Consider the following 115,343-nt stretch of genomic DNA (forward strand, 5'->3'; position numbering starts at 1 on the left):
TCGTCGTCGTGCTCATATTCTCCGTGCTGGTCACGATCTTCATGAAGATCGTGGTCGTTGCGACCCAGTCCCAGACCGAGAACCAGCGGCAGCTGGCCATGAGCCTTCAGCAGACCAAGGCGAAATACGCGGACGTGGAGAAGATCGTCACGGCCTCCGACGACACCCAGAAGGTGCTGGTCTCGACGCTGTACGATGAAATCGACTGGCAGACGGTCGCCACCAACCTCGATTCGGCGCTTCCCGCCAACACGTCATACACCAGTCTTCAGCTTACGGAGTTCCAGCCGGAGACCACAGGGTCGAGCTCATCGTCGAGTTCGTCGTCCACGGCGGGGGACGTCTGGGGGTCGGGCGGAGTCATCGACGTGGCGTTCACCGTGAAATCCACCGATTTCGTGACGGCCAAAACCTTCATTACGAACTTCTCGAAGATCACCGGATACATCGTCGGCGACATCAGCTCGATATCAGGGTCGCCGGGTGAGGGGTACACGTACACGGGAACCGTGTCCCTCGACCTCACAGGCAACACCACGTCGCGGGGGGACTCCGCCGGTGGCGCGGAGACCGTGAACCGCGAGCTGCTGGATACGCTGCGTAAGGATCTGCGTTCCCAGGCCGGCGTGACCACCTCGAGCGAAAAGGAGTGATTCGGACATGTTCATGAACAGGCATCGCGCTGCATGGGTCGGGCTTCTCGCCGCGGCCATCGCCATCGTCTTCCTTCTCTGGACCGCCGTCGTCACGCCCCGTCTGCAGGAGGTCAGCGCCGTCAGGGAACAGACCGAGCAGCTTCGGCAGCAGAACACCGAGGTCGAGAAAACCATCGAGAAGCTGAACATCGCGAGCGGCACCATCACGCTTCAGACGACCAGGCTCAATCAGCTCAGACGGCAGATCCCGAACGTCTACGACCAGTAGGCGCTCATCAACTCCCTCAATCAGTCGGCGAAGGACACCGGCATAACTCTGTCGTCGGTCACCTTCGAAACCGCGACGGACGCCGTCCTGCCGCAGGCCGTATCCGGGGCGATCAGCAACAGGCTCGTCCAGGTTCCCCTCACGGTTAACGCGCAGGGGTCCTACGACAAGCTCCGCAGCTTCGTGGCCAAGGTGCAGGACATGGAGCGCGTCGTGGTGCCCAGCAGCCTGACCTATCCGTTGGGGACCGCCTCGACGGGAGCCGATCAGGCTACAACCGACAGTCTGTCCATGACGTGCAACACCTATTCATTGGTGGACTCCACGTCGATAGCCGGATCAACCGGCACGGGATCGACCGGCACGTCGGACTGACGCGGGAGGGCAGACGGGGGAGACGGGTCGAAGGGCGGCGTCCGTCCCCGTGTGTCGTTAGACTATGGCGGGTTAGCAGACCCCCGCAAGTCAGACCAGAAGGTGAATTGTGGCAGTATCCAAACTCGATGACGTCGTCTCCCTCGCCAAGCGCCGCGGCTTTGTGTTCCCCGCAGGCGAGATCTATGGCGGCACGCGATCCGCGTGGGATTATGGCCCGCTCGGAGTGGCCCTCAAGGACAACATCAAACGCGAATGGTGGCGGTCGATGGTCGTCACCCGGGGCGATGTGGTCGGCGTGGACACCTCCATCATCCTTCCGCCCGCCGTGTGGGTGGCCTCCGGGCACGTCAGCGTGTTCAACGACCCGCTCATCGAATGCCTGAACTGCCACAAGCGCCAGCGCTCCGACAAGCTCCAGGAGTCCTGGGCGGAGAAGCATGGCGACAAGATGCCGCCGAACGGCCTCAAGGACATCGTCTGCCCCGACTGCGGGACCCGCGGCCAGTGGACCGAGCCGCGCGACTTCAACATGATGCTGCGCACCCATCTGGGACCGGTCGACGACGACAACTCCCTGCACTATCTGCGTCCCGAAACGGCCCAGGGCATCTTCGTGGACTTCAAGAACGTCATGATGTCGTCGCGGTCCAAGCCGCCGTTCGGAATCGCCAACATGGGCAAGTCGTTCCGCAACGAGATCACCCCCGGCAACTTCATCTTCCGCACGCGCGAGTTCGAGCAGATGGAGATGGAGTTCTTCGTCGAGCCCGGAACCGACGAGGACTGGCACCAGTACTGGATCGACACCCGCACGCGCTGGTACGTCGACCTCGGCATCAACCCCGACAACCTGCGCCACTACGAGCATCCCAAGGAGAAGCTGAGCCACTACTCCAAGCGCACCGTCGACATCGAATACAAGTTCGGATTCCAGGGATCCGACTGGGGCGAGCTCGAGGGCGTCGCCAACCGGACCGACTTCGACCTCAGCGCGCATTCGAAGCATTCGGGCGAGGACCTCAGCTACTTCAACCAGGCCACCGGCGAGCGGTACGTTCCCTTCGTCATCGAGCCCGCCGCAGGCCTGACCCGCTCGCTGATGGCGTTCCTGGTGGACGCCTACGACGTCGACGAGGCTCCCAACACCAAGGGCGGAGTCGACCGCCGAACCGTTCTTCGTCTCGACCCGCGCCTCGCGCCGGTCAAGGCCGCCGTCCTGCCCCTGAGCAAGAAGCCCGAGCTGCAGGCCATCGCCCATGATCTGGCCGCCGACCTTCGTCAGCATGAGTGGATGATCGACTACGACGAGTCCGGTGCCATCGGACGCCGCTACCGTCGTCAGGACGAGATCGGCACGCCGCTGTGCGTCACCGTGGACTTCGACAGCCTCGACGACCACGCCGTCACCGTGCGCGACCGCGACACCATGGAGCAGAAGCGCATCGCACTGGACAAGGTCGTCGACTACGTCTCGTCCGTGGTCTCGGAGCGCCGCGTGCGCTACCCGGAGGGACCGGCGTCGATCGTCGGAACCCGCGCCGCCGATGGCGGAACCAGCGTGGTCGGGGAGTCCGGCGTCGACGAAAGCGAGCCGATCAAGGTGGCCGAGGCCGGTGGTCTGTATTAACCCTCGGGTATCGCAGTCACCTCGGATGTTGCAGGCCCCACTGACGCGGGATGCCATGGCGGGGTCGGTGGCCGATCTCGCCGTCGGCCCTGACGCGGAGCGCGCGTATCCGACCGGCGGCTCGGCCGCTCCCGCCGACGCCGTCGTCCAGGCCGGTTCCGACGGCCCCGCCCGAACCGCGTCCATGCCGCCCGTGGATCTCGGTGGCATCCATGTCCCCACGCCCGTGATCCTCTCGCCCATGGCCGGTGTGACGAACTGGCCGTTCCGCACCCTCTGCGAAGGGTATGGGCCGGATGGCCTGTACGTGGCGGAGATGATCACCGCTCGGGCCCTCGTCGCCCGCAATCCCAAGGCGTTCCGTCTGTGCCGCTTCGCCCCCGGCGAGAGGGTGAGGTCCCTCCAGCTGTACGGCGTGGACCCGGTGATCGTCGAGCAGGCGGCGCGCATGGTGGTCGACGGAGGCATGGCCGACCACATCGACCTCAACTTCGGATGCCCCGTTCCCAAGGTCACCCGGCGTGGGGGAGGCTCCGCGCTTCCCTGGAAAACCGATCTCTTCGCCGAGCTCCTCCATCGCGTGGTGACCGTGTGCAAGCCTGCGGGAATCCCCGTGACGGCGAAGATCCGCGTGGGGATCGACCACGAGCACGAGACGTACCTCGACGCCGGGCGCATCGCCGAGGATGAGGGATGCGCGGCCGTCACCCTCCATGCCCGCACGACGGCCGAATACTATGGCGGGCACTCCGATTGGAGCCGCATCGCCGAACTGGTGGGCGCGCTGGACATCCCGGTCTTCGGCAATGGGGACATCTGGGGAGCCGACGACGCGGTGGAGATGGTTCGACGGACCGGTTGCGCGGGCGTCGCCATCGGCCGCGGGTGCCAGGGAAGACCGTGGCTGTTCACCGACATCCGCAACGCCTTCGCGGGAAGCGACGAGCGGGTGAACCCCACGCTCGGACAGGTCGCGCAGGTCGTCCTTCGCCACGCCGCCATGCTCGTGGAGTTCTACGACGGCGACGAGCGCATGGCCGTCCATGACCTGCGAAAGCACATCGCGTGGTATCTCAAGGGATTCCCGGTGGGAGGCTCGACCCGCCGCCAGTGCATGGAGTCCGAGAGCATCGACGACGTGCGGCGTGTGCTCGATTCGCTCGATCCCGACGCCACATTGCCCGCCACCGTGGTCAATGCTCCCCGCGGCCGCACCCGATACGCCCGCAAGGTCCATCTTCCATACGGATGGCTGGATTCCCGGACCACCACCCATGAGCAGCGCGAGGCGTTGTTCGGGGACGATCCCATGGATGCGGGATATTGATCGCAGGCCGGGGCGTGGGCGCGGTGACGGGCGGGTACCATGTCAAGGAATGGGAAAAACGCGGTCACACACCGCGAAAAGGCGATCTGCGTGATCGTTCTGCGATAGAGTAGGCGTAACCGTGTGAGTGACAGGAGACAATGGTGAGCGAGATTGCCCAGGCAGACGATTTCAACGACAAGACCAACATCAAGGTCGTCGGAGTCGGTGGAGCAGGTGGAAACGCCGTGAATCGCATGATCGCTGATGGGTTGCAGAACGTTGAGTTTGTGGCCATCAACACCGATGCGAAGGATCTGCTAAGGTCGGACGCCAACGTCAAGATATCGTTGAGTGACGGGTCGAGCCGTGGGCTGGGGGCCGGCGCCGATCCCGAGAAGGGCGCCAAGGCGGCGCAGGACCATCAGTCCGACATCGAGGAGGCTCTCAAGGGCGCCGACATGGTGTTCGTGACCTGCGGCGAGGGAGGCGGAACCGGCACCGGAGCCAGTCCCATCGTCGCGCGTGCGGCCCATCAGCAGGGCGCCCTGACCATCGCCGTCGTCACCCGTCCCTTCTCCTTCGAGGGACCTCAGCGGTCGGCCTCGGCCAAGCTGGGGATCGAGAACCTCCGCAAGGAGGTCGATGCGCTGATCGTCATTCCCAACGACAGGCTTCTGGAGATCTCGGACCGCACCATCGGCATCGTCGACGCCTTCAAGACCGCCGACACCGCGCTGCTCGCCGGCGTCCAGGGGATCACCGATCTGATCACCCTCAACTCCTACATCCACGTCGACTTCTCCGACGTGAGCGCCATCCTGCGTGGAGCGGGAACGGCCCTGTTCGGCATCGGCTCCGCCCGTGGCGAGGATCGCGCCACGCAGGCTGCGGAGATCGCCATCAGCTCGCCGCTGCTGGAGGAGAGCATCGAGGGCGCGCACGGGGCCCTCATCAACGTCGCCGGCCCCACGGACCTCAAGCTGCAGGAGGCCTACGCCGCGACCGACCTCGTCCGCAAGGCCATCCACCCGGAGGCCCAGATCATCTGGGGCCTGGCTCTGGACGACGCCTACGGCGACGAGATGCGCATCACCGTCATCGCCGCGGGATTCGACTCGGACTCGAAGAAGGCGTCGGAGGGGCAGAAGGCTCCGAGATCCCTGACGCAGCCTACGTCCGGCGATTCGGGAGCCTCCGCCGCCACGGATTCCTCTTCCGGGGCTTCCTCGGCCATGTCTTCCCCCTCCTTGGACACGCCCTCGTCGCGGGCGTCCGCGGACGGCGACGCCGCGCGGAACACGCCCTCGTCGCCACGGTCCGTGGATGAGACAAGCGAGCACGAGGTGATATCCTCCGGTGATCTGGGGGATCTCGACATTCCGGATTTTCTGCGCTGAGCGCGCTATAGGCGACGAAAGGAACTCGCATGGCAGGGTTTATGAAGAACGCGATGTCCTATCTTGGTATGGCGGATGTCGTCGACGATGAGGACGACGTCGAGCCTCAGCCGGAGGACAGCCAGTCGTCCTTCGACTCGGATCGCTCCTTTAGCCCTCTGGCGGGGGCCCAGACGGGCCAGGGTGCGTCCGCAGGCACACGCGAGTCCAATCCCTTCCAGAACCGCGTGAGCAGGATCACGACCATCCATCCCAAGAACTACGAGGACGCGCAGCTGGTGGGCCGCGCCATCCGTGACGGCGTGCCCGTCGTGCTCAACCTCACGGGGGTCTCGGAGGCCGTGGCCTTCCGGATCGTCGATTTCTCCGCCGGAGTGGTCTTCGGGGTGCGGGGATCCATCGAACGCGTCACGCCCCGGGTCTTCCTTCTGAGTCCCGCGCAGGTCAACATCAAGGTCGAGGAACCGCAGTCGAAGGGGTCGTCTCGCGACCTGTTCTCCGACTGAGGTCGTTCGCTGAGGGTTCGCTGAGGCCGTTCGTCGGACTATCGTCAGCGTCCTCCCAGCGGTTTTTCCGCTGCCGTGGGTAGGGTTGGATCATGCTTTTCTACGTCATTGAACGAATTGTCGATGCGGCCATCGGCATCTACCTGACGATTCTCATCATCCGGATGATCCTCGACTGGGTCGCGATGCTCGCCAGGAACTGGAGGCCCACCGGCGTCGTCAGCGACCTCATCCGCATCGTCTATCAGCTCACCGATCCGCCGCTGCGTTGGCTGCGTCAATACATCAAGCCGATCTGGTTCGGATCCTTCGGCCTTGACGTGAGCTTCATCGTCCTGTATTTCGCGTTGTACCTTCTCCAGGTGCTGATCTAGCGGAAGCCATGCCGCGCAATCGCAGCGTCGTCGCCGCGGGCATCGTGCTAGCATAGCTGTGAATAACGTACACAGCGAGGCATTGTGCCCAAAGCGAGGTGTAAGACAAATGGCTCTGTTGACGCCGAAGGATATACGAAAGCATACCTTCCAGACCGTCCGTTTCAAGGAGGGTTACGATGTCGATGAGGTTGATGATTTCCTGGATCAGGTAACCGAAACCATCGAGGCTCTCGGCAAGCAGGCCGTTCAGGGCGCCGGGCAGTCGACGCAGTCGCTGGGTGCCGATGTCGCCGCGCTCAACGGCAAGATCGCGGAACTGACCACGCAGCTCCAGTCGGCCAAGGAGGAGAACTCCCAGCTCAAGGCCGGCAGGGACCTCCAGGGAGGGCAGGCCTCGCAGATCGATGCGGCGAAGCTCACCGAGGCCGAGGAGAGCAACAGGGCCCTGTCGGCGCAGAACGAGCAGCTCAAGTCCCAGGTCGAGCGCCTGAGCGCGCAGATCGACCAGTTGACCGCGCAGGCCGCGGAGGCCGCGGGTGCCAAGGAGCTTGGACAGCAGCTCACCGCCGTGCAGCACGAGCGCGACGAGCTCCGCACCGAGAACCAGAAGCTCACGCAGCAGCTGCAGGAGGCCACGGTCAAGGTGCAGGGCGCCCAGTCCGAGGTCGCCAAGCTCACCGATGCCGTCCGCTCCGAGAACGGCAAGCTCCAGGACGTCACCCGTCAGCTTGAGGAGTCCCGCCAGCGTGAGGACCAGCTCCGTGCGCAGGTCTCCAAGATGGAGCCGAACACCGAGACGGGAAGCCTGCAGAAGATCGCCGGCGCCGGAAACGCGGGATCAAGCGAGCCCGAGCGCGCGACCGCGATGCTGACGCTCGCTATGCAGCTCCACGATCAGTACGTCGACAAGGGCAAGGCGCAGGCCAAGGACATCGTCACCACGGCGCAGACCAAATACGACGACATGATCTCCAAGGCCAACGAGTACTCCGGACGCACCCGCACCGAGGCCGACGAATACAGCAACCAGACCCGGGCCAAGGCCGACACGTACTTCAAGAACGTCCACGCCGACGCCGATGCCTACTCCGCCAAGACAAGGCAGGACGCCGACATCTACGCGAAGAACAAGCACACCGAGGCCGACGGCTATGAGTCCGAGATCCAGCGCCGCGCCGCCGAGTACGATTCCAAGACCCGGTCCTCCGCAGACAGCTACGCCCAGCAGGTGCGCGACAATCTCGAGTCGCAGTCGAAGGTCATCGAAAGCAACATCCAGGGGCTCAAGCAGTTCGAAGGGGAGTACCGCTCGCGGCTCACGGACTTCCTCAACCAGCTCGTCTCGCAGGTCGCCGATTCGAACAGCTTCAACAAGGTCGATGAAGGCAAGAACTGACCTGTAGAATCTGATTCATGTCGCAATTCTCATCCGGACGGCCGCAACGACGAGCGGCCGTCTTCGCATGTCTGTCGGTCGTTGTTCTTGTGGCGGATCAGGCCACCAAGATCTGGGCGCAGCGTGCTCTGGGTCATGGCGAGAGCGTGCGGGTGATCCCCGGTCTCCTCTCGCTGACGCTGGTGCGCAATCCCGGGGCCACGCTGGGGATGGGATCGTCCAGGACCTGGCTTATCGCCGTTCTGGCCATACTCGCGTGCGTGGCAATTGTCGCGCTGGTGGTGCGCACCGACTCCATGATCTGGACGGTGGCGCTGGCTCTGGGCTTCTCCGGGGCTCTCGGCAATCTCATCGACCGCATCGCCTACGCCACCGGATTCATGGACGGCAAGGTCGTCGATTTCCTTGATTATGGCTGGTCCGTGGGGAACGTCGCCGACATAGCGCTGATGGTCGCCGGCGTCCTGATAGTCATCCTCGTGGTCCTGGCCATCCCGTTCTCGTCCCGCGGACACGTCGGCGACGGTTCGTCTCCGGAGGTCGCCGGACGATGAGTCGTCTCGCACCGGCTCCCGACGCCCTGATAGGACGTCGCTTCGATGTCGCCGTGGCCAAGATGCTGGGCGTCTCGCGCACACGCGCGGCGGAGATAGTGGAGACGGGGCAGGCCCGTGTTCTGGGACGGACCATGACGAAGGCGTCCACCCTTCTGGAGGGGGACGTGGTGGACATCGATCTCGTCGAGGAGAAGCACGAGCCCGAGCCGGTGGCCGACGACATGCCCATCGTCTACGAGGACGACGACGTCGTCGTGGTAGACAAGCCCGTAGGAGTCGCGGCCCACGCCTCCGTGGGATGGACCGGTCCCACCGTGCGCGGCAGCCTTCTGCAACGCGGGGTGACACTCTCGTCCTATGGCGCTCCCGGACGTCAGGGAATCGTCAGCCGTCTTGACGTGGGCACCAGCGGTCTGATGCTGGTGTGCAGGTCCGATCTGGCGTATACCGAGATGCGGCGGCAGTTCGCCGCGCATGAGGTCGTCAAAACCTATCATGCGCTCGTCCAGGGGAACCTGCGCGAGGACAAGGCCACCATCGAGGCGCCGATAGGCCGCGCCAAGGTCTCCGATTTCCGGTTCACCATCACGCCCGCCGGCAAGCCCTCCGTCACGCATTGGGATGTGATCCGGCGCTATGGCGAGGCGACGCTGGTCTCGGTGAACCTCGAGACGGGGCGGACCCACCAGATCCGCGTGCATTTCTCGTCCATCGGCCATCCGCTCGTCGGCGATCCCATGTACGGCGGCAATCCCGTCCTGGCAGGGAGGCTTGGACTGACGAGGCAGTGGCTCCATGCGATGCGGTTGGAGTTCCGGCATCCCCGCACGCATGTGTGGACCACCGTCGCGTCGCGGTATCCCGCCGATCTGTCCCATGCGCTGGACGCGCTCGCCGACGCCGGCTGACGTGGCGCCGGTTGTGATGCGGTGTGGTGCGGGTTGACGTGGCATTCGGTGGCATTCGGCGACGCTCGGTGACGCGTCCGTGACGACGTGCCGGCCATGACTCGCCATGCCGGTCAGCCCACGCAGGGCCGGAGGTCCCGGAAGAGCCCGTGAGGTCATCTCGCCCCGGTAAGGTGGAGTGCATGTCCTCGAGTGATTCCTTCGTGCAGCTTCATAACCACACCCATTACTCGCTTCTGGACGGCGCGTCCAAGATTCCCGATCTGGTCGCGCGGACCAGGGAGCTGGGCATGACGTCCGTGGGGATCACCGACCACGGCAACATGCACGGCGCCTACGAGATGTGGAGTACGGCGGTGGCGCAGGGAATCAAGCCCATCATCGGCATCGAGGCGTACGTCACGCCCGAGACCGCGCGGCAGGACAAGACCCGCGTGCATTGGGGCACCGAGGCGCAGCGCTCCGACGACGTCTCCGGCGGAGGCCTGATCACCCATCTGACGCTGTGGGCCGAGAACGACGAGGGACTGGTCAACCTCATCAGGGCCAGCTCCGTCGCCAACCTCGAAGGCCGTGTCATGCGGTATCCGCGTATGGACAAGGAGGTGCTCTCCACCTACTCGAAGGGCGTGATATGCGGGTCCGGATGCCCGTCGGGCATCATCCAGACCCGGCTTCGCCTGGGGCAGTACGACGAGGCGCTGCGCGCGGCCAAGGAGCTGCAGGACATCTACGGTAAAGACAACTTCTTCATCGAGCTGATGGACCACGGGCTGTCGATCGAGACGCGCGTGACCAAGGACCTCCTGCGCATCGCGAAGACCATCGGAGCGCCGATCCTGGCCACGAACGACTCCCACTACGTGCACGAGGAGGACCGTCGCGCGCAGGACGCCATGCTGTGTATCAACTCCGGCTCGCGCCTCGACGACCCCGAACGGTTCAAATTCGACGGATCCGGCTACTACCTCAAATCAGCCGAGGAGATGCGCGAGCTTTTCAGGGAGCTCCCCGAAGCGTGCGACAACACGCTGGAGATCGCGGACCGCTGCAACGTGATGTTCGACGACCATGAGGACGGCGCCTTCATGCCCACCTTCGACTGCCCGGAGGGATGGGACGAGACCTCCCTGTTCCTTCGCAAGGTGGAGGAGGGGCTGGAGAACCGCTACGACGGCCATCCCTCGATGGAGGTGCTTCATCAGGCCGACTACGAGTGCGGCGTGATCTGCCAGATGCAGTTCTGCGGGTACTTCCTCGTCGTGTCCGACTACATCAACTGGGCCAAGGCCAACGGCGTGATGGTGGGACCCGGACGAGGCTCGGCCGCAGGATCCATGGTCGCCTACGCCATGGGCATCACCGAACTCGATCCCCTCAAGCATGGCCTGATCTTCGAGCGCTTCCTCAACCCCGAACGCGTCTCGCTGCCCGATATCGACGTCGACTTCGACCCCGAGGGCCGCGCCCGGGTGCTCGACTACGTGGCCGACAAATACGGCCGCGACAAGGTCGCCCAGTGCGTGATCTACGGAACCATCAAAACCAAGCAGGCGCTGAAGGACTCGGCCCGCATCATGGGATACGAGTTCTCCGTGGGCGAGCGCATCACCAAGGCCCTTCCCCCCAGCAAGAACGGCAAGGACGCGAGCCTCAGGGACATCTTCGACCCCACGTCCAAGCGCTATGCCGAGGCCAGGGAGTTCCGGGAGCTCGTGGAGTCCGATCCCGACGCGAAAAGGATCACCGAGGAGGCCAAGGGCATCGAGGGGCTGATCCGGCAGACCGGAGTCCACGCCTGCGCCACCATCATGGGTTCCGACCCCATCACCGACACGTCGCCGCTTCTGGAGCGCACGGACGGCACCATCACCACGACCTTCGAATACCACACCTGCGAGACGCTCGGCCTCGTCAAGATGGACTTCCTGGGGCTGTCCAACCTCACGGTCATACGCGACACCCTGACGAACATCGAGCACAACGGCAAGGAGCCGATCGACTACACGAGGATCCCCCTCGACGACAGGGAGACCTACCAGCTGCTCTCGCGCGGCGACACCCTCGGCGTCTTCCAGCTCGATTCCGACGGCATGCGCTCGCTGCTCAAAACGCTCAAGCCCGACAACTTCAACGACATATCCGCCCTCATCGCCCTGTACCGTCCCGGTCCCATGGATATGGACTCGCACACCAACTACGCGAAGCGCAAGAACGGCCTGCAGGAGATCACCCCCATCCATCCCGAGGTCGAGAAGCCGCTCAAGGAGGTCCTCGACGAGACCTACGGTCTGATCGTCTACCAGGAGCAGGTGCAGTCGGCGGCCCGTATCCTCGCCGGATACTCGCTGGGCAAGGCGGATGTGCTGCGACGGGCGATGGGCAAGAAGAAGCCCGAGGTTCTGGCCAAGGAGAAGGTTCCGTTCTTCCAGGGCATGAAGGACCACGGCTATTCCCAGGAGGCCGCGCAGTCGGTGTGGGACGTCCTCGTGCCCTTCTCCGGTTACGCGTTCAACAAGGCCCATTCCGCCGCATACGGGCTGATCTCGTATTGGACGGCGTATCTCAAAACCCACTATCCGGTGGAGTTCATGGCCGCGCTGCTGCAGAACGAGCGCAGCAACAAGGACAAGACCGCGCTGTACCTGGGCGAGGCCCGGCGCATGGGGATCAAGGTGCTGCCGCCGGACGTCAACGAGTCGATACTGGAATACTCCGCCGTGGGCGACGTCGTGCGCTTCGGACTGGGAGCCATCCGCAACGTGGGCGACAGGGCCGTGGCCGACATCGTCACGGAGAGGAAGGGGCCGCGTGGCAAATTCGTGAACTTCATGGACTTCATCCGCCGCGTGCCGCTGACCGTCCTCAACAAGCGCCTCATCGAATCCCTGATCAAGGCTGGCGCCTTCGATTCGATCGATCCCAACCGTCGCGCGCTGTTCATGGTTCATGAGCCGGCGATCGATTCGGTCGTCGGCCTCAAGCGCAAGCAGGCGGAGGGCCAGTTCGACCTGTTCGCCGATCCCGATGGGTCGGCGGCGGATGACTCGATGGGCGATGCCATGGTCACCATCCCCGACATCGACGAATGGGACAAGAAGACCAAGCTCGACTTCGAGCGCGAGATGCTGGGCCTGTACGTGTCCGACCATCCGCTCAGCGGGATGACCGCGGTGCTGGCGGGACTGCGCGAGATGTCCATCGCGCACCTCATCGACAGGGCCAGAACGATGGCGGACAACCAGCAGGTCACCATCGCGGGCCTCGTCACCGGCGTGGATCGGCGCGTGTCGCGCAAGGGCAACCCCTGGGCCATCGTCACCGTCGAGGACATGGAGAGCTCCATCCAGTGCATGTTCTTCGGGAAGACGTATCAGGCGGCCTCGCAGCAGCTGATCGTCGACCAGATCGTGCAGATCCGCGGCCAGGTCGAGCAGCGCGATGAGACCGTGAGCATGCGCGCGGTCGAGATGCAGGTGCCCTCCCTGGAATCGGCGGACGAGAAGCCCGTGGTTCTGGTCCTGCCGAGGATGGCGGTGGACCGCACTCGCATGGGGAGGCTGCGTGACGTCCTGCATTCGCATCCGGGGTACTGCGAGGTGCGGATGGTGGTGGGGGACGGTCATGGCAACGCCACCGTCTTCGTCATGGGCGACGCCTTCCGCGTCAAGCGCGACACCTCGCTGTTCGCCGAGATCAAGGCGCTGTTCGGACCGGGATGTCTGGCGGCAGCGTGACGGACCGAGGGGCGCTTCCGCTGCATGGCCGTCCGATGCCGGACAGGTGACGGTTGATCAATATAGTTGATGAATATAGTGGTCGGTGGAGGGTGAGCGGCCAGTGTATGGCGGCCGGTGAAGGACGAACGCTCCGTGATCCTGGCCATTATGCGTCGCGTCGCGATGATATGCCGTGGACGGCGTGGACGGATCTTGCATGCATGCGGGTTCATATGGACTGGAGGTATGACGGTGGAACGGGAATCATCGAAACGACGGTTGTCGGAGAAACCAGCGGATCGATCGTCCGCGACAGGTGAAGACCCCCGTGACGGCGGGCCCATCGTGGTTCCCGGCCCCGATTCACTGGTCAGCATCATCGTTCCGGTGTATGGCGTGCAGGAGTATCTTGACGCGGCTCTGGCTGGCGTCGTCGGACAGACGCACAGCAACCTGGAGATCATCCTCGTCGATGACGGCTCCCCGGACGAGTGTCCGCGCATATGCGATGAATGGGCGCGTCGGGACGCCCGCATCACGGTGATCCACGAGGAGAACGGCGGCCTGTCGAAGGCTCGGAACACCGGTCTTTCCGCCGCCCACGGCGATGCCGTGTACTTCATGGACTCCGACGATCTGGTGGAGCCGACATTGGTGGCCCGGTGTCTTGAGGCGATGGCCGACCATGGCGCGGACATGGCGATGTTCCGGTTCGATACAATCGACGACTCCGGGGCGCCCATGAAGTCGTCGTACCGGCACAACGAGTACGACGGGACCATCGAACTGACCCCGGAGCAGGCGCTGCGTCTTCAGGTCAAGGGCGACATCGACAGCTATTTCTGGGCGTTCATGGTCGCCCGGCGCGTGTACGTCGACCAGGATTTCTCGTTCCCTGAGGGTAGGTACATCGAGGATATGGCGCGCATCTGCCACGTGATCGGCGAATCCTCCCATGTCGTGCGGATCCCGGACGTCCTGTACCACTACCGCCTACGCGCGGGATCCGTGGCGCACACGCCATCCGCGTCGCTGATGGCGGATTGGATGCAGGCGGCCCACGATCGTCGCGAGTACATCGTGACGCGGCATCCCGGGCTTCGCCGCTTCGTCGCCGTGCAGACCATGAACGTTCTGGGCAATCTCAATATGGAGACCTTCCGGCAGAGCATCGTGTTCGGTCTCAAGCTTGATCCGCAGTCGCAGCAGCAGTTCCGCGACCGCGTCACCGAATTCCTCGACGATCTCGGATATGGACAGGATGACGGCGTCTTCGCCGAGCTCGATGATGACGAGTCGGATGAGGATCGCGCCACCGTCGCCGAGACGCGTGCCAAGTTCACAGCGCTTGTCGATTCGGCTTCGGACTCGTTGCGGGACATGAAGGATGCGGCCAGGGATTCCGTGTCCGGCGCCAAGGATTCCGTCAAGGACGGCATCAGGGAGGGCGTGGACAAGCTGCGCGAGGTGTTCGACCTCCAATCCGGCGAGGACGGCGAGAAGAGTGAGAAAGGCGAGGGATCGTCGCGTCGTCGCACGCCATCGGTCCGGCGTTCCGCGCGTCGGGCGTCCGCCTCCCGCTGAGGGCGGGGAATTGCGGAGAGGGGCTCGGTAGCGTTTCGCGTCCAGTATGTGGTGGGCGCGTCCGATATCGGACGTCGCTGTTGTCGGTCGTTGTTACGATGGGCGCTATGAGCGAGCAAACGATGCGAATCATAGACCTGCGCGGACGCCGGCTGACGCGCGCCGAGATGCTCGAGGCCATGCCCCGGGCCGATATGGGAACGAGCGAGGCGACCGATCTGGTCACGCCGATCCTTGACGACGTTCGTCAGCGGGGCGCCGCGGCCCTGCGCGACTTCGAGGAGAAGTTCGACCATATCCGTCCGCATGATCTGCGCGTTCCCGTCGAGGCCATCCATGCCGCGGAGGATGCGCTGGATCCCGAGGTCAGGGCGGCCATCGAGGAATCCGTGCGTCGCGCCCGCAAGGTGGCCGCATCGCAGGTTCCCCACGACTTTCATACCGATCTGGGCGAGGGCGCGCGCGTGGCGGAGCGGTGGATTCCGGTCCAGCGCGTGGGACTGTACGTTCCGGGCGGCAAGGCCGTCTACCCCAGCTCGGTGATTATGAACGTCGTCCCCGCGCAGGCGGCGGGCGTGGAATCACTGGCCATCGCCACTCCGCCAAGCAAGGCGACGAACGATGGACTTCCCGACGCAACGATCCTCGCCACCTGCGCGATTCTTGGCGTGGATGAGGTCTACGCCGTGGGGGGAGCCCAGGCCATCGCCATGTTCGCGTACGGAGCCCGGGGGAGCGAGCCGCAGGATGGCGACGTTCTGTGCGATCCGGTCGACAAGATCACCGGTCCCGGGAACATCTTCGTCGCCACGGCCAAGCGTCTGGTCTCGGGAATGGTCGGCATCGACGCGGTGGCGGGGCCCACGGAGATCGCGATCCTCGCGGATTCCGGGGCGAATCCCGAGTGGGTGGCCGCGGACCTCATCGGGCAGGCGGAGCATGACGAGCTCGCCGGATCCGTCCTCATCACCGACAGCACCGATCTGGCCGCGAAGGTTCAGGAGAGCCTCGACCGCAGGGTTCCGCGAACCGAGCATTCCGGTCGTGTGGCCACGTCGCTGACCGGCCGTCAGTCCGGCATCATCATTACCGATGGGATCGATCAGTCCGTCGACGCGGCCAACGCCTACGCCGCCGAGCATCTGGAGGTCCAGACCGCCGACGATGATGCGGTGATCGCCCGGATTCGTAATGCGGGGGCGATATTCCGCGGACCGTATTCCCCTGTGCCGCTGGGCGACTACATGTCGGGATCCAACCATGTCCTGCCCACGTCAGGCACCGCGCGTTTTGCGTCAGGACTCGGCGTGCACACGTTCATGAAGCCCGTCGAGGTCATCGAATACGACAGGACCGGTCTGGGGGAGATCGCCTCGCGCATCAACGCCTTCGCGGTGTCCGAGGACCTTCCGGCGCACGGGGAGTCCGTCCTCAGCCGTTTCATCGACGATCCGTATGACAAGGCGACCGTGAGGAAGCAGGAAAGCGAGGCCGGGCTGCGATGAGTGACGACGCCATTCCGGCGGTACTTCCGCTCCGCAACGATCTTGTGGGGGAGACCCCCTACGGGGCGCCTCAGCTCGATGTTCCGGTATGTCTCAACGTCAACGAGAACCCCTACGCCCCAAGCGACGCGGTCGCCGATTCCATAGCGCGTCGGGTGCGGGACATCGCCACCATGCTCAATCGGTATCCCGACCGCGAGCACATCGAGCTGCGCAAGGCGTTCGCCCGGTACCTCGCCGGGGAATCCGGAGTGAGTCTTCCGTTCGAACAGCTGTGGGGTGCGAATGGTTCCAATGAGATCATGCTTCAGCTGTTCCAGGCGTTCGGCGGTCCGGGACGGACCGCTCTGGGATGCGATCCGACGTATTCGATGTATCCCGAATACGCGCGGGACACCTTCACCACATGGCGCGTCGTGCACCGACGCGACGACTTCACTCTGGACGTCAACGCCACGGTCGACGCGATCATCAGGACACGGCCGTCGCTGGTCGTCATCACCAGCCCCAACAATCCCACGGGCACGCCGTTGCCCATGGACCAGCTCGCGATTCTTCTGGACGCGTGCCGGAAGGCCGGAGTCGAGGGTGCCGCCGAAGGGACCCATCCGGTTCTCGTGGTCGACGAGGCGTACATCGAGTTCCGTGATCCCGGAACGCCGAGCGCGCTGACCATGCTGGCCGGGCATGAGAACCTCGCCGTGAGCCGAACCATGAGCAAGGCCTTCGCCTTCGCCGGCGCGCGTGTGGGATATCTCGCGGCATCCCGGGGGATCATCGACGCCGTGAGGATCGTTCGCATGCCCTACCACCTGTCGGCGCTGACGCAGGCCGCGGCGCTCGCGGCGCTTGAGCACACCGACGAACTGCTTGCCCAGGTCGACCACCTGCGGCGTACCCGTGGCGAGACGGCGCACTGGCTGGCGACACGCCGGTATCACGGCAGGCCGCTTCGCGTGGCCGAATCGCAATCGAACTTCCTGCTGTTCGGAGGGGGCTTCGAGGATCGTGAGCGCATCTTCGACGAGCTTCTGAAGCGTGGCGTGCTTATTCGGGTGGTCGGCCCCGAGGGGTGGCTGCGCGTGTGCATGGGAACGGATGAGGAGATGTCGCGTTTCCGCGCCGCGTTGGACGAGGTCCTGGCGATCGTCTGATTCTTCGTCTGATTTCGAGGAACAGAAGCATGCGACAATCGGACATATGACATCGGCATATGACAAAGGAGCGTGACATGGCCCGCACGGCGACGATAGTGCGCAAAACCAGTGAATCATCCGTTGAGCTCAGCCTCGATCTGGACGGGACGGGAGTCACCGACATCCACACATCGGTTCCCTTCTACGATCACATGATGACCGCTTTGGGCAAGCATTCCCTGATCGATCTGACCATCAAGGCGCAAGGCGACACGGACATCGACGTCCATCACACCGTCGAGGACATAGCGATCGTGTTCGGGGAGGCGCTTCGCACCGCGTTGGGCGACAAACGTGGAATCCGGCGTTTCGCCGACGCCACCGTTCCTCTGGACGAGGCTCTGGCCACGGCGGTGATCGACATCTCCGGACGTCCCTACGTGGTGTGCTCCGGAGAGCCCGAAGGCTTCGAATACGCCATGATCGGCGGCCATTTCACCGGATCGCTGGTCAGACACGTCATGGAGTCGATTGCTCTGCATGCGGATATCTGCCTGCATCTGAGACTGCTGGCGGGACGCGATCCGCACCATATCGCCGAGGCGGAGTTCAAGGCGGTCGCTCGGGCGCTGCGGTTCGCCGTCGAGCCCGATCCGCGCGTTACGGGGATTCCCAGCACCAAGGGGGCGTTGTGATGAGCGGCGCCGATGACGGGTCGGGAACGTCGGACCCGCGCGATCCCCACGATTCCGATCCCCACGATTCCGACCCTCGTGATTCCGATTCCCGTGATTCCGATTCCTCGGACCCGGGCTCCTTCGATCCGAATTCGCTGAGCGACGCCGACATCGAGGCCGAGCTCGAGCGATTCCAGCAGGAGCTGGAGAAGGGGGTGCCGTTCGGACGGGCGGATGGGATTCCCTCCGCCGGATCGGATGAGTCGTCGCACCCATCGCATGCCGGCGAACCGGGAACCTCGGATCGGCCGGAGTCGGTCGGTCATGCCCAGAGGGCCGACGACGCGACGGAATCCGGGGCTGGCGGCGCGACGGAACCCGATGACGCCACGGGGCCCGCGATCGGCGGCGCGGCGAATTTTGAGGATGAGCTGCAGGGACTGCTGGGGAACAAGGCGAAAATCGCCATGCTCATCACGCGCCTGGCCTCCGCCGAGCTGCTGTCCGCGTTCTGCCGCATGGCCCAGGTGGACGCCGACTGCATGGACGGCGAACAGGGCGCCATGGCGGTTCTGCGTGATCTGGACGGAGACGCTCCCGAAACCGCCGCCGAGGACATCACCTCCGTCGTGTCCGGCATGGCCGTCGTGCTGGCGGTCAATCGTGCCGACAAACTGCAGGCGACGCTGTATCTGGGCGGGCAGGCGGGACAGAACTTCGCCCCGCCGCTGCTGTTCACCTCGACGGCACCGGTGGTGGAGGATCTTATGCTGGGAATCTGCTCCATCGACGATCTGCGCTCGCAGGGAGCTTCCCTGAAGCGTTCGATGGATCTTGACGAGGAGGCTGCCATGTCGATTATCGCGGCGAACACGCATCATCGTCGTGGTTCGGATCCGCATCGTGAATAGGCTGATCCGTCGGGTTACCGACCGGAACCCCTGATCGGATCGTCACGGCGGATCGCTTCGATCGCCATGACATGACGTGATGGACGTGACGGTCGGACCGGGCCGGAGGAATGGTCGCCATGGAAAGGGGACCGAATCGGGGACGGAATTGAGGGGTGAGTGATATGACATCAGCGGTGGTTTTCGATTACGGATTCGGCAACGTCCGCTCCATGATGCGCGCGTTGGCACACTGCGGGCTGGACGTGGCGCTGACGTCCGACCATCGTCAGGCGTTCGAGGCCGATGGCCTCGTGGTGCCCGGAGTCGGCGCTTTCGCGACGTGCATATCCGGACTGCGCGACGTGGGAGGCGACCGTGTGATCCTCGAGCGTCTGCGTGACGGGCGTCCGGTGCTCGGCGTGTGCGTCGGCGAGCAGATCCTGTTCTCCCGGGGGTGCGAGAACGGCGCCGCCACGGAGGGCATGGGTCTGATCGGAGGAAGCGTCGACCTTGTTGACGCCGACGTGGTCCCCCATATGGGATGGGACACGGTGGACGCGGCTGAGGGATCCACCTGATGAGGGGGATCGAGGATGAACGGTTCTATTTCGTCCATTCCTATGCGGCATCCAGCGCGGAACCGGCCGACTTCGCGGCGTTGGGGATTCCCTCCCAGGATCCGGGACGCGTCTCATGGTGCGATTACGGCCGGAGCCGTTTCGTCGCGGCCTATGAGCGGGGGCCGCTGTCGGCCACGCAGTTCCATCCCGAGAAGTCCGCGGACGCGGGGGAGCGGCTGCTCCGCAACTGGATCTCGACGTTCGCGTGATCCATGCGGTCGTCTCGTCCGGTCGTCTCATACGGTCGTCTCGTCCGCCCGGTCGGTTCGTCCGGGACACGTTCCGCACCATTGGCGTATTCTGCGCGTTCCACATATTCCATCCGTTCCGCGCGTTTCATATGATTCTGCGCGTCCCACACGATTGATTTCGATGAGAAAGGTTCATCATGTCGCTCACACTTCTTCCCGCCGTCGACGTCCGTGACGGAAAGGCCGTACGGCTGAGGCAGGGCGAATCGGGGTCGGAGACGGACTACGGCAGCCCCCTGGATGCGGCCAGGACGTGGGTCGACGCCGGTGCGTCGTGGATTCATCTGGTCGATCTCGACGCCGCGTTCGGCACGGGGGACAATCGCGCGCAGCTGGGTCGCATCGTCGAGGAGCTCGGGGACAAGGTCAACATCGAGATGAGCGGCGGAGTAAGGGACGACGACAGCCTCAGGGCGGCGCTGGACGCCGGTGCCGCACGGGTCAACATCGGCACCGCGGCGCTGGAGAACCCCTCGTGGACCGCCGGGGCGATCGCCGAGTATGGAGACCGGGTTGCCGTGGGACTCGACGTCAGAGGGCACACCCTCGCGGCGCGTGGATGGGTCAAGGAGGGCGGTGATCTCTTCGAGACGATGGCGATGCTCGATTGGGCGGGGTGCTCCCGCTATGTGGTGACCGATGTGGCGCGCGATGGCATGATGAGCGGCCCGAACATCGCCCTGCTCCGGGAGGTGGCCGAGCGCACGGACGCGAAGGTCACCGCGTCGGGAGGAATATCCAGTCTGGATGATCTCAGGGCGATCGAGGAATTGTCGCCATTGGGCGTGGACTGCGCCATCCTGGGCAAATCGTTGTATGCGCGGGCCTTCACGCTTGAGGAGGCCCTTGCGGTGACGCGGTGACGCGGTGACGATTCACTCGCCGGACGTCCGCCGGACGCTACTCGTTCGCTCGGTTGGAGGCCCGTGGGATGGCGGCGCGCATGCCTCCGCGGCTTCTTGCCGTCCCATTCCACAGACGTGGTTCGGCGTGTCTTAACCTCCTGTCATATACACGTGGAACCATGGTCACCATGGATAAACAGCAGGAGTTTGCTCTGCGCACGGTCGAGGAACGAGATGTGCGCTTCATCCGTCTGTGGTTCACCGACGTGCTGGGCACGTTGAAGTCCGTGGCCATTGCCCCGGCCGAACTCGAGGCGGCGTTCGAGGAGGGACTGGGCTTCGATGGATCGGCCGTCGAGGGCATGACCCGCGTCTCCGAGGACGACATGATCGTCAAACCCGACCCCTCGACCTTCCAGATCCTTCCATGGAGGGGCGGTCCTCAGGGGACGGCCCGGATGTTCTGCGACATCCTCACGCCGGAGGGGGAGCCGTCGCTGGGCGATCCTCGTCATGTCCTCAAAACCGCGTTGGAGGCGGCCAAGGAGAAGGGATTCACCTTCTACGTCCATCCCGAGATAGAGTTCTATCTCTTCGAGCGGCAGGACGACTGGTCGACGCCCCCCGTGCCGATCGACGAGGGCGGGTATTTCGACCATGTCCCGCGCAGCCCGGGAATGGACTTCCGCCGCGCCACGGTCAACATGCTCGAGCAGATGGGGATATCGGTCGAGTACTCGCATCACGAGGCGGGACCCGGCCAGAACGAGATCGACCTGCGGTACGCCGACGCCCTCACCACCGCCGACAACATCATGACCTTCCGCACCGTCGTCAAGGAGATATCCCTTGAGCGCGGAATCCATGCGAGCTTCATGCCCAAGCCCCTGTCCGACCAGCCGGGTTCGGGGATGCACACGCATCTCAGCCTGTTCGAGGGCGACGCCAACGCCTTCTACGAGGCGGGTCAGGAATTCAACATGTCGCTGGTGGCGAGGCAGTTCGCGGCGGGCGTCCTTTATCACGCCGCGGAGATCTGCGCGGTCACCGACCAGTACGTGAACTCGTACAAGCGCCTGTGGGGCGGCAATGAGGCTCCCAGCTACATCTGCTGGGGGCACAACAACCGCTCGGCGCTTCTGCGCATCCCGCAGTACAAGCCGGGGAAGGGCAACTCCGCCCGCATGGAGTTCCGCGCCCTTGACGCGGTGGCAAACCCGTACCTCGCCTTCGCGGTTCTTCTTGCGGCGGGCATGGACGGCATCGACCAGAAGATGACGCTGGGTGATCCCACCAGTGACGCCGTGTGGGAGCTGACCGACGCCGAGCGTCAGGCGATGGGCATCCAGCCTCTTCCGCAGTCGCTGGACGAGGCCCTTGCCGTGATGGAGAAGTCCGACTTCGTGGCCGGCGTGCTCGGCGAGCATGCGTTCGAGTACTTCCTGCGCAACAAGCATCAGGAATGGGAGGACTATCGCCGGCAGGTGACGCCGTTCGAGTTGAAGAAGTACCTTCCCCGCCTGTAGACGTCCGTCGTCGGGATGAGCCGTTGCGGATGGAACATCGTCGTCGTGGTTCGTCGTCGCGGCGTGATCGTGAGGAGAGTTTGTCCCGTTTCTTTACCGTGCCCGTCGTCACGCTGATAGCATCGACCTTCCTTCTTGGAATGAGCGAGTTCGTGATCGTCGGCATCCTTCCTGACATCGCGTCGAGCCTGCAGGTCTCGGAGGTGGACGTGGGTAATCTGGTGGCGCTGTTCGCCGTCGTGTATGCGCCACTTACCCCGTTCGGTTCGGCGTACATAGCCCGGTTCCGGCGCTTTCGCGCGCATCTCGTCCTCATGGGCGTGTTCCTCGTGGGCAACGTCCTCTGTGCGTTCGCCATGGGCTACGCGATGCTTGTGGTCGGCCGAGTCGTCATAGCGGTGGTGTCGGGAACGCTGGTCGCCGTGGCCATGACATACGCTCCCGACGTGGTCGACCCCCCGAACCGCACCCGGTTCATCGCCTGGGTGTTCTCGGGGTTCTCCCTTGCCGCTGTGGTCGGGGTTCCCGTGGGAACCTGGCTGGCCGGAGTCCTTGACTGGCGCTGGCCCTTTCATCTGATCGACCTTCTGACCATCATCGTGATGGCGATTATGGCCCTTGTGCTTCCGCGCGGCGGTGCGGCCATGCGCATCGGCTTCATCGCGCAGTTCCGTCTGTTCCTCGACCGCCGCATCCAGCTCGGCGTGCTGGCCGTGGTGTGCGGCGCGGCCGCGAGCTACACGTTCTACACCTATCTGACGCCCATCATGCGCGACGAGATAGGAATCCCGCAGGATTATGTGGGCGTGGGGCTCGTGGTCTTCGGCGTCGCCTGCCTGATCAGCAACCTCTGGAGCGGCCGGTTGGCCGCCAGAGGGTTCGGCGTCGAGCCACTGTGCCGCGTCCGGCCGATCTATCTCTCTAGGCCGTGGTCCTGTGCCTGCTGGCCTTCGCCGAGGACGTTCCCGTGGTGGGAGGCGTCGTTCTCGTGGTGCTGGGCATCATGATGTACCTGCAGAACTCGTCGTCCCAGGTGCTGTACATGGACGTGGCCGCCTCATCCCATCCCGGGTCGACGAATCTGGCGGCGTCCCTCAACTCCATGGCGTTCAACATCGGCATAGCCGCCGGCTCCGCCGTGTCGGGCGTCGTCAACGACAACGCAGGGCTGCGATGGCTGGGGCCGGCGGGCGCCGTGTTCGCGCTTGCCGCGGCATTCGTGGTCTCGCGTCTGCGTCGTTATGTGGGGTCGGGTCGTTATGTGGGGTCGGAGAACCATCCCGAGTAGATGATCGAGAAGTTGCGGTTGCCGTAGCTCGAGCACGAGTCGCCCTCTCCCGCTCCGGCCTTGAGCGCGGCGGTGTTGGGCTGGTAAGGCGTGTAGATGTACAGCAGGCTGGTGGCCTTGCTTCGGATGACGACGGCGGTTCCCCCGCAGGAGGCATCGGGACTGAATCGGATGTATGTGGGGCGTCCGACGGGATATCCGTACTGGTCCTCGTGGGCGAGATAGTAGCGCATGCGTCGGGCGGAGCCGAACACCTGCCTGAAGAATCCCGCGTATTGCGGATCGCAGTCCGCCGTGTCGGGACAGCTCAGTCCCATCGCGGCCTCGAACTGGGACGATGAGGGCGATGTGGCCGTGACCAGATGCTGCTCCTTCTGCAGCATGGTGAGTAGCACCGTGGGGCTGATGGAGCACGCCTGCGCGGTTTTCGCGATGATGGTGGCGGCGCTGGCCTTTCCGGACCGATCGGCCGCGTATTCCTTGCACAGATCGTCGGCCTTCTGCTCCGACGTGGAGAACCGTGCCGATCTCAGGCAGGTCTTGCCGGTGCAGGCGGCGCCCTTCTCGTCAAGAAAGGCCTGGATCTCCTTGGCGTTCATGGATCCGGCGTTGAAGAACTTCGCGTCGGAGATGATATTGCCCGGATCGAAGCCGTACAGGGAGAGAAGATCCTGCTGCCGGTTCTCCGCCGCCCGTATTTCGGCATCCACCTGGATCAGCCGCACCATGCCCATGACCAGGGCCAGAACGACGATGACGGAGACGAGTCCCGACAGCACCATCGCTATTCTGCGCCACCTGCCGCCCCTTGCCCATTGCCTGCGGACGACGCGGACGGGATGCCTGAGAAAGCCGGTGATCGTGATGCGGCGGCGCGATGCCCGGCTCATGACAGGACCTTGCGGATGCGCTGAAGACTGACGGGGCCGGATGTTCCCAGCTCCTGCGCCCACAGCGAGACGTAGAACTCCTCGAGCATCCATCGAGCCGTCGTCGCGGTCCCCATGTCCTTCTCGCGACGGGGTCCCGCGGGCTCGCCCTTCGCATGGGTCAGGGCCTTGTCCACGATTCCCCGCGCCTCATCCGCCTGCCACGCCCAGCGGACGTCCCGGTCCCGGTCTTTGCGGGCCTTCTCCAGTCTCAGCAGGTCGGCGTGGAGATAGCGTTCGATGGAGGGGAGCGCGTCCGGCGGTGCGTCGGCGATGAACCCGGGTCTCACCAGCGTGGCGATATGGGCGCGGATGCCTTGGAGGACGGAGAGCATGGGCAGATCGGCCGGGCCGGAGACGGCCTTGTCGACCTCGGCGTATCGGCGGAGGATGGCGATGACGTCGTGCGCGACCGAGTACACCGTGTCCTCGTAGATCTCCTCGACCGCCTGAACCGCCACGGACAGGGCGTCGTCGTCCTTCAGTGACGATATGTCCGGTAGAAGGCGCTTGACGGCGGCCATCTGCAGATCCCCGACGAGGGCCGTCGTGGAGGGGTAGGGCGCGGATGCCAGCATCAGCGCCTCGGTTCCCAGCCATCGTGAGGATATGCGTTCATCGGGAAGATGGAGCATATCGCGGGCCGCCCTCCACAGCATGGACGAGCGCGACTCCGTGGTCGCCCCAGCCTTATGCAGCAGATTGGCGCGTTCCACGACAGCGCCCCGGCCCTGCGCCGCCGCGGCCTTGTGCGTGACGGCGTTGCGGGCGGATTCCTGGGCCTGCGAGGCGAAGCGTCTCTGCAGCGCGATAAGCGATTTCCCGGTCGCCATCACCGCGCCGTTCGTGCCGTTTCCGCCGTTCCTCTCGTTCCTCTCGTTTCCGCCGTTCCTCTCGTTCTTCCCGTTCCTCCCGCTCCTCTCGTTTCCGCCGTGATGGCCGTGGCGTCTCCCCGCGACCTGGCGCGCCCCGTCATTCTCGACGCTGAACGTCATCCGCAGATAGGGTGCGAGCCGGTCGATCAGATCGTCGGTGAACACCTGGGGATGGATCTGCGCGCCGATGGCGTCGATCGCCGCCTTGGTGAAGACATGGAAGAAATCAGGCCATCCCGTGGTTTCTCCGTCATCGTTCAATGGCGGCAGCGCGGGTTTGCGACCATGCTCGGTTCCGGGCAGTTCGGGATAGTGGCCGTCTATCCAGGAGCGGATGGAGCGTGCGGCGTCGGGGGCCGGAACGAATTGCACGCGAAGCGCCTTCGGCAGTGCGCGGATCATCCCCAGGATCAGCTCGTCGAGCAGACCCGGGACGTTCCAGGTGAACTGCTCGGGAGTCAGACGCGATAGTGAGGACAGGGGGATGTGCACGGTGACGCCGTCGCACGGGTCATGCGGATCGTAGATATAGCTGAGGCGCAGGGAGAAGATGGTCCCGTCGGATCCGATGGTGTGCCAGGCGTCGGGATAGTCGTCCTGGCTCACCGTGGACGATGCGGTCAGACGGTCGACGGACTCGGGGTCGAAGTCCAGCAGATGGGGATGCGCGTCGTGCTCGCCCCTCCACCAGTGCGCCAGCGACGCCACCGAGGTGATGTCCTGCGGAAGGACCGAATCGTAGAACTGCGCGAGATCCTCGTCGTTGACGGTGTCGGCCGGTTGCCGCGTGCGGTTCGTGTCGTCATACGCCTGCGCGATGAGGTCGAGGTTGTCCCTGATGAAGCCGTCGTGGTCGAACCGCTCGTGGATGTCGCCGTCGACGAGCCCCTGCCGGATGAGCATGTCGCGCGCCTGTGCGGGATTGATGCGCCCCCACTGCACCGTTCGATCGGACACGATGGGAAGGCCATAGAGCAGAAGCTTCTGGTGGGCGACGGCGGATCCGCGCGATCCCGACCAATGGGGTTCCGCATACGTGGTCCGCAGCAATGGCCCGGCCAGGCTTTCGGCCCATTCCGGGTCGATGGCCGCGGTGTATCGCGCCCACAGTCGGGACGTTTCGACCAGCTCGGCGCCCATCACCCATGCGGGAGGGTTTCTGGCCACGCTTGAGGCGGGAAATATCGCGAAATGGGTGCCTCGGGCGCCTGATAGTCGTTCTTCGCCATCTTGGCAGCGCGCTTGAGGGCCCTCGCCCGTGCGGCGCCCCGAAGCCCTGCGGTGTCGGACGCCTTGGGCTGATGGATGGTCTGCATGCCGATCATCGACAGCAGCCCGGCCAGCATCGAACGGTGTATCCCCTCGGCGTCCCATGCACGGCACAGACTATGCGCGGCCTGATGATCGGCGGGAAGCGCGAGGACGTCCTCTCCCGGGCGGCTGATGGCTGGGGTCGCGACCCGGAAATGCAGCTCGCGGCACATTCCACGCAGCTGCGCGACCAGATCATGCCATTGGCGCAGCCGCAGGAAGCTGAGATACTCATCGCGGCACAGCCGGCGAAGAGCGGAATTGCTGGGTTCCGCGTCGCGGGGGAACACCGTGTCCCAAAGGTTCAGGGCCGTCAGAAAGTCGCTGGTGGGATCGGCGTAGCGGTTGTGCAGACGGTCGGCCTCCTCGCGCTTCTCCTCGGGACGCTCGCGCGGATCCTGAAGGCTGAGGAACGCCACGACCACCAGCACGCAGGCCAGGGTGTTCGGCGTGGTCCGGTGGGCGGCCTCGATGACCATGCGCCCCAGACGAACGTCGATGGGGAGTCGGGCCAGCTGCCGCCCGATCGCCGTGAGCGTCGCCTCGCCGCGGCGTCGCGATATCGCGCCCAGCTCCGACAGCTCGTTGAAGCCGTCCGAAACCGACCGAACGTCAGGGGGGTCGATGAATCCGAAGTTCGTCACGTCCTCGGTCGTTCGCGCGACCCCGACGGACAGCATATGGAGCACCACCGCGCCCAGTGACGTGCGGAGTATCTCGGGATCGGTGAACCGCGGGCGCGTCTCGTAGTCCTCGGACGAGTACAGACGGATGGCGATGCCGTCGGCCACTCGTCCGCACCGGCCGGAGCGCTGGTCCGCGCTGGCCTGCGAGATGGGCTCGATGGGCAGACGCTGGACCTTGGCGGTTTTCGAATAGCGTGATATGCGCGCCGTTCCGGGATCCACGACGTAGCGAATCCCGGGAACCGTCAGCGAGGTCTCGGCCACATTGGTGGCGATGATGATGCGCTGATGGCTGTGGGATTCGAACACGCGGTGCTGGTCCTTGGCGGACATTCTGGCGAACAGGGGCATGATCTCCAATGCGTCGGGTCGGCGCATGTCGCTGGCCCTTGGCCCGAAATGGCGTCGCAGTGCCGATTCGAAGTCGTGGATGTCGCGCTCGCCGGATGCGAAGACGAGGATGTCGCGTGGCCCCGAGTCATGGCCGGAATGGATGACCAGCTCGGCGCATGCGCGGACCACCGAGGCGGGCATGTCCAGAGGGTCGGAGCCTTCGGAGCCGATCGCGTCGGGAAGCCCGGGGACGCGCATCATCAGCGCGGGCGGGGCGTCCGGCGGCTCGTACACTATCTGGACGGGCCAGGTGCGGCCCGAGACCTCCACCACGGGGACCGTGGCATGCAGGGCATGGGCGAAGTGGTCGCGGAACTTCTGCGAGTCGATGGTCGCGGAGGTGATGATGAGCTTGAGGTCGCGCCGGCGTGGCAGCAGGGCGGTGAGGTAGCCGAGAAGAAAGTCAATGTTGAGGCTTCGCTCATGCGCCTCGTCGATGATGACGGTGTCGTAGCGTGAGAGCATCGGGTCGCGCTGTATCTGCGCGAGCAGGATGCCGTCGGTGACGATGCGCAGGCGGGTACCGGGCGAGCTCTCGTCGGTGAACCGCACCTGATAGCCGATCTCCCGGCCGAGGGTCACGCCCATCTCGGAGCACAGACGCTCGGCGACGGTTCGCGCGGCGATGCGGCGGGGCTGCGTGTGGACGATCTGATGGCCGTGGTCGCCGCGTCCCATCTCCAGAAGCATCTTGGGGATCTGCGTCGTTTTCCCCGATCCTGTCTGTCCGGAGATGATGACGACCTGCGAGGATTCGATCGCTGCGACGATCTCGTCGTGCGCCGCGCTGACGGGAAGTTCCTGAGGATAGTCGTATTTCATGCGGTGCGCGACACCTCGATGACCCTGAAGCCTTTGGCGCTCGACTGTTTCGACACCGTGAATCCCCCTCCGAGCGCGTCGGCAAGCCATCGCATCAGGGAGTCGGACCCCAGATTGCGCTGCACGACGAGGTAGGCGCGTCCCATGGGGGAGAGCCGCGGAAGCCATGCCATCAGAAGATCGTGGAGTGCGTCCTTGCCGACGCGGATGGGAGGATTCGACCAGATGAGGTCGAAGGCCAGATCCGTGGGCACGGCATCGGGCGTGGCCGTGTGGATGGTGTCGATTCCCAGCGAGTCGGCGTTGGATCCGGTCAGGGACAGGGCCCGTTCGTTGACGTCCACGGCCCATACCTGCGCCCGCGGGGATTCGAGCGCCATCGCCAGAGCGAGGGGCCCCCATCCGCAGCCCAGATCGAGCATCGTTCCCTGCGGGGGGACGTCGGGGGCGTTGCGCAGGAGCACCGACGTCCCCAGATCGAGTCGGTGGGCGGAGAACACCCCGTTGGACGCCTCCACGCGCACCTCATGCCCCCGCAGCGTCACGTTCAATGACCGGCGGACATCCTGCGATGAGGGGTCGGCGGTGAAGTACTGCTGTGTGGAATCCATGTTCTGCCTCGTCTCGTACCATGTCCGCGCGCCGCCGTCCGGATCCGCGCGCGGCATGGATGCCGTCCTGTCGTCCGTCTTGTCGTCCAACTCGATGATAATAGCGACCATAGTTCCTAGGTGAGAGGTGTCTTTGGATCATACGTTCGATAACCAGCGTCAGGATTTCCCATCGGAGGGAAGGGGCGCGATGAATGACGACGATGCCGTGCGTGGCGGACCGGGGGACGGCGGTGGCGTCGATCGTGTGGACGCGGCGCATGAGGACGTGCTGTCCGGCCGTTCGCAGGTGCTTCTCGACCGCTCCGCCACGGGGGCTCGCTCCGACGCCGGCCAGGAGGAATGGCGCGAGCGCGAGGCTCGTAACCAGTTCAAGCATGTGGAGGGGCTCGGCGAGCTCCAGGACGTCACCGAGGTCGAGTACCGCAGGCTGCGTCTGGAAAGGGTCGTTCTCGTGGGCGTGTGGTCGAGCGCCACGGGAACGCTTGAGCAGGCGGAGGAGTCCCTGAGGGAGCTGGCCGCCCTCGCGCAGACCGCCGGGGCGGTGGTCTGCGACGGTCTGCTCCAGCAGCGTTACCGTCCCGACGCCGCGACCTATGTGGGGTCCGGCAAGGCGAAGGAGCTGGCGGGGATCGTGGCCACGAACGAGGCCGACACCATCATCGTCGACGATGACATGGCCCCCAGTCAGCGGAGGGCGTTGGAGGACGCGACCAAGGTCAAGGTGGTCGATCGCACGGCGGTGATTCTGGACATCTTCGCCCAGCATGCGACCAGCCGCGAGGCCAAGGCCCAGGTCGAACTGGCTCAGCTGGAGTACATGCTTCCGCGTCTGCGCGGATGGGGCGGATCCCTTTCCCGTCAAGCCGGGGGGCGTGCGGCCGGGGCGGATGCGGGGATCGGATCGCGTGGACCCGGCGAGACGAAGATCGAGATGGATCGTCGGGTCATCCGCACGCGGATAGCACGTCTTCGTCGTCAGATCGCGCAGATGGCGCCGGCGCGTGATGTCAAAAGAGGTTCGCGCCGACGTCATGACCTGCCGACCGTGGCGGTGGTCGGATACACGAATGCCGGGAAGTCCTCTCTGACCAACCGTCTGACGGGATCGGGCGAGCTGGTGGAGAACGCCCTGTTCGCCACGCTGGACACGGCTGTGCGTCGGGCCGATTCCCACGATGGACGCGCCTACGCGTATGTGGACACCGTCGGTTTCGTGCGCAGGCTGCCCACCCAGCTGGTGGAGGCCTTCAAGTCCACGTTGGAGGAGGTCGCCGAGGCCGACATCATCATCCATGTCGTGGATGCCTCGCATCCGGATCCCCTCGGCCAGATCGACGCGGTGAACGAGGTTCTTGAGGATATCGAAGGAGTGGAGGAGATCCCCCGCGTTCTGGTGTTCAACAAAATCGACATGGTGGATTCCACCGTCCGGACGCGTCTGTCGTCGCTGAAACCGGAGGCCCGGTTGGTGTCGGCCTATAGCGGAGAGGGCATCGACGCGCTCAGACGCGAGGTCGAGAAGATACTTCCCGTGCCCGATGTGCATGTCGGCGGTCTTCTGCCCTACGCTGCGGGCGGTCTTGTCGCGCAGGCGCGGCGCTTCGGTCGCGTCGATTCTGTGGAATACCGGGATGACGGCATGTGGCTTGAGGCCGATGTGACCCCCGTCCTGGCGGCGAGGATCGTCCGGGAATGCCGTGACTGAGATCCGGTGCGACGAGCGCCGCCGCCGCGTCCGCGACATGGCGGAGGCCATGGTGGTGATTCGGCGGTCACGCGCCGCCATCCGGGCCGGGACGGTCCGTATCGCGTCACATGCTACGTCACAGTGTGTGGATAGAGTGGTAGCGAAAGAACAATGTTTCCCATGGAATGGGAAGTCATGCTAAGAGAGGTCCGATATATGGTGGATTCACCGATCAAGCCCACGAAGCTTGCAGTCATCGGAGCGGGAGCGGTGGGCTCGACGCTCGCCTTCGCCGCCGCGCAGCGGGGTGTGGCCCGTGAGATCGTTCTTGAGGATATCGCCAAGGAACGGGTGGAGGCCGAGGTCCTTGACATGCAGCACGGGTCGAGCTTCTACCCGACGGTGTCCATTGACGGATCGGATGACGTGGAGATCTGCCGCGACGCGGATATGGTCGTCATCACCGCCGGGGCCCGGCAGAAGCCGGGGCAGTCGAGGCTCGATCTGGCCGGCGCGACCATCAACATCATGAAGGCGATTATCCCGAATGTGGTGAAGGTCGCCCCCAATGCGGTGTATATGCTCATCACGAACCCCGTGGACGTGGTCACCCATGTGTCTCTCAAGCTGTCGGGCCTGCCGACCAACCAGATGTTCGGATCAGGAACCAATCTGGATTCCGCGCGTCTGCGCTTCCTCATCGCCCAGCAGACCGGTGTGAACGTCAAGAACGTCCACGCCTACATCGCCGGCGAGCATGGCGACTCCGAGGTGCCGCTGTGGGCGTCCGCCACCATCGGCGGCGTTCCCATGTGCGACTGGACGCCGATGCCCGGACATGATCCTCTGGATGCGGCCAAGCGCGAGGAGATCCATCAGGAGGTCAAGAACGCCGCCTACCGGATCATCAACGGCAAGGGCGCCACGAACTACGCGATCGCGATGTCCGGCGTCGACATCATCGAGGCCATTCTGCGCGACACCAACCGCATCCTTCCTGTGAGCTCCCTTCTGGACGACTTCCATGGAATCTCGGATGTGTGCATGTCGGTGCCGACCCTGCTGAACAGAGATGGCGTGAACTCCCGCATCAACACCCCGGTGTCCGACCGCGAGCTCGCGGCGCTCAAGCGTTCTGCCGAGACGCTCAAGGAGACCGCCGCGCAGTTCGGTTTCTAGGGTTCTGTTTTCTAGGGTTCTGTCTCTCGGCGGTCACGCGCCGCTGACGAATTCCGTCGCGTCCACCGGGCGATGTTCGTGGGCGATCGATGTTCCCGTGCGAGCGGCTCCCCTGCGGGGGCTCCCATACGAGTGGCTCCGGCATCGTGTCGTCTCTGGTCCACGACGGTTCTGGTTCTCGATGGCCTCGGTTTCCCCTTCGGGATGCCGAAGCCATCGGCGTTCCGCACCGACCCTTTCGAGAGCATACTTCTCCCGATTTCGGTTTTCCTTGGCATTCGGACCGTTGTCATCGTGCTGCCGGGAACGATTCCGATTCCCGTTGTCGAGAGAACCCGAAACGAACAGAAATGACATCGCATTGTTCGTTGAGCCAGCAGAGAAATGGCTTTATTCCGCCATTTCTGGGCGATGCTTCGGATCGGGGCGAGGGTATAGTGGTAACCCATCACGCCGGCAACGGGGAGGAAGGGGAACGAATGTCGCACAGTCCGCAGGGGTCGTCGCCGCAGATTACCGACGACGAGGAGCGTCGTCGGAGACTGACGTGGACGCTCACGTTGACCGGTTCGGTTTTCGTAGCGGAACTGGTGGGTGCCGCGGTGACGGGGTCCTTGGCGCTGCTGGTGGATGCGGGGCATATGCTCACGGATCTGTCGGTGCTGACGGCGTCATTGGTGACGGCCATCCTCGTGCGGCGCAAGCCCAACTCGATGCGCACCTGGGGGTGGGCCCGCCTTGAGGTGATCACGGCGGCTGGCGGCGCTCTGGCGTTGCTCTTCGTCGGGCTGTATGCCCTTGTCGAGGCGGGACTTCGTCTTTTCGGGGGAGCGGACGACGGCATACGCGATGTCGGTCTTCTTCTGTTCTTCGGCATTCTGGGATTGTGCGCGAATGTCGGATCGATGCTGATCCTATCCTCGCGTCGGTCGGACAATATGAACATGCGCGCGGCGTTCCTCGAGGTCATCAATGATGCGCTGGGGTCGGTCGCCGTGGTCGTGTCCGCCGTGGTCATGATGACCACGGGCTGGGTCGGCTTCGATGCCGTGGCTGGCGGCGTCATCGCGCTGATGATGATTCCGCGTGCCTTTCTGCTGCTGCGCAACGCGATGCGCGTTCTGCTTGAGGAGACTCCGGATGGGTTGGATCTGACGGCGGTGCGCGAGCATATGGAACGGGTTCCCCATGTCGTTGCCGTGCATGATCTGCATGCGAGCACGGTGTCGACGGGGATGCCGGTTCTGATGGCCCACGTCGAGGTGGATGACGGGCTGACGATGGAGCAGGCGTCGGGGATTCTTGAGCAGCTGCAGGAGTGCCTCCGCCGGCATTTCCCCGTGTCCGTCTCGCACACGACGTTTCAGCTTGAGCCGGTAGGGTACCGGTCGCGCCATCCCGAGCGCGTGCATTCCTGATTCCCCTGTGTTCCCCTGACTCCTCCGATCCTGCTGACTCCTCGTTCCTCTGGCTCCTCCGATTCTGTTGGTTCCATTGTCGGAGTGTCGGAGTGTCGGATTCAGATTCTGCGCAGGACGGTCACGACCTTCCCCATAATCGTCGCGTCCGTGCCGTCGATTGGGGAATAGGCGGGATTGTGTGGCATCAGCCAGACGTGTCCCTTGTCCCGGCGCAGCGTTTTGACGGTGGCCTCATCATCGAGAAGCGCCGCGACGATGTCGCCGTTGTCGGCGGTCGACTGCTCACGGACGACGACGAAGTCGCCGTCGCATATGGCCGCATCGATCATGGAATCCCCGTGTACTTCAAGCATGAACAGCGTCCCCGTTCCGGTGAGGCGCTCGGGAAGACGCATGACGTCCTCGATGTGCTGCTCGGCGGTGATCGGGGTCCCCGCGGCGATGCGACCGACCAGAGGGATGTCATGCGACTCCCGAATCGCAGAGTCGTCATCCGATTCCATCGACGGGAACGGGATGATCGCTGACGGCCGCGCGTGGTCGTCGTCGGCGTCGTTGCGGTCGGCGGCGTCGGGGGAGGGGGATTCCGGACGGGCGGAATCGTCTTCGGCGGAGCGGACGAGTTCGATGGCTCGACCCTTGTTGGCGTTCATTCGGATGTATCCGTAACGCTGGAGTACCTCAAGCTGATGCTTCACGGATGATGTGCTTTTCAGGCCGACGATGGAGCCGATCTCACGGAAGGACGGGGCGAATCCCTTTGATGCGACGTGCGTGCGTATGGCGTCCCACACGAGCTGCTGCCGTTCGCTCAGCGGCTCGCGTTCAGCGGATGTCGATCTGGTTCCCGAGCCGCGGGCTGATGGCGGTTCGGCGACTGGTTCGGCTGCGGATGGGTCGCAGGGGTCGGATGAGTGCTGTGGGGTGAAGGGGACGGTGCTCACCGTGATCTCCTTTCGGGGGCTTGTAGACAGCATAACGTGAGAATCCTGTGAAATCAAACATCTGTTCGAAGGTGCCCTTGCGGGAGTCGAACGGATGTGCGATAGTAGGAACATCTGTTCTATAGAACAAATGTTCGAAGGAGGGCGTCATGGTGGTGTCGTCGACGAAGCGGTTGGGCGGATTGACGCGTGGGCGGACGGTTGGTGATCTTTTCACGGATGTTCTTGTCGCGGCGTGTGGTTCGCATTCGAAACCCGTGGAATCCAGAGGCGCGGCGCCCGCCTCTGTTGGTGATGGTCGGAGTTTCGTGTCCGGTGGGAACGTCCGTGTCGCCGGCGTTGGGCGTGCCGATAACGCTGAAGATGATTGTGGATTGGACGATCGGCGGATCTATCAACGGGACGATCGGTGGAACGATCATGGTGCCGTTGAACGGATTGTGCGGACGTCCACCCAAGGCTCTCGACACATATCCCGTCGTCGTGCCGTGGCGATGGTGATGGCGATGATCGCGGTTATCGCGGTGGGGGTTTCGCTGGTGCTGCCTCAACGCGCGAATTCGGCTCCGGGGTCCGTGGCGGTGACCAGCACGGTCGTCCGGCCGGGGGACACGTGGTGGTCCTATGCGGAGCCTCTCACGCCCGCCGGTGACGACGTGTCGGTCACCGTCGATCGTTTGATGACGCTGAACCATGAGTCCGACCCGACGCTGGTTCCAGGGCAGAAGATTGTCCTTCCCGCCGATGCGACCTCGTGGTGACGTGCGGCGCTGCGCAGGATATGCCGCGGGCATGATGTTGATGAGGAATACGGCGAGGAATGCGGCGTGTCGAATGACGTGCGCGTGGCAGTTTCCCATGAGGGGAGTCCCATATGGCTATTCTTGGGGGTATGCATTGTCCTTTTTGCCAAAACACAGACACCAAAGTCATTGATACGCGAATAAGCGATGACGGTCATTCCATTCGTCGGCGAAGGGAATGCCCCTCTTGTGGTCGTCGTTTCACCACGTTGGAGACGACCACGCTTCTGGTGATGAAGCGATCGGGAAACATCGAGCCCTTCGAAAGGGACAAGGTCATCTCCGGCGTGCGCAAGGCGTGCCAGGGAAGGCCGATCAACGAGGATGATCTCAAGGCTCTGGGGCAGAGGGTCGAGGAGGATCTCCGGTCGCGGGGGCTGGCGCAGGTCCGTTCCGAGGACGTCGGAAAGGCCATCCTCGGGCCGCTGAGGGATCTTGACGAGGTCGCGTATCTGCGTTTCGCCAGCGTCTACAAGAATTTCGAGGGTCTTGAGGATTTTCAGAAGGCCATCGACGGTCTGCGGGCAGAACGCGGCTGACGCCTCGTCGTCCGCGGATCGGCGATAACCGACGCGCGTGACGATAACCGACGCGCGTCAGGTCGCGCCACGGTCTCGCCCGGAATGCGACATCCCCTCCTGCCTCTGGAGAGGGGCCGGGAGGAGATGTCAGGGGATACCACAGTCGGGAATGCTGTCCGCATATTATCGGTCCCGACGGCGGCGGGTGCCTGCTGTCGGGACCGACCGCTTCCGACTTGCTTCCGACTTCAGACGGGTTTCTGAGGGTATTGCCGGTCGAGATTCCTGGTCGAGTCCCTAGAGATCGATGATCCTCATGCGGATGGTTCCATGAACGTCCCGAAGGGCCTGAAGCGCCTTCTGCGTGGGCATCTGGGAAACGTCGGTGACCACGTAGCCCAGATCGCCCTCCGTGGAGAGGGACTGTGCCGTCACGTTGATGTTCTCGGCTCCGAGTATCTGGTTGACCTGAGCCAGCATTCCCGGGAGGTTCACATGCAGATGAGCGATGCGGGCCTCACCGGTTCCCGCCCTGAGCGTCATCTGCGGCATGTTGACCGACATGGTCGTCGACGCGCGGAACCAGTAGTCAAGAAGCCTCTGGGACACGAAATGCCCGATGGACTCCTGCGCCTCCAGTGTCGACCCGCCGATATGGGGCGTCAGGATCATGTTGTCTTCGTCGGCGAGGGGAGTGATGAAGCTGTCCCCGCTTTTCTTGGGCTCGGTCGGGAACACGTCCACCGCGGCTCCGGAAAGGTGTCCGGAATCAAGATGCCGCTTCAGTGCATCCAGATCGGCGACGAATCCACGGGAGAGATTGATGAAGATGGCATCCTGCTTCATGTGGGCGAACTGGTCCTCGCCGAAGAACCCCACATTGGACTTCCGCCCGTCGACGTGCAGAGACACGGCGTCGGACTGCTCCAGCAGCGCGTTGAGGGTGGACATCCGCTGTGCGTTGCCCATGGCAAGCTTCTCCTCGAGATCGTAGAACACGACATGCATGCCCATGGCCTCGGCCAGCACGGACAGCTGCGAGCCGATGTTCCCGTAGCCGACGATCCCGAGGGTTTTGCCGCGAACCTCATGCGAACCCTTGGCGCTTTTGTCCCAAAGGCCGTGCTTGAGATGATGGGTGTGCGCCGGAATCCTACGCATAAGGCAGACGATGTCGCTGATGACCAGCTCGACAACCGAGCGCGTGTTGGAATACGGGGCATTGAACACGGCTATGCCCTTCTGGCCGGCGTGCTCCAGATCGACCTGGTTGGTTCCGATGCAGAAGCATCCCACTGCGGTTAGCCCGGGGCGGGCATCCATGACCCTCGCGGTGACGGTGGTCTTCGATCGGACGCCCAGAACATCGACTCCGTCAAGGGCCTCGATGAGCTCGTCCTCGGCGAGAGCGCCGGATCGGGTCTCCACCTCGAACCCATGGTCACGCAACGATTGGGCCGCGAAGGGATGGATATTCTCCAACAACAATGCTTTGGGCATCTTTTCCACCTTAGATCTCTGAAGACTTCGCATCGTCCCTGGTCCGGGCGATGACCAATCGCTGCGTTGGTCGTGTCATGGCCACGTACAGATCAGCCGCCGCCGTGAGACGCGAGGGCGCCGACTGCTCGATCTCCCCTGGTTCCACAACCACCACCGCATCATATTCCAGCCCCTTAACAGAGCCGACCGAGCACAGGGACACCTGCTCGTCCCATGACGGCTGATGAGTGAGTCTGTCGTACTCCTGCGTGGACAGATGGGAGCGCAGGGCGGCGTCGATCGCGCCGCGAAGATCGTCCCTCCATGAATCGGGGGCGATAACCGCCACGCGGCCCGTTCCGTCGGACGCGACGTACCGGGACGCCAGATCGAGCACCGTGTCACTGACGACGTGGACAAGCTCGTCATGCCCATTCGCCATGAGACGCGAGACGGAATCGGGCATCTCGCGAACGGCCTTCACGGTGGACACATAGAGTCCCGAGCGCGAGGCGAACCGTGACGCCAGATCCGAAACCTCCTGCGGATTGCGGTAGTTGATCGTCAGCTCGCGTTGGTCCCAGCCCTGCGGACCGAACACCGCGTTCATCGTCGAATCCCATGAATGGGTCCCGCCAAGGGCCGAGGTCTGGGCCACGTCGCCCACGATGGTGAATGAGCGTGATGGACAGCGCCGGACGAGCATGCGCCAGTCCATCGCGGTGAGTTCCTGGGCCTCGTCGACGACGATATGGCCGTATGTCCAGGACCTGTCTGATCCGGCGCGCATCGAGAGACTGTCGTCGTCATCCTGCGTCATGTGATCCGCAAGCATGGAGGCGCTGACGATTCCCGATCCGATTCCTGCCTGCGACAGCGTGTCCTTGGCGAATCGGATCTCCTCGTCCTTGCGGGCCTGCGCCTTTCGGCGGCGGTCCTCCTCCATGGGATCGGGGCCCAGAAGCTCGAACGCCTCATCGAGAAGGGGGATGTCGGATCGCGTGAACGCCGAGCCTTTGGGACGCGTCAGCATCGAGACCTCGTCATCCGTGAGCCAGGGGGCGAATCGTCGCAGCTGCGCCGGCTTGGCGAGCATCTGGTCGATCAGCCATGGGGCCGTCATGGGAAGCCACGCGAGATTCAGGGCATGACGCAGCTCGTCGTTGAGCATCAGCTGGGATTCGACGTCGTCGAGCTCGTCGCGTTCCGGCGTGTAGTCGACGCTTTCGATGTACCTCGTCCTCAGCGTCGACATCATCGTGCGCAGGAAGGTGCCGCGCGCCTTGTTGTGCGGTTTGCGTGTTCCATGCGCGGTCGCCAGGGCATGGTCCACGTCGGCGGCGAGGAGGGGGACGTCGATCCCGTTGACCCGTGTCGTCGGCAGAGTGGAGGGGATTCGCTCGCGGGCCTTCACGGCGTTGGCCACGGCCGTGGCCATGCGTGCCTGGCCTTTGATCCGCGCGACGTGGGGGGAATCCACCGCGGTCGCGTCGATTCCGGGAATCAGATCGTCGATGGTTCGGCTGACGACGCCCGTCTCTCCCAATGAGGGGAGGACCTGATCGATGTAGTGGAGGAACTCCTGACTGGGCCCGACGATAAGGACGCCCGAGTGTCCCAGGCGGCGGCGGTGGGTGTACAGCAGAAAGGCCGCGCGGTGGAGGGCGACGGCGGTTTTCCCGGTACCGGGTCCGCCCTGGACGACCAGCGCTCCGGGCAGGGGGGCGCGGATGATGCGGTCCTGCTCGCCTTGGATGGTCGCCACGATGTCGGTCATCCGCCCCGTGCGCCGTTGTCCCAGGGATGCCAGAAGGGCCCCTTCGCCGGTCAGCGTTCCCGACTGGGCGGCCCTGTCGACCTCCGTGGACGCCATGTCGAGGACCTCGTCCTCGATGCTGACCACGTCGCGGAATCGGAGTGTCAGATGCCGCCTCATCGCGATGTCCCCATGATGCGAGGGCGTCGCCTCATAGAAGGGGCGTGCCGCCTCGGCCCGCCAATCCATGAGAAGGGGTTTGTGGTCGGCGTCCGAAAGCCCGATGCGACCGATGTAGTGACGTTGTCCGTCGAGCCTGTCCAGGCGGCCGAAGACGAGTCGGTCCTCCACCGCGCGAAGCTGCATGAGCCTGTCCTCGTACATCGTGGCGAAGGAGTCCCGTTCCGTGCGTTGGGTGGGAGATCCGTGCGATCCCGCCGCACGAACGTCGGCCAGACGGGATTTCGTCTGCTCCCTCACGTCGTCCAGCCTCTCGTACAGATGAGTGACGACCCGTTGTTCCGCGTGAAGTTGTGAGGAGTAGCTCGACATACCGGTCCATTCGTGTGCTGGAAAATCTCAGGCACTATAGTCTACCGTCACCCCTCTACCCGTTTGCGGGTTCCGTTTATGCGTTCCTCGTGCGCCTTTTCCCATGTGATCTCCCGCGTGTGATCTCCCGCGTGTGTTCCCTTGCTCGTGCGTTCCCCGCGTGATCCCCTGTGCGTTTCCTGGTGCATCACCCTGTGTGTTTCCCGGTGCATCACCCTGTGCGCTCACCTTGTGCGCTCGCTCCCGTGGGTGTCTTCATTCGTGCGGTGTCGCCGGCTTCGCGGTGTCGTCGTCCGCGCGGTGTTTCCGACCGTCCGTGGCGACGCGGTGGTGATGAAATCGGCAGAACCATATAAAAGTGGGGGAATATGGTGATGAGTGGGGTAAAGTGGTGAATCGGCTAACGCTTGGTGTGCGATGGGCCACGACTCATAACGGATTTCGGCGAAGGAGGTGACCACGATGGATCCGACCGATGACGGGACCGAGATCAACGTCTCCTCCGGGAATGAATCCGGCTCCATCGCGATGCCTCCGCTGCTTCTGGGAACGTACACGCCGAAAATCGACGCCAAGGGTCGCGTCGCCCTTCCCTCCAAGCTCCGTGGCCAGCTCGGATCCGGCATGGTGATGGCCAGGGGGCAGGAGAGGTGCGTGTATCTGCTTCCCCAGGCGGAGTTCCGCCGCATAGCGATGCGCATCCAGCGCACATCCATGGGCAACAAGGCCGCGCGCGACTACCTGCGCGTGTTCCTGTCGGGGGCGGTCGATCAGGAGCCCGACAAGCAGGGACGAATCCTTGTGCCGCCGATGCTGCGCGACTACGCGGGGCTTGCGGACGACATCGTCGTCATCGGCGTGGGCACCCGGGCGGAGATATGGAACAGGGCCTCCTGGGAGTCGTATCTCAGCGATAAGGAACAGGGCTATTCCGACATCGCCGATGACGTCCTTCCGGCGGTGGACTTCTGATGCGCGGGGAAAAGGCATTGAGCGAGGAAAAGGCGTTGAGCGGGAATACGGCGTCGGGCGGAAAAACGGCGTCGGAAGAAGCAGTGCGTGGCGCGACGGGCGGGAACCCGGGGGCGATCCATCAGCCGGTTCTGCTCGACGACTGCGTGGATCTGGTCGTCCCCGCCCTGGACCATCCCGGATCCGTGGTCGTGGACTGCACGCTGGGTCTCGCCGGCCATGCCGTGGCGTTTCTCAAGGCCGCCCCATCCTCCACCCTCATCGGAATCGACCGTGACGGGGAGGCTCTGGGCATGGCGACGCGTCGCATGGAACAGGAGGGGCTGGCGGACCGCTTCGTCCCCGTCCATGCCGCCTTCGACGATTTCTCCACCGTGCTGTCCGACAGGGGCATCGACAAGGTCGACGCGGTGTTCATGGATCTGGGGCTGTCCAGCCTGCAGATCGATGAGACCGAACGGGGTTTCTCGTACTCGCATGACGCGCCCTTGGACATGCGCATGGATCCCGCGCAGTCGCTCGACGCGCGGATGGTGCTGGCCACGTATTCGGCGCGGGATCTCGAGCGCGTCTTCCGCGCCTACGGGGAGGAGCGGTTCTCCCGCCAGATCGCCGAGGCGGTCGTCGCCATGCGCGTGGACGAGCCGTTGACGATGTCCACGCAGCTCACCCGTCTGGTGGACCGCGTCGTGCCACGGTCGCATCGTCCCGCCGGCAATCCCGCCAAGAAGGTCTTCCAGGCGCTGCGGATCGAGGTCAACGGCGAGCTGGACAAGCTGGCCGCCACGCTGCCGCAGATCGCACTGCATCTGGCCGTTGGAGGCCGGCTGGTAGTCGAGTCCTACCACTCGTTGGAGGATCGCACCGTCAAATCCTTCATGTCCCACGGACTCGTCGTCGATGCTCCGGCTGACCTTCCCATCATCCCCGATGATGCGCGCCCCTTCTTCCGGGCTCTGACGCGCGGGGCGATGAAGGCGGACGAGGCGGAGATCGCCCACAATCCGCGATCGGCCTCGGTCCGGCTGCGCGGCGTCGAACTGGTCCGGCCCCTTCCGAAGCGATGGGTCGCCCGATGGGAGGATTCCGCACGATCCCCGGGGGAGGATCGCAAGAAAAGGTCGCTGACGCGACAGGACCGGCCACAAGCCGGTAATCGTTCACCACACAGAGAGACAAGGAGGCGATGATGGCAGCCACACAACGCAGCATCCGCTCCCATGCGGCGCCCGCCGGCCCCGACCGGGACGCCGGGCATTCGCAGACCAGACCACAGCTTGCCGTCGTCCGTCGTCACAACGCGACGGACGCCATGGTCGAGGGGATGCATCGGATCGCGTCTTGGACGCGCGCCCGCAGCGCGCCGATGATCCATGTCGTCATCGCCGTGATCTTCCTTGTAGCCTCGCTTGTCGGTTCGCTGCTGTTCCGCACCAAGATGATCGAGAACTCGTTCGAGCAATCCCAGGTCGAAAGCAGCATCTTCACGTTGACGCAGGACATCCAGGCGGACCAGTCCCGTCTGGATGATCTGGAGACGTCTCTTCCGCAGAAGGCGGAGAAGATGGGCATGGTCCCCGCGCAGAAATCGATATCCGTCGATCTCAATGGATACAAGGTTCCGGATACGGATGGGAGCAAGTGATGCGCAATGGCGTCGACCGGACAATGAAGGCCATGGCCAGGCGGGTCATCGTCGTCGGAGTGGTTCTGGCCATTCTCGCGTTGGCCTGCCTGGGCAGACTGGTCTCCATCCAGCTTCTGGAGGGGAAAAGCATTGCCCAGGCCGCGACTGCGAGCCGGACGCTTCCCGTCACGATAAGCGCCAACCGCGGACGCATCCTCGACCGCAACGGCACGGTTCTGGCCTCCAGCGCCGAACGCTATACGGTGGTCGCCAATCCCGAGGCGGTCGCGACGTTCGAGCCCGTCACCTGCACCACCAAGACGAAGAGCTACTGCCATGAGATCGACGGCAAGCCCGTGGGAGTGACGGGGGCCGCCGCCGTCGCCAGACTGGTGGCTCCCATCCTCAAGATGAACGCCATGAAGCTGGGCGCCATCATGTCGGTGTCCGGGCAGTACGCCGTCCTGAAGAAGGACGTGACGCCCCAGGTCATGCGGGAGCTCGACGCGCTGAATCTGGGCGGATACATCTATGGCGAGCTGAGCAGCGACAGGCTCTACAGCTCCGGAACCATGGCCGGAGCGCTTATCGGCGGGGTCAACGACGACGGCGACGGCGTCGGCGGCATCGAGCTGATGGAGAACAAGACCCTGAACGGCAAGGACGGATACAAGGTCTATCAGCAGGGCAACGGCGGCGAGGAGATCCCCGGAACCGTCACGAAGTCCCGCGACGCCGTCGACGGCAGCGACGTCGAGCTGACGATCGACAGCGACGTCGACTGGTACGTCAAGAAGGTCCTTCAGGATGGGGTGAAGACGTACGAGGCCGATTGGGCCCTGGCCGTCGTGCAGGACGTCTCCACCGGCCAGATCATCGCCCTGGACGACTCCGACAGCATCACGGCCGGAAGCGACACGGCCAAGATGGGCGTGGCCCGGGCCGTGGGAACGACCTTCGAGCCGGGGTCGATCGGCAAGGTGCTGTCCATGTCCGGCATGCTCCAGACCGGGGCACACAAGCTCACCGATAAGTTCACGGTCCCTTGGCGGATCGAGAAGGACGGGCAGACGTATCAGGATGCCGAGGAGCACGCAACCAGCAACTGGACGCTTTCCGGAATCCTCCAGCAATCCTCCAACGTGGGCATGGTCATGGCGGGGGAGAAGTACTCCGACAGCGACCGCTACAAGTTCCTGACCAAGTTCGGGATCGGCCAGTCAAGCGGGATGGGGATTCCCGGAGAGTCCTCCGGAACTCTGACCGGACCCGAGGTATGGGACGGACGAACCCGCAACACCGTGCTCTTCGGGCAGGGCTATGCGACCAACGTCCTCCAGATCACTAACGCGATAGCTGCCATCGCCAACAAGGGCGTGAGGACCCAGCAGTCCATCATCAAGTCGGTTATCTCCCCCGACGGCAAGGTGACGCATCCGACCACGGGCAAGGCGGTTCGCGTCGTCGACGAGGATGTGGCCTCGCAGATGATGGATGCCATGGAATCGGCCGCGGAGCACTACGACCAGTTCGCCAAGGTCGATGGCTACCGCGTCGCGTCCAAAAGCGGCACGGCCGAGGTCGCCGGCAGTGACGGTAAGCTGACGGGTATCGTCGCCGATTGGGCCGGGATCATCCCTGCGGACAACCCGCGTTTCGTGATCACGGTTGTCATCAAGAACCCCCAGGGGATCTATGGCGGGTTGACGGCCGGGCCGCTTTTCAAGCAGATCGGTGAATTCCTTATGCAGAAGTATCAGGTTCCGACGTCGGAGGCCCGCAAAAGTGCTATCCCGGTGGACTGGTAGGTCCGAGGGAAAGCGAATGGGTGACGAAGGGAACGCACGATGGGACTGGTGAACGAGGCGATGTCCAAGCACGTGACGTTGTCCTATCTTGCGGGGCATTACGGCTTCACTCTTGATCCCCCCTCGGCCGGGGGAGTCACGGTCACCGCGCTGACCGATGACGTCGATCAGGTTCGGCCGGGCTCCCTTCTGATTCTGCCCCATGCGCAGGCGGGCGATGTGGAGACCGCCATGACCAGAGGTGCGTACGCCGTCGTTCTGGATGGACGGCGCGACGACGATCACCAGCCGTTCGGCGTGCCCGTTCTCTACGGGAATCCCACCGTGGACGAGATGGGGGCGATGTCCGCCGATCTGGCGGGCTCACCCTCCGATTACCTTGCCGTGTTCGCGGTCGCGGGAAGCGACGCGGACGAGACGCAGGCGACCGTCGTGCGGGTGGCGGGATTCCTTCATATGCTGGGCAATCCGGTCGCCGTGATCAGCGCCGCCGAATCACGCTCGCTGGAGCGTCACCTTCCTCTGCGCCATCCGATTCATGCCCTGGACGTCCAGAACACGCTGGCGATATGCGTCGAGGACGGTGCCTCCGCCGTGGTCATCTCCCTCGATGACAAGACGCTTGCCGAGGGCGCGCTGTGCTCGCTTTCGGTCGATGTGCTCGGTTGCGTCGACGCGGGACGGCAGGGCGTCGATACGGATCGGCTGTCCGCGCGTCTTCGCGATCGGTACGGATTCACGCTGTCCGACGACGCCCAGACGGTGGGGACCACTGTGGAATCCGATGAGCTTGCCGAACAGTCGGGCATGGCTCCGCAGCCAGATGGCCGTCGGCGGCTGTCGCTGGCCATCTCGATGGCTTTGGGCGCGGGAGTGCGTAGAAGCACCGTCCGGAACTCGCTGAAGGTGTCTCGTGAACTGCGCTGACCGCCAGATGGAGACACGAAAAGAGTGTCCGATAACCAAGGAAGGATGTGCGGTGGTGAGGGGAGTCTTGTCATGATGCCGATAAGCGTCGCGCGGCTGTGCCGGGTCGTGGGAGGAAGCATGGTGGGTGACGCGACCGCACCTGATTCCGCCGTGGAACAGGTCGTCACGGATTCGCGGCGTGTCCTCCCCGGTACCGTTTTCGTGGCCATCAAGGGCGAGCGGGTCGATGGGCACGATTTTCTGGACTCCGCCGCGCGGGATGGAGCGGTGGCCGCCATCGTCGACCACGAGGTGGCGGGTGCGGGCATTGCCCAGATAGTCGTTCCCGACACCGTCGAAGCGCTGGGTGACGTCGCCCGGGCCTCCATAGCCCTGAGGCGTGACGCGGAGGGCGACTTCACCGTCATCGGCATTACGGGGTCGGTCGGGAAGACGACCACGAAGGACATGCTGAACGCGGTTCTGTCGACGGTGGGGGAGACCGTGGCACCCGTCGGATCGTTCAACAACGAGATCGGACTTCCTCTGACGGCGCTGCGGGTCGGCCCCTGCACGCGTTTCCTGATCGCCGAGATGGGCGCCAACCACGGTGGCGAGATCGCGCATCTGACGAGTATCGTCCCTCCCGATATCAGCGTGGTCCTCAAGGTCGGCGTGGCCCATCTGGGAGAGTTCGGCTCGGTCGAGCGCATCGCGCAGGCAAAGAGCGAGATCGTCAGGGGGCTGGTGGACGGAGGAACCGCGGTGCTGAACGCAGGCGACTCGCACGTCGCGGCGATGGCCGCGATCGCTCCGGGTGATGTCCTGTGGTTCCGTGATCCCGATGATCCCGATTGCTCCGCCGTCTGCGATGATCCCGCTGGCTCGGATGATCCCGGCGATGGCCGATCCACGCTTCTGTCGGCGACCGATGTGCGCCTCGACGGGCATGACCGCCCGTCCTTCACCCTTGACGATGGCGTGGTGCAGGCGAGGGTCCGGCTGGCCATCCCCGGACGGCACAACGTCGTCAACGCCCTTGCCGCGGCGACGGTCGCTCGGCACGTGGGCGTGGGCGTGGACCGGATCGCGGCAGCGCTGTCCGGCGTCGAACATATCAGTCCCCACCGCATGGCCGTCTCGCGCGTGGTCCGCGACGGCGCGGAATTCACCCTTATCGACGACTCCTTCAACGCGAATCCCGATTCCATGATGGCCGGACTTGACGGTCTTGCCCGGTGGGGGGACGGGCCGTCGTCCGGGCCTTCGTCATATGAGTCTTCGTCATATGAGTCTTCGTCGTCCGGGCCTTCGTCGTCCGAGTCCCCGTCGTGCGAACCATACCGGATAGCCGTTCTGGGGGCGATGCTTGAGCTGGGCGCCGACGAGGACGCACTCCACCGTTCGATCGGCCGATATGCCGTGTCCTGCGGCGCCGACGCCGTGATCGCCGTGGGAAACGGTGATGGTGACGGGCATCTGGCGGATCTGGCGGGGTGCCTTGCCCAGGGTGCCCGCGAGGCCGTGGGGGACGATGAAACCGCCGGACGGCACGGAGACGTTCGCGTCGCCGTGGCCGAGGACTCCGCGCAGGCCGATATCATGGTCATGCGCCTCGTGCGCGGACATCCGGGGTCGGTGGTTCTGCTCAAGGGGTCTCATGCTTCGGGACTGAGCGCGCTGGCGTCCTCGTGGACGGTCCCCGGGACGGGCCATGATACCGGAAGGCCATGAGCCATATGCGATATGGTCGCCGGATCGGGATCAGGATCCGGAATGCAGGGACCGAGCGGAATGCAGGGACCGAGAGAGAGAAACGGGGTTGACGACATGATTTCGTTGATCATAGGGATTGTGGTGTCATTGCTGGTGGTCATTCTCGGCACGCCGCTTCTGATCAGGCTGGTTCACCGGCTGCATTACGGGCAGTACATCCGTCAGGACGGTCCTCGGTCGCATCAGGTCAAGCGCGGCACGCCGACCATGGGCGGCGTCGTCATCAATCTCGCCATCGTTCTTGGATGGGCGAGCTCGGCTTTGTACCGTTACCTCACCGCCGGCCGGACGCCCTCATGGTCGGCCATCCTGGTGCTTTTCGCCATGGTGTCGATGGGACTGCTGGGATTCATCGACGATTTCGCCAAGGTTCGCAAAAAACAGAATCTTGGATTGTCGGTGCGGGCCAAGTTCATCGGGCAGTTCGTCTTCGCGACGATATACGCGGTTCTGGCCCTGAGGATGCCGACGAAGTCCGGCTTCGCCAGCGCGCAGTCGGGAATGAGCTTCATCGAGACGCCGTTCCTCAGCTTCGAGGGCGCCGGCCGTGTCGCCTCGATCGTCATCTTCATCCTCTGGGTCAATTTCCTGATGACGGCGTGGACGAATGCCGTCAACCTCAGCGATGGGCTCGATGGGCTGGCGTCGGGATCGTCGATGATCGCCTTCGCGGGCTACGGTCTGATCGCGTTCTGGGAGAGCTACCACATCAAAGGCGCCGGACGGCCGGGATTCGCCTATGCTGTGTCGGATCCGCTTGATCTGAGCATCATCGCGGTGTGCGCAGCGGTGGCGTGCTTCGGATTCCTGTGGTTCAACTCCAATCCGGCGACGATTTTCATGGGTGATACCGGATCGCTGGCGCTGGGCGGGCTGTTCGCCGCCCTGTCGATCGCGACGCATACCGAGTTCCTCGCGCTGATCGTGGGCGGGCTTTTCGTGATGGAGGCGCTGTCCGACGTCGTTCAGGTGGGCTTCTTCAAGGCCACGCACCGCCGGGTGTTCAGGATGGCCCCCATCCATCATCATTTCGAACTTCTGGGATGGAGCGAGTCCAAGGTCGTCGTGAGGTTCTGGATGATCGAGCTGATGTTCGTGCTGATCGGTTTGATGGTCTTCTATGGTGACTGGGCGGGCCGCTCCGGTCTGCTGGTGTGAGCCGCGGCCGCGGCGACGATGCCTCATCGGGCTATGCGTGGAAAGGATGGCGTCATGGATGTCACAGGGAAAACCGTTGTGGTGGCGGGGCTGGGGGTTTCCGGCCGGAGCGTCGCCGAGGTGCTTCGCGGGCGGGCGGGACGCGTCATCACGGTGGACGAGAAGCGGCCCGAGGCGGATGTCCGCTCCTTCGACGACATCGACTGGACCGATGTCGATCTGGTGATGAGCTCGCCCGTATTCAACCCGCGGACGTCCTTCATCCGCGAGGCCGAGCGTCGCGGGATTCCCGTGGTCAGCGAGGTGGAGATCGCCTGGTGGCTGCGGGTGCCGACGGCGTCGACGGGCGACAGGGCGGGGTGGATCGGCATCACCGGAACGAACGGCAAGACATCCACCACCGAGATGACGTCAGAGATCCTCGGCGCGTGCGGCCTTGACGCCCCGGCGGTGGGCAACATCGGCAAGGCAGTCTCCCATGCCGCGGTGGATCCCAGGCATGACGTCCTGTGCGTTGAGCTGAGCTCCTTCCAGCTGCATTTCACCGATTCCCTGGCTCTGGACTGCGCAGCCATCACAAACATCGCGGCGGATCATCTGGATTGGCATGGAGGCATGGAGAACTACGCCGCGGACAAGGCCAGGGTCTTTCATGGCGTCCGCAGGGCGTTGGTTTACAACGCCGATGATGAGCGGGTCTCGCGTCTGGCGCATGATGCGAGGACCGAGCCCTCATGCCGCTTCGTGGGGTTCACGCTGGGTGCTCCGCAATCCGGGCAGATCGGCGTGCGTGACGGGTGGATCGTCGACAGAAGCGGCGTGGCCGGCGGACCGGTGGGCGAGCCCGTTCCCCTCGCCGAGGTCGCGTCCCTGACCCATCTGTGCGAGCCGGACGGCGGAGTGTATCCGCATCTTCTCGCCGATGGCATGACGGCGCTGGCGCTGGCTCTGGGCTATGGGGCGGATCGCGTGCGTGCGGTCGAGGCGCTGCGCGGATTCACGCCGGGAGGTCACCGCATCCAGACCGTCGCCGTCGCCGGGCGGGGAGAGACGGCGATCAGATTCGTGGACGATTCCAAGGCGACGAACGCCCATGCCGCGGCGGCGTCGTTGGCGAGTTTCCATCCCGGATCGGTTGTCTGGATCGCCGGGGGACTGGCCAAGGGCGCCAGATTCGAGGATCTTGTCCGCAGCCGCCGTTCGGTGATCAGGGCGGTCGTGGTCATCGGCGTCGATCAGGCCCCTATGGAGGAGGCGTTGCGTTCCGAGGCTCCCGACATTCCCGTCACGGTTATCGATCCCACGGAGAACGCCTCCGTCATGCGGCGCGCCGTCGATGCGGCCGGGGAATACGCCCGTGGTGGCGATGTGGTTCTTATGGCGCCCGCATGCGCGTCGATGGATCAGTTCGTGTCATATGCGGATCGTGGAGACCAGTTCGCGGCGGAATCGATGCGATGGGTGAATGCGCATGGGTTCTAGGAAGATATCGCCGCGAAGAATCCTGTCCCGTCGGACAGGCCGGAAGATGGATGCGCCGTCGGACCGGCCGGGCTCCGCGACGCCGCCGCCCGCGTCAGCGCCGATCGAGGACTACCGGGGGATGCGCAGACTCCTTAATCCGCTCTGGTGCTATCACGGCTTCCGGCTTTCCGTCATCACGCTCACCTGCTTCGGCGTGATCATGGTGTTCTCCAGCTCGTCAGTGATCATGGTCTCGGCGGGGTTGTCCCCGTGGCATCAGGCCATCACCCAGTGCGTCTACTGCGTGATCGGAATCGTCGCAGGCGTCGCGGCCATGCACATGCCCGTCGACTGGTACCGGCGCTTCGCCGGAGTGCTGCTGGGGCTGGCCGTCGTCCTGCAGCTCATCACCTTCACCCCTTTGGGGGTTTCGGTCAACGGCAACGCCGGGTGGGTCGGGATCCCGGGGAAATTCACCATGCAACCTGCTGAATTCATGAAGCTCATGCTGTGCATCTGGCTTCCACGCGCCATGCAGCAGGCATCCCAGCGGTTCAAGCGTGATGGGATGGTCGCTTATGTGTGGCCGGCGTTCTTCTTCGGCGTCTGCCTTCTGACGGTTCTTGGCGGCAAGGATGTCGGCACCGCCATGATTCTGGTCATCATCGGGGCCGCGGCCTTTCTGGTGGGCGGATTTCCGCTGCGGTGGCTTCTGGGGATATTCGGCGTTCTGGCTCTGTCCATCGGCGTGATCGTGGTCAGCAGCCCGAATCGTATGAACAGGATCCTCGCCGCCTATCAGAGCTGCACCAACGAGCAGGCGCAGGAGGTCTGCTATCAGGCGATACGGGCGAAATACGCCATGGCATCGGGTGGCTTCTTCGGAGTGGGGATCGGCAACTCCAAGGAGAAATGGAACTATCTTCCCGAGGCCCATAACGATTTCATCTTCGCGATCATCGGCGAGGAGACGGGATTCCTTGGTGCGGCCCTGGTCATTCTTCTTTTCGTGGTGCTGGGATGGTGCCTGATCTGCGTGGCGATGCGCACGCGCGACAGGTACGCGGCCGTCGTCATGGTATGCATCGCCACATGGATCGTGGGTCAGGGGCTGGTTAACATCATGGTCGTCGTGGGCCTTCTTCCGGTCATGGGGGTTCCGCTTCCCTTCGTATCGGCGGGCGGATCGTCGCTGATCATGTGTCTGATGGCGGCGGGAGTGGCCGTCAGCATGATGCGTTCGCAGGATCAGATCAGGGACTACGCCACTGCGCTAAGCTCGTGAACGTGACCGAGGGAAAACAGGCTGAGGGAAAACAGGTGGAGATGGAATCGCAGGTCCATATCGTTCTTGCCGGTGGCGGAACGGCGGGACACGTCAATCCGTTGTTGTCGGTGGGCGACGCGATCAGAACGATGGATCCCACCGCGTCGGTGAGCGTCATCGGCACGGCTCAGGGGCTTGAGAGCGATCTTGTTCCCCGGGCGGGGTACGAGATGGACGTCATCGAGAAGGTTCCTTTTCCCCGCCGGCCCGATGCGTCCATGATGTCCTTCCCCGCGCGATGGCACCATGAGGTGGCCAGGGTGCGTGACATTCTGTCGCGGCGTGGGGCGGATGTGGTTGTCGGCTTCGGGGGGTACGCCTCCGCGCCCGCCTATCGTGCCGCGCACCGCATGGGCATCCCAATGGTGGTGCATGAGCAGAACGCCCGCGCGGGCATGGCCAACAGGCTGGGAGCGCGTTGGGCGGATGTCGTGGCCACGGCATTCGACGAAACGGGGCTTAGGGCGCGTCCCGGGGCAAGGCTTGTGCGCGTCGGGCTTCCGCTGCGCCCCGCCATCGCACGGCTTATCGACTCTCGTGAAAGGGATGCCCGCGTGTCACGGCGTGATTGCGCTCAGGCGTTGGGATTGGATCCGGATCGTCCCATTATCGTCGTGACGGGGGGGGTCGTTGGGTGCGTTGAGCCTCAACGCCGCGGTGTCCAGCGCGGCACGGGAGCTGCTGCGACACACGCAGGTCGTCCATCTCACGGGGCGCGGCAAGGACGTCGAAGTGCGTGATATGGTCGCGCAGAAGGCCGGGGCCGACGTGATCAACGATCTGGGGCCCACTCATGCGGGTATGGGGGATTACCATATCGCGCCCTATCTTGAGCGGATCGATCTGGCCTTCGGATGCGCCGATCTGGTGATCTGCCGTTCCGGAGCGGGCTCGGTGTGCGAGCTGTCCGCATTGGGGGTTCCCGCGGTGTATGTTCCGCTGCCCGTCGGCAACGGGGAGCAGCGCTTCAACGCCGCTCCGGTGGTCGACGCCGGAGGTGGGGTGCTGGTCGATGACCATGATTTCACCACCCGGTGGGTCGCCCGGAACGTGCCCGCGATGCTCGCCGACACCGACGCTCTGGCGAAGGCGGGCCATCAGGCATGGTCGTACGGGATTCGCGACGCCGCGCAGACCATGGCGTCCATCGTCCTGGGTCTGGTCGACTGATCGGATGTGGTCGACGGCCCTGATGGAGAGTCCCGTGGAGAGTCACGTGGGGAGTCCTAAGAGAAGGGGCCATATGACCCCGGGTGAGTTCATACTGGAGAGGCACGAATCCGCAAAGGAGACAGGGATTGTCTGACATCATGAGAACCCGCACAGTGACATTGGATCCTACGGCCGCGGCTTTTCCCGAGGGGTGGCGGGTTTCCGATCTGGGACCGACCCATTTCATCGGCATCGGCGGGGCCGGCATGAGCGTTCTCGCGGAGATGCTCAGCCAGAGCGGAGTCCATGTCAGCGGGTCGGATCGGCAGGCGAGCGAGAAGACGGCGCGTCTTGAGGATGCCGGGATCAGCGTCCATATCGGTCAGGATCCGGAGAACGTCAGGGATGCCGCCGTGGTGGTCTATTCATCCGCCGTCAAGCCCGACAATCCCGAGATCCTCGCTGCGGCCGATCTTTCGGTGCCCATCGTCCATCGCAGCGACATCCTCGATCTGCTGATGAGGGGCAAGCGTTCCGTCACTATCGCGGGAGCGCACGGGAAGACGACCACAAGCTCGCTGATCGCCCACATCCTCCGCTCATCCCGGACGCCGGGTCTCGCCGATCCCGGCTACGCCATCGGAGGGACCATCCAGGGGCCGGACGGCACCACGCTTGATGGGGGACATGCGGGAACGGGGGACGTCCTTGTCGCCGAGGCCGACGAGTCCGACGGAAGCTTTCTCAAATACCATCCCTCCATCGCGGTGATCACCAACGCCGAGGCCGACCATCTCGATCATTACGGAACCGCCGAGGCCTACCATCAGGCGTTCGTGTCCTATGCCGGACATGCCGTCGACCGCCTCGTCATCGGCGTGGACGACGAGGGCGCCCGTGAGGTTCTCGAGAAGCTGGATCAGGCCACGGTGGAACGCACGGTGGTCTACACGACCGCGAACGCGGACGGGCTTGGCGATCTGCGCGGGGCCAGCGTGGTGAGAATCGAATCGGAGACGGAATCCACGGGAAGCGGTCGTGAGCGCTTCACCGTGGTTCTTCCCGAAGGGCTGGTGACGGCGGAGGATCGCGATCGTGGGGACATACGGATTCCGGTCGCATTGTCGATTCCCGGAGTGCACAACGCGAGAAACGCCACGGCGGCGATTATCGTGGCGACTCTTCTGGGTATGGATCCGCGTGCCGCCGCCGCCGCCGCCGAGACGTTCCTTGGCGCGAGCCGGCGCTTCCAGCGGCGTGGAGAGGAGAAGGGCGTTCAGGTCTTCGATGATTACGCGCATCATCCCACCGAGGTGGCGGCGCTTCTCCACGCGGCGAGAAGACGGTTCCCCGACAGTCGCATCCGCGTTCTGTTCCAGCCGCATCTTTTCTCCAGAACCAGGTTCTTCGCGAGTGATTTCGCCCGCGCGCTGTCACTGGCGGACGACGTCATAGTGACGGGGATATTCCCCGCGCGTGAGCGTCAGGAGGATTATCCGGACGTCACGGCCGACACCATAGTCGCGGCAGCACGGGGGATGAAGAATCCGGGCGCGGCGGATCAGGATGTGGTGGTCGCGGACGCGACGGCCTTGGACTCGACGACCTTGGACGCGACGGATCAGGAATCCGCTTCCTCCGATCGTTCTGCGCGTGGGGGACGTTCTGCGCGTGGGGGACGTTCTGCGGCGTGGGGGACGCCCTGTGCGTGGAGGCCGGGAGAGAGACGATTCGGCCGCATGGATTCAGGCCGTCGGGGATATGCACCTCGCGGCTCAGATGATGGCCATGCGTGCCCACAGGGGCGATGTGATCTTCACTGTGGGGGCCGGCGACATCACCGATATGGCTCCGGTGATCATCCATGCCCTTCAGGCGCATCGAGGGACATGCGAGGTGTGACGTATGCCTAGACGTGTGACGGGATCGGCATCATCGCGTGACGATGGGTCGGAGAGGGAGCCGCGGTCGGCGTCGCCCCGACCCGCTCGGGGTCATGCCCGCAGACGCGTCGGATCGGCGCGCGCCTCCGAGGCGGAGCTCCGCGAGTCCGTGAAGGGGTCGTCGTCTGAAGCCCGCAGGGCGTCGAGCCGCGGGAACGATGGCAAGTCCTCCGCCGCAGCTGCGAGGGTCGCGGCGTCGACTCCGATTCCGCAGGCCTCATCCACGGCTCCGGGGCAGTTCGTGGATGCCCGGGGTCTGCCCAGCGAGGATATGGTCGACAGGACGCTCAAGGAGACCAGCGGTCCTCTTGGCGTCGCCATGCGTCCCAAGATCATCGACTTCTCCTCCAGACTCCGCGAACGCAAGCATGCACGGCTGCGGGCGGTGCTGTCACGCGTCGCCATAGGCATCGCTGCTTTGGTCGTTCTTGCGGTGATGCTGTGGACCGTTTTCCTGTCGCCCGTGTTCAGACTGGAGACGGATGACATCACCATCGTGGGAGGCAATGACTGGGTGTCGCGCGAGCAGATCATGGCCATCGCCGACCGGCAGTCCGGGAAATCCCTGTTTCTGGTCTCATCGTCACGAGTCGTGGACGTCTTGAAGGACATTCCCGGCGTGGTGGATGCCTCTGTGGACAAGAAGCTGCCCAATCGGCTCACCGTCACCGTCACCGCGCGCCGTCCCGCGGCGCTGCTGAAGGACTCCCACGGTTCGATGACCGCGGTTGACGGCAAAGGCCGTGTTCTCAACTCGGTCAAGGGCGCGTCGACCAAGGGAATCCCCGTTATCGGGGTCGATGACGTGACGAACGCGTTGGAGCGCAATTCCGTCAAACAGGCCCTGAAGGTCCTTGCGGCGCTTCCGGAATCGTTGCGGACTCGTGTCAGCTCGGTGGAGGCGAAGACGCAGGACTCGATCACCACGACTTTGGATTCGCGGCGGTACACGGTCATCTGGGGGGATTCCTCGGAGATGACGATGAAAACCGCCGTGACGACGAAGCTTCTGGAGAATTCCGACGCGTTGTCGGACTACACGACGATCGACGTGTCGGCGCCGCTGCGCCCCATCGTCCGGTGACTCAGGTGACTCAGGTGACGATGTCCTCCGGATTGCGCTGACAGAATGGTTTTGGCGAGCCCACGGGCGAAGTGGGGATAGAATAAAGTGTCCGCTTCATCGGCGATGTGATATGCAGATGGTTTTGTGTTGATTGGTTTTGTGATGATGCGGATGGTTTGATAATTTCAAAGGGGCTGATCGGTTTCGACGGTGACCTGTTCGTCGCAGGGAAGCGTGCCGAGAACGCGGAGTCCACTCGCTGACGTCCTCCGCAAAACAACAAGTGCTAAATCTAACCGCACTGAGTTCGCTCTCGCTGCCTGATTTCTGATCAGGATTAACCAGTGAGCAGCGGCTCCGTTCACTCCCTCCCGTCTTCGGGGGATGCTGAGCGTCATTTAGAAGACTTGCTTCAGTCGTTGACCTTCGGGGCGACTGAGGGACTTTAACCGCGGGTATGCTCGCCATCGGTCGTCCGCGACACAGATGGGGGCAGAAAAACCGCCACAAGGCCAGCGGACTACGCACGTAGAAGACTGAGGGTACGGTCATCGGACCCGGGTTCAATTCCCGGCAGCTCCACAGAGGTATGAGGGCCACTCCGCGAGGGGTGGCCCTTTTCGTTGGCGTTCCGGGCGTTTCGCCGTTCTCCCCATTTCGGCGTATTTTGGCGTCTTCCTTTCGCCGTCTTTTCTGGGTGTTCCGCAGAGTGGGTTCTGCGGGATGGATTCCAGAGCCCTTCGGATTCTTCTCGAGGTGTCCAGTCCAATGGGTGGCGCCCGGAGTTTTGCGCGTTTCGATTTCAATCGCCATCTGATCAGCGTGTTCTATGACAAAGCCATGCAGGCCATGTAAGCCATGTCGGGCATTCTCTCCATAGCGAGTCGTCAATGGCGCCTATCGCAAGGTGATTGCAGGGATCGGTGACTTTCAGGGATGCCTCGGGTGCGCGGCCTCTTCCGACCCTATGAGTGCGATCAGCGTCAATGCGGCAGGGGGCGGTGAACTTCATCGGCATCCGTTCGGCTGTTGATTCTTTGAACCGAAATACGTCCCGATCAATGAGATGATGGCCATTATGGCAGCCATGACCCATGTTCCCTGCTGACGGAGCGCTGCGACGAATCCATTGTCGTTCATGGCGGCGGCGACCACCGCCGTGAGAAAGAACACGAACAGAAACCAACCGACAAGCGAAGCCCAACGTGATTCCGTTCTCTTTGACAGCGGTGCATCCTTTCCAATTGTTTTCGTAGCCTACCGCAACCGCGAGCGGCACGACCACGAGCCATGCCCATCTGGAACATCAGGTCCCAACCGAAGTGCACAGGAACCCGGATGTCATCGCGGGGATGATCATCGGCGTTCCACTGCGATTCCGCGGGTCGCACTGCGCATCTAGTCGTCAGGGTCTGCGCGTCTAGTCGTCGGAATCGGGGAAGAAGACGTCCTCGATCATGCATCCGAAGGTGCCTGCGATCCGGAACGCGAGGGGGAGCGAGGGGCTGAAGCGCCCCTTCTCCAGCGAGATGACCGTCTGACGGGAGACCCCCAGAGCGTCCGCGAGGTTCTGCTGGGACCAGCCGCGCTCGGAGCGGAGGGTGGATAGGGAGTTTCGCATCAGCCCTCCTTCCTCCTGACGATGAGGTAGCGCAGGACAACGTCGGCGAAGGCGATCGCCGCCAGGATCATGGAGGCATGGCTCGTGGCGATGGGGATGTCGGCAAGCGCAAACGCCCCCGCGCTCAGGCCGATGATGGCGATCAGGTCGTTGAATGCGGATGATGCGGCCTTCTCGTACCACCAGCTCTCAACCGAGGATTCCGGGTCCCTGGGGGCATCGGTGAGAGTGTTGCGGTCGACCAGAACGGCCCACGCTGACACGAACATGCTCGGCAGGACGATGATCGTGGCTATGGCGAACGGTAGAGGCGACCACTCGCTCTGGAGAAGCGTGAACAGCGACCCGAAGAGCAGTGAGAGCGGCATGGCGATTGCCATGCTTGCTGCGACCAGGGCACCGGTGCCGCCGCCCCACTTCGATCGACCCCACTTCGATCGACCCCATTTCGAGCGCTGCCGGTTCGAGCGCTGCCGGTTCGGCGTATCGTCCACGGTGTTCATGAGGTTCCCTTCCATTCCTAAAACGGCAAGTATGTTTAACGGTCAAGTAAACTTGACTGTCAAGCGTGATTGACGTCAAATACGCTTGACAGGGAAGGGAAGGCCGGCCGTTTGCTGGACCCTCGATTTTGACACGTGGTCCAGGTTTTTAGATGCGGTGGTCATTCCGTTCGTCGCGCATCAGCGATCCCTGATGCCGAGCGCGCTTGCTGGGCATCGCCGGATGGCTCTCCGCCGTGTCGATCCCCGCGCTCATCGTTTTCGCGATGGCTGCCCAGGCCGTGGCGGTGGGCGTTCTGATACGGCTTGACGGGTTCTGCGAGAGGACGCCGCTCATCCGTCGAAAGCGGCGCTCTAGCGCCCCACCAGCCGCGGTATGTACCTGACCATCATGAACGCTCCCGCCAACCCGCATATCCCCATGAGCGCGGGAGCGGACCATAGTCCCGCCAGTGCCGTCATACCCGATATGGCCAGCGGTCCCGCGGCGGAACCCGAGTCGGTGAACACCCGCCATCCCGAGAGGAATCCCGGTGTGTCGTCGGCGGCGTAGCGGGTCGCGAGGTCGGAGCCCAGCGTCATGACGATTCCGCTTCCCATCCCATTGGCCAGAGACAGCAGTATCGCCACCGTCACATAGCCCCATTCCGCGGTGGCGAGGGGGAGCAGCAGATGGGCGAGGCTCAGGCCGGCGAGGACGGGCGCCGCCACCCAGCGTCGTCCGAAACGGTCCATGACCTGTCCCGATGTGTAGAACAGCGAGAGGTCGACGGCCCCTGCGATGCCCACGATGACGGCGATCCGGGATTCCGGGATGTTGAGCTGGACGCCCCACAACGGGAGGATCACCTGCCGCGAGGCCCTCAGCATCTGCAGTATTCCCGCCGCCGTTCCCAGTCTGATGAGGATCGGAAGATACGTGAGCACCGAAAGGCGGTGTCTCCGGGATCCGGACGCGGCTGATCCCTCGGTCGCATCCGAATCGGCGTCCGTTGTCGCCTGCATCGACAGGGGCTGTCGGGCCGTTTTCCCGGTCGTCGGCGCGGGCGTGTCCAGTCCACGTTCCGACCGCGCCACGGAGAGGTTCGCGGATAGCTCCTTCTCGGGGTCGGGCGTGACCCATAGAAGGATGAGAACTCCCAGACATGCCGTCACATGGATCCAATAGACGTCGTCCGATCCGCTCAGGGCGATGACCGGAGCGGCGATGAACGGACCTATGAACGCACCCACGCGCGTTGTTCCGCCTAGCAGCGACATCGCGCGGGCGCGGTACCACCAGGGCGTCCATGTGGTGAGGAACGAGTGGCGTGCGAGGTTGAACGTCGCGGAGGCGATGCCGATCATCAGGACGCCGATGGAAAGGACGATGAGGTTGGTCGCCATGCGGCAGGCGATGGCCGAGATGATCGCGATGACTGCCGCCAGACGCATCGCGAAGGTCTCTCCCCATCGGGCGACCGCGTAGCCGCTGGGCATGTCGCCGATGACCACGCCGATCATCAGGAGTCCCGATATCAGGCCGGCCCCCGCCAGTCCCGCACCTAAAGCCTTGGCGGTCAGCGGCACGACCGGGATCAGGGCTCCCTCGCCGGTGGCGAAAAGGATGGCCGGCATGTATATCGGTACGAACAGGTGCCGAAGGAATCCCATCTGATCCGAACCGCCCTGCCCGTCATCGCGTGTCATTCGCGTGAACCCTCCGTCGTCCCGTTGTGGTGTTGGTGCCCCGTTGTTTCGTCGTCCCGCTGTACTCGTGTGTCACTGTTGCCGATGGTCCGCAAGTAGGGCCATGCTTCGGGACCGTCATCCGGCGAGGTCGTTCCTCTCACCGTGATGATACGACCGTCTCACCGTGATGATACGACCGTCTCACCGTGATGATACGACTCCGTGGACGGAGTCGCACTGACATGCTCTAGCTGTGGGCCGTCGTGGTCGTCGTGGTCGGCGTCGTTTCCGGCGCTGGTATTTCGGTCGGCGTCGCCGTGGACGGGAGAGTGCCGGGCCTCGTCGTCAAGGGCGTCATCGAACGTGTCGACAGTCGCACCGCGGTGGCCATGCCGCCATCGCCACAGGAGGGATGACGCAGAAAATCGTTGCTGGGGTTGTGCTCTCCGCGCATCAGCGTCTCCCATAATGTCAGACGGGATAGGGAGATGGCTTCGATTCCGGTCAACGCGGCCTCAAGATGCTCGACGTACAGATCATGATGGCGTCCGATGATGTGGCGCATAAGGTCGATTCTGTGGGACATGCTGGTGATGTTGCTTGACGTCGTCGCGGTCCGATAGATGATGAGCTCCTCCGGAGCGATGGCGATATGTGCGTCGACGCGTGTGGAGAGGAGAGAGAGGAAGAAGTCCCAGTCCTCGAAACCCGAGCGCATCGCCTCGTCGTACCCTCCGGAGTCGGCGAAGGATCTCACACGGACAAGGCATGTGGCCGGACAGCAGTTATGCGACAGGAAATCCAGCGGTGCCCGGGAAGCATCGTCTTCAACCACTGTTCGCACCTCTCCCAGCGCTTCGGGTCCTCGCTCGTCACATCATCCTTAATGGTCGGGTCGCCACGTTGCCGGATCGCTGACGTGGAGCGCTTCCCCGTCGCGTTGGACAGACCGGGACTGCTCCGAGTGTAGACGCTGATATGCATGGCATGAGCCATCCGCCACCATGTTCAACTCGTGAGACATTCAATGATCGCGTACGATCCGGCAATATCATCGAAACAATACCTTTATAGGGTAGCGGCTTCGGGGCCACTGGGAGAGCGGCCTCCGAGTTCTCATCGAGATAAGAGATAAGGGAGAGGTCATTGGGATATAAGAGAATCACCGCTGCGATGGCGGCTGTTGCTGCGGTAGCGTCACTTGCCGCATGCGGAGGGGTCAAGGCGGGGACCACCCAGGATGGGTCGAACGCGATAACCATCGGAACGACCGACAAGATCGTGAGTCTCGATCCCGCCGGATCGTACGACAACGGCTCCTACGCCGTGCAGATTCAGGTGTTCCCGTTTCTGTATGCGCAGAACTACAAAACTTCGGTGCTCAGCCCCGATATCGCCGTCGATGACGGATCGTGGAGCTCAGATGGCACCGAGTTCACCGTCAAGCTGAAGGACGGCTTGACTTTCGCCAATGGGGACACCTTGGATTCCAAGGACGTCAAGTTCTCCTTTGACCGCGTCAAGAAGATCAACGATCCCAACGGCCCGTCGTCGCTTCTAGCCAACATCGAGTCCATCTCGACGCCGGATGCCTCCACTGTCGTCTTCAAGGACTCCGTGCCCTACGATGTCACTCTCAAGCAGGTCCTTTCCAGTCCCGCTGGACCAATCGTGGATGACGAGGTGTTCTCGGCCAGCAAGCTCACCAGCGCCGACACCATCGTGAAGAAGAACGCCTTTGCCGGCCCGTACAAGCTCACCTCCTTCAAACTCAACGAGGCGTTGTCATATGCCAAGAACACCAGCTATAAGGGGCTGACGCCGGCGAAGAACTCCGAGGTTCAGGTACAGTACTTTGCGGATTCCTCCAATCTCAAGATGGCCGTTCAGGAGGGGCAGATCGACATCGCCTACCGTTCATTGACTCCCACTGACATCTCCGACCTGTCGAAGAACTCCAAGGTCACGGTCGTCAAAGGGCCTGGCGGCGAGGAACGTCTGCTCGTCTTCAATATGAAGATCCAGCCGTTCGGCGAATCCCAAGCCGACGCGGACGCAGGAAAGGCCAAGGCTGTCCGGCAGGCGGTCGCCAACCTTCTTGATCGCGAGGAGCTGGCCGAGAAGGTCTATAAGGGGACTTATACCCCTATGTACTCCTATATTCCCGATGGTTTGATGGGGCACAAGGACACCCTCAAGACCGCATACGGCGACGGTGAGGGCGGACCCAGTCTGGACAAAGCCAAGAAGGTTCTTGAAGACGCCGGTGTGACGACGCCGGTCACGCTGAACATCCAGTACAATGCGGACCATTATGGAGCATCCTCCGCTGACGAATACGCAGCCATCAAGTCCCAGCTGGAGCAGGGAGGTCTATTCTCGGTCAAGATCCAGCAGACTGAATGGACGCAGTACAGCAAGGAACGTGTCGTAACGGACGACTCGGATGGATCCTATCCGCTGTACCAGCTTGGCTGGTTCCCCGATTATTCGGATCCCGACAACTACCTCTCCCCGTTCTTCCGCGACGGCAACTTCGTCAACAACGGATACCACAACTCCGAGGTCAACGACCTGATCGTCAAACAGGCGGGGGAGAAGGACGAGAGCTCCCGCAAGGCCATTCTCGAGAAGATCCAGGAGCTTGAGAGCCAGGATCTATCGACCATCCCCCTTCTTCAGGGATCCCAGCTGGCTGTTACCGGAAAGAACATCAAGGGTGTGGTTCTTGATGCGTCCTTCCGCTTCCGCTACGCCTCGGTGACCAAATCCTGACATAGGATTCATGCCGGTTGCGCCAGGGCTCAAGGCCGATGGAGACGCTTCCTCCACGGGAGCGTCCTCATCGGCTGTCGTCATGTCGGTGACCCCGCGACCGGCGAGGACGGCATGGGTATGAAGGACATCATCAAGGAGGATTCTCAGTGACATCGCACGCAACCGCCCGACCCGACACGGAAGCAGGGGGGGCACCCAAGACGGGGGCCGTGGATTCGGTCCGGGGAAAACCGCGGAGAAACAGAATTTCCGGTGGGTTCTTCCGATTCGTCATCACACGTTTCCTTCTGATCATCCCGACCGTGTTCATACTCGTCACCATCGTGTTCTTTGTAATGCGCGCCACTGGCGATCCCATTTCTGCCGCGATGGGAGGCCGTCTCACGCCGCAGGAGCTTCAGAGAAGGGTGCACGCGGCCGGATACGATAGACCGTTGATCGTGCAGTATATCGATTATCTGGGCGACCTCCTTCATGGTGATCTGGGAACGACGCTGACCGACAACCAGCCTGTTGCCTCGATTCTTGTGCGATATGGAGCGGCGACCCTTGAACTGACGCTTCTGTCGCTGGTTATCGCCCTGCTCGTGGGAATAGGTCTGGGCCGTCTGGCGGCCCGGAGGCGTGACAGCCTGTCCGATGCCTCCATCAGGGTCTTCGCGATTCTGTGCTATGCGACCCCGGTGTTCTTCCTTGGCTGATGCTCAAACTGATCTTCTCGGTGTGGCTGGGAATTCTCCCCAGCTCGGGCAGATCCTCGCTGTCTTCGGAGATGCAGTTTTCGCGTCTCGTGTCTCCGACGGGCCTGTACATCATCGATGCCCTTCAACTCGGCAATATGTCGGTTCTCGCGGATGTTCTTGGCCATGCCATCCTTCCGGCGCTCAGTCTGGGTCTTCTGACCGCAGGCGTGTTCATCCGGCTGGTCCGCACGAACGTCATCTCGACGTACACCTCGGGATACGTCGAGGCAGCGCGCTCTCGTGGGGTTTCCGAAGGACGCCTGCTGTCGAAGCACGCGTGGCGGCCCGCGCTCATACCCATCATCACCGTGATGGGCATGCAGATCGCTATGATGCTCGCCGGAGCGGTTCTTACCGAGACCACCTTCGAATGGAAGGGACTGGGATTCATGCTGTCCAACTATCTCAAGGCCCGGGATTTCGTCGCGGTCCAGGGGATTGTGATTCTCATCGCCGTGATAGTCTCCATCGTCAATTTCATCGTGGACGTCATCAGCGCCCTCATCGACCCGAGAGTGAGGTACTGACAGTGCCGTCCACGAACACTGAAACCACTGCAACGGTCGGTGAAAGGGTCGAGGCTCTTTCGGCACCGCGCGAATCCCCGTTCCTTTCACGTATCCCCTTCGTCAAGCAGCTTCGCATGGCCGTGGGATGGCAGAAGGCGATGCTTGTCGTCGGGCTTGTCATCACGGCGTTCTTCCTTGTTGTGGCCATCGCCGCGCCACTGATCGCACCGTATGGATATGCGCAGATCAAAAGCGCTGACGGAAAAGCATTCCCCACGCAGTCGTCGCCCGGTCCAGGTCATCTGTGGGGGACTACCGTCGGCGGATTCGATGTTTTCAGTCGGACGGTCTGGGGCGCCCGAACGGCGGTCATCGCCATCATCATCGCGGTTCTGCTGTCCATTTTCGTCGGTGTGTTTCTTGGTCTGGTGTCGGGGTACTTCGGTGGGTGGATCGATCGCGTACTGGTCGTCATAGCCGACGCCGTCTATTCCTTCCCCTCCCTTCTCCTCGCCATCCTCATGGCCATCATGATCTCCGGAGGACAGTCGAGCCTCTGGGGAGGAATCCTCGCCTCCGGCATCTCCATCACCGTGGTCTATATACCGCAGTACTTCCGTGTGATTCGGTCGGAGGTCGTGCGGATCAAGGAGTCCGCATACATCGAATCCGCCAAGGTCGTCGGCGCCTCCACATGGAGGATCATGACCAAGCACCTTCTGCGCAATTCGACGCGCACGCTGCCCGTCATCCTCACGCTCAACTCATCTGAGGCCATACTCACCCTGGCGGGTCTGGGATTTCTGGGATTTGGAATCGAGCCGACCGCTGCGGCGGAGTGGGGGTATGACCTTAACCGTTCGGTGGCCGATGTGACGGCCGGAATCTGGTGGACGGCCGTGGCGCCAGGCATCGCGATAGTGCTTATCGTTCTGGGAATCACCCTGGTAGGGGAGTCCCTCAATGATCTTGCCGATCCGCGTCTTCGTGCACGCAAGTCCGCCGGTGAGGTCGTCGGATCCATCGAGGACACTTCCGTCGAGTCCACGACGGGTGTGACGGTGATGGACCCCGAATCCGTTCCATCGCTGGAATCGGTGAAGGAGGAGCCGACGGGTTCCACAGTCAAGGGCAAGGGCAAGGGGAGCGAGGTGTCGGATCATGAGTGACGAACGGCAATCCGGAAGATCAGAGTCCGCGGATTCATCCCGAACCCTTCCCCATGACGAACTCGCCAGCATCACGGGGCTCAGTGTTTCGTTCATGACGGACGCCGGATCGATCAGGGCGATCGACGGGGTGAGCTTCACCATTCCGCGACGGTCTGTTGTGGGCGTCGTCGGGGAATCCGGATCCGGAAAATCAGTGACCGCGAGATCCATTATCAAACTTCTACCTGAGACGGCCACGACTTCGGGAGCAATCTATCTGTCGGGCCGGAGCGACGATCAAGGAATCGATGTCCTCTCCCTCAGTGGTGATGCGCTGCGCAGAATGCGTGGCGACAGGGCCGCAATGGTTTTTCAGGAGCCTAACTCCGTCCTCAACCCCGTGTATACGATAGGCTGGCAGATCGAGGAGGGACTACGTGCTCATGGTCTGACGAATCGTCATGAGCTAAGGAAGAAGTCGATCGAGATCCTACGCAAAGTCGGTATCCCCGATCCCGCGACCCGCGTGGACTACTATCCCCACCAATTCTCCGGAGGACAGAAGCAGCGTATAGTCATCGCGATGGCTCTTGTGCTCAACCCGGGTCTTATCCTCGCTGATGAGCCCACCACCGCTTTGGACGTGACGGTGCAGGCGGAGATTCTCGATCTGTTGCGTCTTGCCCGTGACGAGTTCGGGGCGAGTGTTCTCATCATCACCCATAACATGGGTGTGATCGCCGATATCGCCGATCAGGTGGTGGTGATGTATCGTGGTCGTGTCGTCGAGCAGGGGGACGTGGATCAGATATTCTATGCTCCTCAACATGAGTACACCCGTCGTCTTCTGGCTGCGGTTCCCCGTATCGGTCAGAAGATCGTGGTGACGAATCCTGATGGAACACCGATGACGAAGACAGACGACTGGCATGATCAGCCGGTCGCTGTGGAGGCGAAGGGTCTGACGATCACCTATCCGGGACGTCTGTTGCAACCGGATTTCGTGGCGGTTGACGGCATCGATTTCACTATCCGTCATGGCGAGGTATTGGGCTTGGTAGGGGAATCCGGTTCGGGCAAATCCACCACGGGGCGTGCCATCGCCGGGCTCCAACGAGTCAGCGGTGGTTCGCTCACGGTTCTCGGAACTGAGATGAACGGGGTGAAGGAACATGACTTCCGCCCTATCCGCACGCAAATCGGCTTCGTCTTCCAAGATCCGGGAAGCTCCTTCGACCCGTTGATGACGATCGAACAGAATGTCGCCGAGCCGTTAATCGTTCATCATGAGTACCCCACGGTCCAGGCCGCCCGTGACTATGTCGCACAACTTCTGGAGATGGTCCAACTTCCTCGCGCCTATATGGACCGTTTCCCTCATGAGCTGTCGGGCGGCCAACGCCAGCGTGCGTCGCTGGCCAGGGCTCTGGCGCTCAAACCTTCGCTGCTTATCGCGGACGAACCCACATCGGCATTGGATGTGTCCGTCCAGGCCAAGGTTCTGGAACTCTTCACCCGCCTCCAGTCCGAGATCGGTTTCGCGTGCCTGTTCATCACCCATGACCTTGCGGTGGTCGATATGTTGGCGGACAGAATCATGGTCATGCACAAGGGCCGCATCGTTGAGCATGGTGACGCGTCCGAGGTGATAAGTCACCCCTCGGACCCCTATACGAAGAAACTGCTGGCGTCCCTGCCGCTTCCCGATCCACGGGAGCAGCAGATACATCGGGAGAAGCTGCACGCGCTACTTCGTTCCTGATCGGTGGTAATCGCTCCAGATCGTCGCGGCATCGGGCATGATCCATATGATCATCGCCTATAGGCATTGCATCAACCTATGGTCATTGTCATCAGGCGTGGTTGGGGGGATATCGGCTCGTGCCGGAATCCCCCCAACCACCATCATTTCCGGAGTGAACTATTCGGATGGGGACTTGAAATCGGCGCTGACGGTGAACAGGGCCCGTGCATCGCCCGAATCCCTGTTGCGTTTGAAGCGTCGGACGTCCTCCATCCTCGCCACGGTGCTGCGGGCGAGGGGATCGGGAAGGGAGTCGGGGGCGAACCATCCCACCTCGAGGCTTTCGTCGTCGCCGACCCGTGCCGCATGGCTGCCGCCTGGAGCCGCATGGCAGTGGAATGTCAGATCCATGTACTGGGTGATATCCCCGTTGGGATACACGATGCGGTCGGTGGCCGAGGACACCGACGCCAACGCCTCCACGACGGCGTCGACCCCGGTCTCCTCGTGGACCTCGCGGATCACGGTGTCGGCGGGCGCCTCCCCGGGCTCGACGATTCCGGACACCAACGCCCACTGGCCGGTGTCCGATCGTCTTCCCAGAAGGACACGGCCGTCGTCGTCCTCCACGTAGGCGGTGACGCCGGTGAGCCAGAGAGGTCGATGCCCTATGAACCGGCGAAGCTCCGTGATGAAGGTCGGCGTTGTCATCGGACGTCGGCCGCCCGGCGCGCCATCCACGCCTCGACGTCGTCGATCTCCTTCGGGATTCCCGCGGAGATCCATTCGGGACCGTTCTCGGTCATGAGGACGTCATCCTCGATCCGGATGCCGATTCCCCTCATCTCCTTAGGGAGAAGGAGATCGTTCTGGGCGAAGTAGAGTCCCGGTTCGATGGTGAAGACCATGCCGGGGCGAATCTTCGCCTCCTGATAGGACTCGTAGCGGGCCTGCGCGCAGTCGTGCACGTCAAGACCGAGATGATGGGCCACCCCGCACGCCAGCCAGCGCCTGTGCTGCTGTCCCTCGGGGGACAGGGACTCCTCGACGTCCACATGGAGAATCCCCCAATCATGCAGCCGCTGGGCGATGACGCGCATGCACGCGTGGTGGATGTCCGAATACGTGGCGCCCGGACGAGCCGCCTCGAATCCCGCCCGCTGGGAGTCCAGAACGGCCTGATAGAGCCTGCGCTGCAGCGCGGTGAAATGTCCGCCGACGGGGAACGTGCGGGTGATGTCCGCGGTGTAGAGGCTGTCGACCTCGACCCCGGCATCGATGAGGAGCATCTCGCCCTCGCCGACGACTCCGGTGTTGCGCATCCAGTGCAGTATCGGCGCATGGGCGCCGGAGGCGATGATCGTGTCATACCCGACCGCGTTGCCCTCCTCCCGGGCCACGGAATTGAACGCGCCTTCGAGGATCCTCTCCGACCGGGGCCGCCCGACGGCCTTGGGAAGACGGGACAGAATGCGGTCGAAACCGTCCTTGGTGGCGTCCACCGCACGACGGATCTCGCGGACCTCGAAGTCGTCCTTGACCATGCGCTGCTCCGAGGCGAACTCATGGAATCTGTTGTCATGGTCCGTGTTGTCGCGCCGGTCGGGGAACCCGTTGGCTTCGCGCAGCGATTCGACCATGGAGCTGACGGATTCGTCGGTTCCGGGGATGACCCGCACGCGCACGGATCCCGCCTCCGCGCCGACGTCCTTGCCCACCGAATCCGCGAGCTGCGCTATGTCATGCGTTTCGATGCCCGTCATGGCGGCGAGCTCCTTGAGACCTGCGCGGGGACCCACCCAATACTCGCCGTAATGGGCGTCGCGATAGTAGTCCTCGGTGCTGTTGTCGGCGCGGGGAGCGACGAAGAGCTCGGGAACATGGGTCTCGCCCGCCGCCGCGCGCGGGTCGTCGGGATCGAGCGGGTTGAGGACGAGGACGGCCCCCGCCTCATAGTCCTGCCCCAGACCCGTGTAATAGGTGAAGGCGCTATCGGGACGGAACGCGTAGTCGCAATCGTTGTTGCGAACCTTGGGCTGACCGGCGGGAATGACCAGACGCTCCCCGGGGAACCGGCTCCCGAGCTTCCTCAGCCGAGCAGGCGTGTAGCCGCTCGAGGGAAGCGGCTGGACCGCGGGCTCGTTGTTGTCCCAGCCCGTGGTCATGAATTCCTTGAAGACCCTGCTGTTGGGGCGCAGCGAGCGATTGTTCACCCTGTCGGACATCGGCTGGTCGTCCCTTGGGGCCGATGCGCTCTCCTCCCGCTCGTAGCGCCTATCCTGCTCGGTGATGATCTCGCCCATCACGATCCTTTCCTGTCGATGTCCGTTACTGTGGATGTCCGTCCGAGGAGTCCGCGTCCGCGTCCGCGACCATTCTCACGGATCGACGGTGGACGGTGGAGTTCCCTGCGTCCGTCTGCCGTTCCGTCCGTCGTTCCGTCCGTCGTTCCGTCCGTCGCGAAATCCGGCTCCTTGTTGGATACTCATCCTCCGGCGACCATGGTAGTCGCGTTCCTGGCCGATCACCCGCGATGAACACCGGGACGCGCGCCGGAACGACGACGTATGGGCGCCGGAACGTGCGGGTTCGGCGCATGTGGGGCGTGATCCATGACGTGCCATCCGGAACGATGCCATCGGGGATGACGGACGCATCGGGGACGATGGGCAGCGGCTAGAATGACACCGGAACATAGGATTCGGACCTGTCCCGCAGCGGGAGAGGCCGTCGTGAAGCGCGTGGGCGCGGTGAGGGGACGTCGGAACATGTCATTCGAGCATCCCAACAGGTACGGGAAAAGAATGTTGGATGTCGAGCGTGAGATCATGCGACGACCTCCCGAGCACAACACCACGAACCTCGATCTGGATCGCATGGACATGATCCTCGACCTGATGGGACATCCCGAGGAGTCGTTCCGCGTCATCCACATCACGGGAACCAACGGCAAGGGGTCGACGGCCCGGATGGCGGAGGCGTTGTGCCGCGCCTATGGCATGCGCACCGGCCTGTACACCTCGCCTCATCTGGAACGCATCAACGAGAGGATCGGCATCGACGGGCGGCCTCTGACCGACGATGATTTCATAGACGCATGGGATCAGGTCCACGATCTGGTGGATATCGTCGACGCCCGCATGTCCGAGGCGGGGAAGCCGCCCATGAGCTTCTTCGAGGTCCTCACGGCGATGGCGGTGTGGGCCTTCGCCGACGCCCCGGTGGACGTCGCCGTGGTGGAGGTGGGGATGGGCGGACGCTGGGACGCCACCAATGTGCTTGACGCGGACGCCGCGATCATCGGCCCGGTGGACATGGACCATATGCAGTGGCTGGGGGACACCGTCGAGGAGATCGCATCCGAGAAGTCGGGGATCATCAAACCGGGATGCACGGCGATCATCGGCCCGCAGCCTCATGCGGAGAAGGTCATGCCCATTCTCATGGACGCCGCACGAGCCGCGTCGGCAACGGTTCTGCGCGACGGCGAGGAGATGCGGGTCGAGTCCCGCATGCCCGCGGTGGGAGGGCAGGTCGCCACTCTGCGAACGCCTCTGGGAGAATACCCGCAGATACCCATCGCGAAGTTCGGAGCTCATCAGGCGCATAACGCGCTCGCCGCCGTGGCCGCCGCCGAGGTGGTCGTTCCCGTCGCGGGGATGCTTGACGTGGACATCGTGTCGCAGGCGCTGGGATCCGTCGTCATTCCGGGCCGCATCGAGCCCGTGCGGACCTCTCCGACCATCATCATCGACGGCGGGCACAACGTGAACGCCGCCCAATCCCTGCGCGACGCCATCGAGGAGAACTACGACTTCTCGCAGGTGGTCGGCGTCGTGTCGATGATGCGCGACAAGCAGGTCGAGGACTATCTGGGCGTTCTCGAACCGCTGCTCAGCCAGGTGGTCGTGACCGAGAACTCCTGGCGCGACAGGGTCATGCCCGCCGAGGAACTGGAGAGGATCGCGGTGGGGGTGTTCGGCCGCGACCGGGTCGTTCGCCGTGACATGCTTCCCGACGCGATCCAGACGGCGGTGGATCTGGTGGATTCCCAGGATGAGATGGGGATCGGCTATGGCCACGGCGTTCTGATATGCGGAAGCTTCGTCACGGCAGGCGATGCGCGCGTGCTGCTCAAGGAGCGGCATGATCCGGATCTCGACAAGCCCAAATCCGAACGTGCGTGACGCGGATCGCCCATGTATCTCAAAGAACTGACCCTGCGCGGTTTCAAATCCTTCGCCTCGTCGACGACGCTGCGGTTCGAGCCCGGGATCACGGCGGTCGTGGGGCCGAACGGATCGGGCAAGTCCAATATCGTCGACGCGTTGACCTGGGTTATGGGGGAGCAGGGCGCACGCAATCTTCGGGGGACGTCGATGGAGGACGTCATCTTCGCGGGCACGGCCACGCGTCCCGCATTGGGACGGGCCCAGGTGACGCTGACGATCGACAACTCCGATCATGCGCTCGACATCCCCTATGCCGAGGTGACGATCAGCAGAACGGTTTTCCGCAACGGCGGCTCCGAGTATGCGATCAACGGCAGCCAGTGCCGGCTTCTGGACATTCAGGAGCTGCTATCGGACACGGGTCTGGGCCAGCAGATGCACGTCATCGTCGGCCAGGGACGGCTGGACGCGATCCTTCGGGCCGATCCGGCGGGGAACAGGGCCTTCATCGAGGAGGCCGCGGGAATACTCAAGCATCGCAAACGCAAGGAGAGGGCTCTTCGCAAACTCGCCGCCAGCGAGGACAACCTGTCGAGGGTTGACGATCTCATCGCGGAGCTGCGTCGGCAGATGGGTCCATTGGGGAGACAGGCGCGCATATCGCGTCGTGCGGATCGCATCACGGCGGCCCTGCGCGATGCGCGATGCCGTGTGGCCGCCGACGACGCCCTGACCTTGACGCGTCGGCTTGAGGAGATCACGCGATCCTCGCGGACGGCGCGCGAATCATTGTCGCAGGCGACTCAGCAGGCCGACGAGCTGCGCGCGCGCATCGCCGAATTGGAGGATCGCGGCACCGCGTCAAATCCCGAGCTGTCTCAATGCGAACGCGACTGGCATGAGCTGACCCAGGAGGCACAGCGCCTGAGATCGATGGCCGGAGTCGCCGTCGAACGGGCCGGATCCCTGCGCGCGTCGATGATCCATGAGTCGGGCGGGGACCCCGATGTCATCCGTCATCGCGCGGAGGAGCTGGCCTCCCAGGCGTCCGATATGGACGACGCCGTCGCACAGCGGCGTCTGGCCCTGGATGAAGCTACGGAGCGTCGTGCCGAGGATGAGCGGCGTCTGGCGTCGACCCGGCAGACGATGGCCCAGCTCCGACGGACGGCCCAGGAAAGGGAGGCCAGGCTTTCGCGTATCCGCGAGCTGATCGCCAAGGAGGATTCGGCCGCGCAGCTGGCCCGTTCCCGCGCCGGGGACCTTGACGCGCGGCATGATGAGATCGCACGCGAGATCGAGGATGTCGGCCAGCGTGTCTCGCGAACGGATCAGGAGGACCACGGGGATCCCGACGCCGGCGAGCGTTCGCTCAATCAGGCTTCCGACGAGCTCAGGGCGCGCAGAGATGAGGTCGCCTCCATCGAGAGGCGGCGGCGTGAGGTGGAATCCCAGGCGATATCGCTCGAGGCCAAGGCCGCCGCGTTGGACGAGACCCTGTCCAATCGGGATGGCGACGGGGAGTCCCGTATCCATGGGGACGTCACCGTGCATGGCCGGCTGTGGGACTTTCTCCGTGTGGAGTCGGGGTGGGAGGCGGCCGTGGACCGTGTCCTCGGCCCGTGGGGGACGGCCTTTGTGGTGTCGGGGGACGACGACATAGCGTCGATCGTTCTGTCTTCGGATTCGGATTCGGATTTCGTCACGGTTATGCGTCCATGGTCCGATGGCGATGGCGATGGTACCGGTGATGGCACCGGCGATAGCGATGGTGACGGCGACGGCGGGTCGCGGGTCCGTCCCGTGCTGTCGGGCTCCCTGGCTGATCGTCTTTCGGTCAACCCGGAATGCCCGGACGGGGACTTCGCGCGCTCCGTGGTGGAGACGGTGTCCGCGATGGTGGTGGACGTGGCCTGCGCGGACTCCGCCCGGGAGGCTTTGGATCTGGTCCGTGACGGGCGGTGGAGGGCGGCGGTGACCTCCGACGGCGTGATGGCGCGGCGGGGCGCGGCGATGTCCGGCACGTCCGACGGATCGTCGGATATGCTCCTCGCCGCCGCGAGGGATCAGGCCCGCGCGCAGGCGCGTGAGAGGCGTCGTGAGGTAGCGGACTTCCACGACGCGCATGAGGCCGCCGTCCATGCGGTTGACGAGGCCTCCCGGCGGGTGGAGTCGATGAGGGCCGAACTGGCGGAGGCTCGGCTGCATGAGCGTGAATCCCGTAGCCGCCGAGGAATCGCGAAGGCGTCTTCTCGAGCTGCGTCGTCAGCTGTCCCAGGTGGATGACGCCCGTCATGAATGCCGCGATCAGGAGAAAGCCCATCAGGAGCGCGCCCAGGACGCCCGGCGTGCGCTCGCGTCGCCGGAGGGTGGTGCGGGCGAGGGGAACACGGACATCGATTCCCTTGCCGAGCACGAGACGCGGCTGGAGTCCGCGCTGGCTCGGAGCCGCCAGACGGAGATGGACGCGACGATGGCATGGAAGGAGGCCTCGCGTTCCTGCGAATCCCTGCGCAGGCAGTCGGATATGCTGTCTGATGAGGCCGCTCGTCTTCTGAAGAAGCGCGAGCAGGCGCGGCGGCGCAATGCGGACATCCAGACCGCCATCGACGTCGTGACGAGGGTCGCGGCGGACGCGCGGCGGGCCGCGGGAATGGCCGACGCCGCCATCGAGGCGGTGGCGGAGCGCAGATCGGCGCTGATGGAGGCGCTGGCGTCCACCAACGACATGCTCCGGGGACTTCGCGCCCGAAGGGATGATCTCGAACCCCGGCTGGAAGATCTGAGATCCGAGGTCCATCACGTGGATCTGGACATGCAGCGGACGCGGTCCGCGTATGACGAATTGTCCCGAAAGTCGTCGGAGGAGCTCGGCATGGACGTCAACGAGCTCATCCGGGATTTCGGACCCGACAGGCCGGTTCCGCTTCTCGACGATGATGGGCGACCGATCCCCGTGGACGGGGATTCGGACGACGACGCCGCGGTCGACGGGGATTCCGACGAGTCCGGTGGCTCCGGGGAATCGCCGGATTCCCCGATCCGGTATCGGACGGTGCCGTATGACCGCGCCGAACAGGAGAAGAGGCGCGACAAGGCCCAGAGGGATCTCGCCGCTCTGGGCCGCGTCAACCCTCTGGCCACGGAGGAGTATGACGCGCTTGAGGAGAGGCATCGCTTTCTGGTGTCGCAGCGCGATGACGTCGTCGCGGGACGGAAGGACCTGATGACGCTGGTCTCTCGGATCGACTCCACCATGGTCGAGGTGTTCCGGAGCGCCTTCGAGGACACCGCCAGGGCCTTCGAGGACGTGTTCTCCACGTTGTTCCCCGGCGGCAGGGGACGGCTGCGCCTGGAGGATCCCGACGACCCCCTGACGACGGGTGTCGTGGTCGAGGCCAGCCCCGCGGGGAAGAGGGTCCGACAGCTCAGTCTGCTGTCCGGCGGAGAACGGTCGTTGACGGCGTTGGCCCTTCTGCTCGCCATATTCACCGCGCGCCCCAGCCCGTTCTACGTCATGGACGAGGTCGAGGCCGCGCTTGATGACGTCAATCTGTCGCGTCTGCTCGACGCCCTGTCCTCACTCAGCAGGCACGCGCAGCTCATCGTCATCACGCATCAGCAGAGGACGATGGAGATCGCCGACGCCTTGTACGGCGTCACCATGCGCTCTGATGGCGTCACGTCGGTGATCAGTCAGAGGCTGGATGCGTTCGGTGACGAAGACGGGAGCGCGCGGCCTTGACTGCCGTGAGTCCACGGTACAGGCCCCTGCGCAGCGGGACGTCGCGGTCGGGAGCGATCTCGGCGACGTCCTCGGTGAATTTGGTCTTGAACTCGTTCAGTCCGTTGAGCGTCGGAGAGAAATCGCTGCCGATGCCCATCAGATCGTAATCCCTCAGGCCCCGGCGGCCGAGCTCGCAGCATTCCCAGTAGAGCAGACGGTCGGTGGCATGCATCCTCATGGCGTCGGTCCGCATCGCCGCGTAGTACCGCACCGCCCTGGTGCCATTAACCGTGACGATGGACCAGGCAATCACCTTGCCGTCGTGACGTGCCGCGAACACGCGGCAGTGGTCCTCGCCCAGGGTCCTGAGCATCGTTTCGTAATCCTCGATGGGGGCTGGGGCGAAACCGTCCCGTGCCCCCGTCTCGACCATGATGTCGTAGTAGTCCGCGAAGGAACCGATGGCCCTCGTGGTCTCATCGGCGCATGTCGCCGGGCATTCTCGCAGGGATTTGCGCACGTCTCGCCTGCCGCGCCTTTTCATCCTCGCGAGGATCGCGTCGTCGCCGCCCGTCACGTCGATGATCACCGTGTGGTCGTACGGGACCGACGACAGGGTGGAATGGGTGAGCGGGGACTCGAACCATACGGCGCATCGCAGGAAAAGCTGCGAGCCGTCCCTGTGACGTATGGCCGACGACAGGGCGGCGAGGACGGATTCCTCCAGAGCCCGTGACGGCGTGCCGGACACCCATACGGGGCCATGCCATGAGCGGAGGAAACGGTAGCCATGCGTGGTGAACTCCACCAGCGAGATCAGCGCGACGACCTCGTCTCCATCCCGGATGACGGCCGATCCCCAGTACCGCCGTCCCGGAATCGTGTTCTGGTACTCCATCCAGGCGTCCGTCTGCTCCAACGGAAGCGCGACGCCGTGGTCGTGCGCCTCACGCTGCGCGTCCTGTATGGTGGCGAATTCGACGCTGGTCAACGATGTCTCCAATCCTGTGCGGTTGTCACGCCCCTCGCATGGGTTCGGTTCCCCATGACGCGTGGCCACGGCCCACCTTACAACGTGTCGGATGACCGGATGCCGCGGAGGGGGATTCATGGCGGGACCGACACGGAACGCGGCGAGTGCGCGCGGTCCGCCGGTGTGTCAGCGTGTCGGCGTGTCGGCGCCTAGGACCGAGTGGAGCCGCGGGCATCGTCGTCGCCTTCATCAGCGTTGCCTTCACCATCGTCGCCGCCGCCATCGACGCCGCCGGCGTTCGGACCATCGGCGTCAAGGCCCAGGGCGCGGCGCAGCACGACGCGGTCACCATCGTAGGGGACGCGCGCGCCGTTGATGATGTTGCAGGTCTCGTGTCCCTTGCCGATTACGAGGATGATCGACAGCCGATCCGGATGGTTCCGCGCGTCGGCCACGGCCGCCTCGATCGCGGCCTCGCGGGGGATGACGATGCGCGCGCTCGCCGCGGGATCCGTGACGTGGTCGAGCATCTGGCGCGCTATGGCCTGGGGATCTTCGAAGTTGGGGTCGTCGAGCGTGAAGATGAACGACTCGACGCGTCCCAAGGCGGCCGTCACGATGCCCTCGCGTCTGTCAAGGGCCTTGCCTCCGGCCGACCCCGTGACGAGGATGATGCGGGGGTTCCGGTCCCCGAAGCGCCGGTCGACTTCGTCTAGCAGCGTCGACGTGCTGATGTGGTTGTGGGCGAAGTCGACGTATCCGATGATCCCGTCGGCGGAGACGTCCCGTTCCATGTGCCCTGGGACCTGGATGCCGGATGGCGCCGACATGGCCGGATCGTTGGGGGTGACGCCCGCGGCCGCGGCGATCGACATGGCCGCGGCCGCGTCGAGGGCGTTGGCCTCGCCCGGCATGGTCAGGGATATCGCGGGGAGCGTGACGCCGTTGACCACGGGAATGTAGCGGTCCAGATCGCTGGTCGTGGCGATCGTGGTGTCCGCGGGGCTGTCCAGACCCGATGCGGGATCGTGAAGGGCGAAGGTGTCGACATGGATGCCCCGTTCGGCCGCGTCCTGAAGAAGAAGACCGGCATGGTCGCTGTCCATCCCCAGAACGAGCCGCCGGCAGTTGCGCACTATCTGGCGTTTGCAGAACAGATAATCCTCGAAGGTGGGATGCTCGATGGGGCTGATGTGGTCGGGGCTGATGTTGAGGAACGCCCCCACGTCGAAGGTCAGTCCGAACACGCGCTCGACCTTGTACGCCTGTGACGAGACCTCCATGACCATGTACCGCATGCCGTTGTCCACGGCCCGTCGCATGAGGCGCATCGCGTCCAGCGATTCGGGCGTGGTGAGGGTCGATTCGGTCATCGTGTGGCCGTCCACGCAGTTGGCGAGGGACGAGATCAGCCCGCAGCGTCCCCCCGACGCGGCGTTGAGGATGGCCTGGGTGAACCAGGCCGTCGTCGTCTTCCCCTTCGTTCCCGTGATGCCGATGAGGGTGAGCTCGTCCTGGGGACGCCCGTGGAATTCCGAGGCCAGCAGGCTCAGGGCCTTGCGCGAGTCGTCGACGATAAGGCCGGGTGCGGCGGTGCGTGCGCTCAGATCCGTTTCGGCGACATAGGCCGCAAGTCCTCTTGCGTCAGCTCCATCGAGGAACTCCGGACGGAAGCGCCCTTTGCAGCACATCATCGTCCCCGGGGTGATGCTTCTGCTGTCGTACGTCAACGACGTCAGCGGATCGTCGCAGCCGGGAACGTCGTCCGGGTCCATGGTCCACGTGGAAGGGGTGATGATCTCGCGCAGAAGGCCCGCGCCGTGCAGAAGCTCCGCCGCCGATCGCAACGACAATGACATGGTCCTCTCCCTTGCGTTCGATGAGCTCACAGCCACCCCTCGCGGATGGGCTGGCGTCCATGCGACTCCAGCCAGGTGTTGAAGGACCGGCGCCACCGTTCATGCGCCTGACGCTGCCAGTCCATCAGATTTCCCAGCGGCATCCGTGCCACGGTGGGGTACAGTTCGGACATCGCGGGGATGAGATCGACCGCCGCTATCGTGTCGGCAAGCGCGTCATGGAACCGCCCGTCAGGTTCTATCCCGTAGTATTCGGTGGTGTCGGACAGGGTCCGCCGCCCTCGTCGGGTCGATACAGCACGGTCGATGACCAGGGGGTCGATGACCAGCGGCATCTCGACGTCGGGCAGCTTCCACCTTTTCAGGTCGGCATGGACCATGCCCACGTCGAAGGGGGCGTTGTAGGCGAGCAGGGGGATGGACCTCCTCTGGGCCGCCGCGATGATCGCGCCGATCTCGTCAAGGGCGGCCTCGGGCTCCTGCCCGTTGAGCGCGACGAACTCGTCCGTGAAGCCGTTGACGCGCGACGCTCCGGGGCTGATGGGACGGTGGGGGTTGATCAGCCATGAGGCGCATGTCTGCGCGTGGTGGTCGGCCCCCGCGCCGCGCGGACGCAGCACCAGCGATGCGGAGACGATGGAATCCCGTCCCACGGCCGCACCCGTCGTCTCCGTGTCGAATCCCAGAATCGCCGATTCGCGCAGGGGCGTGTCCTCCCTCTGCTCCGGGATGTCGTCGATCGCGCGGTGAAGGGTGTCAAAGGATGAATCCATGCCCCTCATTGTGCCCGGGCAAAATGACAATGGAGGCGTGCGCGCCGTGTCGCGCCTTCCTGCCGCGCTCCGCCCGACAGCATCCGCCCCGTGCGACCATATGGCGTCACATGCCGGGTCGTGACCGGTGCGGGGGAGTTTAGAATGAGGGATGTGAAGGACGAACGGCAGGAGAGCGTGGCGCAGAAGCGCGCCCGCTTCGAGAGGCTCGCTCTTCCGGCGGTCAACGCGTTGTATCGCCAGGCCATGAGGCTGACCAACAATCCGGAGGACGCGCAGGATCTGGTTCAGGACACCTTCGAAAGGGCGTTCAAGGCCTTTGATGGTTTCCAGCCGGGAAGCAACTTCGAGGCGTGGATGTCGACGATCGAGCGCAACGCCTTCTTCAACCAGTACGCCAAGGCGAAGCGACGTCCCAAGCGCGCCAATGATTCGACCGGCGAGTACAACGACTGGGACATCTATTCGGCGTCGGGGCATAGTTCCGGGGGACTGAAGTCCGCGGAGCAGGAGTATCTCGACGCGTTCGCCCCCGAGGAGATCATGCGCGCGTTGGCCGCGCTGAACCCCGAACGACGTCAGGTCTTCATCGACGCCGCAATCGACGGGAAAAGCTATCAGCAGGTCGCCGATGAGCAGGGCGTTCCCATCGGCACGGTGATGAGCCGGTTGAACCGCGCGCGTGCCCAGCTCCGCCATGAGCTCGCGGCGTATGCGGCCAGCAGGGGATATGGGAGAGCGAAGACCGCTGGGTCTTCACCATCCGCGAACGCGGCGCCGGAGGGCAGCGACCATAATGGTGACAGAACGTTGAATGTTATGGAAGGTGCCATGGAAGGGAAGTCGGCATGAGCGCAAGCATGGAGGGCCGCGATGATGGCGGTGGCCGTGTCTCGATCGCCTCGGTGTCGCATTCCCATATTCGCGTCGAGGGCATCGAGGCCGAAGGCCACGGGGGATCCTCCGACTGTCCGTGCGCCGATTCCGCGGGCATGGACGTCGTCGTGCGGTCCTCGGTCGAGGTGACCGTCGATGTGGAGCAGTCGTCGTCCTCCGAGCTCATCGAGGAGGACGCGGTTCCCGGGGCTTCGGGGCGTTCCTCCGAGCGCTGCTTCGACCCCGAATGCTCGTGTGACGAACGCGAACGGGCCCTTATCGAGATGCTACGGGCCTATCTTCGTCCCACGACGGCTCCCGAGTGCCTGCTGCGGCGTCTGAGGGACACCATCGACCATTGCTGTCACGACGAGATCGGTGACGACTAGGGATTCCGTGTGGTGGCTTCCGGAACGTCGTTTCCGCGACAGAGTTGCAGGGTTGATGTTTGAGGCTACTGGGAACTGTGACGATGCCGAGAAGCTGTGACGGGGAAGAGGCCCCAGGATACGGAAGAGGTCCGGAGGATGTCCTCCGGACCTCGTGTGCTGGCGGTCGTTGCTGTGCGACCACCGTCGGCGGCCGATGATGGGTGGCCCTTGACGGGATTCCATCGATGCCTGCGACATCCTCGATGAGGACGACAGGGCTCTCAGGCGTTTGGCCTTTTGCCGTGGTTGGCGGCCTTCTTGCGACGATCCTTGCGCTTGCGTCCGCGCATACCCATGATGGACTCCTTCACTTGACTGTTGACGAACCCTCGGAATTATCGCACAAACCTCAGACCTGCACAATGCGACGGCGCCGAAGGGCCGTCGTTCCAGCCGGATGACAGGCGGTCGTCCGATGGGGGATAACCGCCCGTCGGGACGTCGTCGCCGATGGGTCAGGACGCGTCGTCGATGGACGCGGATATCCCCACCGTGGTCGAGACGGTCTCATCGGGATGGATGACCGTCAGATCGATGCCGGTGTTGAAGGCGTTGGCATAGGCCGTTTGCGGCTCCACGGCGATGCCTGCGGGCCGGGTCTTCTCGGGGAAGCCCGTTCCCGTGCACACCTGGAAGGATGTGACGGTGGAATCCCCATGGATGCCCACGGTCATGCCGTCGGGCCGGATCAGCCTCGCCGTCGCGTGCCCCGACTCGTCCCGGAGCAGATCCGTCCATGCGTCGTCGAAATGGCGTCCCTCCATGATGGTGGATTCGCGCAGGTCGTATGCCGTGCCATCGACGGGTTCGGTCCCGGTGGGAAGGAGGCGGTCGTCGACCGTCACATGGGTGTCCGCGGGGATGGTAAGCGCGCACCGCCCGTTGTCGGACTCGATCCGGTCGCCGTATCCGTTGAGCCCATTGGCGATCCACGGATGGATGGCCATGGCCCAGGGGGCGTTCGCACTCCCGTGGTTCCAGGCCTTGACCGTGAGACCAAGACCTTCGTCGTCAAGCGTATAGGTGGCGTTGACGATGACGTCGAAGGGGTATCCCGGGATGTTCGGTGCGCGCCATGTCAGCTCGACCTGCGTCTCCGAGGCGCTCACCGGAGTCCAGAGGGAGCGGTAGCCGTATCCATGGATCGCGTTGTGCCGGTCGTGCTCGTCGATGGGCAGGCTGTGGGCGACGCCCTCGAAGGAATATTCGCCGTCGGCGATACGGTTCGGGAAGGGGATGAGTAGCTGGCCCCTGCTGACGGTCACCGTGTCGTTGGCTCCGAAGGGGATGATCACGTCCCTGCCCTTGTATGTCAGGGACCGTAGGGCCGCTCCCTGCTGCGTGACCACGGCCCTGTAGTCGCCTGACTCGATGATGTACTGATTTCCTGAGCGTGGAGGGAGTGAAAAAGACATAGCCAATCCTTCGTAGTGTGTTTGTAGTGTGTTCGTAGTGTGGCGTCGTGCCGCGATTCCTCCGTTGGCGCGCACGACCTGTGCGCCTCATCAGTGTAGTCCCGCGGCCGTTATCCCGGTGATGGGAATTTGATAGGGTATTGAGCCGACGAAAGGCGGTGCGATGGCTGGACGGATAATACTCGCCGATCCACGGGGGTTCTGCGCGGGGGTCGACAGGGCCATCCTTGCGGTGAGGACCATACTGTCCTCCGAGGCAGAGCACGCAATGAGGCCGGGATTCCCTCCCGTGTTTGTGCGTCGACAGATCGTCCATAACCGCCATGTCGTCGAGGATCTCGCGTCCCAGGGCGCCGTGTTCGTCGATGAGCTGGCCCAGATCCCCCAGGATGCGGTGGATGCGGGGGTGCCGGTGGTGTTCTCGGCGCATGGCGTCTCGCCGGTCGTGCAGGAGGAGGCCCGTCGACGGGGCATGCGCATCATTGATGCGACGTGCCCGCTGGTGAGCAAGGTCCATCGCGAGGTGCTCCGATTCGTCCGTGAGGGATATGAGATCGTCTACATCGGGCATCATGGCCATGACGAGGCCGTGGGGGTCATCGGAGAGGCGCCGGAGCGGGTCCATCTTGTCGACGGAATCGAGGACGCGCGCGCGCTGGAGTTCGCTCCGGACCAGCGGCTGGTGTTGCTGACGCAGACCACGTTGAGCGTCGATGAGACCGCCGACGTGGTGGCTGCGCTCAAGGCCCGCTTCCCGTGGATCGAGGAGCCTCCCAGCTCTGATATCTGCTATGCGACGCAGAACAGGCAGACGGCGGTCAAGCAGGTGGCCGGACAATCCGACTGCGTGGTCATCGTCGGCTCGGCCAATTCCTCGAATTCGGTGCGTCTGATGGAGGTCGCGCAGCAGGAGCTTCCACCGGCGGGCCGCGCGTACCGTATCGACGATGCGTCGGAGATGTCGCGTGAGTGGTTCGCCGGAGCCCATACGGTCGGGGTGTCCTCCGGGGCGTCGGTTCCCGAGGAACTGGTGTCCGGCGTCGTCGCGGCGCTGGAGCGATGGGGTTTCACCGACGTCGAATACGCGGGAGGGATCAAGGAGACGGTGCATTTCGTGATGCCGTCGGCGTTGCGGGGAAGGAGCGGCGCGTCGGGGGCGGACGTCCGATGGCGTTCGTCGGGACCGCGCGCCTGAGTTCGGGAAGCGGCCCGCGGAGGTCTGCCGCGGAGGTCGTCCAGTCCTCCGCGGCCATTCTCGCGGGTTGCTGATCTTTCCAGGTCTTCCCGGACCTTCCAAGGTCTTCTCAGGCCTTTCTATCTTCCCAGAGCTTCCTTATCTTTTTCCAGACTTTCCCTATTCTCCCAGACCTCTCTGTATCCCTTCAGGCCTTTCTCGATCCTTCCAGATTTTCCTCTTCTCGGTTTCCTCTTCCGGATTCCTTCTCCTGGCTTCAGGCATACGCCGCGATGCCGGCTGGTGTCCCGATCGGCCACTTCTCGATCGTCCGCATCCTAGGTCGTCCGCATCCTCGATCGTCCGCATCCTAGATCGTCCGCAGATGGGCGGTGGAGGCGTCGAGAACGGTGAGAAGGTCGGAGGGGGAGAGTCCGACGTCGAACCCACGCTTCCCTCCCGATACGAGAATCTCATCATAGGCGAGGGCGCTGTCGTCAAGAACGGTTCGGTGTCGTGTGCGCTGTCCGAATGGGGATATCCCGCCCAGAACGTAGCCGCTCTCTCGCTGGGCCAGCGCCGGATCGGCCATGGTCGCCTTCTTTGCGCCGACGGCGGCGGCAAGCGCCTTGAGATCCAGATGGCCATTGACCGGCACGATGCCGATGACGCGTTCGGCTCCTATATCGGCCATCAGCGTTTTGAAAATCTGCCCGGCGTCGAATCCGAGCCTCATCGCGGCCTCCAGACCATATCCGGAGTCCATATGGTCGCGGGAATGCTCATATTCATAGATGTGGAAGGGGGTTCCGGCGCGTTCGAGCTGCACCGTCGCCGGTGTCGATCCTTTGCCGGAGTGATGTGACTTGCCCATGCCAGTAGTTCTAGCGCAAGGTCTGAATCTGGCATCTCGCGGAGCGGGTCGGGGGATCGTCGGGCCGTGCGGCGTCCCTGTCTGATTCGGCGGGCGATCGCGCGATCGGCGGCGGTGCAGGGAGCGGCCGTGGAAGTCCCGGAGGTCGGCCATGGGATCGGGTATGGAGCGGAATCGGATACGGAATCGGATACGCCGAAGGGGCCCGTCCCGGTGGGAACGGACCCCTTTCCGTTGTGTCAGCGCTTGGCTAGATCAATCGAGATCCGTCCACGCGAGCCGGCTCACTCCGCGATTTCCGCGAAGTACAGCAGGGTGCGGATCATGTTGCAGGTGAATCCGTACTCGTTGTCGTACCACGACACGGTGCGGGCGAGCGTTACTCCGTCGACCGCGTTGACATCCGTCTGCGTGGGATCGAAGACGCCGCCGTGGGTGTCCCCGACGATGTCGGACGAGACGATGCCGTCAGCGTTGTATCCGTAGAAGTCGGTGGTGGAGAACGCCTCCTTGAAGGCGGCGTTGATCTCATCGACCGTGGCCGGGGCGTTCAGCACGGAGGTGAGCTCGGTGACGGATCCGTCCGGGACCTGGATGCGCTGGGCGTGGCCCTGCAGCTTGCCGTTGACCGAGGGGACGACCTTGCCGATGGCCTTGGCGGCACCGGTCGAATGGGGGATCGTGTTGATCGCGGCGGCGCGGTTGTTGCGCTCCTTCGGGAAACGCGGTCCATCGAGGATCATCTGGGTGCCGGTGTAGGCGTGGATGGTCGTCATGAAGCCGGCCTTGATACCCCACTTCTCGTCGAGCAGCTTGACCATCGCGGCAAGGGAGTTCGTGGTGCAGGATCCGGCGGAGACGATCGCGTCGGAGGGCTTGAGGATGCCCTCGTTCACGCCGAACACGACGGTGGGGGTGGTCTCGTCCTTCGCCGGAGCGGAGATCAGGACCTTCTTGGCGCCCGCGTTGATGTGGGCCTGGGACTTCTCCGCCGAGGTGTAGAAGCCGGTGCACTCGAGCACGAACTCGACGCCGTCGTTCTTGACCCACGGGATGTTGTTGGCGTCCTTCTCGGCATAGACCTTGTAGGATTTGCCGTCGACGACGATGGAGTCGTCGGTGGAGGTGACCTCGACGGGGGTTCCGTCATCGTGACGGAAGGTTCCATGGGTGCTGTCGTACTTGAGCAGATAGGCCAGCATGGACGGCGTGGTCAAATCGTTGATGGCTGCGACCTCGATGTCACCGGCCTCCCCGCCCCGGGCCTGCAGCTCGAAGATGCGGCGGAACGCGAGACGACCGATGCGGCCGAAGCCGTTGATACCAATCTTTACTGTCATGTATGTCTCCCTTAGGGATTCGGATCCGGGATGCGCGAAAAGCACCACGGCCTTGGTTTACCGACAGCTACACTCTAATGCCGCGTCTGTACGAGAGCAAAGCGTCGCGCCACTCCTTCGGCTTAAAACCGATGAGCACGCCGTCGGCGTATTCGAGCACCGGACGTCGCACCATCATGCCGTCCGATGCGAGTACCGCGAGGGCTTCGTCCCGGCTCATGCCATCCAGACGCGAGCTGATGTTGTGGGATCGGTACAGCCGGCCCGAGGTGTTGAACAGCCGACGGATGGGCAGACCCGAGAGATCCAGCCACATCCCGAGCCGTTCCGCATCGGGATTGTGCAGCGCGATCTCTATTTCGCGGTAGGCGATGGCGTTGTCGTCAAGCCAGGCTCGGGCCTTGTCGCAGGTCGAGCAGGGGCGGTGGCAGTACAGGACCACGGGATGCGCGGCGGTGGAGCGCGGTCCGTCGTTGACCGCGGCGCTTACCACGCGGTCGATGGCGCCCAGGCCGCCTGATGACTGATGACTGGTGACGGCATGAGGGATGGGCGTCCCCTCGGGGAAGGTCACCACCAGCGTACCGTCGAGCACAGCCACGTACGAGGGCACCCCATCGACGAACTCGTTGCTGACGCCGTTCGGGATGGTGTTCGACATCGTCGCGTCATCCAGACGGTACGCAAGGCCTTTTTCGGTCACGCCGGTGGCGGAGTCCGAATGGCACAGCACGGAGATGACCGATGGCTCCGGGCAGGGATGTCCCGGGAATCTCAATGAGCCATCGGTAATCGCCGTGACGACGGTTCCGTCACCGTGGAGGAACCCTATGCCTCCATGACGGGAGAGCAGCGCCGTGAGCTGGATGTTCGCGAGGGAATGGTCGGGTCGTCCTCCGAGGCCACCATATATATGGAACGTTCGCATGCCGCGTTCCCACCCGATCTTCAGGGCGCTGAGCATGTCCGTGTCGTCCTTCTGCGCTGGAAGAGCGATGGTCTCCGCCGGTTCGGCGTCGCTCGCGGACGGAATCGGGCCGGCGGCTGAGTCGAAATCGCCGATGACCACATCGGGCCTCAGCCCCGCAGCCCGGGCATGATCCAAACCGCCATCCGCGGCGATCAGCAGATGGTGCCGGGGAAGTCGGGGATGGGGGTCGGGGTACTCTCCTGCGCCCAGGACGACGCAGGTCACCTGGGTGGCCATGGATATCGGCATTGTCATGGGATCCACTGTAGTGAATGGAATCCGCCGAAGTGATGGCGGGCCATCATGAGCGATGGCGCGACATGCAGGTGGCGTCGTTCCCCATGATGTGGTACAGTTCCACCTTGGCTTGAGTAATCAAGAAAGAGGGGCGACCCCACCTGGAGGCCTTTTGCGGTTTCGGGTTCATGACCGGGCTTATGAAGCCCGATATGTGGTGATGACATGGTCGATCATGGGTTGACTCCCATGCGCCTCCATCCTGCCACGGCATGGACTCCGAAGGTCTTCTTCATGGAGGACCGTCTCGGTGGATGCATACAAGGATTGGAGTCATCATCAGCGACGAACCACGTATCAACGATGAGATCAGGGTGCCTCAGGTGCGCCTCATCGGACCGAACGGGGAGCAGGTCGGAGTGATCGCTACCTCGGTGGCCCTTAATCTGGCCAAGGAGGCGAGTCTCGATCTCGTTGAGGTGGCCCCCAACTCGAATCCTCCCGTCGCCAAGCTCATCGACTACGGCAAGTTCAAATACACCGAGAAGGTCAAGGCTCGTCAGGCGCGTCGCAACCAGAGTGCTGCGGAAATCAAGGAGATTCGTTTCCGTCTCAAAATCGACGACCATGACTTCGTCGTCAAGGAGGGTCACGTCACGCGCTTCCTGACCGGTGGAGACAAGGTCAAGGTGACCATCATGCTTCGTGGACGCGAGCAGTCGCGTCCGATCGGCGGGGTCGAGCTTCTGCGGCGTCTGGCCGAGGACGTGTCGGAGTATGGGACCATCGAGTCGTCTCCGCGGCAGGAGGGACGCAACATCATCATGACGCTTGCGCCCAAGGGCAAGAAGGTCCACACGCAGTCGGAGCAGCGACGTCGTGGGGCGGAGTCCCGCGCCGAGCGTCAGGCAAGGCAGGCGGCACGTCTTGCGGCCAAACAGGGACCCACGGGAACGGATGCCGAGTCCTCCTCCGCGGAGGGGCCCACGGCGGGCGGCGCAGCGAACTGAGATTTCGGATCCGGGCGTCCCTTTGGGGACGGATACGATCCGCACACGATGTCCATCATCAACAAGGAGGGCAGCAATGCCGAAGATGAAAAGTAATTCAGCCGCGTCCAAGCGCGTCCGCGTGACGGGTTCGGGCAAGCTCATGCACGCCGGCAGCGCGATGCGCCACAATCTTGAGCACAAGTCGGCCCGCAAGCGCCGCGCTCTGTCCACGGACGAGGTTCTCGCTCCCGCCCAGAGCAAGAACATGCGCAAGCTGCTCAACCACTGAGCATCGTACTGTAGACGTCATAAGAAAGCTGAGGAAATAACATGGCACGAGTCAAGCGCGCAGTGAACGCCCATAAGAAGCGTCGCGTCGTTCTGGAAAGGGCCTCCGGCTACCGTGGGCAGCGTTCACGCCTGTACCGCAAGGCCAAGGAGCAGCTGCTTCACTCCTTCAACTACAACTACCGCGACCGCAAGGCGCGCAAGGGCGACTTCCGCAAGCTGTGGATCCAGCGCATCAACGCCGCCGCACGCGCCGAAGGCATAACCTACAACCGCTTCATGCAGGGTCTGCGTCTGGCCGAGATCGATCTTGACCGCCGGGCTCTGGCTGAGATCGCCGTCTCGGATCCCGAGACGTTCCGCGCTCTGGTCGCCGAGGCGAAGAACGCCCTTCCCGAGGATGTGAACGCACCGGTCGCCGCCTGAGCATGACCGGTGAACACAGCGCATTGGGCCCCGTCGACGGACGGGGCCCAATTGCGTTCGCCGAACCGTATCGGCGGCTCGGCGAGCAGTTCATGGCCCACATCGCCGTGGAGCGGGGGCTATCGCCAGCGACGGTCAGCGCCTATGGCGCCGACCTGCGAAAATACAGCGCATGGCTTGCCGACCATGGCATCGAGGACGTGCGGGCCGTGTCCCGTCGGGACATCGAGGACTATCTCGCGCATCGCGCCCGCGGCGGCGACGGAGCCACCAGCCGCGCCAGGCGTCTTGCGGCGATCCATGATTTCCATCGTTTCGCCGTGGCCCAGGGACAGGCCGACGCGGATGTCTCATCCGCGGTCAGACCTCCTCGGGCTCCGCGCGATCTTCCTGACGTCCTCACCATCGATCAGGTCAGATCCCTGATGGACGCCGCCGCGATGTCGGGAAGCTCAGACCCGATCGTCCTGCGAGACAAGGCGCTTCTCGAATTCCTTTACGCCACGGGGGCGAGGATCTCCGAGGCCGTCGGCCTTGATCGCGGCGATCTCGATCTGGACGAGGAGTATGTCAGATTGACGGGGAAGGGGTCCAAACAGCGTCTTGTCCCGGTCGGCGGATACGCCTGCGACGCCCTTCGTGAATATCTCGATTCAGGTCGTCCCGAATTGTCCGGCAGATCGCGTCACGGCGTCGAAGCCTCGGCGGTGTTCCTCAATCGTCGTGGCCGGCGTCTGTCGCGTCAATCGGCATGGGATGCCGTCCGACTCGCGGGCGAGCGAGCCCATCTCCCGATCCCTCTGCATCCCCACACCCTGAGGCACTCCTTCGCGACCCATCTCATCGAGGGCGGCGCCGATGTCCGGACCGTCCAGGAGCTGCTGGGACATGCGTCGGTGACTACCACCCAGGTGTACACGCACATAAGCCCCCAGACGCTTATCGAGACGTATGCCACGTCCCATCCGCGGGCCCGTCGGTGATGGCGGGGCGTGGTCGTGAACATACCTGTTGGTAATGTGGGGGGCATGCCTACGGATTTGCTTGGACGTGTCTACGAGACGTTCCCCGAGCCGGAGCCTCTCACGCAGCATGGCCCGGCTCGCGTCATCGCGATGTGTAACCAGAAGGGCGGGGTGGGGAAGACCACCAGTGCCATCAATATCGCCGGAACCCTCAGCCAGTACGGGCGCAGGGTCCTCGTCGTCGACTTCGACCCGCAGGGAGCGGCGACGGTCGGCTTGGGGATCAATGCCAACACGGTGGAGTCGACCGTGTACACGGTGCTTTTCGATCCCACCATCGACCCCCGGACGGTTATCTGCCATACCGACTTCGAGAACATCGACGTCCTCCCCGCGAACATCGATCTCTCCGCGGCCGAGATACAGCTGGTGACCGAGGTCGGGCGAGAACAGATTCTCGCCGGCGTCCTGCGCAGGGTGAGGGATGACTATGATGTCATCATCATCGACTGCCAGCCGTCCCTGGGGCTTCTCACCGTCAACGCCCTCACGGCCGCGGACGGCGTCATCATCCCGGTCGCGGCGGAGTTCTTCGCGCTTCGCGGGGTGGCGCTTCTCATGCAGTCCATCGAGAAGGTCCAGTCACGGATCAATCCGGATCTTCGGGTCTACGGCGTTCTGGTGACGATGTACACGAGGACGCTGCATTCCCAGGAGGTGCTTCAGCGCATCCATGAGGCTTTTCAGAACAAGGTGCTTCATACGGTGATCTCACGCTCGATAAAGCTGCCCGACTCGACGGTGGCGGCCGCCCCCATCACGGTCTATGCTCCAACCCACAAAACGGCCAAGGAATATCGGGAGGTGGCCAGGGAGCTGATCTACCGCGAGATCGTTCCGTGACGCTCCCGTGTGGACCGGAGTGAGCATCCATGGATGAGCGGGCGGCGTCGCGATTCGACGGCGACCGTACGGGCGGCACGGCGTCATCCGATACCGGACGGCCCTCGTCGGCCTCGGATGGGGAATCCACCTTCGTCGTCGATCTTGACGTCTATTCCGGCCCGTTCGAGGCGCTGCTGGCGCTGGTGTCGGCGCGCAAACTGGAGCTCACCGAGCTGTCGTTGTCCGCGATCACCGAGGAGTTCCTGTCGTATGCCGGGAATCTCGACGATGATGCCGACCTCGGGCAGGTCAGCGCTTTTCTTGACGTCGCATCCATACTCGTCGAGGCCAAAAGCGCCGCGCTGCTTCCGTCTGACGCTCAGGGACGCGATGGGCAGGAGGCCATGAGGGCTCTGCAGGAGCGTGACCTTCTGTTCGCCAGACTGCTGCAGTATCAGGCGTTCAGCAGGGCCGCGCAGGCCATGGGATCGCGTATGGACTCGCAGGGTGCGTGGGTCGCGCATCCGGCCTCGTGCGAGACGATCCGTCGCGTGGCTCCGGAACTGGTATGGTCCACGGATGCGAACCAGCTGGCTCGCATCGCGGCCGGCGTCCTCGCCGATTCGCCCATCACTCGATTGTCCGGGCATCGGCTTCGCGGTCCGCTGGTGGATCTTCGCGAGCAGGCGGACATCCTGCGTTCCCGCATACTGTCCATGCCTCGCAGGCAGGCCATAAGCTTCGAGAACCTGTGCGACGATGCCGGATCCCGTCCGGTGGTGGTGGCGAGGTTCTTCGCGCTGCTCGTTTTCATCAAGCGCGGGTGGCTGCAGTTCCGTCAGGTCGGACCCTTCGAGCCCGTGATGGTGCGGTGGGTCGCATCCGCGGATGCCGTGGATCGAGGGACGGACGGGGATGCGGATGATGGCGCGAGAGGCGAGGGCGACGGGCGGGCGCGACCGGCAGGAAGGCGAGAGGGCGCACGAAGGCAGGAGGACGAGGGTGAGGAGAGCCATGTCGCGGATTGACGGAGGGACTTCGGATCACTCCGGAGCGATGGGGGGCGGCGTCGTCGGTGACCGTGGGGACGCCGACGACGGTGACGCCGGCCTTGAGTCGTGTCTTGAAGCGCTGCTCATCGCGAGCGATGGCCCTCTCCGTCCCGCGGACGCGGCGCGTATTCTCGGCGTCTCCGCTGATCGGGTGGATGAGGCGCTGAGCTCGCTGAGCCGCGACTATGACGGTGGCGGTTCCTCCGGCGGTCGCGTTCGGGGCTTCGCCTTGAGAAGAATGACGCGGGGATGGCAGCTGGTGAGCAGACCGGAGTATGCGTCCCTCGTGTCCCGTCTTTCCGGATCCGGGCCGTCGGCGGTGCTGTCGTCCGCGGCCTTGGAGGCGCTGGCGATTATCGCCTACAAGCAGCCCATGACCCGAGCTCAGGTGTCGGCGATTCGTGGAGTGGGATCCGATGGGGTCATCAGAATGCTCATAGTCCGCGACCTCGTTGAGGAGCGTGGCGAGGATGCCGAGACGCATGCGGCGCTTCTGTCCACCACCGATGAGTTCCTCGACCGTATGGGGATGTCGTCGCTCGACCAGCTGCCGGATCTCGCCCCGCTGCTTCCCGACTCGGCGCAGGACGCGCTGCGGTGGGATCCGAGGTGAGGCCGTCCGCGTGGTGGTGTCGTCCCGCATCGTTACACTTGCGACGGTTTAGGGTGCGTGCGGACCGGAGAGGTCCGTACACGGACGCCGCGGGCGTCCGGTGTCGCGCCGGTATGGCAAAGAGAGGTTCTTGATGGCGGTTCGCGGGGATATCCGGAATGTGGCGATTGTGGCTCATGTCGATCATGGCAAGACGACGCTGGTCAATGCGATGCTGCAGCAGTCGCATGTGTTCTCCGAGCGCGAGGAGGTTCCCGACCGCGTCATGGACTCCAACGCCCTGGAGCGTGAGAAGGGCATCACCATCCTTGCCAAGAACACCGCGGTGCAGTACACGGGACCTCTGGCTGCGAAGTACGGCCATCCCGAAGGCATCACCATCAACGTCATCGACACGCCGGGCCACGCCGATTTCGGTGGCGAGGTGGAGCGCGGCATCTCCATGGTCGATGGCGTCGTCCTTCTCGTCGACGCGTCCGAAGGGCCCCTGCCGCAGACCCGCTTCGTTCTGCGCAAGGCTCTTGAGGCCAAGCTTCCCGTCATTCTGTGCGTGAACAAGGTCGACCGTCCCGATGCGCGGATCAGCGAGGTCGTCGCGGAATCCACGGATCTGCTTCTGGGACTCGCCCAGGACGTCACCGAGGAGGGCGTCGATCTCGACCTCGACTCGTTGCTTGAGCTTCCCGTCATCTACTGCGCGGCGAAGGCCGGATACGCCTCGGTGAACCAGCCCGAGGACGGCGGTCTGCCCGACAACAAGGACCTCGAACCGTTGTTCGAATCCATCATCTCCACCATTCCCGCTCCCCATTACGACGAGGACGCGCCTCTTCAGGCCCATGTGACCAACATCGACGCCTCGGACTATCTGGGACGCCTTGGTCTGATCCGCGTCTACAACGGCACTCTGACCAAGGGCAAGCAGTACGGTCTCTCCCGTGTGGACGGATCCATCGAGCAGTTCAAGCTCACCGAGATCCTGCGCACGCAGGGGCTTGATCGCGTTCCCGTCGACCAGGCGGGTCCCGGGGACATCGTGGCCGTCGCCGGCGTCAACGACATCATGATCGGCGAGACCATCGTCGATATGTCCGATCCGCGCCCGCTTCCGCTGATCCATGTGGACGAGCCTGCGATCTCCATGACCTTCGGCGTCAACGATTCCCCGTTGGCCGGCACCGAGGGCAAGGACCACAAGCTCACCGCGAGGATGATCAAGGATCGTCTCGAGCATGAGCTCATCGGCAACGTCTCCATCCATGTTCTTCCCACGGAGCGTCCCGACGCCTGGAAGGTTCAGGGCAGGGGGGAGCTGGCTCTGGCCATCCTCGCCGAGCAGATGCGTCGTGAGGGATATGAGCTCACCGTCGGACGCCCCCAGGTGGTCACCAAGGAGATCGACGGCAAGATCAACGAGCCGATGGAGAACACCACCATCGACGTTCCCGAGGAGTACATGGGAACCGTCACGCAGCTTATGGCCGACCGCAAGGGCCGCATGGATTCGATGAGCAACCACGGATCCGGATGGGTCCGCCTGCAGTTCACCGTTCCGTCGCGCGGCCTGATCGGCTTCCGCACGGCGCTGCTTTCAGCCACCAGAGGGACCGGCATCGCGAGTTCTCTCTCCGCGGGGTACGCTCCCTGGGCGGGGCAGATCGTCACCCGCCAGAACGGCTCCATGGTGTCCGACCGCGCCGGGATCGCCACCCCCTACGCGATGCAGAGGCTGCAGGCCCGCGGCAACTTCTTCGTCGATCCGCAGAGCCCGGTGTATGAGGGTCAGGTCGTCGGCGTGAACAACAAGCCCGACGAGCTTGATGTGAACATCACGCTCGCCAAGCATATGACCAACATGCGCTCGGCTACCGCCGACGTCCTTGAGACGCTTACGCCGCCCATCCGCATGAGCCTGGAGGAGTGCCTTGACTTCGCCAATGAGGACGAGTGCGTCGAGGTGACCCCGGAGGCCGTGCGCGTGCGCAAGATCATCCTCAGCCGTGACGAGTGGTACAAGTGGCGCGCCAGGCAGCGTCGTCAGAACAACAACTCGTGAGAGGGAGCCGGATGCGTTGAGGCGGCATCCGTCCGGTGGAGGCGAAGCGGCGCCATGCCGCGTGAACGCATGCGGCGTGGTGCATACTGGAGGTATGTCTCATTGCGCGAACGGTGACGATCGACCGTGGTCCCAAACCCTGCCAATGCCGGTTCGCTACGCGATCACGCTGGCCTCGTCGGTCGCCGTCGGCTTCGTGGGGACCTTCGCGCATCGCATGGGGGCCTCGTCCAATATTCCCTATGGTCTGGTTCTGGCGTTGGCGATTGTGGGGATGTCCGCGTGGTGTGCGCGGTCGCGTGATGGCGTCGTCGCGTTGGCCCTCCATCTCATGGTGTCCTCGATGGCGGCATGGGGCATGGCGATGGGTGGAGCCGACGGCGGCGATGCGACGACGCCCGTGGGCTTTTCGGGTTCCGGAATCCCGTATTTCAGTCAGCATGTGGGATATCTCTGGTTATATGGCCTGATCCTGGTTCAGGTCGTTCTGGTCGTGCTTCCCGCGCGGTTCTTCAATGCGTCGGGCCGTCGTGAGGCGGGAGGGACGCGTGGGGCTCCGCATGGCGGGGTCCTCTCGCAGGGGACGGATTCCCTGGTGGTGGATTCCCCTGTGGTGGATTCTGAGGCGACGTTCTCCCCGGGGACGGTTTCCCAAGGAACGGACGTCGCACCGCAGGATGGCGGGAATTTCGATGATGGCGGGGAGTCGCGCTTATGAACGGTTCGCGTCCGTTGCTGTATCTGGGGCCGCGGGGGTCGTTCACTCATGAGGCCGCCCAGCGCGCCGCATCCGTGATGGATGATGCGCTGGGCGTAGGGACCGTGCCGACTCCCGCGTCGGATGTTCCCGTCATGATGGAGGCCGTTCAGTCGTCCCACGCATGGGCGGTGATCGCCTGGGAGAACAACGTCGAGGGATACGTCGTCCCCAATCTGGACGCGCTTATCGACTCGCGCAACGCCGTGGGGGTGCTGAGGGTGTCGGTCGACGTGGCCTTTGACGCGTTCGTCCTTCCCGATTCCGGGCGGCCCCTGGCCGAGGCCGTCGCCCATCCCCACGGATTGGCCCAGTGTCGTGCCTTCATCGAGGACAACGGTCTGCGCGCGGTTCCCGCGACGTCGAACGCCGCGGCATGCCGGGATCTTGGCCCGGGACAGGTGGCGTTGGCCCCCGCGCTGTGCGGTCCTCTTTATGGTGTCCGGACGCTCCGTTCGCATGTCCAGGACTACGAGGGCGCGAGGACGGACTTCCTCGTCGTCGTCCCTCGTGATGACAGGGATGAGGCCATGGACGTCCTTCGCGGCGGTTCCATCCGGGAGTTCGAGACGGTGGTCACCATCATCCCCCTCAGCACGGGGCCTGGCGTTCTGGCCAATCTCCTCGATGTGCTTCGTGACGCCGGATTGAACATGACCAGTTTCATCTCCCGTCCCATCAAGGGCCATGACGGGACATACAGCTTCATTGCCACGCTTGATGCGGCGCCCTGGGAGCCACGGTTCCGTGACTGCCTCCGTGATCTGGCCATGGCCGGGGACTGGATCAAAACGCTGGCGGTGTACCCGCGCAGGGAGACCCCCAATCCTCCGGTGGATGCCTGGATGCTTCCCCGTGGAGGGGTGAGGCTGGCCCCTGATGAGCGTATGGCCCTGAAGGGGGCGACGGCCCGGAACGGTACGGCTGATGGAAGGAATCCGGTGGTCGGTATCGGTTCCGCTCGGGATGGGGACGATGGACGCGTGCCGGGTTCCCCGGCGAATGAGATGATGGCGAGGGAGTTGCTGTGGTGAGCAGGATTGGTGTCGTCGGTCTGGGATTGATCGGCGGATCACTGGCGCTGCGTCTGGTGGATGCCGGATGCGAGGTCGTGGCGTGGAACCATCGCGATCATCCGTATGGGGAGGCCCGGAGCCGCGGAATCGTCTGCGTGGATTCCCTGGAGGCCCTGACGGCGTCGGATCCGGAGATAATCGTGTTGTGCAATCCGCTTCGGGCCATGCCGCAGGTGCTTGGCGAATTGTCGCGGTTCCTTGATCCCTCGCGCACGACCCTGACTGATGTGGGCAGCGTGAAGGCGATGGTTCGACGGCAGGTGGCCGCGGCGGGATTGGCTGACTGCTATGTGGGTGCCCATCCCATGGCGGGGAACGAGAGATCGGGTTTCGACGCCGCCGACCCGACGCTGTTCGATGGCGCATTGTGGGCGGTGACGGTCGATGGCCGCACGTCGTGGGAAAGGCTGGAGGCCGTCGCGTCCATGATCACCGATCTGGTCGGGGACGATCTCATCGTGGTGGATGACCGGACTCACGATCGAGCGGCAGCGATGATCTCTCATATGCCCCATGCCGTCTCGACGGCTTTGATCAACGAATTGTGCGACGATCCCGATCGCGCGGTGGCCGCGGCGTTGTCGGCCGGATCATGGCGCGACATGACGCGGGTGGCTTTGACCGATCCGGCGCGGACCCGGGCCATGATCGAGGAGGACGGGGAGAACGTGGAGCTTCTGCTGCGCTCGATGGCGGCGCGTTTGGATGCCGTCGCCGACGCGCTGCACAACGGGGACGAGGAGTCCCTTGCGGAGTTCTTCCGGCACGGGCAGCCCTTCCGCGACTATCGTCTCGCCATGCGCGGGCGGACGGCCCCGCAGCCGAAAGCGTATCCAGGGGATGATGGTCCGCGGGATCTGACGCTTGACGGTGGAGAGAATTGGCGTGATGATCTTCTGCGCTCCGCCGTTCGCGGCGAGCGCATCCGTTCCCTGGGACCCGGCAGAACCGCCGCCGTGGTGAGCAGACCCTTCGCATAGGACTTATGGCCTCATGGGCCTATCACCTGCTGTGTGACGCTGCTGTGTGACGCTGCTGTGTGACGCTGCTGTCTGCGTCAACGCTGGTTTCGCCATCAGGGATTCGCCGCATCCCCTTTGTCGCACCCTTCGCCGCATCCCGCTCAGACGCTCGGATGCGCGGAACCCCGTGGCCGCGTCCTTCGCTCAGGAACCGGCTTGATCACGGCGATGTCGGCGACGTTGAGGTCCATCAGGCATTCGGGGCGGGATCCATCGATGGAGGCGTCGCGACGGATCCGCAGAATCGTGCCATCCCATGACTCGACATGGCCGAGCACGTCGCGATAGCTCATTCTTCCCGTGCGCTCGTCGATCCCCACTCTCATCCGGACGACCACCCTGACTCCCTCCGGTATGGAGACGCCTTCGGGTATGGCGCGCGCGGGCGTAGTATCCCCGTTCGTACGGTTCGTACGGTTCATGCGGTCAGGGACGCCATTCTGATGATCGCCGCGCGCGGGACGCGAATTCTCGTTCTTCTCATTCACTGGACACGGCCTCCAGAACGGGTCGCCGAAGAGCCTGACTGGCGGGCGAGACGCTCGCCAACAGCCCCACGACGATGGACAATCCGATGAACGCCGCCAGTTGCCCCCACGGAATGGCCAGTGTCTCGAGGCCCTGTGCCGCGTACACCTCGCGGATGACCACGCCGGCCCCCACCCCCGCCACGATTCCGGCGATCGTGCCGATAACCGATATGATCGCGGCCTCGATCCCCAGCATGCCCCGGATCTGGCTTCTGGATGTGCCGATGGCGCGCAGCAGTCCAATCTCCCTGGTGCGTTCGGAGACGTTGAGCGCCAGCGTGTTGACGATGCCGAAGATCGCGATGATGATCGACAGTGCGAGCAGCGCGTAGAGGACTATAAGCATGCTGTCGATCGTGTCGCTGATGGTGGATTTGTATTCGTCCCGCGTCATGACGGTGATGACGTAGTAGGGTTTGACGGCTTTGCGCAGCGCCTCGCCCAGGGTGGTGGTGGACGTGCCCGATTTCGCGGATATGAACACCTCTCCGACCGGCATCGCCGTTGCCGGCACCAGGGATCCGGCGACGGCGTCGGTCATGATGATGCTGCTGCGATAGACGGAGTTGTCGACTATGGCGCCCACGCGCAGGCGCAGGGTCGCGTACAGCTTTCCGGATGCCGTGCCTGTTCCCACGGTGATGGTGTCGCCGACCGACCAGCCGTTCTCGTCCGCTATCGTCGATCCGACCACCAGCTCTCCGTCCGTGAGGGCGCGCGTGGGGTCACCGGATCGGGATTCCGCCTCGAAGACGTTCGAGAACATGGTGCTTTGGGCGGCCACGGTATTTCCGGATATCGACTTCCCGTTGTATTTCAGTCCCATGACGATGTGGTCGGCGTTCAGGCTGTCCACCCCGTCCACCTTGCGAAGTGCATCCACGGCCCCCGTGGGTATCTCGCCGTAGGATGCGGACATGACGGCGAAGTCGGCCTTCAGACCGTTGTCGATCAGGGATGACACGGAGGCCTTGGCCGACGTGGCTATCACTGCGAGGCAGCTGACGATGGCGATGCCCACGAACAACGCCGCGGCGGTGTTCGAGCTTCGCCGGGCCGATCGTGAGAGGTTGCGCGTGGCCAGACGCCCGGTGACGGGGAAGACCTTCGAGGGAATCCAGCCGAGGACGGCGCCCACGGGATGTATGAGGGCCGGACCCGCCACGATCGTTCCGATGATGACGAGGCCCGCCCCGATCCCCAGAGGCCAGCCGATGGCCATGGTGTTGATGGAGTGCCAGGGCGTCGGTCCGTCGGGGGAGTCCGTGCTGAGACGGTAGGTCAGTATCCAGCTGAGGACCCCCCCGACCGCCATGACCGTGCCGATGATGCCGCGAGGCCAGACGGGGCGCTCCGGATTGACGGTCTCGTTCATGGCCTCGATGGGAGGCGTGAAGGACGCCCGCCGCGCCGGGATGGCGGATCCGAGGACCGACACCGTGATTCCTACGGCCACTCCAATGGCGATGTCGGAGACCGAGGGCGAGACGGCTCCCGTCAGCGGCATTCCCTGGGATGACAGCGCCGCGACGATGAGGCGGACCATGCCCCATCCGAGCGCCACTCCGAGGACCGAACCGATCACTCCCAGAACCAGCGCCTGCACCACCACGGTGATGAAGACCTGTGCGGGAGAGGCTCCGATGGAGCGCAGAAGCGCGTAGCCCCGCATGGATTCCCTGACGATCATCGAGAAGGTGTTCGCGATGATGAACGAGCCGACGAACAACGCGATCACCGCGAAGATGAGGATGAGCGGCTGAACGAATCCCAGCTGGTCCTGGATGGCCTTGGTGCTTTCGTCGCGGTAGTCGTTGCCGGTGATGGCATGGGCCGAGGAGTTCTTGGGGAGTCTGGCGTTGATCGCCTTCGCCAAGGCCTGCTGCTGCGCGTCGTCGAGTGGCGTGGACGTACTGCCGTAGACGCCGATCAATGAGGTTTTGTCGGTGGTGTTCCCCGCAAGGGATGAGTAATGGGTCACGAGAGGAGGATTAACGCCGATGAGTATCGCCCCGGCCTGGCTGGTGCTGGTGCTGAACGTCCCCACGACGGTCATCGTTCGCGGTCCGTCCGGTAGCACGAGGGTGGCGTGGTCGCCCGTTTGCAGATCGGCTTTGTCGGCCGCGAACCCGTCAAGGACGATCTCGTTGTCGGAGCGGGGGAGCCGTCCGGAGGACAGCGTCGCGGATCGCCACGGGTGGCCCCGATCCATGGCTATCGCCATCGTCGGCGCGCCCAGAGTGGAGACGGCATCACCGTTCGATCCGACGAGGACCACGCCGCTGAGACTGAGGCTTTCGCTGGTGACAGCCGAGGTCACGCCGTGGACTTTCGTGATGGTGGTGACGAGGTCGGAGGAGATCTGATTGTAGGTGTCCGTCGATGACGTCGACCCCGTCGAGGATCCCTGGTCGGTGGAGGTTCGGTCGGTTCCGCGCACGTAGACGTCGTGGTCGGCGTTGGTGGCCATCATCTGCTCGGTCTGGTTGTTGAGCATCTCATGGAAGCAGAACGATCCCACCACGAACGCGACGCCGAGTGCTATGGCGATGATCGACATGACGAAACGACGGAAATGCCCTTTGGCGTCGCGCAGCCCTATGCGGATCATGACCGGTCCCCATCCGTGGGTGCGTGGGAGACGGCGTCGGCGGGGGAATCCGTGCCGGTGGGGGAGTCTGCGACGGTGGGCGAGTCTGCGACGGTGGGTGAGTCCGTGTCGTCGGAGGCGAAGACCTCCAGTATCTGGTCGTACCCGGGATCGTCCATGTCCTGGATTATCCGGCCGTCCGCAAGCACCACGACCCGATCGGCGTATGAGGCCGCACGGGGATCATGGGTGACCATGACGATGCTCTGACCGTATTGGCGAACGGAATCGCGGAGGAACTCCAGAACCTCACGGCTGGAACGCGAATCCAGATTCCCGGTCGGCTCGTCGGCGAAGATCACGGCCGGGCGGGACATCAGCGCCCGGGCGCACGCGACCCTCTGCTGCTGGCCGCCGGAAAGCTGGCTGGGACGGTGATCCAGACGGTCGGCTAGTCCCACGACGTCGACCACATGGGTGAACCACTCCATATCGATGGGCCGTCGGGCGATCTGCAGGGGAAGGAGGATGTTCTCCTTGGCGGTGAGCGTGGGGACGAGATTGAAGGACTGGAAGATGAATCCGATACGCTGACGGCGAAGCCGGGTCAGCTGGCGCTGGCTCATCGAGGACACCTCGAGTCCCTCGACGAGGACGGTCCCCGAGCTGGGCCTGTCGAGACCGGCCATGCAGTGCATGAGCGTGGACTTTCCGGATCCGGAGGGTCCCATGATCGCGGTGAGCTGTCCCCTGGCGAAGTCGACGCTGACATGGTCCAGCGCGGTTACGGCCGCCTCTGCGTTTCCGTAGGTCTTCGTGAGATCGATCGCCCGGGCGACGATGGCGTCGTCGTCGTCGGAGGTGGAGTTCGTCGCGGTCGTCGGAGATGACGGTTCCGCCGTGGTAACGGCCGAATGGGAGCCTGTGGTGCGTGCGTGGGCTGGAATTGCTCGTGACATGATGTCTTCCTTCGGCGTGGTTCCGGCGCCGTGTCCGCGGCGGTCCGTTGCGGATTGTGCCATGTCCCACACTAACGTGCCGCATGGTCGTGTCGATGGGGACACGAGGAATTCCCGATGAACTGCGGAGAACCATGAGAGGAGGAATCATAAGGGGAAAGGATCATGGGCGGAGAACCGTGGGGGGAAAGTGGGAGAAGGGAGGAGGGTCGGAAAAGAGGAGGCAAAGCGACACTTAAGTGGGAACTTAAAGAGAAACTTAATATATAGAGGAACATATGGATATATGTATGGGGTCGTCAGGGCTTCCGCGTGGGAGAGATGGACGGAGATGCCATGGAGGCGTGGCGGATTTCCGCGGACGGGCTCCGATGAAGGGCGCGTCGACGGACCCGGAAGGAGGATTGCGTGCTTGGAGAGAAGGAACTGAGCGATTATCTGCGTTTCTGCTCGGACAACCGAGGCCTGAGCGCGCGAACCATCAGAGCGTACGGGGATGATGTCTCCGCATGCCTAGCGCGCCTGTCCGGGTTGGGGATACGGGGTCTGTCCGAGGTCGGGATCGACGATCTGCGCTCCTGGCTCGCCGCGGATGAACCGTCCCACGCGCGGTCCTCGATGGCTCGTCGGGTGGTCGCGGTTCGGGGGTTCTTCGCCTGGGCATGCGAGCGCTCGCTCATACCTGCGGATCCCGCGGCCTCCCTGATGACGCCCAAGGTCCAGGTCGTTCTTCCTACCGTTCTGACGTCCTCCGAGGCGCGCGCGATGATGGACGCGGCCGATGGGCGGGCGTCGGACGGCGCGGGGGAGCCGTCGCCACGCGAACGGGCGCGGTCCGTCCGTGACGCCGCCATCGTGGAGATGCTGTATGCCACCGGCGTGCGCGTCGCCGAGTTGGTCGGCATGGACGTGAACGACGTCGACCGGGCGCAGCGACTCGTCCGCGTGCGGGGGAAGGGAGACAAACAGCGTGTCGTCCCCTTCGGAGGTCCCGCCGATGACGCTGTGGGCGAATGGCTTGAGAAGGGACGCCCCGTTCTGGCGCCCGCGTCCGGTGGGACGGGTGACGAGGTGGGCAGCGACGGCCCCGATGCGTTGTTCCTGGGGATGCGCGGCCGACGCATCGACCAGCGCGCGGTCAGAACCGTCGTCCATGAGATGGCTCGCCTGGCCGACGTTCCCGACGTGGGCCCGCACGCGCTGCGGCACAGCGCCGCGACGCACATGCTCGATGGAGGCGCCGATCTTCGCGAGGTCCAGGAGATGCTGGGGCATTCCTCCCTGACGACCACCCAGCGCTATACGCATGTGTCGATCGGTACGATGAGACGGCGCTACGATCAGCCTTTCCCCGGGCCTGACGGAGGGCTCCGCTCGCGGGCGGCCATTCCCGCGGAGAGCGTGTCTCGTGGTGGGCGGGGTGAGTGGAGCGGCCGACTCAAGGGTGATTGTTAACATAAGGGTGATTGTTAACATGCCGTTAACAGAAACGCGGTGGGAGAAACATGTGGTTAACATGGGACTGTCGGAAAAGGACCGTCGGTCCCGCCGTCACGTATGACGAAATCGTGGAAATGTATTCGATTTGGAGAGCGAATCAGCGATTTTTCAGTGATGTCGCAATGTTTCTCAGGAATATGTTCAGATTGCCGTCATGCAATATACGCCAACCGGTAAGTATGCGTATGATAAGCGGAATCGATGGGGATCGGCACCGTTGGTGCCGGTCCCTTCCTGTATGGCGGGCGTTCCAGCGTCAACGGTTGCCCGTCAAGGAGAAGAGAGAGAGGAAACAACATAATGACCACAAGGAAGATACTTGCGGCCGCCGCGGCGGTGTGCGCCGTCGCCGTGGCCCTCAGCGGCTGCGGTTCGTCGTCGAACACCTCGTCGAACAGCGGCAAGGACATCATCACGGCATACGCATCCGAGCCGCAGAACCCGCTGGTTCCCGGCAACACCAACGAGACCGGCGGCGGCAAGCCCGGAGACCTCCTGTTCGCGCGTCTGGTGTCGTTCGACGCCAAGGGCAACGCCAGCAACGAGGTGGCGGAATCCATCACGCCGAACGCCGACGCCTCGCAGTACACCATCAAGCTCAAAAGCGGCTGGAAGTTCACCGACGGCACTGCGGTGACGGCCGAATCCTTCACCAAGTCGTGGAGCTACACCGCGAACGCGAAGAACGCGCAGATCACGTCCTCCTTCTTCTCGACCATCAAGGGCTACGACGCGCTTCAGGACACCAAGAAGCTCAAGGGCACCGAGCAGCTGTCCGGGCTCAAGGTCGTCGACGACCTCGATTTCGTCGTGACGTTGTCCCAGCCGGACGCGACCTTCCCGATCAAGGTCGGCTATCTTGCCTTCGCACCGCTTCCCGAATCCTTCTACAAGGATCCCAAGGCCTTCGGCGAGAAGCCCGTCGGCAACGGCCCCTACAAGTTCGAGAGCTGGAGCCACAACAACGAGATCAAGCTCGTCAAGAACTCCGACTACAAGGGCAACACCCCCGCGAAGAACGACGGCGTGACCTTCAAGATCTACACCAATGACCAGGCCGCCTACGCCGACATCCAGGCGGGCAACCTCGACGTCATGGAGACCGTCCCGGCGTCCGCGACCAAGACCTTCCAGACGGACTCGTCGGTCCAGGCGTACAACAAGCCCGGATCGGTTATCCAGACCTTCACCATCCCCAGCTCGCTCGAGCACTTCAAAACCGACACGAAGGAAGGCCAGCTGCGTCGTCAGGCCATCTCCATGGCGATCGACCGCAAGGCCATCACGTCCAAGGTGCTCAACGGCATCGGCACCCCTGCCGTGGACTTCACCTCGCCACTGACCCCGGGCTACTCCGACTCCCTCAAGGGCGTCGACAACCTTAAGCACAACGCCGCCAAGGCCAAGAAGCTGTGGGCCGAGGCCGACGCGATCTCGAAGTACGACGGAACGCTGACCTTCTCCTACAACGCCGACGGCGGGGCCAAGCCCGTGTACGACGCCGTGGTGAACCAGCTCAAGAACACCCTGGGAATCAAGGCGGCCACCAATCCGATCCCGACCTTCCAGGAGTTCCGCGACGACATCACAAGCCGCAAGATGACCGGCGCGTTCCGCACCGGATGGCAGCCCGACTATCCCTCGCCGGAGAACTACCTGTTCCAGATCTTCGATTCCGCGGCGGCGGACGGCAACGGTGCGAATGATGGAGACTACAAGAACTCCGCCTTCGACGCCCTGCTGGACAAGGCCTATGCCGCGACCAGCACCGATAGCGCGAACAAGATCTACCAGCAGGCGCAGGAGATCCTCCTCAACGACCTGCCGGCGATCCCGCTGTACTACAGCAACGCCTACGGCGTCGCGGCCACCGACGTCAAGGGCTTCGAGATGAACTGGCAGAATCTGCCGGTCTACGAGGACATGACCAAGTGATTCAATCGCTGTGAGATCGCGGCTCCGGCCGGGACGGGGGCGTTCCCCCCACCCGGCCGGAGCCGGTTTCACACGCCGCTGCCACCTCATGGGGGTAAACTGTCGTGACGTGTGCGGCGCCATGTCGACGTCGGCATCACAACGCTGCGTGAACAGTATTGATCAGAACAAAGGAGTGATCGGTGGGCAAGTATCTTCTGCGCAGGATCCTGCAGATGATCCCCGTCGTACTCGGCACGACCCTGCTGGTGTACGCCCTCGTTTTCGCGCTTCCGGGGGATCCGGTGAAGGCGATGTTCGGGGACAAGCCCGTCAACGACGCCGTGGCGGCCCAGATCCGCTCCGAATACAACCTCGACAAGCCCTTCATCATTCAGTATCTTCTCTTCCTGCGCAACGCGCTCACGCTCAACTTCGGACAGACGTTCTCGGGCCAGCCCGTCATCGACGAGATCGGCCGCGCCTTCCCCGTCACGATAAAGCTGGCGCTGATGGCCTTCGTCTTCGAGGCCGTCTTCGGCGTCGTCTTCGGCATCATCGCCGGATTCAAGAAGGGCAAGTGGTACGACAGCGTGATCCTCGTCGTCTCCCTTCTGCTCATCTCGGTCCCCACCTTCGTCACGGGCTTCATCGGACAGTATCTTCTTGGCGTCAAATGGCGCATCCTCCCCGTCACGGCGGGATCCGACCCCGGTTTTCTGGATCTTCTCATGCCGGCGATGGTTCTGGGATCCGTGTCGATGGCCTACATCATCCGGCTGACGCGTGCCGAGATATCGTCGAACATCGCCGAGGACTACGTTCGCACCGCGCGCGCCAAGGGCATGAGCGACGCCGCCGTGATGGTGCGTCACGTCCTGCGCAACTCGCTCATACCCGTGGTCACGTATCTGGGCCAGGACCTCGGCGCCCTCATGGGCGGGGCCATGATCACCGAGACCATCTTCAACATCCACGGCATCGGATTCCTCACCTACCAAAGCATCCTCAAAGGCGAGAGCAACATGGTGGTGTCCATCGTGACGCTGCTGATGCTGGTGTTCATGATCTCCAATCTTCTCGTCGACCTGCTGTACGCGGCCCTTGACCCGCGTATCCGCTACGCGTGATCGGGGAGAGACGACCAATGACCGATATGACCGACAAACCGATGGAAGAACGCATGGACACCAGTACGACACGAACGCTTCCCGGACAGGAGCGGTTCGTCGCCCCGGTGGACGAGACCCCGCTGAGCGACGTGGACTCCATAGACGAGTCCGCCCCCGCGACGAACATGTGGGCTTCGGCGTGGAAGGTGCTCCGGCGCAACCCCATGTTCATCATCTCCGCGCTTCTGATCGTCTTCATCCTCGTGGTGGCGCTGTTCCCGGGGCTGTTCACGCGTCAGGATCCCAACTACTGCAATCTCAACGATTCGCTGAACCCCGGCTCGGCGGGCCATCCGTTCGGCTTCGATCTGCAGGGGTGCGACGTCTACACGCGAGTGGTCTACGGGACCAGAACGTCCCTGAGCGTCGGAGTCCTCGCCACCCTTCTCGTCGTTCTGGTCGGATCCATGATCGGCGCCATCGCGGGATTCTTCGGTGGCTGGGTGGACGCCGTTCTCAGCCGTCTGACGGACATCTTCCTGGCGCTGCCGATTCTTCTCGGCGCCATCGTCGTCCTCCAGATGTTCCGCACCAACGGATCCATCTGGAAGATCATCCTCGTGATGGTGCTGTTCGGATGGGTCTCCACCGCCCGCATCGCCCGCGGAGCGGTTATGGAGGCGAAGAACCTCGAGTTCAACACCGCGTCCACGGCACTGGGATCGACGCCGTTGCGCAACCTCATGCGCCACATCATCCCCAATTCCCTGGCCCCCATCATCGTCGTCGGCACCACCTCGCTGGGAACCTACATCGTTCTGGAGGCCACGCTGAGCTTTCTGGGAATCGGCCTGCCCACCACGACGGTCAGCTGGGGAGGCGACATCTCCAACGCGCAGGCGGTGCTGCGGACCAATCCGTCCGTGCTCTTCTATCCTTCGGCGGCCCTTGCGATCACTGTCCTCGCCTTCATCATGATGGGCGACGCGGTCAAGAACGCGTTGGATCCCAAGAGCAGAACTGAATGATCGGGGAGGATCACACGATGCAAGGAATGGATGCCGTACGACGCCTCGAGGAAATGCAGCGCGATCATGGTCCGCTGCTGAAGGTGACGGATCTGCAGGTCGACTTCACCGGTGAATCGGGACGTGCCGTCCACGCGGTCCGAGGCGCGTCGTTCAGCGTCTACCCCGGCCAATGGGTCGCGATCGTCGGAGAGTCGGGATCGGGCAAGTCCACCTCGGCCATGGCCGTTCTGGGACTTCTCCCGGGGACGGGCCACGTCGTGGGTGGGTCGATCGACTTCGAGGGCCACGAACTCGTCGGCATGAGCCAGAAGGACTACCAGAACCTCCGTGGCGCGGGCATGGGTCTGGTTCCGCAGGACCCGATGAGCAACCTCAACCCCGTCTGGCGCATAGGCGCCCAGGTCGAGGAGGCGCTTAAGGCGAACAACATGGATATCGCCCACGAGAAGCGCTCGAAGCTCGCTCAGGCTCTGGCGGGCGAGGAGGTCACCATCCGCGGCGAGGGGGACGAGACCTTCGTGGGGTCAAGGGAGCTTCCGGCGCTGCTGGAGGATACCCGTGCCGAGCTTGCGGACCAGGGAGTCTCGGACGAAAGCGTCGAGGAGACCATATCGCGCTTCCGCAGGGACTGGGTTCCCGGATCCGAGACCCGGTGGAGGATCGCCGACGATATGATCAAGGCCGGCATCACGGATGACCGCGCGTGGGAGATCGCACGCAGGCACGTCACCGGTTCGTCGATGGACGACCGCGTCGCCGGACTGCTCGACGAGGCCGGACTTCCCGACGCCGCCACAAGGGCGCGTCAGTTCCCGCACGAGTTCTCCGGTGGAATGCGTCAGAGGGCGTTGATCGCGATGGGGCTCGCCTGCCGGCCCGATCTCCTTATCGCCGATGAGCCGACGTCAGCCCTTGACGTCACCGTCCAGAAGAGGATCCTCGACCACCTCCATTCGTTGACGGACTCCCTGGGAACCGCGGTGCTTTTCATCACGCATGATCTGGGGCTCGCCGCCGAACGCGCGCAGCACATCGTCGTGATGTACCACGGACAGGTCGTGGAATCCGGGCCGTCCCTGGATGTTCTCCAGCATCCGCAGCATCCGTACACCCGCCGTCTCGTGGGAGCCGCACCTTCGCTGGCCTCCCAGCGCATCATCTCCGCAAGGGAGCATGGCGAGGACACCGCGGCGCTGCTGGAACACCACACCAAGGCCGAGTCGGATCTCGAGCGCGGGGAGAACATCATCACCGTCGGCAATCTGACGAAGGAGTTCCACCTCCCACGGCGCAAGGAGATGTTCAAGGCCGTCGACGACGTTTCGTTCTCCCTCAAGCGGGGGACGACGCTGGCGATCGTGGGCGAGTCCGGATCGGGCAAGTCGACCGTCGCCAACATGGTCCTCAGGCTTCTGGAGCCCACGTCGGGGACGGTGTCCTACGAGGGCGACGACATCAGCACGTTCTCCGGCAGAAGGCTTCTCGATTTCCGCAGGCACGTCCAGCCGGTGTTCCAGAATCCGTACGGATCCCTCGACCCCATGTATTCGATCTACCGCTCCATCGAGGAGCCCCTGCGCATCCATGGGATCGGCAATCGCAAAAGCCGCGTGACGCGCGTCAAGGAACTCCTTGACATGGTCAAGCTGCCGTCCAGCGTCATGGGACGCTATCCCAACGAGCTGTCGGGCGGGCAGCGCCAGCGCATAGCCATCGCGCGGGCCATGGCGCTTGACCCGGACGTCATCGTCTGCGACGAGGCGGTGTCGGCGCTGGACGTTCTCGTCCAGGATCAGGTGCTGCGCCTGCTGAACGACCTGCAGGCGGAGAAGGGGCTGAGCTACCTCTTCATCACCCATGACCTTGCCGTCGTGCGCCAGATCGCCGATGAGGTGGTCGTCATGCAGCACGGACGGCTTGTCGAGCACGCGACCACCGACGAGGTGTTCGACCATCCCCGGCAGCAGTACACGCGGGATCTGCTTGAGGCCATCCCCGGCGGCCATCTGCAGTTGGGGATCGACTGATGACCATCACGATCACCACATCGAACGTCAACGGTCTGCGGGCCGCGGATCGCAAGGGCGTGGGGTCCTGGGCCGCCACGCACGCCCCCGACCTGTGGTGCATGCAGGAGGTCAGGGCTCCGCAGCCCGACGTCGACAGAATCGTGGCGGAGCTGTCCGGATCGTACGTGGCCGCCGGCCGGATATCCGAGCCCCATGAACTTTCCTCCATGAACGAGGTCTGCCGGATCAAGGGCCGCGCCGGAGTGGGCATCCTCACCCCGATGCCCGTCGTCGCGCGGCGTTACGGCCTTCCGGGTCTGAGCGAGGGCGTCGATTCGGGCCGATGGATCGAGATGGACGTCAGAACCCCTCAGGGCTACGTCATCACCGTCGTGTCCGTGTACGTCCATGCGGGCAACGTCGATGATCCCGAGAAGATGGCGCAGAAGTACCGTTTCCTCGACGCCATGCTGGTGAGGATGGGGCAGCTGCGTGACGAGGCCGCGTCCGGAGGGCGTCAGAGCGTTCTGTGCGGCGACTTCAACATCGCCCACACCCCGTTGGACATCAAGAACGCCAAGGCGAACGAGACCCATTCGGGATTCCTTCCCCAGGAGCGCCGATACGTCGACAGATGGATCGGGGATCTGGATTTCGTCGACGTGATGCGCGACCTCGCAGGGGATATCCAGGGGCCGTACACATGGTGGAGTCAGCGTGGTCGGGCGTTCGACAACAACGTCGGATGGCGGATCGACTACCAGTTCGCCACACCGGAGCTGGCCCAGACCGCCCGTGGATTCACCATCGACAAGGCGCCGTCCTACGACTCCCGGTGGTCGGATCACGCCCCGTTGAGCGTGACGTATGAGATATGAAACATGAGATGTGACATGCGACGTGTCCGCGTCGCATGGGTTGGTGAGTCCATGGCCATGATGGCGCGCAGTCCGGGTGCTAGGCTTATGGCGGTTATGTACTGCGGAAACGAGGCATCATGGCATTGTGGAAGTTTGGCAAGAAGAAGGAGCGGGACTCCCAGGAGGATCGGACCACGTCCGCTGAGGATGAGGAATCCGATGTCATGGGCGAGCTTGAGGGGGACGGGGAGTCGCGGACGGCCGGATATCCCACGCTGAAAACCGACGATTACGATGATCGCGGGGAGGAGTTCGGCCCGTGGGACGTCGACGACGACAACGTCCCCGATGATGACGACTACATCGATCTTGGAGCCTATCTCCTGCCCGTGGTCCCCGGGATGGAGCTGAGGGTCAAGGCCAACAGGGCCACCCGGCAGGTCGTCGGCTGCATCGTCAGCTATGGCCGGTCCAGCCTCGAAATCGAGCCCTTCGCCGCTCCGAAGACGCTCGGCCTGTGGGATGACGTTCGTGACGATCTTGTGCGGGGCAACGCGAAATCGACCGAGGTTCCCGGGGTGTTCGGATCCGAGATCGCACTTCCCGTCTCCGACAAGTCGGGACGCGTCCTCCACACGCGCATCGTGGGCGTCGACGGGCCGCGATGGATGCTTCGCGGGATATTCTCCGGGCCCGCGGCGACCACCGACGGTGACGAGGCCGCGGTGCTCAACCGTTTCTTCGCGTCCATCATCGTCGTCCGCGGCGATGATCCCCTTGCCCCGCGGGACCTCATTCCCATGCATCCTCCGCTTACGCCACAGCAGCGCAGGGACTCCGAGGACGGCGACGGGGCGCAGAAGGATGCTGGCGACGAAGCGAAGCCCACGATTCCGGGGAAGCCGACCGGCCCCTTCGATTCGGATCAGCAGACCGAGGTGAAGTCGACGCTGTCGCGTGGCCCGATGTTCTCCGAAGTTCGTTGACGGAAAACGCTCCCATGACGCAGACGCGGCACCGCTCGGGGCTTTCGGCGCTCGCCCATGCCGATGACGGCGATTTCTCCGTCATCGAGGCCATCGGAGGCCCCCGGGGAGTGGTGGAGTCCGTTCTTCCGGGATTCGTTTTCGTCGTTCTTTTCGTCATCACCGCGAATCTGACATGGACCATAGTCGTCTCCGCGGCCGTGGCCCTCGTGCAGGTTCTGGCGCGTCTTCTTCAACGGCAGTCGGTGTGGGGCGCGGTCAGCGGCCTTGTCGCCGTCGCGATATGCCTGGTGTGGGCGTGGAGAAGCAACGAGGCCCGAAACTACTACATGCTGGGGTTCATCACCAATGCCGTCTATGTGGCGCTTCTGTCCCTGTCGCTGGTGGTCCGCGTTCCGGCGGTCGGGGCCCTGGTCGAGTTCATCCGATCCCTGCCCACCTCGGACTATCGGGAGTGGCTGCGTCGGTGGCGTGACGACCGCGCCCTGTATCGTGCCTATGTGTGGGTGACGGTGCTGTGGATGGGTCTTTTCGCCCTGCGTCTTGTGGTGCAGGTTCCCCTGTATCTGGCCGATGACGTGGCGTGGCTGGGGACCGCCCGTCTCATCATGGGGATTCCGTTCTGGGCCTTGGCCGTCTGGGTGTCATATCTGATTATCGCGACTCCGCTGCACCGCCATACCGTGGCCGTCAGCGAGCAGTCAACGCAAGGAGGTCTCGCATGAGAGCGACGGTACGTATCGAGAGGTTCGCCGATCAGGGACGCTGCGTGGCCCATATCGATGGCCGTGTGGTGTTCGTCCGCTTCGCGCTTCCCGGCGAACTCGCGCAGATCGAGCTTGACGAGCCCCATGACAGGGAGTGGCGTTTCTGGACGGCCGAGGTGGTGGATGTCCTCGAGGCGAGTCCGGATCGGTGCGAGCCCGCGTGGCCTTTGGCGGGTCCCCTTTCATCAGGTGGCGGCGTCGGCGGAGCCGATCTTGTCCATGTGACCAGGTCGGGTCAGCTTCGCTGGAAGGCCGCCGTGGTCTCGGAGCAGATGAGGCGTCTGGGGCATGTCGACCGTTCCGAGGTGGACGTCGTCGCCATGCCGGGGGATGACGGACGTGGCGGTCTGCATTGGCGCACCCGCATGGAGCTGGTCGCCGACGATGGGGGACGGGCGTCGATGCGCCGACGCGGAACCCATGAGCGGCTCGCGATCGACACCATGCCGTTGGCCACCGAGTCGGTTCTCGCCGCGGCCGACGCCGCAGGCATCTGGGACGGAGGCTATGAGCCCGGGGCCACCATCCGCGTGGTGTCGCCCGCCAGACGGGAGACGGCGGATGACGGCGACACGTCATCGGTCCGCGCCCGGGACGCGGTCCTGATCGACGGGAAGCTGGTCGCCGGTTCCGAACCGATCCACGAGAAGGTTCGCGTGGCCGGTCGTGTGTTCCGATATGAGGTGGCCGCCAATGGCTTCTGGCAGGTGCATCGGGAAGCCCCTGCGGTTTTCGCGTCGCATGTGCGCGGTCTGGCCCTTGACGCGCTTCAGGGCAGGGACGATGCGGTCGTCTGGGATCTCTATTCGGGATCGGGTCTGTTCACACTTCCTCTGGCGTTGACGGTGGGCTCCCATACGCGAGTGCTCAGCGTCGAAGGGTCCAAAACGGCCGTGAAATCGGCCCGCCGCAACATCCGCCATGCCGGCGCGGACGAGGTCGACATCCGCTGTGGTGACGTCGCGAAGGTTCTGTCCGGCCTTTCCGGGGACCGGCGATCGCCCGACGTCGTGGTCCTCGACCCGCCACGGGCGGGCGCCGGGGCGCGCGTGTGCCGCATTCTCGCCGATCATGGGGCGACGTCCATCATCTACGTGTCGTGCGATCCCGCGAGTCTGGCGAGGGACACGGCGACGCTGCGGACGCTGGGGTATGAGCTGTCCTCCCTTCGCGCGTTCGACGCGTATCCCATGACCCATCACGTCGAGACCATAGCCTCATTCGTGGCGGTGCCGCGGCCATGATGACGGATGGCGCGTCGCCGCGCCGGGGGATCCGGCTGCTGCGACGCGCGCTCGTGGCCGTCGTGGCCGTCGTCGTGTCGATGTCCCTGACGGGCTGCGCGGCCCAGAGTCGTGCCCTCGGCGTCGCGGGAGACGGTACCGCGTACGACAGCATCGACGACGCCGATCTTATGGTCGGTGTCGTGGGGTCCGAAACCACGTCGTCACGTGACACCCGCATCATGGACGAGATGTCGCGGAACGGGGTGAGGGCGTCCTATGCGAACTCCTCGCGGACGGCGGATCCCCATGTCGCGAGCCTGGCGGCCGTGCGCGACTACGCGAACCGCAAGGTCGGCGCCATCGTCATCATGGGCATGGGATTCGATGAGGATCGGTCCGGCTGGTCGTCCGTCCTGGAATACGCGCGGTCGTCCGGCGTGCCGGTCGCCGTGGTGGACGCCGACTCGGTGCCGCGTGACGCCTCGCTGATCGCGGCGCGTCTGACGGTGGTCGCGGATTCCGGATCCGATCTGGCGCAGACGGTGACGGATGTCGCCAACGGTCGTTCGTCCGGTGGCCGGATCGCAGTAACGGCGGGGAAGTGATGGGAATGGAAGCCATGTCGACGAGCGGATCCGAGGCCCGGGAGCACGACGGGCCGCGGTTCCCGGAGGTGGCGGAGCGCGGACTGTCCGCGTCCGACGTGGAACGCCGACGCGAGAGCGGACAGACGAACCATGTCAGGGACACGACGTCCCGATCGTTCGCCGACATCGTCCGGTCCAACGTCTTCACGCTTTTCAACGGGATCATCCTCACCGCGATGGTCCTGGTTCTTGCGACGGGATCGTGGAAGGATTCGGTTTTCGGCGTCATCATCATCGTCAACACGGGAATCGGCATAGTCGTGGAGACGCGGTCCAAGCGCACTCTTGACCGGCTGTCGATTCTGGTCGCCGCGAACTACACCGTCAGACGCGACGGGCGGAACGTCGAGGTCGCGCATGACGGGATCGTTCTTGACGATATGCTGTGGATCCGCTCCGGGGATCAGATTCCCGCCGACGCGACCATCGTCAGGTCATGGGGGCTGGAGCTGGATGAGTCGATGCTCACCGGCGAGTCCAGGACGGTGCGCAAGAACGAGGACGAGGATGTGTATTCGGGGTCCACGGCGGTGTCCGGGCTGGCGCTCGCGCATGTCACGGCCGTCGGAGAGCACGGATACGCCGCGACGCTTACGGCGAAGGCCAAGGTCTATCACCGTACGGTGTCCGATCTGAGCCGCGGGGTCAACACGATCCTACGGTATATGACCGTTGTGGTCATCCCGCTGTGCGCGCTTCTCGTCTGGTCCCAGATGCAGGCGGTCGGTGGATTGCATCAGTCTCTGGAGACGGGGCAATGGCGGTCCGCCGTCGTCTCCTCGGTCGCGGGCGTGGTGGGCATGATCCCCGAGGGGCTGGTTCTGCTGGTGTCCCTGAACTTCGCGATCGCGGCGATGAGGCTGGCGCGGAAGAACACCCTGGTGCAGGAGCTGGAATCGGTGGAGACGCTGGCCCGCGTGGATTGCCTCAATCTTGACAAAACGGGAACCATCACCGACGGGACGATCGTCATGAGGACAATCGTCCCAGTGGGGGATGCCGTGATCGACGCAACGGTCCGGCAGGCGATATTCGATCTGGCCAACGAGGAGAACCCCAATCCCACGGGACGGGCCATCATCGACGCCCTCTCACGGGAAGGCGTCCGGGGGGGCGAGGTCTCGTCCCGCATCCCCTTCTCCTCGGTCCGTAAATGGAGCGCCGTGGACGGGCCTTGTGGCGGATGGTTCCTGGGGGCTCCCGAGATGATGCTGTCGGCGCTGGAGGGGGATCATGACGACGTCTTCGACAAGGTGACGGCGCTCGCCGACGGCGGGGACCGGGTTCTGCTCGTCGTCAGAACCGGGGCCGCGGGGGTCGGGAATCCCGACGTCCCTGTGCTTCCCTCGCACGGGACGCCGGTGGCTCTTGTCGTCTGCTCGGAGAACATCAGGGACGACGCCGAGCCGACCCTGAGATGGTTCCGGGACCAGGGTGTGCGCTGCCGGGTCATATCGGGCGACAACCCCGCCACCGTAGGCGCGATCGCCGAGCGTGTGGGGCTCACGGGCGATGACGCGCCACGCACGATGGACGCCCGGGAGCTTCCCGACGACGTGGAGGAGATGTCGCGTGTTCTTGAGGACGTGGATGTGCTGGGGCGCGTGCTGCCCGAGCAGAAGAAGGCGATCGTCGAGGCGCTCCATTCATCGAGCCACGTCGTGGCGATGACCGGCGACGGCGTCAACGACACGCTGGCGCTCAAGGAGGCCGATCTCGGCATCGCCATGGGGAACGCGGCGCCAGCCGCGAAGGCGGTCGCCCAGGTCGTGCTTGTGGACTCGCGGTTCTCGCATCTGCCGGACGTGGTGGCCCGTGGACGGCAGGTCATGGCGAATATGGAACGCGTCGCCACGCTTTTCCTGACGAAAACCGTGTACTCCTCGCTGATCGCCCTCGCCGTGGTCCTCACCCGCGTGCCCTTCCCGTATCTTCCCAGGCACATCTCGTATGTGGGGGCGCTGACCATCGGCATGCCGGCGTTCATCCTGGCTCTGGCTCCCAACACGAGACGGTATATCCCCGGATTCCTGTCGCGCGTGGTGAGGTTCGCCTTCCCCGGGGGGCTGGCGATCGCGCTGTCGGTGATGCTGGGCGCCTGGCTGCTGCCGGGGATCATGGGATGGGATCTGTCCCGTGCTTCCGATCTGGGGGAGCTGCGCTCCAGCTGCACGATGATCCTCTTCGCGATGGGCATAGCGGTTCTCGCCCGCGTGGCGTCGCCCCTGAGATCCTGGCGCGGGGTCCTGGTGGCACTGTTCGCCGCCGCCGGGGTCGGAGGCATCATGATCCCCCCGGTGGCGTCGTTCTTCGCCCTGACGTTCCCCAGCGAAAGAATGCTTCGCGCGCTGCTTCTCGCGGTCGTGGCGTCGGCCGCCATATTCGTGGTAATCCACCTTCTTGCACCGGTGGTGGGGCGTTGGATGGAGCGGCTGCGGCGCGCGATCATGAGATGAGCGACGCGCCCTGTACCGTGCGCGTCGGATAATTGTCGGTATACCCGTGATGGCACGCCTTCGCGTGCCGGATAGTGTCAGGTTCGGAGGAGCACAATGACCATGCGTGACGAGCTCCTGTCCACGTTGAACGTGGGCGGGGCCGATATCGATTACTACCGCATCGCCGACCTTCCCGGCATCGAGCATCTTCCCTATTCGCTGAAGGTGCTTGTCGAGAATCTCGTGCGCAATATCGATGGCGAGAACATAACCGATGACGAGGTCATGGACCTGCTGCGGTGGGATCCGCAGGCCCAGCCCAGCCATGAGATCCAGTTCACGCCGTCGCGCGTCGTGATGCAGGACTTCACCGGGGTCCCCTGCATCGTCGATCTGGCGACGATGCGTGACGCCGTGAGCACGCTGGGTGGCGACCCCGAGGTGATCAATCCCCAGGTTCCGGCCGACATGGTCATCGACCATTCCGTTCAGATCGACAGCTATGCGGTTCCGGACGCCGTCGAGCGCAACATGGACATCGAATACCAGCGCAATGGCGAGCGTTACCAGTTCCTGCGATGGGGGCAGCAGGCGTTCCGCAACTTCCGTGTGGTCCCCCCGGGAACGGGCATCATCCATCAGGTCAACATCGAGTATCTCGCCAAGGTCGTCATGTCCAAAGCCGGGGACGACGGACGCGATCTGGCCTACATGGATTCATGTGTGGGCACGGACTCCCACACGACCATGGTCAACGGTCTGGGCGTTCTGGGATGGGGCGTCGGCGGGATCGAGGCCGAGGCCGCGATGCTCGGGCAGCCGATTTCGATGCTGGTTCCGCGTGTCGTCGGATTCAAGCTCACCGGATCGATCCCGGAGGGCGTGACGGCCACCGACGTGGTGCTCACCATCACGGACATGCTTCGCCGGCACGGCGTCGTCGGGAAGTTCGTCGAGTTCTACGGGGAGGGCGTCGCCTCCGTTCCCCTGGCCAACCGCGCGACGATCGGCAATATGAGCCCGGAGTTCGGATCGACCTGCGGCATATTCCCCATCGATCAGGTGACGCTGGACTATCTGCGGCTCACGGGACGCTCCGATGATCAGATCGCCCTTGTCGAGGCCTACGCGAAGGCCAATCGCCTGTGGGCCGACACCACGGATGACGATTATGTGGAGCCCTCGTATTCGGAGTACATGGAGCTGGATCTGGGAAGCGTCGTTCCGTCGATCGCCGGCCCCAAGCGTCCGCAGGACCGCATCGCCCTGTCCGAGTCGAAGAAGGTCTTCGAGGACACCCTGGCCCAGTACGAGACCGAGAGGACGACGACCGACCCCGTGCCGGTCAGCACCGATTTCCGCGGGGATTTCCATCTGAACAACGGCGATGTCGCCATAGCGTCGATAACCAGTTGCACCAACACCTCGAATCCCTCGGTGATGGTCGCCGCGGGACTGCTGGCGCGCAACGCCCGACGGCGTGGTCTCAGCCCCAAGCCGTGGGTGAAGACCTCTCTGGCGCCGGGATCCCAGGTGGTGGCGGATTACCTGCGCAAGGCCGGACTCCAGGATGATCTCGACGCTCTGGGATACGAGGTCGTGGGATTCGGATGCACGACCTGCATCGGCAACTCCGGCCCGCTGCTTCCGGAGATCTCCCAGGCGGTGTCCGAGAACGATCTTGCGGTGACCGCGGTGCTGTCGGGGAACAGAAACTTCGAGGGACGCATCAGCCCGGACGTGAAGATGAACTATCTGGCGTCGCCGCCGTTGGTCATCGCGTACGCGCTCGCCGGAACCGTGGACTTCGATTTCGGATCCCAGCCGCTGGGCAGGGACGGGGAGGGGCATGACGTGTACCTCCGCGACATCTGGCCTTCCAACGAGGATGTGCGTGAGATCGTTGACCGCACGATCTCACGGGACATGTACGTGGACGACTATTCCTCCGTCTTCGACGGCGACGAGCGGTGGAGAGGCCTCGCGGTCCCCGATGGCGAGCTCTTCGCATGGGATCCGGCATCGACCTACGTCCGTCGTCAGACACTGTTCGACGGGATGTCGGCCCGGCCCGATCCGGTGCACGACATCACCGGAGCCCGCGTTCTGGCGCTGCTGGGCGACTCCGTGACGACCGACCACATCTCCCCGGCGGGGGCGTTCACGTCCTCGAGCCCCGCGGGACGGTATCTCATGGAGCATGGCGTGGCCCAGAAGGACTTCAATTCCTACGGTTCACGCCGTGGAAACCATGAGGTCATGGTGCGCGGCACGTTCGGCAACATCAGGCTGCGCAATCAGCTTCTCGCCTCCGTCGGCGAGGAGGTTCGTCCCGGCGGCTTCACGTACGACTTCGTGACGGGAAAGCCCTCGACGATTTTCGATGCATCGCTCGATTACGAGGGGAAGGGCATTCCGCTTGTCGTTCTTGCGGGGAAGGAGTACGGGACCGGGTCGTCGCGCGATTGGGCGGCCAAGGGAACCATGATGCTTGGCGTGAA

Annotated in this window: 85 protein-coding genes, 1 other RNA gene and 13 pseudogenes (2 of these 99 running past the window's edge); 74 read left to right on the forward strand and 25 right to left on the reverse strand. The window is 63.9% G+C overall.

The features are described 5' to 3' along the window. The 21 genes and pseudogenes from BMIN_RS03185 to BMIN_RS03280 all read left to right on the forward strand — a co-directional run. On the forward strand, nucleotides 1–653 hold the 3' portion of the coding sequence (locus BMIN_RS03185) for a hypothetical protein (RefSeq protein ID WP_022861125.1). It extends 292 nt beyond the left edge of the window; 653 of the gene's 945 nt are visible here — the last part of the coding sequence; the start codon falls outside the window, past its left edge; the stop codon is at nucleotides 651–653. Between the two features lie 7 nt (nucleotides 654–660). Beyond that, nucleotides 661–924 carry a hypothetical protein gene (locus BMIN_RS08030; protein ID WP_051126296.1) on the forward strand — a complete coding sequence of 88 codons (264 nt, stop codon included), beginning with the start codon at nucleotides 661–663 and terminating at the stop codon, nucleotides 922–924. A gap of 6 nt (nucleotides 925–930) precedes the next feature. Further along, nucleotides 931–1,299 carry a type 4a pilus biogenesis protein PilO gene (gene pilO, locus BMIN_RS08340; protein WP_081647995.1) on the forward strand — a complete coding sequence of 123 codons (369 nt, stop codon included), beginning with the start codon at nucleotides 931–933 and terminating at the stop codon, nucleotides 1,297–1,299. 109 nt (nucleotides 1,300–1,408) lie between these two features. After that, nucleotides 1,409–2,929, forward strand: coding sequence for a glycine--tRNA ligase (locus tag BMIN_RS03195; protein WP_022861124.1), 1,521 nt, complete (start codon nucleotides 1,409–1,411; stop codon nucleotides 2,927–2,929). A gap of 184 nt (nucleotides 2,930–3,113) precedes the next feature. Next, the gene (gene dusB, locus BMIN_RS03200; RefSeq protein ID WP_033395492.1) at nucleotides 3,114–4,256 is read left to right on the forward strand and encodes a tRNA dihydrouridine synthase DusB; all 1,143 of its coding nucleotides are present in this window, start codon (nucleotides 3,114–3,116) and stop codon (nucleotides 4,254–4,256) included. A gap of 143 nt (nucleotides 4,257–4,399) precedes the next feature. Then, nucleotides 4,400–5,635, forward strand: coding sequence for a cell division protein FtsZ (gene ftsZ, locus BMIN_RS03205; RefSeq protein ID WP_026647450.1), 1,236 nt, complete (start codon nucleotides 4,400–4,402; stop codon nucleotides 5,633–5,635). Between the two features lie 29 nt (nucleotides 5,636–5,664). After that, nucleotides 5,665–6,141, forward strand: coding sequence for a cell division protein SepF (locus BMIN_RS03210; RefSeq protein ID WP_022861121.1), 477 nt, complete (start codon nucleotides 5,665–5,667; stop codon nucleotides 6,139–6,141). A gap of 92 nt (nucleotides 6,142–6,233) precedes the next feature. Continuing rightward, on the forward strand, nucleotides 6,234–6,515 hold the full coding sequence (locus BMIN_RS03215) for a YggT family protein (protein WP_022861120.1): 282 nt from the start codon (nucleotides 6,234–6,236) through the stop codon (nucleotides 6,513–6,515). A 109-nt stretch (nucleotides 6,516–6,624) separates the two neighbouring features. Continuing rightward, entirely contained in the window at nucleotides 6,625–7,914 is a 1,290-nt protein-coding gene (locus tag BMIN_RS03220; protein ID WP_022861119.1) for a DivIVA domain-containing protein, read from the forward strand. A 17-nt stretch (nucleotides 7,915–7,931) separates the two neighbouring features. After that, entirely contained in the window at nucleotides 7,932–8,468 is a 537-nt protein-coding gene (locus BMIN_RS03225) for a signal peptidase II (protein ID WP_051126294.1), read from the forward strand. Beyond that, nucleotides 8,465–9,379 (forward strand): RluA family pseudouridine synthase, encoded by a 915-nt coding sequence (locus tag BMIN_RS03230; RefSeq protein ID WP_022861118.1) that lies wholly within the window; start codon nucleotides 8,465–8,467, stop codon nucleotides 9,377–9,379. The genes BMIN_RS03225 and BMIN_RS03230 overlap by 4 nt, the downstream gene beginning before the upstream one ends. A 182-nt stretch (nucleotides 9,380–9,561) precedes the next feature. Then, nucleotides 9,562–13,116: a DNA polymerase III subunit alpha gene (gene dnaE / locus BMIN_RS03235; RefSeq protein ID WP_022861117.1), complete on the forward strand. Its 3,555-nt coding sequence runs from the start codon at nucleotides 9,562–9,564 to the stop codon at nucleotides 13,114–13,116. Nucleotides 13,117–13,344: 228 nt separating this feature from the next. After that, entirely contained in the window at nucleotides 13,345–14,682 is a 1,338-nt protein-coding gene (locus BMIN_RS03240) for a glycosyltransferase family 2 protein (protein WP_162138753.1), read from the forward strand. 107 nt (nucleotides 14,683–14,789) lie between these two features. Further along, nucleotides 14,790–16,187: a histidinol dehydrogenase gene (hisD, locus tag BMIN_RS03245; RefSeq protein WP_022861115.1), complete on the forward strand. Its 1,398-nt coding sequence runs from the start codon at nucleotides 14,790–14,792 to the stop codon at nucleotides 16,185–16,187. Then, the gene (locus BMIN_RS03250) at nucleotides 16,184–17,341 is read left to right on the forward strand and encodes a histidinol-phosphate transaminase (RefSeq protein WP_022861114.1); all 1,158 of its coding nucleotides are present in this window, start codon (nucleotides 16,184–16,186) and stop codon (nucleotides 17,339–17,341) included. The genes hisD and BMIN_RS03250 overlap by 4 nt, the downstream gene beginning before the upstream one ends. A 77-nt stretch (nucleotides 17,342–17,418) precedes the next feature. Further along, nucleotides 17,419–18,018, forward strand: a complete 600-nt coding sequence (hisB, locus tag BMIN_RS03255) for an imidazoleglycerol-phosphate dehydratase HisB (RefSeq protein WP_022861113.1) — start codon at nucleotides 17,419–17,421, stop codon at nucleotides 18,016–18,018. Then, nucleotides 18,018–18,911: a hypothetical protein gene (locus tag BMIN_RS03260; protein ID WP_022861112.1), complete on the forward strand. Its 894-nt coding sequence runs from the start codon at nucleotides 18,018–18,020 to the stop codon at nucleotides 18,909–18,911. Before hisB ends, BMIN_RS03260 begins: the two co-directional genes overlap by 1 nt. A 164-nt stretch (nucleotides 18,912–19,075) precedes the next feature. Next, nucleotides 19,076–19,722 (forward strand): annotated as a pseudogene (gene hisH, locus BMIN_RS03265) (imidazole glycerol phosphate synthase subunit HisH). A gap of 179 nt (nucleotides 19,723–19,901) precedes the next feature. Then, nucleotides 19,902–20,627 (forward strand): bifunctional 1-(5-phosphoribosyl)-5-((5-phosphoribosylamino)methylideneamino)imidazole-4-carboxamide isomerase/phosphoribosylanthranilate isomerase PriA, encoded by a 726-nt coding sequence (priA, locus tag BMIN_RS03270; protein ID WP_022861109.1) that lies wholly within the window; start codon nucleotides 19,902–19,904, stop codon nucleotides 20,625–20,627. 170 nt (nucleotides 20,628–20,797) lie between these two features. After that, a complete protein-coding gene (locus tag BMIN_RS03275) occupies nucleotides 20,798–22,135 on the forward strand; it encodes a glutamine synthetase family protein (protein WP_026647448.1) in 1,338 nt (445 codons plus the stop codon). A 29-nt stretch (nucleotides 22,136–22,164) separates the two neighbouring features. Next, nucleotides 22,165–23,423, forward strand: a pseudogene (locus BMIN_RS03280) (MFS transporter). On the opposite strand, the gene BMIN_RS03285 reads toward BMIN_RS03280, so the two are convergent. The 3 genes and pseudogenes from BMIN_RS03285 to BMIN_RS03295 form a co-directional block, all read right to left on the reverse strand. Then, complete coding sequence (locus BMIN_RS03285; RefSeq protein ID WP_022861107.1) at nucleotides 23,393–24,313, reverse strand: hypothetical protein; 921 nt, start codon at nucleotides 24,311–24,313, stop codon at nucleotides 23,393–23,395. The pseudogene BMIN_RS03280 and the gene BMIN_RS03285 sit on opposite strands and share 31 nt — an antisense overlap. Further along, nucleotides 24,310–28,439 (reverse strand): annotated as a pseudogene (gene hrpA, locus BMIN_RS03290) (ATP-dependent RNA helicase HrpA). The gene BMIN_RS03285 and the pseudogene hrpA overlap by 4 nt, the downstream one beginning before the upstream one ends. After that, nucleotides 28,436–29,050, reverse strand: a complete 615-nt coding sequence (locus BMIN_RS03295) for a class I SAM-dependent methyltransferase (protein ID WP_026647446.1) — start codon at nucleotides 29,048–29,050, stop codon at nucleotides 28,436–28,438. Before BMIN_RS03295 ends, hrpA begins: the two are co-directional and overlap by 4 nt. Nucleotides 29,051–29,240: 190 nt before the next feature. On the opposite strand from BMIN_RS03295, the gene hflX reads away from it, so the two are divergent. From hflX to BMIN_RS03315, 3 genes are all read left to right on the forward strand, one after another. Beyond that, on the forward strand, nucleotides 29,241–30,758 hold the full coding sequence (gene hflX / locus BMIN_RS03300; protein WP_081648001.1) for a GTPase HflX: 1,518 nt from the start codon (nucleotides 29,241–29,243) through the stop codon (nucleotides 30,756–30,758). A 198-nt stretch (nucleotides 30,759–30,956) separates the two neighbouring features. Further along, complete coding sequence (locus BMIN_RS03305) at nucleotides 30,957–31,919, forward strand: L-lactate dehydrogenase (protein WP_022861103.1); 963 nt, start codon at nucleotides 30,957–30,959, stop codon at nucleotides 31,917–31,919. Nucleotides 31,920–32,398: 479 nt separating this feature from the next. Then, complete coding sequence (locus BMIN_RS03315; RefSeq protein WP_022861101.1) at nucleotides 32,399–33,337, forward strand: cation diffusion facilitator family transporter; 939 nt, start codon at nucleotides 32,399–32,401, stop codon at nucleotides 33,335–33,337. A gap of 101 nt (nucleotides 33,338–33,438) precedes the next feature. On the opposite strand, the gene lexA is transcribed toward BMIN_RS03315, so the two are convergent. Beyond that, nucleotides 33,439–34,155 (reverse strand): transcriptional repressor LexA, encoded by a 717-nt coding sequence (lexA, locus tag BMIN_RS03320; RefSeq protein ID WP_476559196.1) that lies wholly within the window; start codon nucleotides 34,153–34,155, stop codon nucleotides 33,439–33,441. A 569-nt stretch (nucleotides 34,156–34,724) separates the two neighbouring features. Between lexA and BMIN_RS08535 the strand changes: the two genes are divergently transcribed. After that, the gene (locus BMIN_RS08535) at nucleotides 34,725–35,045 is read left to right on the forward strand and encodes a LysM peptidoglycan-binding domain-containing protein (RefSeq protein WP_238565603.1); all 321 of its coding nucleotides are present in this window, start codon (nucleotides 34,725–34,727) and stop codon (nucleotides 35,043–35,045) included. Nucleotides 35,046–35,176: 131 nt separating this feature from the next. Then, nucleotides 35,177–35,626, forward strand: a complete 450-nt coding sequence (nrdR, locus tag BMIN_RS03335; protein WP_022861097.1) for a transcriptional regulator NrdR — start codon at nucleotides 35,177–35,179, stop codon at nucleotides 35,624–35,626. Nucleotides 35,627–35,905: 279 nt separating this feature from the next. Here nrdR and serA read toward each other — a convergent pair whose 3' ends face one another. Further along, on the reverse strand, nucleotides 35,906–37,108 hold the full coding sequence (gene serA / locus BMIN_RS03340) for a phosphoglycerate dehydrogenase (RefSeq protein ID WP_022861096.1): 1,203 nt from the start codon (nucleotides 37,106–37,108) through the stop codon (nucleotides 35,906–35,908). A gap of 10 nt (nucleotides 37,109–37,118) precedes the next feature. After that, nucleotides 37,119–39,398 (reverse strand): HelD family protein, encoded by a 2,280-nt coding sequence (locus BMIN_RS03345; RefSeq protein ID WP_022861095.1) that lies wholly within the window; start codon nucleotides 39,396–39,398, stop codon nucleotides 37,119–37,121. Nucleotides 39,399–39,926: 528 nt separating this feature from the next. Between BMIN_RS03345 and mraZ the strand changes: the two genes are divergently transcribed. The 14 genes and pseudogenes from mraZ to ssrA all read left to right on the forward strand — a co-directional run bounded on the left by mraZ (nucleotide 39,927) and on the right by ssrA (nucleotide 55,185). Then, entirely contained in the window at nucleotides 39,927–40,370 is a 444-nt protein-coding gene (gene mraZ, locus BMIN_RS03350) for a division/cell wall cluster transcriptional repressor MraZ (RefSeq protein WP_238565613.1), read from the forward strand. Further along, nucleotides 40,370–41,560: a 16S rRNA (cytosine(1402)-N(4))-methyltransferase RsmH gene (gene rsmH / locus BMIN_RS03355; protein ID WP_081647993.1), complete on the forward strand. Its 1,191-nt coding sequence runs from the start codon at nucleotides 40,370–40,372 to the stop codon at nucleotides 41,558–41,560. Before mraZ ends, rsmH begins: the two co-directional genes overlap by 1 nt. Then, complete coding sequence (gene ftsL, locus BMIN_RS03360; RefSeq protein ID WP_238565604.1) at nucleotides 41,557–42,015, forward strand: cell division protein FtsL; 459 nt, start codon at nucleotides 41,557–41,559, stop codon at nucleotides 42,013–42,015. Before rsmH ends, ftsL begins: the two co-directional genes overlap by 4 nt. Before the next feature lie 23 nt (nucleotides 42,016–42,038). Next, the gene (locus BMIN_RS03365; protein ID WP_033395485.1) at nucleotides 42,039–43,805 is read left to right on the forward strand and encodes a peptidoglycan D,D-transpeptidase FtsI family protein; all 1,767 of its coding nucleotides are present in this window, start codon (nucleotides 42,039–42,041) and stop codon (nucleotides 43,803–43,805) included. A gap of 39 nt (nucleotides 43,806–43,844) precedes the next feature. Further along, the gene (locus BMIN_RS03370; protein ID WP_022861090.1) at nucleotides 43,845–44,732 is read left to right on the forward strand and encodes a hypothetical protein; all 888 of its coding nucleotides are present in this window, start codon (nucleotides 43,845–43,847) and stop codon (nucleotides 44,730–44,732) included. A gap of 72 nt (nucleotides 44,733–44,804) precedes the next feature. After that, nucleotides 44,805–46,448 carry a UDP-N-acetylmuramoyl-tripeptide--D-alanyl-D-alanine ligase gene (locus BMIN_RS03375; protein ID WP_022861089.1) on the forward strand — a complete coding sequence of 548 codons (1,644 nt, stop codon included), beginning with the start codon at nucleotides 44,805–44,807 and terminating at the stop codon, nucleotides 46,446–46,448. 96 nt (nucleotides 46,449–46,544) lie between these two features. Further along, complete coding sequence (gene mraY / locus BMIN_RS03380; RefSeq protein WP_026647440.1) at nucleotides 46,545–47,648, forward strand: phospho-N-acetylmuramoyl-pentapeptide-transferase; 1,104 nt, start codon at nucleotides 46,545–46,547, stop codon at nucleotides 47,646–47,648. 54 nt (nucleotides 47,649–47,702) lie between these two features. Beyond that, entirely contained in the window at nucleotides 47,703–49,130 is a 1,428-nt protein-coding gene (gene murD, locus BMIN_RS03385; protein ID WP_022861087.1) for a UDP-N-acetylmuramoyl-L-alanine--D-glutamate ligase, read from the forward strand. Between the two features lie 46 nt (nucleotides 49,131–49,176). After that, nucleotides 49,177–50,397 carry a putative lipid II flippase FtsW gene (ftsW, locus tag BMIN_RS03390; RefSeq protein WP_022861086.1) on the forward strand — a complete coding sequence of 407 codons (1,221 nt, stop codon included), beginning with the start codon at nucleotides 49,177–49,179 and terminating at the stop codon, nucleotides 50,395–50,397. A 41-nt stretch (nucleotides 50,398–50,438) separates the two neighbouring features. Continuing rightward, a pseudogene (locus BMIN_RS03395) lies at nucleotides 50,439–51,609 on the forward strand (UDP-N-acetylglucosamine--N-acetylmuramyl-(pentapeptide) pyrophosphoryl-undecaprenol N-acetylglucosamine transferase). A 140-nt stretch (nucleotides 51,610–51,749) separates the two neighbouring features. Continuing rightward, nucleotides 51,750–53,147 (forward strand): annotated as a pseudogene (gene murC, locus BMIN_RS03400) (UDP-N-acetylmuramate--L-alanine ligase); the annotation flags it as partial. 181 nt (nucleotides 53,148–53,328) lie between these two features. Beyond that, nucleotides 53,329–53,493: pseudogene (locus tag BMIN_RS09265) on the forward strand (UDP-N-acetylmuramate--L-alanine ligase); the annotation flags it as partial. 3 nt (nucleotides 53,494–53,496) lie between these two features. After that, nucleotides 53,497–54,618, forward strand: a complete 1,122-nt coding sequence (locus BMIN_RS03405) for a cell division protein FtsQ/DivIB (protein WP_152595178.1) — start codon at nucleotides 53,497–53,499, stop codon at nucleotides 54,616–54,618. Between the two features lie 172 nt (nucleotides 54,619–54,790). Next, nucleotides 54,791–55,185: a transfer-messenger RNA gene (ssrA, locus tag BMIN_RS08350) on the forward strand. 835 nt (nucleotides 55,186–56,020) lie between these two features. Here ssrA and BMIN_RS03410 read toward each other — a convergent pair. From BMIN_RS03410 to BMIN_RS03430, 5 genes are all read right to left on the reverse strand, one after another. Continuing rightward, the gene (locus tag BMIN_RS03410; protein ID WP_022861079.1) at nucleotides 56,021–56,221 is read right to left on the reverse strand and encodes a helix-turn-helix transcriptional regulator; all 201 of its coding nucleotides are present in this window, start codon (nucleotides 56,219–56,221) and stop codon (nucleotides 56,021–56,023) included. Next, on the reverse strand, nucleotides 56,221–56,724 hold the full coding sequence (locus BMIN_RS08035; RefSeq protein WP_022861078.1) for a hypothetical protein: 504 nt from the start codon (nucleotides 56,722–56,724) through the stop codon (nucleotides 56,221–56,223). The genes BMIN_RS03410 and BMIN_RS08035 overlap by 1 nt, the downstream gene beginning before the upstream one ends. Nucleotides 56,725–56,872: 148 nt before the next feature. After that, nucleotides 56,873–57,061 (reverse strand): hypothetical protein, encoded by a 189-nt coding sequence (locus BMIN_RS03420; RefSeq protein WP_022861077.1) that lies wholly within the window; start codon nucleotides 57,059–57,061, stop codon nucleotides 56,873–56,875. 17 nt (nucleotides 57,062–57,078) lie between these two features. After that, nucleotides 57,079–58,413: an MFS transporter gene (locus tag BMIN_RS03425; protein ID WP_022861076.1), complete on the reverse strand. Its 1,335-nt coding sequence runs from the start codon at nucleotides 58,411–58,413 to the stop codon at nucleotides 57,079–57,081. A 229-nt stretch (nucleotides 58,414–58,642) separates the two neighbouring features. Then, entirely contained in the window at nucleotides 58,643–59,230 is a 588-nt protein-coding gene (locus BMIN_RS03430; RefSeq protein WP_022861075.1) for a glycosyltransferase family 2 protein, read from the reverse strand. A 338-nt stretch (nucleotides 59,231–59,568) separates the two neighbouring features. Between BMIN_RS03430 and BMIN_RS03435 the strand changes: the two genes are divergently transcribed. The 4 genes and pseudogenes from BMIN_RS03435 to BMIN_RS03450 all read left to right on the forward strand — a co-directional run bounded on the left by BMIN_RS03435 (nucleotide 59,569) and on the right by BMIN_RS03450 (nucleotide 65,338). After that, complete coding sequence (locus BMIN_RS03435; RefSeq protein ID WP_033395454.1) at nucleotides 59,569–61,170, forward strand: ABC transporter substrate-binding protein; 1,602 nt, start codon at nucleotides 59,569–59,571, stop codon at nucleotides 61,168–61,170. Nucleotides 61,171–61,382: 212 nt separating this feature from the next. Beyond that, nucleotides 61,383–62,443 (forward strand): annotated as a pseudogene (locus BMIN_RS03440) (ABC transporter permease). A gap of 2 nt (nucleotides 62,444–62,445) precedes the next feature. Then, nucleotides 62,446–63,594 (forward strand): ABC transporter permease, encoded by a 1,149-nt coding sequence (locus BMIN_RS03445; RefSeq protein ID WP_022861072.1) that lies wholly within the window; start codon nucleotides 62,446–62,448, stop codon nucleotides 63,592–63,594. Further along, nucleotides 63,587–65,338, forward strand: a complete 1,752-nt coding sequence (locus tag BMIN_RS03450; protein WP_022861071.1) for a dipeptide ABC transporter ATP-binding protein — start codon at nucleotides 63,587–63,589, stop codon at nucleotides 65,336–65,338. Before BMIN_RS03445 ends, BMIN_RS03450 begins: the two co-directional genes overlap by 8 nt. A gap of 159 nt (nucleotides 65,339–65,497) precedes the next feature. Here BMIN_RS03450 and BMIN_RS03455 read toward each other — a convergent pair whose 3' ends face one another. Both BMIN_RS03455 and BMIN_RS03460 read right to left on the reverse strand, forming a co-directional pair. Further along, the gene (locus tag BMIN_RS03455) at nucleotides 65,498–66,031 is read right to left on the reverse strand and encodes an NUDIX hydrolase (protein ID WP_026647431.1); all 534 of its coding nucleotides are present in this window, start codon (nucleotides 66,029–66,031) and stop codon (nucleotides 65,498–65,500) included. Beyond that, complete coding sequence (locus BMIN_RS03460) at nucleotides 66,028–67,623, reverse strand: aminopeptidase P family protein (protein ID WP_022861069.1); 1,596 nt, start codon at nucleotides 67,621–67,623, stop codon at nucleotides 66,028–66,030. The genes BMIN_RS03455 and BMIN_RS03460 overlap by 4 nt, the downstream gene beginning before the upstream one ends. Nucleotides 67,624–68,088: 465 nt before the next feature. Here BMIN_RS03460 and BMIN_RS03465 point away from each other — a divergent pair. From BMIN_RS03465 to BMIN_RS08920, 3 genes and pseudogenes are all read left to right on the forward strand, one after another. Then, nucleotides 68,089–69,486 (forward strand): annotated as a pseudogene (locus BMIN_RS03465) (bifunctional folylpolyglutamate synthase/dihydrofolate synthase); the annotation flags it as partial. A 33-nt stretch (nucleotides 69,487–69,519) separates the two neighbouring features. After that, nucleotides 69,520–71,778, forward strand: a complete 2,259-nt coding sequence (locus tag BMIN_RS08915; RefSeq protein ID WP_238565605.1) for a chromosome segregation SMC family protein — start codon at nucleotides 69,520–69,522, stop codon at nucleotides 71,776–71,778. 280 nt (nucleotides 71,779–72,058) lie between these two features. Next, a pseudogene (locus tag BMIN_RS08920) lies at nucleotides 72,059–73,237 on the forward strand (AAA family ATPase); the annotation flags it as partial. Here BMIN_RS08920 and BMIN_RS03475 read toward each other — a convergent pair. From BMIN_RS03475 to BMIN_RS03490, 3 genes are all read right to left on the reverse strand, one after another. Continuing rightward, nucleotides 73,185–74,210 carry a lipid II:glycine glycyltransferase FemX gene (locus BMIN_RS03475; protein ID WP_026647430.1) on the reverse strand — a complete coding sequence of 342 codons (1,026 nt, stop codon included), beginning with the start codon at nucleotides 74,208–74,210 and terminating at the stop codon, nucleotides 73,185–73,187. The pseudogene BMIN_RS08920 and the gene BMIN_RS03475 overlap by 53 nt on opposite strands. A 191-nt stretch (nucleotides 74,211–74,401) precedes the next feature. Beyond that, nucleotides 74,402–76,051, reverse strand: a complete 1,650-nt coding sequence (locus tag BMIN_RS03485; RefSeq protein WP_022861064.1) for a Mur ligase family protein — start codon at nucleotides 76,049–76,051, stop codon at nucleotides 74,402–74,404. A gap of 26 nt (nucleotides 76,052–76,077) precedes the next feature. Beyond that, on the reverse strand, nucleotides 76,078–76,824 hold the full coding sequence (locus tag BMIN_RS03490; protein ID WP_022861063.1) for an exonuclease domain-containing protein: 747 nt from the start codon (nucleotides 76,822–76,824) through the stop codon (nucleotides 76,078–76,080). Between the two features lie 144 nt (nucleotides 76,825–76,968). Here BMIN_RS03490 and BMIN_RS03495 point away from each other — a divergent pair, with 144 nt between their 5' ends. Together BMIN_RS03495 and BMIN_RS08545 are read left to right on the forward strand one after the other, a co-directional pair. Next, nucleotides 76,969–77,676, forward strand: a complete 708-nt coding sequence (locus tag BMIN_RS03495) for a sigma-70 family RNA polymerase sigma factor (protein WP_051126288.1) — start codon at nucleotides 76,969–76,971, stop codon at nucleotides 77,674–77,676. Beyond that, on the forward strand, nucleotides 77,673–78,089 hold the full coding sequence (locus tag BMIN_RS08545) for a hypothetical protein (protein ID WP_022861061.1): 417 nt from the start codon (nucleotides 77,673–77,675) through the stop codon (nucleotides 78,087–78,089). The genes BMIN_RS03495 and BMIN_RS08545 overlap by 4 nt, the downstream gene beginning before the upstream one ends. 263 nt (nucleotides 78,090–78,352) lie before the next feature. Here BMIN_RS08545 and BMIN_RS09180 read toward each other — a convergent pair whose 3' ends face one another. Then, nucleotides 78,353–78,427, reverse strand: a complete 75-nt coding sequence (locus tag BMIN_RS09180; RefSeq protein WP_003817083.1) for a 50S ribosomal protein bL37 — start codon at nucleotides 78,425–78,427, stop codon at nucleotides 78,353–78,355. Nucleotides 78,428–78,586: 159 nt separating this feature from the next. Then, entirely contained in the window at nucleotides 78,587–79,546 is a 960-nt protein-coding gene (locus BMIN_RS03505; RefSeq protein ID WP_022861060.1) for an aldose 1-epimerase family protein, read from the reverse strand. 163 nt (nucleotides 79,547–79,709) lie between these two features. On the opposite strand from BMIN_RS03505, the gene BMIN_RS03510 reads away from it, so the two are divergent. Further along, the gene (locus tag BMIN_RS03510; RefSeq protein ID WP_022861059.1) at nucleotides 79,710–80,741 is read left to right on the forward strand and encodes a 4-hydroxy-3-methylbut-2-enyl diphosphate reductase; all 1,032 of its coding nucleotides are present in this window, start codon (nucleotides 79,710–79,712) and stop codon (nucleotides 80,739–80,741) included. 349 nt (nucleotides 80,742–81,090) lie between these two features. Here the strand turns inward: BMIN_RS03510 and ybaK are convergent, their stop codons facing one another. The 4 genes and pseudogenes from ybaK to BMIN_RS08930 all read right to left on the reverse strand — a co-directional run. Further along, nucleotides 81,091–81,594: a Cys-tRNA(Pro) deacylase gene (ybaK, locus tag BMIN_RS03515; RefSeq protein WP_026647429.1), complete on the reverse strand. Its 504-nt coding sequence runs from the start codon at nucleotides 81,592–81,594 to the stop codon at nucleotides 81,091–81,093. A 284-nt stretch (nucleotides 81,595–81,878) separates the two neighbouring features. Then, on the reverse strand, nucleotides 81,879–82,934 hold the full coding sequence (gene gap / locus BMIN_RS03520) for a type I glyceraldehyde-3-phosphate dehydrogenase (RefSeq protein ID WP_026647428.1): 1,056 nt from the start codon (nucleotides 82,932–82,934) through the stop codon (nucleotides 81,879–81,881). A gap of 67 nt (nucleotides 82,935–83,001) precedes the next feature. Further along, nucleotides 83,002–83,427, reverse strand: a complete 426-nt coding sequence (locus tag BMIN_RS08925; protein ID WP_238565615.1) for a Spx/MgsR family RNA polymerase-binding regulatory protein — start codon at nucleotides 83,425–83,427, stop codon at nucleotides 83,002–83,004. Continuing rightward, nucleotides 83,419–84,159 (reverse strand): annotated as a pseudogene (locus BMIN_RS08930) (thiamine diphosphokinase); the annotation flags it as partial. The gene BMIN_RS08925 and the pseudogene BMIN_RS08930, both read right to left, overlap by 9 nt. 296 nt (nucleotides 84,160–84,455) lie before the next feature. Between BMIN_RS08930 and infC the strand changes: the two are divergent. The 11 genes and pseudogenes from infC (at nucleotide 84,456) to BMIN_RS03580 (ending at nucleotide 94,231) form a co-directional block, all read left to right on the forward strand. Continuing rightward, nucleotides 84,456–85,151, forward strand: coding sequence for a translation initiation factor IF-3 (infC, locus tag BMIN_RS03530; protein WP_022861054.1), 696 nt, complete (start codon nucleotides 84,456–84,458; stop codon nucleotides 85,149–85,151). Nucleotides 85,152–85,227: 76 nt separating this feature from the next. Then, nucleotides 85,228–85,422, forward strand: a complete 195-nt coding sequence (rpmI, locus tag BMIN_RS03535) for a 50S ribosomal protein L35 (RefSeq protein ID WP_022861053.1) — start codon at nucleotides 85,228–85,230, stop codon at nucleotides 85,420–85,422. A 41-nt stretch (nucleotides 85,423–85,463) separates the two neighbouring features. Then, the gene (rplT, locus tag BMIN_RS03540; protein ID WP_022861052.1) at nucleotides 85,464–85,847 is read left to right on the forward strand and encodes a 50S ribosomal protein L20; all 384 of its coding nucleotides are present in this window, start codon (nucleotides 85,464–85,466) and stop codon (nucleotides 85,845–85,847) included. 92 nt (nucleotides 85,848–85,939) lie between these two features. Further along, nucleotides 85,940–86,830, forward strand: a complete 891-nt coding sequence (gene xerD / locus BMIN_RS03545; RefSeq protein WP_051126316.1) for a site-specific tyrosine recombinase XerD — start codon at nucleotides 85,940–85,942, stop codon at nucleotides 86,828–86,830. 45 nt (nucleotides 86,831–86,875) lie between these two features. After that, nucleotides 86,876–87,715 (forward strand): ParA family protein, encoded by an 840-nt coding sequence (locus tag BMIN_RS03550; RefSeq protein ID WP_022861050.1) that lies wholly within the window; start codon nucleotides 86,876–86,878, stop codon nucleotides 87,713–87,715. 29 nt (nucleotides 87,716–87,744) lie between these two features. Then, complete coding sequence (locus BMIN_RS03555) at nucleotides 87,745–88,725, forward strand: segregation and condensation protein A (protein WP_022861049.1); 981 nt, start codon at nucleotides 87,745–87,747, stop codon at nucleotides 88,723–88,725. After that, nucleotides 88,712–89,362, forward strand: coding sequence for an SMC-Scp complex subunit ScpB (gene scpB, locus BMIN_RS03560; protein ID WP_022861048.1), 651 nt, complete (start codon nucleotides 88,712–88,714; stop codon nucleotides 89,360–89,362). Before BMIN_RS03555 ends, scpB begins: the two co-directional genes overlap by 14 nt. A 133-nt stretch (nucleotides 89,363–89,495) precedes the next feature. Further along, entirely contained in the window at nucleotides 89,496–91,418 is a 1,923-nt protein-coding gene (gene typA / locus BMIN_RS03565) for a translational GTPase TypA (RefSeq protein WP_022861047.1), read from the forward strand. A gap of 94 nt (nucleotides 91,419–91,512) precedes the next feature. After that, nucleotides 91,513–91,932: pseudogene (locus BMIN_RS03570) on the forward strand (alcohol dehydrogenase); the annotation flags it as partial. A 200-nt stretch (nucleotides 91,933–92,132) separates the two neighbouring features. Further along, a complete protein-coding gene (locus tag BMIN_RS03575) occupies nucleotides 92,133–93,209 on the forward strand; it encodes a prephenate dehydratase (protein ID WP_022861045.1) in 1,077 nt (358 codons plus the stop codon). Beyond that, a complete protein-coding gene (locus tag BMIN_RS03580) occupies nucleotides 93,203–94,231 on the forward strand; it encodes a prephenate dehydrogenase (RefSeq protein ID WP_022861044.1) in 1,029 nt (342 codons plus the stop codon). The genes BMIN_RS03575 and BMIN_RS03580 overlap by 7 nt, the downstream gene beginning before the upstream one ends. A 143-nt stretch (nucleotides 94,232–94,374) precedes the next feature. Here the strand turns inward: BMIN_RS03580 and BMIN_RS03585 are convergent, their stop codons facing one another. From BMIN_RS03585 to BMIN_RS03595, 3 genes are read right to left on the reverse strand one after another with little or no spacing between them, the layout of a single operon-like run. Beyond that, nucleotides 94,375–94,761 (reverse strand): DUF6725 family protein, encoded by a 387-nt coding sequence (locus BMIN_RS03585; protein ID WP_022861043.1) that lies wholly within the window; start codon nucleotides 94,759–94,761, stop codon nucleotides 94,375–94,377. Continuing rightward, on the reverse strand, nucleotides 94,754–97,414 hold the full coding sequence (locus BMIN_RS03590; protein WP_022861042.1) for an ABC transporter permease: 2,661 nt from the start codon (nucleotides 97,412–97,414) through the stop codon (nucleotides 94,754–94,756). Before BMIN_RS03590 ends, BMIN_RS03585 begins: the two co-directional genes overlap by 8 nt. Then, entirely contained in the window at nucleotides 97,411–98,352 is a 942-nt protein-coding gene (locus tag BMIN_RS03595; protein WP_022861041.1) for an ABC transporter ATP-binding protein, read from the reverse strand. Before BMIN_RS03595 ends, BMIN_RS03590 begins: the two co-directional genes overlap by 4 nt. Before the next feature lie 408 nt (nucleotides 98,353–98,760). On the opposite strand from BMIN_RS03595, the gene BMIN_RS03600 reads away from it, so the two are divergent. The 13 genes and pseudogenes from BMIN_RS03600 to acnA all read left to right on the forward strand — a co-directional run. Further along, nucleotides 98,761–99,807: a tyrosine recombinase XerC gene (locus tag BMIN_RS03600; RefSeq protein WP_081928452.1), complete on the forward strand. Its 1,047-nt coding sequence runs from the start codon at nucleotides 98,761–98,763 to the stop codon at nucleotides 99,805–99,807. 345 nt (nucleotides 99,808–100,152) lie between these two features. Beyond that, nucleotides 100,153–101,787 (forward strand): peptide ABC transporter substrate-binding protein, encoded by a 1,635-nt coding sequence (locus BMIN_RS03605; protein WP_022861039.1) that lies wholly within the window; start codon nucleotides 100,153–100,155, stop codon nucleotides 101,785–101,787. Nucleotides 101,788–101,969: 182 nt separating this feature from the next. Beyond that, entirely contained in the window at nucleotides 101,970–102,896 is a 927-nt protein-coding gene (locus BMIN_RS03610) for an ABC transporter permease (RefSeq protein ID WP_022861038.1), read from the forward strand. Between the two features lie 17 nt (nucleotides 102,897–102,913). Beyond that, nucleotides 102,914–103,906 carry an ABC transporter permease gene (locus tag BMIN_RS03615; RefSeq protein WP_420796712.1) on the forward strand — a complete coding sequence of 331 codons (993 nt, stop codon included), beginning with the start codon at nucleotides 102,914–102,916 and terminating at the stop codon, nucleotides 103,904–103,906. A gap of 17 nt (nucleotides 103,907–103,923) precedes the next feature. Continuing rightward, nucleotides 103,924–104,461, forward strand: a pseudogene (locus tag BMIN_RS09185) (ATP-binding cassette domain-containing protein); the annotation flags it as partial. Nucleotides 104,462–104,535: 74 nt separating this feature from the next. Further along, nucleotides 104,536–105,936 (forward strand): annotated as a pseudogene (locus tag BMIN_RS03620) (dipeptide ABC transporter ATP-binding protein); the annotation flags it as partial. Further along, nucleotides 105,936–106,796 (forward strand): exodeoxyribonuclease III, encoded by an 861-nt coding sequence (locus tag BMIN_RS03625; RefSeq protein WP_022861035.1) that lies wholly within the window; start codon nucleotides 105,936–105,938, stop codon nucleotides 106,794–106,796. The pseudogene BMIN_RS03620 and the gene BMIN_RS03625, both read left to right, overlap by 1 nt. A gap of 119 nt (nucleotides 106,797–106,915) precedes the next feature. After that, nucleotides 106,916–107,764, forward strand: coding sequence for a DUF3710 domain-containing protein (locus tag BMIN_RS03630; protein ID WP_022861034.1), 849 nt, complete (start codon nucleotides 106,916–106,918; stop codon nucleotides 107,762–107,764). Nucleotides 107,765–107,778: 14 nt separating this feature from the next. Beyond that, nucleotides 107,779–108,489, forward strand: a complete 711-nt coding sequence (locus BMIN_RS03635; RefSeq protein ID WP_022861033.1) for a DUF3159 domain-containing protein — start codon at nucleotides 107,779–107,781, stop codon at nucleotides 108,487–108,489. Then, the gene (locus BMIN_RS03640; protein WP_022861032.1) at nucleotides 108,486–109,775 is read left to right on the forward strand and encodes a class I SAM-dependent RNA methyltransferase; all 1,290 of its coding nucleotides are present in this window, start codon (nucleotides 108,486–108,488) and stop codon (nucleotides 109,773–109,775) included. Before BMIN_RS03635 ends, BMIN_RS03640 begins: the two co-directional genes overlap by 4 nt. Continuing rightward, nucleotides 109,772–110,362 (forward strand): type 1 periplasmic-binding domain-containing protein, encoded by a 591-nt coding sequence (locus tag BMIN_RS03645; protein ID WP_022861031.1) that lies wholly within the window; start codon nucleotides 109,772–109,774, stop codon nucleotides 110,360–110,362. Before BMIN_RS03640 ends, BMIN_RS03645 begins: the two co-directional genes overlap by 4 nt. A gap of 5 nt (nucleotides 110,363–110,367) precedes the next feature. Next, nucleotides 110,368–112,860: an HAD-IC family P-type ATPase gene (locus tag BMIN_RS03650; protein ID WP_081647997.1), complete on the forward strand. Its 2,493-nt coding sequence runs from the start codon at nucleotides 110,368–110,370 to the stop codon at nucleotides 112,858–112,860. A 96-nt stretch (nucleotides 112,861–112,956) separates the two neighbouring features. Beyond that, nucleotides 112,957–115,343: the 5' portion of an aconitate hydratase AcnA gene (acnA, locus tag BMIN_RS03655; protein ID WP_022861029.1), read on the forward strand. 319 nt of this gene lie beyond the right edge of the window; the window shows 2,387 of its 2,706 coding nt (coding positions 1–2,387); its start codon is at nucleotides 112,957–112,959; its stop codon lies off the right edge, out of view.

The sequence above is a fragment of the Bifidobacterium minimum genome (genome assembly GCF_000741645.1).
Taxonomy (GTDB): Bacteria; Actinomycetota; Actinomycetes; order Actinomycetales; family Bifidobacteriaceae; genus Bifidobacterium; species Bifidobacterium minimum.

What these genes read in the sequence shown, in the direction of transcription:
- scpB (WP_022861048.1), top strand. Translation starts at nt 88,712, where the DNA reads ATGTCGCGGATTGACGGAGGGACTTCGGATCACTCCGGAGCGATGGGG.
- BMIN_RS03295 (WP_026647446.1), bottom strand. Translation starts at nt 29,050, where the DNA reads ATGGATTCCACACAGCAGTACTTCACCGCCGACCCCTCATCGCAGGAT.
- rpmI (WP_022861053.1), top strand. Translation starts at nt 85,228, where the DNA reads ATGCCGAAGATGAAAAGTAATTCAGCCGCGTCCAAGCGCGTCCGCGTG.
- BMIN_RS03505 (WP_022861060.1), bottom strand. Translation starts at nt 79,546, where the DNA reads ATGTCTTTTTCACTCCCTCCACGCTCAGGAAATCAGTACATCATCGAG.
- BMIN_RS03605 (WP_022861039.1), top strand. Translation starts at nt 100,153, where the DNA reads ATGACCACAAGGAAGATACTTGCGGCCGCCGCGGCGGTGTGCGCCGTC.
- infC (WP_022861054.1), top strand. Translation starts at nt 84,456, where the DNA reads ATGCATACAAGGATTGGAGTCATCATCAGCGACGAACCACGTATCAAC.
- BMIN_RS03410 (WP_022861079.1), bottom strand. Translation starts at nt 56,221, where the DNA reads ATGCGAAACTCCCTATCCACCCTCCGCTCCGAGCGCGGCTGGTCCCAG.
- BMIN_RS03345 (WP_022861095.1), bottom strand. Translation starts at nt 39,398, where the DNA reads ATGTCGAGCTACTCCTCACAACTTCACGCGGAACAACGGGTCGTCACT.
- typA (WP_022861047.1), top strand. Translation starts at nt 89,496, where the DNA reads ATGGCGGTTCGCGGGGATATCCGGAATGTGGCGATTGTGGCTCATGTC.
- priA (WP_022861109.1), top strand. Translation starts at nt 19,902, where the DNA reads ATGTCGCTCACACTTCTTCCCGCCGTCGACGTCCGTGACGGAAAGGCC.
- BMIN_RS03550 (WP_022861050.1), top strand. Translation starts at nt 86,876, where the DNA reads ATGCCTACGGATTTGCTTGGACGTGTCTACGAGACGTTCCCCGAGCCG.
- BMIN_RS08030 (WP_051126296.1), top strand. Translation starts at nt 661, where the DNA reads ATGTTCATGAACAGGCATCGCGCTGCATGGGTCGGGCTTCTCGCCGCG.
- BMIN_RS03630 (WP_022861034.1), top strand. Translation starts at nt 106,916, where the DNA reads ATGGCATTGTGGAAGTTTGGCAAGAAGAAGGAGCGGGACTCCCAGGAG.
- murD (WP_022861087.1), top strand. Translation starts at nt 47,703, where the DNA reads ATGGATGTCACAGGGAAAACCGTTGTGGTGGCGGGGCTGGGGGTTTCC.
- BMIN_RS03555 (WP_022861049.1), top strand. Translation starts at nt 87,745, where the DNA reads ATGGATGAGCGGGCGGCGTCGCGATTCGACGGCGACCGTACGGGCGGC.
- dusB (WP_033395492.1), top strand. Translation starts at nt 3,114, where the DNA reads ATGCCGCCCGTGGATCTCGGTGGCATCCATGTCCCCACGCCCGTGATC.
- BMIN_RS03485 (WP_022861064.1), bottom strand. Translation starts at nt 76,051, where the DNA reads ATGTCATTGTCGTTGCGATCGGCGGCGGAGCTTCTGCACGGCGCGGGC.
- BMIN_RS03435 (WP_033395454.1), top strand. Translation starts at nt 59,569, where the DNA reads ATGGCGGCTGTTGCTGCGGTAGCGTCACTTGCCGCATGCGGAGGGGTC.
- hisB (WP_022861113.1), top strand. Translation starts at nt 17,419, where the DNA reads ATGGCCCGCACGGCGACGATAGTGCGCAAAACCAGTGAATCATCCGTT.
- ybaK (WP_026647429.1), bottom strand. Translation starts at nt 81,594, where the DNA reads ATGGGCAAGTCACATCACTCCGGCAAAGGATCGACACCGGCGACGGTG.
- BMIN_RS03490 (WP_022861063.1), bottom strand. Translation starts at nt 76,824, where the DNA reads ATGGATTCATCCTTTGACACCCTTCACCGCGCGATCGACGACATCCCG.
- BMIN_RS03420 (WP_022861077.1), bottom strand. Translation starts at nt 57,061, where the DNA reads ATGAGCGGCGTCCTCTCGCAGAACCCGTCAAGCCGTATCAGAACGCCC.
- BMIN_RS03315 (WP_022861101.1), top strand. Translation starts at nt 32,399, where the DNA reads ATGTCGCACAGTCCGCAGGGGTCGTCGCCGCAGATTACCGACGACGAG.
- BMIN_RS03220 (WP_022861119.1), top strand. Translation starts at nt 6,625, where the DNA reads ATGGCTCTGTTGACGCCGAAGGATATACGAAAGCATACCTTCCAGACC.
- BMIN_RS03370 (WP_022861090.1), top strand. Translation starts at nt 43,845, where the DNA reads ATGGGACTGGTGAACGAGGCGATGTCCAAGCACGTGACGTTGTCCTAT.
- xerD (WP_051126316.1), top strand. Translation starts at nt 85,940, where the DNA reads ATGGCCCACATCGCCGTGGAGCGGGGGCTATCGCCAGCGACGGTCAGC.
- BMIN_RS03595 (WP_022861041.1), bottom strand. Translation starts at nt 98,352, where the DNA reads ATGTCACGAGCAATTCCAGCCCACGCACGCACCACAGGCTCCCATTCG.
- hisD (WP_022861115.1), top strand. Translation starts at nt 14,790, where the DNA reads ATGAGCGAGCAAACGATGCGAATCATAGACCTGCGCGGACGCCGGCTG.
- BMIN_RS03240 (WP_162138753.1), top strand. Translation starts at nt 13,345, where the DNA reads ATGACGGTGGAACGGGAATCATCGAAACGACGGTTGTCGGAGAAACCA.
- BMIN_RS03260 (WP_022861112.1), top strand. Translation starts at nt 18,018, where the DNA reads ATGAGCGGCGCCGATGACGGGTCGGGAACGTCGGACCCGCGCGATCCC.
- BMIN_RS03645 (WP_022861031.1), top strand. Translation starts at nt 109,772, where the DNA reads ATGATGACGGATGGCGCGTCGCCGCGCCGGGGGATCCGGCTGCTGCGA.
- BMIN_RS03305 (WP_022861103.1), top strand. Translation starts at nt 30,957, where the DNA reads ATGGTGGATTCACCGATCAAGCCCACGAAGCTTGCAGTCATCGGAGCG.
- BMIN_RS03230 (WP_022861118.1), top strand. Translation starts at nt 8,465, where the DNA reads ATGAGTCGTCTCGCACCGGCTCCCGACGCCCTGATAGGACGTCGCTTC.
- dnaE (WP_022861117.1), top strand. Translation starts at nt 9,562, where the DNA reads ATGTCCTCGAGTGATTCCTTCGTGCAGCTTCATAACCACACCCATTAC.
- BMIN_RS03225 (WP_051126294.1), top strand. Translation starts at nt 7,932, where the DNA reads ATGTCGCAATTCTCATCCGGACGGCCGCAACGACGAGCGGCCGTCTTC.
- BMIN_RS03575 (WP_022861045.1), top strand. Translation starts at nt 92,133, where the DNA reads ATGAACGGTTCGCGTCCGTTGCTGTATCTGGGGCCGCGGGGGTCGTTC.
- rplT (WP_022861052.1), top strand. Translation starts at nt 85,464, where the DNA reads ATGGCACGAGTCAAGCGCGCAGTGAACGCCCATAAGAAGCGTCGCGTC.
- BMIN_RS08545 (WP_022861061.1), top strand. Translation starts at nt 77,673, where the DNA reads ATGAGCGCAAGCATGGAGGGCCGCGATGATGGCGGTGGCCGTGTCTCG.
- BMIN_RS03640 (WP_022861032.1), top strand. Translation starts at nt 108,486, where the DNA reads ATGAGAGCGACGGTACGTATCGAGAGGTTCGCCGATCAGGGACGCTGC.
- BMIN_RS03625 (WP_022861035.1), top strand. Translation starts at nt 105,936, where the DNA reads ATGACCATCACGATCACCACATCGAACGTCAACGGTCTGCGGGCCGCG.
- BMIN_RS03210 (WP_022861121.1), top strand. Translation starts at nt 5,665, where the DNA reads ATGGCAGGGTTTATGAAGAACGCGATGTCCTATCTTGGTATGGCGGAT.
- BMIN_RS08035 (WP_022861078.1), bottom strand. Translation starts at nt 56,724, where the DNA reads ATGAACACCGTGGACGATACGCCGAACCGGCAGCGCTCGAACCGGCAG.
- gap (WP_026647428.1), bottom strand. Translation starts at nt 82,934, where the DNA reads ATGACAGTAAAGATTGGTATCAACGGCTTCGGCCGCATCGGTCGTCTC.
- BMIN_RS03615 (WP_420796712.1), top strand. Translation starts at nt 102,914, where the DNA reads ATGACCGATATGACCGACAAACCGATGGAAGAACGCATGGACACCAGT.
- BMIN_RS03455 (WP_026647431.1), bottom strand. Translation starts at nt 66,031, where the DNA reads ATGACAACGCCGACCTTCATCACGGAGCTTCGCCGGTTCATAGGGCAT.
- BMIN_RS03635 (WP_022861033.1), top strand. Translation starts at nt 107,779, where the DNA reads ATGACGCAGACGCGGCACCGCTCGGGGCTTTCGGCGCTCGCCCATGCC.
- nrdR (WP_022861097.1), top strand. Translation starts at nt 35,177, where the DNA reads ATGCATTGTCCTTTTTGCCAAAACACAGACACCAAAGTCATTGATACG.
- BMIN_RS03510 (WP_022861059.1), top strand. Translation starts at nt 79,710, where the DNA reads ATGGCTGGACGGATAATACTCGCCGATCCACGGGGGTTCTGCGCGGGG.
- mraZ (WP_238565613.1), top strand. Translation starts at nt 39,927, where the DNA reads ATGCCTCCGCTGCTTCTGGGAACGTACACGCCGAAAATCGACGCCAAG.
- BMIN_RS03450 (WP_022861071.1), top strand. Translation starts at nt 63,587, where the DNA reads ATGAGTGACGAACGGCAATCCGGAAGATCAGAGTCCGCGGATTCATCC.
- BMIN_RS03495 (WP_051126288.1), top strand. Translation starts at nt 76,969, where the DNA reads ATGAGGGATGTGAAGGACGAACGGCAGGAGAGCGTGGCGCAGAAGCGC.
- BMIN_RS03590 (WP_022861042.1), bottom strand. Translation starts at nt 97,414, where the DNA reads ATGATCCGCATAGGGCTGCGCGACGCCAAAGGGCATTTCCGTCGTTTC.
- BMIN_RS03405 (WP_152595178.1), top strand. Translation starts at nt 53,497, where the DNA reads ATGCCTAGACGTGTGACGGGATCGGCATCATCGCGTGACGATGGGTCG.
- BMIN_RS03650 (WP_081647997.1), top strand. Translation starts at nt 110,368, where the DNA reads ATGGAAGCCATGTCGACGAGCGGATCCGAGGCCCGGGAGCACGACGGG.
- BMIN_RS03375 (WP_022861089.1), top strand. Translation starts at nt 44,805, where the DNA reads ATGATGCCGATAAGCGTCGCGCGGCTGTGCCGGGTCGTGGGAGGAAGC.
- BMIN_RS03250 (WP_022861114.1), top strand. Translation starts at nt 16,184, where the DNA reads ATGAGTGACGACGCCATTCCGGCGGTACTTCCGCTCCGCAACGATCTT.
- rsmH (WP_081647993.1), top strand. Translation starts at nt 40,370, where the DNA reads ATGCGCGGGGAAAAGGCATTGAGCGAGGAAAAGGCGTTGAGCGGGAAT.
- ftsW (WP_022861086.1), top strand. Translation starts at nt 49,177, where the DNA reads ATGGATGCGCCGTCGGACCGGCCGGGCTCCGCGACGCCGCCGCCCGCG.
- BMIN_RS03425 (WP_022861076.1), bottom strand. Translation starts at nt 58,413, where the DNA reads ATGACACGCGATGACGGGCAGGGCGGTTCGGATCAGATGGGATTCCTT.
- ftsL (WP_238565604.1), top strand. Translation starts at nt 41,557, where the DNA reads ATGATGGCAGCCACACAACGCAGCATCCGCTCCCATGCGGCGCCCGCC.
- serA (WP_022861096.1), bottom strand. Translation starts at nt 37,108, where the DNA reads ATGCCCAAAGCATTGTTGTTGGAGAATATCCATCCCTTCGCGGCCCAA.
- BMIN_RS03365 (WP_033395485.1), top strand. Translation starts at nt 42,039, where the DNA reads ATGAAGGCCATGGCCAGGCGGGTCATCGTCGTCGGAGTGGTTCTGGCC.
- BMIN_RS08915 (WP_238565605.1), top strand. Translation starts at nt 69,520, where the DNA reads ATGTATCTCAAAGAACTGACCCTGCGCGGTTTCAAATCCTTCGCCTCG.
- hflX (WP_081648001.1), top strand. Translation starts at nt 29,241, where the DNA reads ATGAATGACGACGATGCCGTGCGTGGCGGACCGGGGGACGGCGGTGGC.
- BMIN_RS03285 (WP_022861107.1), bottom strand. Translation starts at nt 24,313, where the DNA reads ATGAGCCGGGCATCGCGCCGCCGCATCACGATCACCGGCTTTCTCAGG.
- mraY (WP_026647440.1), top strand. Translation starts at nt 46,545, where the DNA reads ATGATTTCGTTGATCATAGGGATTGTGGTGTCATTGCTGGTGGTCATT.
- BMIN_RS03215 (WP_022861120.1), top strand. Translation starts at nt 6,234, where the DNA reads ATGCTTTTCTACGTCATTGAACGAATTGTCGATGCGGCCATCGGCATC.
- BMIN_RS03460 (WP_022861069.1), bottom strand. Translation starts at nt 67,623, where the DNA reads ATGGGCGAGATCATCACCGAGCAGGATAGGCGCTACGAGCGGGAGGAG.
- BMIN_RS03275 (WP_026647448.1), top strand. Translation starts at nt 20,798, where the DNA reads ATGGATAAACAGCAGGAGTTTGCTCTGCGCACGGTCGAGGAACGAGAT.